Origin of the sequence: Achromobacter spanius, from assembly GCF_039673305.1 — a bacterium.
Lineage (GTDB): Bacteria > Pseudomonadota > Gammaproteobacteria > Burkholderiales > Burkholderiaceae_B > Achromobacter > Achromobacter spanius_F.
The window spans coordinates 1-112,257 of record NZ_JBDJLJ010000015.1 but is presented as its reverse complement, the minus strand read 5'-3'; the positions used below and the strand labels follow the sequence as shown (position 1 = coordinate 112,257).

The following is a 112,257-nucleotide window of genomic DNA, read 5'->3' as shown; positions in this document are numbered from 1 at the left end:
GACCCGAAGATCGAAACATTTGGCGGAAATTGGGGACACCGGAACGAACTGAAAGACGTCCGTCACAAAACCCGGCTCGCGCGTGCTGCGGCGCGGGTATATTGAAGTTGTTCCCCACTCGCTAGGCGCTCATCATGATCAAAGGTTCCTGCCTGTGCGGCCGGGTTGCGTACGAGATCAACGGTCCGCTCACCAACGCCCTCAACTGCCACTGCGTCATGTGCCGCAAGTCGCACGGCGCCGCCTTCCGCAGCCGAGCCACCGTCCAGGCCAAGGACTTCGCCTGGACCCAGGGAGAAAACCACGTCACCTGGTACAGCTCGTCGCCCGGCAGCTACCGCGGTTTCTGCGAGGCCTGCGGCACGCCGCTGCTCAGCCGCTTCGACCAGGCGCCCGATGTCTACGGCCTGCCGCTGGGCGCGCTGGACGACGACCCGGGCGTCAAGCCCGAGGCGCATTGCCACGTGTCCAGTAAGGCGCCGTGGTTCGACATCACGGACGACCTTCCGCAGCATCCCGGCGCGATCGATGAGCCCCCCGATCACCAGCCACAGGTTTCGCACCTGACCTTTTCCCACGGAAGATGAACAAGCGGCCGGCTCCGGCCTTCCCCAGGAGATCGCTATGAACGACCACGGCGTCGTACTCGACCCCGCCACCCTGCGCTTCACGCGCGAACTGCCCGCCAGCGTCCCGCAGGTCTGGGCCTGGCTCACCGAATCCGACAAGCGCGGCCGGTGGCTGGCGTCGGGCGACATGGAACTGACCGAAGGCGGCGGCGTCACCCTGAGATTCCTGCACGCCGACCTGTCGTCCGTGCCGGAGCCCACGCCCGAGGCCTACAAGCCCTATGAAGACGGCGTCACCACCCAGGGCCTGATCACCCGCTGCGAGCCGCCGCATTTGCTGGCCTATACCTGGGGCGGCTCGGCGGGTTCGCCTTCCGAGGTCACCTTTGAACTGTCCCCGCTCGGCGAGGGCGCCTTGCTGGTGCTGACCCACCGCAAGCTTGCCAGCCGGGCCGACATGGTGGACGTGGCCGGCGGCTGGCACACCCACCTGAACGTGCTGGCCGCCCGGCTCGCCGGGCGCGAACCGGGCCCCTTCTGGTCCGCCGTGGCGGCGCGCGAAGCCGAATACCAGGCGCGCATTCCGCGTTCCTGAAGTCGTTCAAGCGCAACTATCGCGACTTAGCCCGGCATAAAAACTGGCTAATCGGCTCGCTTTGCAGTAACATAAGTCCGTGATTTTTCCGCAAAAACCGGACTTCGGTCGCCCTGCGTGCCAACCTGTAGCGCCAGCGGGACTGCGCTAGTGGAAGCGCGCCAGCTACGCCAAGCTGCATCCGGTTTTTCTTGGGCGAACCCCACCACTGCCAATTGCGCCGCCGCAACCTTCGCGGCGCCCGGCATTGCAGCAGACGCTCCAACCCGCTTCTTCCGGCGATGTGCGCAAAACGCCTCTGCCGCGACCAAGGCGCGCCCCGCGCGCACTTACCCTCGGGGCGCGAGTATCCGCCATTTCAGACATCCGCTGGATGCCGTGGCCCATACCCGCGCTTGCCCGGACGTTTTTACGTTCAAACCGCTGGACCTGGTTATCTGTGTCCAACGCGCATGCCGCCTTGCGCGGCGCGCCATGCCGCCGGCTTGGCTGCGCGAATTGATCAAGGAGTAGAGAATGGCTAAAGAAGAACTCATCGAATTGGATGGCATCGTTGACGAAGTGCTGCCCGATAGCCGCTACCGCGTTAAGCTGGACAACGGCATCGAAGTCGGCGCCTACGCGTCGGGCCGCATCCGCAAGCACCGCATCCGCATCCTGGCGGGCGATCGCGTCACCCTGGAAATGTCCCCGTACGACCTGACCAAGGGCCGCATCAACTTCCGCCACAAGGACGAACGCGCGCCCGCGCCGCAGCGTCCCCAACAGTACCGCCGTTAAGCATGGGCCGCCGGCCCGGCGCCGGCTCCCCTGCTCGCTGGCTCGCGGATCTTAAGCCGGCGTCGCGGACTGCCGTAATGCGTGGAACGCCCATTCATGAAAGAATGGCGCTCCCCGCCTGGCGCGACGCCGGGCCGGATACGCACGAAGCAAGATGGATCTGAAAGAAGAATTGCAAGCCGCCGCAGACCAGCTTGCCCTGGCGCGAAAAAGATTCGTGAAGGGCGAGGACGGCCTGCGCCTGCTGCGCCAGTCGCGCGAGGCGTTCATCAACAGCCTGCGCAACACCGGCCTGACCTACGCCGAAGCCAAGACCAAATACGACAACTGCCTGGACGACCAGGAAGCCGGGCATCTGCACGTCCGGCAACAGATGGAGTACGCGGAGCGCATGCACCAGTTCGTCCTGAACCGGATCGCGCTGCAGGCCGCGCAGGTGTAAGGCGCGCCGCGCCTCAGGGCTTGAACGCCCCGATGAAGATGGCCGGATCGACGCGCGCGTCGTTCAGGCTGACGTTCCAGTGCAGATGCGGGCCGGTTGCCCGCCCCGTCGCCCCCACCTTCCCCACCACGCCGCCGCGCGGCACCTCGTCGCCGACTTTCACGTCGATGGCCGACATGTGGCAGAACATGCTGACGAAGCCCTGGCCATGGTCCAGGAACACCGTCTTGCCGTTGAAGAAGTAATCCCCCACCAGCACGACCACGCCGGCGGCCGGCGCCTTGATGGGCGTGCCCGCCGGGACGGCGAAATCGAGTCCTGAATGGGGGTTGCGCTCCTGGCCGTTGAAGAAGCGGCGCAATCCGAACGGGCTGGACAGGCGGCCGCCGTTGACGGGCCGGTCCAGCAGCAGATTGCTGGGCGTGACGCCCGCCCGATAGCCGCGGTTGGCCGCGCTCTGCTCGGCCATCTCGCGTTCGATGCGCTTCATGTCGTCCGGGTTGGGATCGACTTGGCGCGGATTCTTCAGCGTAATGTGCTGCGCCACGTACTCCTTGGCACCCACCGAGAACGCCTGCTTGCGCGGACCCTTCGCGTCCTTGACATCGACCTGCTGCTGGCCGGGCTTGACGCTCAGCGGGATGCCGACCACCGCGATCCACTGCCTGCCTTCTTCGCGCACCACCAGCACGCGGCGGCCCTGATAGCTGACCTCGGGCGCGCGCTCGGCGTCGCCCAGGGCCAGCACGGCCACGCCGCCCGGCACCCGGGCGTCGAGCTTGCGGCTGATATAGCCTTCCTGCGGCTGCGCGCGCGCCGGCCAGCCCAGGCAGACGGCGGCCGCGGCCAGGCCGGCGCGCAGGATGTCGCGGCGTTGGATCATGGGGTTTACAGGCACAGGTTGGCGGGTTCGATGATGCTCTGGTCGCGGCGCGCGATGCGCGTCGAAAGGCGCGCCTCGGTCTTGCCCTTCCAGTGGATCGTCGACAGCACGGCCTCGACGCCCAGGCTGTCTTCCTGGACCAGTTCAAACCCGTTGCGCACCGCGGTCTGCTTGAAATTCACGCCCAGGCTCTTCCAGGCGTCGGCCACGCATTGCGTGTAGTCCTCGGCCGTGCGCTGGGTGGAGCCGTAGAAGACCGGATCGCGATCGCGCACATCTTTGACGTTGGCGCAGGCGGACAGGGCGGCCAGGGCGGCGAGGGACAGGGCGATGCGAACCTTCATGACTATTGAACTCTCGGGCTGGGGATTGATCGGGGCGGCCAACTATAACGCACGGGCCCCGCGGACCCATGGACGCAAACGGGGCTGCGGGCGCCAGCTTCAGGCCTGCGGCGCCCTGCGGGCGGACTTGGGACGGAAGGCGGCGATGACCTCAGGCCGGGTTTCCGCGTACGGGCCGCCGATGAGGTCTATGCAATAGGGAATGGCGGCAAAAATGCCCGGCACCAGCACGGCGCCGTCTTCGGCCTTCAGGCCTTCCAGGGTCTCCCGGATGGACTTGGGCTGGCCGGGAAGGTTCACGATCAGGGCGGCATGGCCTTCGGTTTCGCGGATGACCGCCACTTGGCGCGACAGGATGGCGGTGGGCACGAAGCGCAGGCTGATCTGGCGCATCTGCTCGCCGAAGCCGGGCATTTCCTTGGTGCCGACCGCCAGCGTCGCTTCGGGCGTGACGTCGCGCCGGGCCGGTCCGGTGCCGCCGGTGGTCAGGACCAGATCGCAGCCGCAGCCGTCGACCAGTTCGATCAGGGCGGCGGAGATGCCGGCGGCCTCGTCGGGGATCAGGCGCTCGACCGCCTGCCAGGGCGACACCAGCGCGCCGCCCAGCCATTCGCGCAGCGCGGGCAGCCCCTGGTCCTGGTAGGCGCCGGTGGAGGCGCGGTCGGAAACGGACACCAGGCCCACGATCAGTTCATCGGGGTGGTTGCGGACGATACGGGTGGGCTCGGTCATGGGCGGGGCAAGGGTGAGTCGACGGAGGAAACGCCGCGGGCGGCGGCGCTGGGCGCGGTCAATCCTGGTAATCCAGGAGCGTCGCGCGACAACGATGCTATCGCATTCTCCACCGGGAGGACGGGCGTTGCATCAAGGCGCAAGCCTCCCGGGGTGTGGCAAAAAGGCGAATCCGGCCGCCCCCAGGGTTTACAGCGCTTGTTCCTGCCATGGACGCTGGATAACATCCGCTAACAATCGCGACCTTTGCCAAGGCCGCCGCGCTTTTTCGGGTTCCCCATGTTCAAACGCACTCTCCGGCAGCACGCCCTGGCCGCGGCGCTGACCCTGTCCGCGGCCGTAGCGGCCGGCTGGGGAGCCCTGCACGCGCTCGCCCTGAAGACCGAGCCCGTCCCGGCCGCCGCGCCCGGCATCTATATCCCCAACCTGGGCAATACGCTGGACGAACAGACGCGCAACCTCTCGCGGCTCAGCCAGGCGCTGCGCACCGGCGACCGGCTGGTGATCCTGGGCTCCTCGGAGCTGACCAGCAACGACCTGCGCTTCGTGCCCTACCGCTATCTGGCCGACGAGCTGCAGATGCCCGTGCTGGCCTACGGCCATTCGGGCTTCCAGTCGCTGGGCATGCAGTTGGTGCTGGCGGCGCTGGCCGACGACCTGTCGCCGGCCTCGCGCGTGGTCGTGATGCTGTCGCCGGGCTGGTTCGACGGCGACGGCGGACTGGGTCCGGACGAATTCAAGGAGCACGCCAACCCGCTGCTGCCCCGTCTGCTCAGGCAGCCCGAGGGCCGCGCGCAGGTCGTCCGCTGGCTGGGCGACAAGGGCGACGCCGGCGTGCTGTGGTCCATGGCGGCCGAGCAGGCCTACGTATTCCGCCAGCGCCTGGCCGGTCTCTGGGCGCCCGCCCATGCCGCGCCCGCCCCCGAACCGGAGCGCCAGGGCCCGGCGGCCGCGGCCCGCGTGGTGGATTGGGATGCGCTGGCAGGCGAGGCCCAGGCGGCCGAGCAGGCGCTGATGACCGGCAACCGCTATGCCGTGCGCGATGAGTTCTTCAACAAGTACCTGCGCGCCATCCCCGAGGGCGGCAAGACCGCCTACCTGCCCCAGCCGCTGACCGGCCGCGACGAACTGCGCGAACTCGACGCCCTGATGGCCCTGCTGCGCCAGCGCGGCGCCGACGCGCTGTTCGTCATGCAGCCGCTGCACCCCATGGTGTTCAAGGACCTGGACCGCTTCGAGCCGGTCCGGCGCCAGGTCGCCGCGCTCTGCCAGCGCTATGCGATGACCTGCATGGACATGTACGACGCGCCCTTCGAGGTGGGCACGCTGCGCGACGTCCAGCACCTGGGCGAACTGGGCTGGCTGCGCGTGAACCAGAAGATTGCCGAGGTATTCCGCCCATGAAAAGAACGCTCTGGCTCTGCCTGCTCTACCTGGGCCTGCTGGCCGTCATGGTGATCCAGGCGGACACGTCCGCCAACCTGGGCAAGCCGATGGAAATCGAGTTCCAGTACTCGAAGTTCTAGGGCCGCGGCAGACGCACGACCCGCCTGCGACGTCCGGCCTTTCGGGGACAGGTCACAAATCTGCAATAATCGGGGCCTCTCGCCGGAACCTCGCCCCCGTCCCCATGTTCGACCTCTTCCACGGCCTAGACCTTTGGGTTGGCCTCAGCCTCGTGCTGGCCCTGACATTCGTCCTGGCCTTCGAATTCATCAACGGCTTTCACGACACGGCAAACGCCGTGGCGACCGTCATTTACACCAAGGCCATGCCGCCGCACCTGGCGGTGGTGCTCTCCGGCATCTTCAATTTCCTGGGCGTGCTGTTGGGCGGGGTGGGCGTGGCCTACGCCATCGTCCATCTGCTGCCCGTCGAACTGCTGATCAACGTGGATACCGGCCGCGGCCTGGCCATGGTGTTCGCCATGCTGGCGGCGGCCATCGCCTGGAACCTGGGCACCTGGTACTTCGGCATCCCGGCGTCCAGTTCGCACACCCTGATCGGCTCGATCCTCGGCGTGGGGCTGGCCAATGCCCTGATCACCGACCTGCCGCTGGGCGAAGGCGTGAACTGGGGCAAGGCCATCGATATCGGCCTGTCGCTCGTGGCCTCGCCGATTGCCGGGTTCGTGGTGGCGGGCGGACTGCTGCTGGCGCTCAAGCGCTGGCTCCCGCTGTCCAAGATGCACAAGACGCCCGAACAGCGCCGCGCCATCGACAACAAGAAGCACCCGCCCTTCTGGAACCGCCTGGTGCTGGTGCTGTCGGCCATGGGCGTGAGCTTCGTGCACGGCTCGAACGACGGCCAGAAAGGGATCGGCCTGATCATGCTGGTGCTGATCGGCATCGTGCCCGCGAATTTCGTGCTGGACACCAACAGCACCACCTACCAGATCGAGCGCACCCGCGACGCGGCCAACCACCTGCTGGTGTTCTACCAGCGCAACGAGACGATGCTGGGCGACTATCTGGCGCTCAAGCGCACCGATATCCAGGAAGAACTGCCGGCCAATTTCCGCTGCGATCCGGCCCTGACCGTGCCGACCATCATCGCGCTGCAGACCGACCTGCACGGCGTAAGCAACTACAGCGACCTGTCGGCCGAGAAGCGGATCGCGGTGCGCCGCTACCTGCTGTGCCTGGACGACACGGCCAAGAAGGTGGCCCGCATTGAAGGGCTGCCGGCCCGCGAACGCGCGGATCTGCAGCGCCTGCGCGCGGACCTGACGGCCACCACCGAATACGCGCCGTTCTGGGTGATCGTGGCGGTCGCCCTGGCGCTCGGCGCGGGCACCATGGTCGGCTGGCGCCGCGTGGTCCTGACGGTGGGCGAAAAGATCGGCAAGCAGGGCATGACGTACGCCCAGGGCATGTCGGCGCAGCTGACGGCGGTGGGGGCCATCGGCCTGGCCAACGTGTTCAGCCTGCCCGTATCGACCACCCACGTACTGTCCTCCGGCGTGGCGGGCACGATGATCGCCAACAAGACGGGGCTGCAAGGCAACACCGTGCGCAACATCCTGCTGGCCTGGGTGCTGACGCTGCCTGCCTCGATGCTGCTGGCCGCCGGCCTGTTCTGGATCGGCGTGCAGATCGCGGGCTGATCTTCAGGCCGTGCAGGCAATCTGCACGGCCGATGCAACACTCTGGGTATCGCGCCGGGCTGGCGCGGCGCGCCTGCCGGCGTCTACGATGGCGCCATGGCTACCCGATCCCCTACCCTGCATTACATTTTTGATCCGCTCTGCGGCTGGTGCTACGGCGCCGCGCCGCTGGTGGAGGCCGCCCGCGGCATACCCGGCCTGAACATCGAGCCCCATGGCGGCGGCATGATGACAGGCAGCAACCGCCAACCGGTCACCGACGCCCTGCGCCGCTATGTCATGCCGCATGACGAGCGCATCGCCGGCCTGACCGGACAGGTTTTCGGCCCCGACTATTTCGACGGCCTGCTGCGCGACAGCGGCGCCGTGTTCGATTCCGGGCCTCCCACCACCGCGATCCTGGCCGCGCAGGCGCTGGCCGGCCGCGGCCTGGACCTTCTGCGCCGCATCCAGCACGCCCACTATGTGCAGGGCCTGCGCATCGCCGATTCCGCCGTGCTCCAGGATCTGGCCGCCGACATCGAACTGGACGCCGCCGCCTTCGCCGCCGCCTATGCCGACGCCGACGGCGCCCCCACCGCCGCACACATCGCGGCCAGCCGCAAGCTGCTGGGGCAGCTCGGGGGCACGGGCTTTCCCACGCTGGCGCTGGAGCGCGACGGCGTCTACGCGCTGCTGGAGCCCAGCCGCTACCTGGGCCGGCCCGAACAATGGCAGGCGCACCTGCGGGAACGCATCCAGGGCGCGGCCTGACCCGGCGGGTGACGCCCGCCGCAGGCGGCTCAGGACTCTTCGATGTCCCCGTCCCGCTGCAAGGCGCGGTGCATGGCGGGCCGGTCGCCCAGGCGTTCGACATAGGCGCCGAAGACCGGCGTTTCCGGGATGATCTTCATCTGCATCATGTACTGCAGCGAGCCGCCCAGCACGATATCCACGGCGGAGAACCTGTCGCCCAGGAAAAACGTCCGCGCCTGCAGCACCCGCGTCAGCACCTGTTCGACCTCGTCGGCCGATGCCCACCCCAGCGCCGGCTGGTGGGGCGTCTTGAAGGCGCGCTCGACCATGGCGGGCTCGAATACGCCGGTGGAATAGGCCAGCCAGGTCAGATAGGGCCCGCGCTGGCGGTCACCCACCAGCGGCCCCAGCCCGCCCTGCGGAAAGAGATCGGTCAGGTACAGCGCGATGGCGGGCGTTTCGAAGATGGGAACGCCGTCGTGCACCAGCGCGGGCACCTTGCGGTGGGGATGGATGTCGATGTAATCCGAAGGGATATGGCCCGCGCCGTCGCTCCCGTGGATCGACACCATTTCCGTGTCGTAGGGCACGCCCAGTTCTTCGAGCAGCCACAGAATCCGGAACGACCGCGAGCGCGGCGCATGGTAGAGCGTAAGCATGGTCGGCCTCCTTGGGGGTCCGACCATTTTGCCTTGCGGGCCGCTACGCCGCCAAGGCCAGCAATATCCCGTATCCGGCCATCCCGAGCAGCACGGCAGCGCCCGTGTTGCTGACCAGGCGCGCCGCCACGCCGGTGACGGCCAGCCCGCCCACGTAGGGCGCGATCCGGGCCGCCTGCTCGCCCGCGCCCAGCAGGTCAGGCACGATGACGGCGGCGGCGATGCCCGCCAGCAGGGACGGACCGAGCGCGGCCAGCGCGGAGCCTTCGCGCGAAAGATGGCGCAGCAGGCGGCTGCGCTCGGACAGCATGAAGGGCAGCGCGCGCGTCAGATAGGTGATGACCGCCATGGCGATCACCGCCCCCCAGAATTCCAGTCCGCCGGCGTTCATGCGGGTCTCCTCAGGCGATAGGCCGCGCAGCCGATGACAGCGCCGACCAGGATGGCAAGGCTGGTGTGCCCCAGGGCGGCCACCAGGCCCGCGCCCGCCACGGCGGCCACGATGGGCAGGCCCATCCCCCGCCTGGCGCTCTGGCAGACCAGCGCCATGAACAGCGCCGGCAGCGCAAAGCGCATCACCTGGGACAGCATGGGGTAGTGGCGTTCCAGCCCGTCGCCCGCGTACACGCCCACGGCGGTGCCGGCGATCCAGGTCAGCCAGGCGCCCAGTCCCAGGGCGATCATCCATCCCTGGCGGCGGCCCGGCGCCACGCCCTGCAGGCGGTTGAAGGCGGTGGCGAAGACTTCGTCGGTCAGCAGGAACGCCACCTTCAGGCGGTCGTGCAACTCGGGCGGCAGGAAACGCGACAGCAGCGGCCCGTACAGCAGATGGCGCGCGTTGAGCAGCGAGCACAGCGCCACCACCCACAGCCAGGGCGTGCCGGCCTTGATCGAGGCCAGCAGCAGGAACTGGCTGGCGCCGGCATAGACCAGGACCGAGATCAGGATGACTTGCAGCGGACTCAGGCCGGCGGCGATGCCGGCGATGCCGAAGGTCACGGCCACCGGGAAGTAGCCGATCATGACGGGCAGGCAGGATTTCAGTCCATCGATGCGCGCGCTGCCAGGCATTGCGGGCGGGGCGGCGGGGGGAGTCTCCAAGGTGCTTTTCGCTTCTTCGTGTTGCGGCAGGCGCCCATTCTACCTACCCCCGCGGCCCGGCTCAGGGCGGGTGCACCGTCCCCCGGACACGCCGCGGCGCATCCCCGGGACATCGCATTAGTCCGGCGCCCCCAGCGCGCGCAACTGGGCTTTCAGCCGGCGCACTTCCTGGCTCAGGTCCAGGATGAGCGCCACCGCGTCCAGGCCGGCGCCAAAGTCATGCTCCAGGCGCCGCGCGTGCAGCGCGCGCTGCAGGTCCAGGCTGTAAAACCGCCACTCCGAGGGGCCGCGGCCGCTGGCGTTGACGATGCCGACCTCGACCAGCCGGGCCACCCATTCCACTTCCGCGCCGCAGGCGCGGGCCAGGTCGTCCGCGCTGAGCGGCTGCGCCTTGCCCACGACGGTCGCGCTGGTGATCACAATCTTCTTCATGGTCAGACCCCCAGGTGGCGTCGCGGGTTGAAGGGCAGGTCCTGCTGCAGCTTGCGGTAGGCCGCCTTGGCGGCGTCGCTGTCGGCCGGGGGCAAGACCAGGTCCAGCACCAGATACAGGTCGCCCGCCGGATCGCCCGGGATGCCGCGCCCGCGCAACCGCAGCTTGCGGCCGTTGCCGGAACCGGGCGGGATGGAGACCTCGACCGTACCGCCGGGCGTGGGCGCCTGGACGCTGGCGCCCAGCGCCGCCTCCCATGGCGCCACCGGCAGCGTCATGTAGAGGTCGCGGCCTTCGGCGCGGTAGCGTGGATGCGGCTTGAAGCGCACTTCCAGATAAAGGTCGCCGTTTTCGGCGCCGCCATAGCCGGGCATGCCCTGCCCGGCCAGCCGGATGTACTGGCCTTCGCGCACGCCGGCCGGGATCTTGACGCTGAGCGTGCGGCTCTGCATGTGCGGGCGGCCCTGGTCGTCCATCTGCATGGACCGCAGGCTGATGTCGCGTGTGGCGCCCTTGAGCGCGTCCTCCAGGTCCACCTCGATCGCGGCGTGATGGTCTTCGCCGCGCGCGCGGAACTCCTGCTGGCGCGCGCCATGCCGCTGGGCGCGGCCGCCGAACAGCGAAGAAAAGAAATCGCTGAACTGCGCCTCGTCGCCAGGGGCGGCGCCGCGGTGGAACTCGAAACCTTCGTCCCAGCCGGGCGGCGGCTGGAACCCGCCGTCGGGCGAAACACCCGCCGCCAGGTTGTCGTAGGCTTGTCGCTTTTCGGCGTCGCGCAGCACGTCGTAGGCTTCGTTGACGTCGCGCATGCGGACCTCGGCGTCGCTTTCCTTGCTGACGTCCGGGTGGTATTTGCGGGCGAGCTTGCGGTACGCCTTCCGGATTTCGTCGTCGGACGCGCCCTGCTCCACCCCGAGAATGCTGTAGTAGTCCTTGAACTCCATATGCCAGCTCACCTTGAGGGTTGAGGCCGCACCCGGGTCAAGCCCGTTCCGGCCTTGAATAGCCAGAAGATAGGGGTTATGGACCGATTTTTCAATGCGCTTGCCCGCCACGCTTTGCCGTCATTTGCGCGGCGCGCATAATGATCGGTTGCCGCGCATCCGTCCCCGCGACGGATCGGCGCACCTGTCCCGCCCCCATCTGCGGGCCGTCCTCAAGCCCTGCACCAGGAACCGATCGTGCTGGAAATCATCGACGTCGACTTCAACAACCCCGAACACGGCCGCCAGGTGCTGGCCATGCTGAACGAGTACGCCAGCGGCCCCATGGGCGGCAACTCGCCACTGCCGGAATATGCGCAGGCGAACCTCATCGCCGAACTGGCCCGGCGCCCCACCGCGCACGCGCTGCTGGCGCGCATCGACGGCGAGGCCGCGGGCGTGGCGATCTACCTGGAAGGCTTCTCCACCTTCGCCTGTCGACCGCTGCTCAACCTGCACGACCTGGGCGTGGCGCCGAAATTCCAGGGCCAGGGCGTGGGCAGGCATCTGCTGGAAGCGCTGGAAGCGCGGGCGCGCCAGATGGGCTGCTGCAAGATCACGCTGGAGGTGCTGGAAGGCAACGCGGTGGCCCAGGGCCTGTACCGCAAGCTGGGCTTCGAGGGCTATGCGCTGGACGACACCACCGGCCGCGCCATGTTCTGGCAGAAAAAGCTGGCCGCCTGAATGGCGTAGTATTGATTTTTTCGCCCGGGGCACTGGCGCCGCCGGGTCGGCAGACACAAGACGCAGGAAATCGCGATGAAGATGAGCAACATCCCCTTCGGCACCACGGACTGGTCCGAGGTGGAGCGCACGGAACACGCCGGCGACACCGGCATGGCGTACTGGCGCACCCGGCAATTTGGCGACCTGCGGGTGCGCATGGTGGAATACACGGCCGGCTACCTGGCCGACCACTGGTGCAGCAAGGGACACATCCTGTTCTGCCTGGAAGGCGAACTGCACACCGAACTGGAAGACGGCCGGCAGTTCGTGCTGACCCCCGGCATGAGCTACCAGGTGGCCGACCAGGCCGAACCCCACCGCTCGTCCACCGCCACCGGCGCGAAGCTCTTCATCGTGGACTGACGCGCCGGCGCGACACGGCCGGATTGCAGTTGCGTTACGCTTTGCCATACGTTACCCCGCCTGACCGGAGACAAGCTTTGGGCGCCCCGATTACGCTATACGTCGATTCCCTGTTCCTGAGTCCCTACGCCATGTCGGTGTACGTGGCGCTGACCGAAAAGCAACTGCCTTTCGAAGTGCGCCCCATCGACCTGGCCGCCGGCGAACAGCGCATGCAGCCGTTCCAATGCCGCGCGCTGACCGCCCGCGTGCCGGCGCTGACGCACGCGGACTTCAACCTGACCGAATCCAGCGTCATCGCCGAATACCTGGACGAAGCATTTCCGCCGCCCAAGCACGTCGCGCTGTACCCGTCCGACATGCGCGAACGCGCCCGCGCCCGCCAGTTGCAGGCGTGGCTGCGCAGTGACCTGGCCCCCCTGCGCCAGGAGCGCCCCACCGAGACCGTGTTCTACGGCGCCGCCGGCCTGCCCTTGTCCGACGCGGCCCATGCCGCCGCGGCCAAGCTGATCCAGGTGGCCAGCCACCTCATCGGCGTGGGACAAACGACGCTGTTCGACGCATGGTGCATCGCCGACACCGACCTGGCGGTCATGCTCAAGCGCCTGTCCCAGGACGACCTGCCCGACACCCTGCGCGACTACGCCGACGCCCAATGGCAGCGGCCGGCCGTGCAGAAATGGCTGGAACACAACGCCGCCGCCCGCTAGCAGCGCCCGGGCGGCTTTCCTCCTGACCTGATCGACGGGGCCGCGCCCGGGAGCCGCGATGCAATTGCTGGATCACGTCTCCATCACCGTTTCCAGCCTGGACGCCGCCCGCCCGTTCTATGACGCCGTGATGCAGGCGCTGGGTGCGGACAAGGTCTACGATCGCCCCGACGCCCTGGGCTACGGCGAACGCTGCCGTCCGGGCAACGGCCGCCACAGCTATCTGTCCGTCTTCGCCACGGCCGGCGCGCCGCCGGGGATACCGCCACCGGGGATACCGCCACCGGATGCCGCCGCCGGCGCCCGGCGCCACTGGTGCTTCAAGGCGCCCAGCCGCGCGGCCGTCGACGCCTTCCACGCCGCGGGCCTGGCCCACGGCGGGCGCGACGAAGGCGCCCCGGGCCTGCGTCCCCACTACCACCCCCAGTACTACGCCGCCTTTCTGCTGGACCCTGACGGCAATCGCATAGAAGCTGTCTGCCACGACCCGGGGTGAGTCTTGCCGCGCGCGCCGGGCATGCTGTCCCCGACTATTTTTGACCCGGGTCAACCGCGCTGATGTTGCACCGCAGCATCCATTGCGGTGTAATGGAGAGGTCAAATCTGCCGGTTCCACTGGGGACCGGCCCGGCGGCCTTCTGCCGCCAGCAGCTACTTACAGGAGATCGCCATGGCCGGATCCGGCAACGATCACGCGCCCGCCCCGTCCTTCAACCCCTGGACGGCCGCCTACGAATACGCTGTGGACGCCTGGCAGCGCGGCGTGCTCTACGCGGACGTGATGCGACAGCGCGGCAATCAATACCACGCCCACATGGCCAAGCGCGCGCCCAACGTGCTCAGCATGGAGTTCGAACTGGTGCTGGACGGGCGCGAGCTGCCCCGCCCCGTCAATTACGGCCTCCTGCGCATCAAGCCGCCGGCCGGCGTGGAAACCGATCCCATCAAGCGCCCCTTCCTGGTGGTGGATCCGCGCGCGGGACACGGCCCCGGCATCGGCGGCTTCAAGCCGGAAAGCGAGATCGGCGTGGCGGTGCGCGCGGGACACCCGTGCTATTTCGCGACCTTCCTGCCCCAGCCCATGCCCACCCAGACCGTCGAAGACGTGATGATGGCCGAGGCGCGTTTCCTGGAAGAAATCATCGCCCTGCACCCGGATGCGGAAGGCAAGCCGGTGGTCGTGGCCAACTGCCAGGCAGGCTGGCAGATCATGATGACCGCGGCGGTCCGCCCCGAACTGTTCGGCCCCATCATCGTGGCCGGCGCACCGCTGTCCTACTGGGCGGGCTGGCGCGGCATGAACCCCATGCGCTACGCCGGCGGGCTGCTGGGCGGAAGCTGGCTCACGGCCATGACCAGCGACCTGGGCAACGGCAAGTTCGACGGCGCCTGGCTGGTGCAGAACTTCGAGAACCTGAATCCCGCCAACACCCTGTGGTCCAAGCAGTACAACCTGTATTCCAAGGTGGACACCGAAGCCGACCGCTACCTGAGCTTCGAGAAATGGTGGGGCGGCCACGTGTTCCTGAACGGCCCCGAAATCCAGTACATCGTCGACAACCTGTTCGTCGGCAACCGCCTGGCCACCGCCGGCCTGGTGACCTCGGACGGCATCCGCATCGACCTGCGCAACATCCGTTCGCCCATCGTGGTGTTCTGCTCGAAGGGCGACAACATCACGCCCCCGCCCCAGGCGCTGGGCTGGATCCCCGACCTGTACCAGAACGAAGCCGAGATCCTCGCCCACGGCCAGACCATCGTCTACGCCGTGCACGAAAGCATCGGCCACCTGGGCATCTTCGTGTCGGGCAGCGTGGCCCGCAAGGAGCACCAGGAATTCACGTCCAACATCGACATGATCGATGTGCTGCCTCCGGGCATCTACCAGGCCGAGATCGCCGACAAGACGCCGGACACGCCCAACGCGGACCTGGCCTACGGCAACTACGTGCTGTCCTTCGAACAACGCAAGCTGGACGACGTGCGGGCCATCGTCGACCGCAACGAAGAGGACGACCAGCGCTTTGCCGCCGTCGCCCGCATCTCCGACATCAACCTGGGCATGTACCGCAGCTTCATGCAACCTTGGCTGCGCGCTTTGGTCACGCCGCAATCGGCTGAATGGATGCAGCGCCTGCACCCCCTGCGCCTGCCCTACGAGCTGATCTCGGATCGCAACCCGGCGATCGCGCCGATCGCCCAGGTGGCCGAGCAGGTGCGCGAACACCGCCAGCCGGCCTCGCCCGCCAATCCCTTCGTGGTGGCGCAGGAAATGTTCTCGAACATGGTCGAGACCAGCCTGAACATCTGGCAGGAACTGCGCGACTCCGCCGACGAACGCACGTTCATGAGCGTTTACGGTTCGCCGGTGGTGCAGGACCTGGCGGGGCTGGGCGCGAAGTCGGGCCCGCCGCGCAGGCATCCCGGCGTGTCGCCGGAGCATCGCCGTTTCATGGAAGATCGCGCCGCCGAACTGCGCTCGATGCTGCAGGAAGGCGGCCTGCGCGTGGCGGCCATCCGCATGCTGCTGTACGTGTCGGGCGCCGAAGGCGGCCTGGACGAGCGCAGCTTCGCCCTGATCCGCAAGATGCGCGCCGAAGCCGACAACGCGCTGACCCTGGAGGAATTCAAGGACGTCATCCGCGAACAGGCCCTGATGATGACGCTGGACTCCGCCGCCGCGATCCAGGCCATGCCGCGCCTGCTCGAAGGCTCGACGGCGGCCGAAATCCGCGGCGGCCTGGATGCAATGAAGGGTGTGCTGGAGGCCGCCGAGCCGCTGAGCGACGCCGCGCGCGAAAGCCTGGGCGAGATGGAGCGCATCTTCGAATCGGCCGAGCGCCGCGCGCGCAAGCGCGAACAGGGCGAGACGCCCGCGGCCGCCAGGCGGGCGGCAAGCGCCGCCACGGCCGACCCGGTCGATGACCTGGTCAAGGCCGCCGCGCAGGTTCCGGCCAAGACCGCCAAGCCCCACCGCGCCGCGGCCCGCAAGGCCACGAACGGCAGCGCCGCGCCCAAACCCGTCGCAAAGGCCGCGACCAAGACCGCAGCCAAGCCCGCCGCCAAGGCTCCGGCCACCCGCGCCGCTGGCAAATCCGCTTCCCGTCAATCTTCCAAGGCCTAGCCCCCATGAGCCTGCCCACGTCCACGCACTACGACAAACTCATCGCGCGCGCACAGACGCTGGAGCCGGCCGCGTGCGCCATCGCCCACCCGTGCGACGAGCCCTCGCTGTCGGCTGCGCTGGAGGCCCGCGACCTGGGCCTTCTGCAGCCCATCCTGGTGGGCCCCGAGGGCAAGATCCGCGACACCGCCGCCCAGTTCAAGCTGAACCTGGGCGATGCCCGCATCGTCGACGCGCCGCACAGCCACGCGGCCGCCGAAACGGCCGTGGCGCTGGTGCGCAGCGGCGAGGCCTCGCTGCTGATGAAGGGCAGCCTGCACACCGACGAGCTGATGCACGAAGTGGTGGCGCGCACGACCGGGCTGCGCAGCGGCCGGCGCATCAGCCACGTGTTCATCATGGAAGTGCCCACCTATCCGGAGCCGCTGTTCATCACCGACGCCGCCATCAACATCTTCCCCGACCTGGAAACCAAGGCCGACATCATCCGCAACGTGATCGACCTGCATCTCGGGCTGGGCCTGGGCGAGCCCCGCGTGGCCATCCTGTCGGCCGTGGAGCAGGTGACGCCCAGCATTCCCAGCACCATCGAGGCCGCCGCGCTGTGCAAGATGGCCGACCGCGGCCAGATCTCGGGCGGCGTGCTCGACGGTCCGCTGGCGCTGGACAATGCCATCAGCCCGGATGCCGCGCGCATCAAGGGCATTCGGTCGCCCGTGGCCGGCGTGGCGCAGGTGCTGGTGGTGCCCGATCTCGAGGCCGGTAACATGCTGGCCAAGAACCTGACTTTCCTTGCCAACGCGGAAGCGGCCGGCATCGTGCTGGGCGCGCGCGTGCCCATCATCCTGACCAGCCGCGCGGACAGCCCGCGCTCGCGCCTGGCGTCCTGCGCGGTGGCCGCGATCTACGCCAGCCATCTCGCGCAGCTCCAGGCCAGCCCCCTGGCGTGACGTAACCCTCCCGCCCGCTTGCGCGGGTCCTGCGCGACTTGTCTCAACGTGGAATCACAGCGCCATGAGCGATACCATCCTCGTCATCAACGCCGGCAGTTCCAGCATCAAGTTCTACCTGTACGACATCGACGGCAAGCAGGAACTGGCCCCGCGCCTGGGCGGCCAGCTTGAAGGGATCGGCACCACGCATCCGCGGCTGCGGGTGCGCGACGCGGCGGGCCAGACGCTGGTCGAACGCGACATCGCGCCCAGCCATGCCCCCGACGTGCCCAACGCGCAGGAGGTCGTGGGCACCTGGCTGAGCGGGCACCTGGGCGGCGCGCCGCTGGCGGTGGGGCATCGCGTGGTGCATGGCGGGCCGGACCTGTCCGAACCCGTGCTGATCGATGACGACATCCTGGCCAGGCTCGCCGCCTTCACGCCGCTTGCGCCGCTGCACCAGCCCAACAACCTGGCGCCGATCCGCGTCATCCGCGAGCGCCGGCCCTGGATCCCGCAGGTCGCGTGCTTCGACACCGCCTTCCACCGCAGCCACTCCGACGTCGCCGACCGCTATGCACTGCCCGAGCGCCTGTACCTGGAAGGCGTGCGCCGCTACGGTTTCCATGGCCTGTCGTACGAATACATCGCGCAGCGCCTGAAGCAGGCGCTGCCCGACATCGCCATGGGCAAGATCGTCGCCGCCCACCTGGGTTCCGGCGTGTCCGCCTGCGCCATGCACCAGGGCAAGAGCGTGGACAGCACCATGGGCTTCACCGCGCTGGAAGGCCTGCCGATGGGCACGCGGCCCGGCCGCCTGGATGCCGGCGTGGTGCTGTGGATGATGGAACAGGGCATGAGCCACGACGAGATCGAGCACATGCTTTATCACGACTGCGGCATGAAGGGGCTGTCCGGCATCGGCAACGACATGCGCGAATTGCTTGCCAGCGATGCGCCGTCGGCCAGGCTGGCGCTTAAATACTTCGCCTGGCGCGTGGCCGAAGGCATGATCGGCCTGGGCTGCGCCATGAACGGCATCGACGGCATCGTCTTCACCGCCGGCGTGGGCGAAAATTCCGCCGAGATCCGCCAGGCCATCAGCGAACACTGGGGCTGGCTGGGCATCAAGCTGGATCCGGAGCGCAACGCCCGGCACGGCCCGCGCATCTCCAGCGACGACAGCCGCATCGGCGTCTACGTCGTGCGCACAAACGAGGAGCTGATCATCGCGCAGCACACCCTCGCCCTGGTGCGCCAGCAATGAACGCCCGGCTGCCGCTGGCGGGCAAGCGCGGACTGGTGACCGGCATCGCCAACGCCGACTCCATCGCCTGGGGCTGCGCCAAGGCGTTCCGCGCGATGGGCGCGGAACTGGCCGTGACCTACCTGAACGACAAGGCGTTGCCGCACGTGGAGCCGCTGGCCCGGCAGGTCGACGCCCGGTTGCTGATGCCGATGAACCTGCTGAACGACGGCGAGCTGGAGGCCGTGTTCGAGCGCATCACGCAGGACTGGGGCGCGCTCGACTTTGTGCTGCATTCCGTGGCCTTCGCGCCGCGCGATGACCTGCACGGCCGCGTCACCGACTGTTCGCGCGCCGGCTTCCTGCAGGCGATGGACGTGTCGTGCTGGTCCTTCATCCGCATGGCCAAGCTGGCCGAGCCGCTCATGGAAAACGGCGGCGCCCTCTTCTGCATGAGCTACTACGGCTCGCAGATGGTGGTCGAGCACTACAACATGATGGGGCCGGTAAAGGCCGCGCTGGAATCCGCCACCCGCTACCTGGCGGCGGAACTCGGCCCGCAAGGCATCCGCGTGCATGCGATATCGCCGGGGCCGCTCAAGACGCGCGCCGCCTCCGGCATCGCGGAGTTCGATTCGATGCTGGACCGCGCCCAGGCCAAGGCGCCCGCGCGCAGCCTGGTTTCCATCGACGACGTGGGCGAAGCCACCGCCTGGCTGGCCACCGACGCCGCGCGCCTGATGACCGGGCAGACCCTGTACATCGACGGCGGCTATCACATCATCGACTGAGCCGTTCAGGCCAGCGTGTCGGGCGGCTTCTGGCGCCAGCGCTCGATCGCCTCGACGGCCTGCTCCGGGCTGCCGAAGATCTTGTCGCGGCCGATCTTCTTGACCAGGCCGGAGCGCTCCAGCGCGGTGCGGAACTTGCCGTGGCCGCCCGCGACCAGCAGCGTGATGCCGCGCTCGTCCAGCACGCGCTTGAGCTCGTACAGGGCCTCGACCGCATCGGCGTCGGCCTGGGTCATGGCCTCGGCGTCCAGCACGAACCAGCGCACGTCGCCCGCCTGCTCGATGACTTCGCGGGCGCGCCGGCGAAAGGCGTCGGCGTTGAAGAACCACACCGAGGATTCGAACAGCCAGATCACCGTGCCGGGCACCGGCTGCGCTTCCGGATTCAGGTGCAGCTTGCCCAGCACGGATTCGCCGGGCAGGCGGCCCAGCAGCGCATCGCGCGGATTGCCCGACACGTACATGGCGTACAGCAGCGTTGCGCCCACCGACACGGCCACGCCCTGCAGCACCCCGAACCCCACCACCCCCACCGCGGCAATGATGCCGAACGCCAGTTCGATCCGCGAGATCCGGGCCAGGCGCATGAAAGCATGCCCGTCGAACAGGCTGGCCGCCGCCAGCAGCAGGATGGCCGACAGCGCCGCCTGCGGCAGCCAATACAGCGGGGCGCTCAAGAGGCCCACCACCACCGCCAGCGCCGCGGCGGCGCTGATGCTGACCAGCGGCGAGGACCCGCCCGCCACCAGCCCCACCGCCGTGCGCGAGTCGGCGCCCGTCACGACATAGCCCTGGAACAGGCCGGCGGCCACGTTGGCCGCGCCGAAGCCCACCAGTTCGCGGTTCGGGTCCACGTGCTCGCCCGATCGGGCGGCAAAGCTGCGGGCCGTGACGATGCCGCTGGAAAAGCTGACGACCAGCACGCCGGCGGCGCCAAGCAGGATGCTGTCCACCCCTTCCAGCCGCATCGGCAGGCTGAATGCGGGCAGGCCGGCGGGCACTTCGCCCACGACCGCGATGCCCAGCGCCGGAAAATTGAAGATCCACGAAAGCACGCAGGCGCCGGCCACCAGCAGGATGGGCCCGGGCCAGGTGGGCCGCCAGCGCTTGACGGCCACCAACAACAGGCATGAGGCCAGCCCCAGGCACAGCGTGGGAATCTGGATTTCGGACAGGCGGCGCGAGAGTTCCATGAACGGGTGCACCAGGCCGCTGTTGCGCAGCCCCACCCCCGTCAGGCCGCTGAGCTGCGACATCGCCAGCGTGATCGCCACCCCCGCCATGTAGCCGATCAGCACGGGCCGCGACAGCAGGTTGGCCAGTACGCCCAGGCGCAACACGCGCGCGACCAGGCACCCTATGCCGACGGTCAGCGCGATGCTCGTGGCGCCCAGCAGGCGGTCTTCGGGGGTGGTCAGCGCCATGCCCGTCAGGGTGGCGGCGATCAGGGTGCAGGTGGCCGTGTCGGGACCGACGATCAGCGTGCGCGACGATCCGAACAGGGCGTAGCCGAGCATGCCCGCGATGGCGGCCCACAGCCCGGCAACGGGCGGCACGCCCATCATGGCGGAATACGCCAGGCCGACCGGCAGCGCGACAGCGGCCACGCTCAGGCCGGCGGTGACGTCGCGCCGCGCGGATTCCCGGGTGATGCCCCGGAAGTTGTTCAGGCCAGGAAGGAAGCGTAGGTTCATGGTGCAGCGGGACTACGGAATGAAACACTCCCGCACGGCGCGGGATGAACGCAAGCCTACACCAAGCCTGTCGCACGCAGCGCAGGAGGCATCAAGCCAGTGGGAATTTTAGGGCCCGCGTGGCGCTGTGTCAGACACCCGCGAGGCGACGGCCCGGACATGACGCCCGTCTCGTACGGGTGCCAGACAGCTTCCGCGGACAAAATAATGCCCCGCCGTCGAACCGCCCCGAGGCGGGGCAGCCCCACGGCGGGGCAGCAGCGCGCGAAACGCGCGCAGCGTGGGCGCGCGTTACTGCTTGCTCGCCCTTGCTTCCAGCACGGCCACGGCCGGCAGGGTCTTGCCTTCCAGGAACTCCAGGAAGGCGCCGCCGCCGGTCGAGATGTAGCCGACCTGTTCGCCGATGCCGTACTTGGCGATGGCGGCCAGGGTGTCGCCGCCGCCGGCGATCGAGAAGCCTTCCGAGTCGGCGATGGCGCGCGCCACCACTTCGGTGCCGTTGGCGAACTGGTCGAACTCGAACACGCCCACCGGGCCGTTCCAGACGATGGTGCCGGCCTTCTTCAGGATCTCGGCCAGCTGCGCCGCGGTCTGCGGGCCGATATCCAGGATCATGTCGTCGTCGGCCACGTCGGTGGCTGCCTTGACGGTGGCTTCGGCATTGGCGCCGAACGACTTGGCGCACACCACGTCCACCGGGATCGGCACGGCCGCGCCGCGCTTTTTCATGATGTCGATGACGGCGCGCGCCTGGTCGACCTGGTCGGGCTCGGCCAGCGACTTGCCGATGGACAGGCCGGCGGCCAGCATGAAGGTGTTGGCGATGCCGCCGCCCACGACCAGCTGGTCGACCTTGTCGGCCAGCGACTGCAGGATCGACAGCTTGGTCGACACCTTGGAGCCGCCCACGATGGCGACCAGCGGACGCTTGGGCTCATGCAGCGCGCGGCCCAGGGCTTCGAGTTCGGCTTCCAGCAAGGGGCCGGCGCAGGCCACGGGCGCGAAGCGCGCGATGCCGTGCGTGGTGGCTTCGGCGCGGTGGGCCGTGCCGAAGGCGTCGTTGACGTAAACGTCGCACAGCGCCGCCATTTTCTTGGCCAGCGTTTCGTCGTCTTTCTTTTCGCCGACGTTCACGCGGCAGTTTTCCAGCAGCACCACTTGGCCGTGGTCGACCTTGACGCCGTCGACCCAGTCGCGCACCAGCTGCACGGGCATGCCCAGCAGTTCGGACAGGCGCTGGCCGACCTTGGCGAGGGAATCGGCGTCGGTCAGGACGCCCTCTTTCGGGCGGCCCAGGTGCGAGGTGACCATCACGGCGGCGCCGGCGTCCAGCGCCAGGCGGATGCCGGGCACCGAGGCGCGGATGCGGGTGTCTTCCGTGATGCGGCCGGCGTCGTCGAACGGCACGTTCAGGTCGGCGCGGATGAACACACGCTTGCCGGACAGGTCGCCGGCCTTGGCCAGCGCAGACAAAGTATTGACCTTGGACATATTTGGATTCCTACGATAGGCGAACAAAGGGGACGAACCCATTTTCCGCAATGGCGGAAAACAAATCCGTCCCCTTTTGGACTGGCCGTGTGGCTTACTTGGCCGACATCAGCGCGACGGTGGTGTCGAGCATGCGGTTCGAGAAGCCCCACTCGTTGTCGTACCAGGACGAGACCTTGACCAGTCGGCCCGAGACCTTGGTCAGCGACGCGTCAACGGTGCTGGAGGCCGGGTTGTGGTTGTAGTCCACCGAGACCAGGGGTTCGGTGTTGTAGTCCAGGATGCCCTTCAGTTCGCCTTCGGAGGCGGCCTTCAGGATGCCGTTCACTTCTTCGGCGGTCGTGTCGCGGCTGGCCACGAACGACAGGTCGACCAGCGACACGTTGATGGTCGGGACGCGGATGGCGTAGCCGTCCAGCTTGCCGTTCAGTTCCGGCAGCACCAGGCCCACGGCGGCGGCGGCGCCGGTCTTCGTGGGGATCATGCTCATCGTGGCCGAACGCGCGCGGCGCAGGTCTTCGTGGTAGACGTCGGTCAGGACCTGGTCGTTGGTGTAGGCGTGAACGGTGGTCATCAGGCCGTTTTCCAGGCCCAGCTTGTCGTTCAGCGGCTTGACCAGCGGGGCCAGGCAGTTGGTGGTGCACGAAGCGTTCGAGATGACGGTGTCCGTCGACTTCAGCACGCCGTGGTTGACGCCGTAGACGATGGTGGCGTCGACATCCTTGCCGCCCGGGGCCGAGATGATGACCTTCTTGGCGCCGCCCTTGATGTGCGCGCCGGCCTTTTCCTTGGTGGTGAAGAAGCCCGTGCATTCCAGCACGACGTCGACCTTCAGGTCACCCCAGGGCAGTTCAGCCGGGTTGCGGTTGGCCAGCACGCGGATCTTGTCGCCGTTGACGACCATGAACTCGCCGTCGACTTCGACGGTGCCCGGGAACTTGCCGTGGGCGGTGTCGTAGCGCGTCAGGTGCGCGTTCGTCTTGGGATCGCCCAGGTCGTTGATGGCGACGATTTCGATATCGTGCTTCTTGCCACCTTCATAGTGGGCACGCAGGATGTTGCGGCCGATGCGACCGTAACCGTTGATGGCGACGCGAATGGTCATGACTAAGCTCCTTTTTTACAAAACTTGCTTGACGGTCTCGGCCACCTTGTCGGCGGTCAGCCCGAAGAACTTGAACAGTGCGCCGGCCGGAGCGGACTCGCCGTAGCGGTCGATGCCGACCACGGCGCCTTCCAGGCCCACGTACTTGTGCCAGAAGGCCGTGACGCCGGCTTCGACGGCCACGCGCGGCAGGCCCTTGGGCAGCACGGATTGCTTCCAGGCGGCGTCTTGCTTGTCGAACACGTCGGTGCTGGGCATGGAGACCACGCGCACGGCGACGCCTTCCTTGGCAAGCTGCGCCTGCGCGTCCAGCGCGATGGCGACTTCCGAGCCGGTGGCGATGATGACGGCGCGCGCGCCTTCGGCGTCGCGCAGCACGTAGCCGCCGCGGGCGATGGCGTCCACGGTGGCCGCGTCGCGCTGCACGAACGGCAGGTTCTGGCGCGACAGCAACAGGGCCGTGGGGCCGCCGTCATGCACGTCCATGCCGATGCTGGTCGGGCGCGTCACGGCGGCGTTCCAGGCCACGGCGGTTTCGGCCGTATCGCAGGGGCGCCACAGCGACAGATTGGGGATCAGGCGCAGGCTGGCAGCGTGTTCGATGGACTGGTGGGTCGGGCCGTCTTCGCCCAGGCCGATGGAGTCGTGGGTGAACACGTGGACGACGCGCTGCTTCATCAGCGCGGCCATGCGGATGGCGTTGCGCGAGTAGTCGGAGAACGTCAGGAACGTGCCGCCGAACGGCAGGTAGCCGCCGTGCAGGGCCACGCCGTTCATGATGGCGGCCATGCCGAATTCGCGCACGCCGTAGTTGATGTGGCGGCCGAACTGGATGCCCTTGTCGCCGGCGCGGACGGCGGCGACGCCCTTCCAGTCGGTGAAGTTGGAGCCGGTCAGGTCGGCCGAGCCGCCCAGCATTTCCGGCAGCAGCGGCGCCAGCGCGGCGATCGCGAACTGCGACGCCTTGCGGGTGGCGACGGTTTCGCCCTTTTCGAGCGTGGCGGCCAGGAAAGCCTTGAACTGGTCGGCGTAGCCGGCGGGCATTTCGCCCTTCATGCGGCGCTGGAATTCAGCGGCTTCGGCGGGGAATTCGGCGGCGTAGGCGTCGAACGCGGACTGCCATTCGGCCTGGGCCGCGGCGCCCTTCTTGCGGCCATCCCAGCCGTCGTAGATGTCTTGCGGAATCTGGAAGGGTTCCGACGACCAGCCCAGCGCGGCGCGCGTGGCGGCGATTTCGTCCTTGCCCAGCGGGGCGCCGTGCACGTTGTGCGTGCCGGCCATGTTGGGCGAACCCTTGCCGATCACGGTGCGGCAGACGATCAGCGTGGGCTTTTCCGATTGCGAACGCGCGGCCTTGATGGCGGCGTCCACGGCGGCGACGTCATGGCCGTCCACGCCGCGGATCACGTTCCAGCCGTAGCCCTCGAAGCGCTTGGCGGTGTCGTCGGCGAACCAGTGTTCCACGTGGCCGTCGATGGAGATGCCGTTGTCGTCATACAGCACGACCAGCTTGCCCAGCTTCAGCGTGCCGGCCAGCGAGCACACTTCGTGCGAGATGCCTTCCATCAGGCAGCCGTCGCCGGTGAAGGCATAGGTGTGGTGGTCGACGAGCGTGTGGCCCGGCTTGTTGAATTCGGCAGCCAGCAGCGCTTCGGCCAGCGCCATGCCCACGGCATTGCCCAGGCCCTGGCCCAGCGGGCCGGTAGTGGTTTCCACGCCCGGGGTGATGCCCACTTCGGGGTGGCCCGGCGTCTTGGAATGGAGCTGGCGGAAATTCTTGAGTTCTTCGATGGGCAGATCGTAGCCCGTCAGGTGCAGCAGGGCGTAGATCAGCATCGAGCCGTGGCCGTTGGACAGCACGAAGCGGTCGCGGTTGGCCCAGGCGGGATCCTTGGGATTGTGGCGCAGGTTGCCGGCCCACAAGGCCTGGGCGATTTCCGCCATGCCCATGGGAGCACCCGGATGCCCGGAGTTCGCTTGTTGCACGGCATCCATCGCGAGGGCGCGGATGGCATCCGCCAAGGCAAGTTTAGGGGCGGTCGGATTGCTCATTCGGAAGGCTCTTTGAAACCGGCGCGCTACGGAAGAAATAGGGCCGGTTGAGTAGGTTGCGAAGCAGGTGATTTTAGCATCAGGGGATTTCCCGGAGGCCATCGGCCGGATGCCCTATGTAAACGTGCGTTTCCAGGGCGAAACGGCAAGCGGTGGTAGGCTACGCGTACACTTTCGCCGCCCCTTGTTTCCGAACCCCGCCCCCCCATGCCCGCCCCCCGCTTCTATTGCGACGTTCCGCTGTCCGCCGGCGCCCGCATCGCCCTGCCCGACGCCCTGGCCCATCACGCCCTGCGGGTGCTCCGCCTGCGCGCGGGCGAGGCCATCGTGCTCTTCAACGGGCTGGGCGGCGAATATCCGGCCGCCCTGGAAATCGAAGGCAAGGCCGGCTTCGCGCAACTGGGCGATTTCGACGCCCGCGAGGCCGAACTGGCCGGGCGCATCACGGTCGCGCAGGGGCTGCCCTCGGGCGACAAGATGGACTGGGTGGTGGAAAAAGCCGTGGAGCTGGGCGCGGCGCGCATCTGCCCCATCGCCGCCCAGCGCAGCGTGCTGCAGCTGTCCGGCCCCCGGCTGGAAAAGCGGGTGGCCCACTGGCAGCGCATCGCGCAATCGGCGGCGGAACAATGCGGCCGCAACCGGCTGATGGCCGTCGACGCGCCGCAAACGCTGGCCGACTGGCTGGCTCAGCCTGCCGACGGCCTGCGCCTGCTGTGCCACCCCGAAGCCACTGACGACCTGGCGGGCAAGCTGCGCGCCACCCCTGGCGTGCAGGCGCTGACCCTGCTGGTGGGGCCCGAGGGGGGATGGTCGGACAAGGAACTGGAACAGGCCCGCCAGGCGGGCGTGCAGGCGGTGCGCTTCGGCCCGCGCGTGCTGCGCACCGAGACCGCCGGCCTGGCCCTGCTGTCGGCGGTCAGCGCCCTGCTGGGCTGGTAGGCCGGAAAGGCCGGGACGCCGCCCCGGCCGGAAAATCAGTCGTTTTCGCCGTAGGGCGCCGCCGCCACGCCGGGCTCCGGATCGGGATGCTTGCCGGCGTGCTCGATGACATACGCAAAGACGCGGCCGTTTTCATGCGCGAAGTCCGCGGCGTCGGAGCACACGGTTTCGATGCGGCCGGCGTCTTCTTCGAGCGCCGGATCGCCGGAGTGCAGCCGGTACAGCCAGAGCACCACGCCGGACTTGTGATCCAGCACGGTGTCGCACAGGCAGTCGTACAGGGCGTCCAGGTTGCCGCCGAAATACTCGGGGAAATCCACCGCCTTGACGATGGCGCGCAATACGGCCGAGCGGCTGCGGCAGGGGTCGCAATTGGCGACGAACAAGGACAGGCCAAGTTCGTGGGCGGCATCGACCACCGCCTTCTTGTCCAGCCCTTCATGGGCCAGCGCACCCCCGCGCATCAGTTGCCGCTGCAAAGTAGATTGGCCATTGCGCGTCATGCCTGTGCCTCCCTGAAAAAGGCGATCACTTCGTCGTTACGCTGCATCGTATCGGCATAACCCAGTTCTATCAATCGCTTGGTGTAGCTTGCTTCGAACAAGAGGTAGGACATCAGGGCTCCTCCGCCCGGACGGCCTGGATCGGACGATACACCGAGTACGCGAAAAAGGGCACGCGCCTGGGCGGGCATGTCCCGCAGATGCTCCAGCGCCATCAGGTCCAGCGACTGGCTGGGCGTGATCGTCAGCACCTCGATGCGGCGCACGGTGCTGGTGCGGGCGCCGTCGGGGCCGGCCTGGTCCATCAGGTAATTGATCCGTTCCAGGCGTTCGACGTCCACCGACAGGCCGTCCAGGAAGATGCTGGACAGCGCATGGCCGCCCACCTGCGCCAGCGACGGGTACGGCGGGGAATCCTCGCGGTTCTCGGGATGGGTGTCGTCGCGATACCCCGTGCCGATCACCAGCACCCGGTGCGCCCCCAGGTGGATGGCCGGGCTGATCGGCGCAAGCTGGCGCATCGAGCCGTCGCCGCACCATTCGCCCTTGCCGTGCACCTGCACCTGGCGCGCGGGAAAGACAAAGGGGATGGCGGACGACGCCATCAGGTGGTCGATGCCGATGGGCGTGGGGATCGCCAGCCGCAGATAGCGGTGCCAGGGCTCGATGGGCGTATGCGCCTGGTAGAACGTCAGGTGCTCGCCGCTGGTGTAGCCCGACGCCGTGATCGCCAGCGCGGACAGCGAGCCGCTTTCCAGGTTGGCGCGCAGGTTCTGGAAGTCCAGCACCCGCTCCAGCAGCGCCTGCATGGGCGCGTTGTCCAGGAGGGAATGGGGCCGCTTGCGGGTCAGGCCAGAGTACATCCAGCCCAGCGACAGCAGGCCCAGCCAGCGGACGCCGGTGCGGATCAGGCCGGGCGCGTCGGCCCGGTAGATCATGTCGGTGTTCAGCGACGACCACAGGCGGCGGATGCGCCGCACGCCCAGGTGGGGCCGGTCGGCGCGGCAGGCCAGCGCGGCGGCGTTGATCGCGCCGGCGGACGTGCCGCAGATGATGTCAAAGGGGTTCTGGAATCGGGAATGCCAGTCGGGATCCAGCAGCTCCATGATGGCGCTGAGCACCCCCACCTGGTATGCGGCGCGCGCGCCGCCGCCCGTCAGGACCAGGCCGGTGGGCGTGCGCGGGCACGCCCTGCCGGCCGGCGTCACTTCAACGCGGAGTATTGACATCGACCACCGTCATCGCGGTCATGTTGACGATGCGGCGCACGGTGGAACTGGAGGTCAGGATATGCACCGGCGCGTTGCAGCCCAGCAGGAAGGGGCCCACGGCCACGTTGCCGCCCGCCGCCGTCTTGAGCAGGTTGTAGGCGATGTTGCCGGAGTCCACGTTCGGGCACACCAGCAGGTTGGCCTCGCCCTTGAGCGTGGACGACGGCAGGATGCGCATGCGCAGCGCCTCGTCCAGCGCGCAGTCGCCGTGCATCTCGCCGTCGATTTCCAGTTCGGGATCGATCTGGCGCACCAGCTCCAGCGCGCGGCGCATCTTGGCGCCCGACGCCGAACTGCCCGACCCGAAGTTCGACCGCGACAGCAGCGCAGCCTTGGGGGCCAGATACATGCGGCGCATTTCGCGGGCCGCGGCCACGGTGAATTCCGCGATCTGCTCGGCGGTGGGTTCATCGTTGACGTGCGTGTCCACCAGCACCACCGTGCGCTCGTTGAGCAGCAGGATGTTCATGGCGGCGTAGACGTTGTGGCCCGGACGGCGGCCGATCACTTCGTCCACGAATCGCAGGTGGTCATGGTAGGCGCCGACCGAACCGCAGACCATGCCGTCGGCGTCGCCCAGGTGCACCATCATCGCGCCGATCAGCGTCATGCGGCGGCGCATTTCCACGCGCGCCATTTCCTTGGTGATGCCGCGGCGGCACATGCGTTCCCAGTAGGTGGTCCAGTACTGATGGAAGCGCTCGTCGTATTCCGGGTTGGTGACTTCGACGTCCTCGCCCAGGCGCAGGCGCAGGCCCAGCTTCTCGATGCGCGTCAGCAGCACCGACGGGCGGCCCACCAGGATCGGACGGGCCAGGCCTTCGTCCACCACCACCTGCACGGCGCGCAGCACGCGTTCGTCCTCGCCTTCCGCGAAGACGATGCGGGCGGGACCGCCCTCGCGCACGATACGCTTGGCGGCCGAGAACAGCGGCTTCATGAACGCGCCCGAGTGGTACACGAACTGCTGCAGTTGTTCTTCGTAGGCTTCCAGGTCGGCCAATGGACGCGTGGCCACGCCGCCTTCCATCGCGGCCTTGGCCACCGCCGGGGCAATGCGCACGATCAGGCGCGGGTCGAACGGCTTGGGAATCAGGTATTCGGGACCGAACGAGATGTCGAACGTGCCGTAGGCCGCGGCCACGACTTCGTTCTGCTCTTCTTCGGCCAGATCGGCGATGGCGTGCACCGCCGCCATTTCCATTTCACGGGTGATGGTCGTGGCGCCCACGTCCAGCGCACCGCGGAAGATGTACGGAAAGCACAGCACGTTGTTGACCTGGTTCGGGTAGTCCGAACGGCCCGTGGCCATCACCACGTCGTCGCGCACGCCGTGCGCCACTTCCGGCAGGATCTCCGGCGTGGGGTTGGCCAGCGCCAGGATCAGCGGGCGCGGGCCCATGGCCGCGACCATTTCCGGCTTGAGCACGCCGCCGGCCGACAGGCCCAGGAACACGTCCGCGTCCTGGATCACTTCGGCCAGCTTGCGCGCGTCCGTCTTTTGCGCAAAGCGCGCCTTGTCCGGGTCCATCAGCGTGGTGCGGCCTTCAAAGACCACGCCTTCGATGTCGGTCACCCAGATGTTTTCCAGCGGCAGGCCCAGGTCCACCATCAGGTCCAGGCAGGCCAGCGCCGCGGCGCCCGCGCCCGACGTCACCACCTTGACCTTCTTGATGTCCTTGCCCACGACCTTCAAGCCGTTGATGAAGGCGGCCGACACGCAGATCGCGGTGCCATGCTGGTCGTCGTGAAAGACCGGAATGTTCATCCGTTCGCGCAGCTTGCGCTCGACGGTGAAGCACTCCGGCGCCTTGATGTCTTCCAGATTGATGCCGCCGAAAGTGGCTTCCAGGCCAGCGATGATCTCGACCAGCTTGTCCGGGTCGGTTTCGTTGATTTCGATGTCGAACACGTCCAGGCCGGCGAACTTCTTGAACAGCACCGCCTTGCCTTCCATGACCGGCTTGGACGCCAGCGCCCCGATGTTGCCCAGGCCCAGCACCGCGGTGCCGTTCGTGATCACGCCGACCAGGTTGCCGCGCGCGGTGTAGCGGTACACGTTGGCCGGGTCGGCCACGATTTCCTCACAGGCCGCCGCCACGCCGGGCGAGTACGCCAGGGCCAGATCGCGCTGGTTCGTCAGTTGCTTGGTGGGCGTGACCGAGATTTTGCCGGGGCGCCCGTGCTCGTGGTATTCAAGGGCGGCTTTGCGGAGGTTGGCATCCATATTGGCGGCTTCTGGCTAGAGTGTGTGACACGGAAAGAGGGGGGAATTCTATTCCCATGGCGAACGTCGCGATACTTCCACGATATTCGCCGCCCTGAAGATCGAGCGACGAAATCTTACAACAAGCTGAATATCTATCAGGTTTCGTAAGACACAAACGCGGGAAAACGGCCCTGCGGGTCGAACAGCGCCTTCACTTTCCCGTCCAGCCGGAAGGTGGCAAGCCCGGGGGTTTCCGCTTCGGGTCCGCTCGCCGTCCAGCCCGGCGCATCGGCCAGCACCGCGCCCTGCACCCAGGCAAGCGTGCCGCCGTGCCCCAGCATCAGATGCGCCAGGTTGACGGTGGCCGGCGCCACGGGCTTGAGCGCGTCCAGCCGGTAGCGCCCCAGCCAGTGGTAGCCGTCGTTGGTGGCGAAGGCGTCGCCGCCCGAGGCCAGCTGGAACAGCGACGGCACCAGCTGCTGCACCGTGGCCGACCGCAGCGGCTGGACGTCGGACTCGCCGAACGGACCCAGTGTTTCTTCCACGCCATCGGCCAGCAGGACGTCCACCGCCAGCAGCCCCGAGGCCGCGCAGCGGCCCGCCGGCCAGGGCGCCGGCGCCGCCAGCCATTGCGCCAGCGTCATATCGCCCGGCAGCCCGGCGAACTGCCGCAGCCCCGCGCGGGCCAGCGCCGCCACGGTCACGCCGGGTTCCGCGCGCCACCTGGGCGTGTCGCCTTCCAACCGGGTCAGCCCGGCAAGCAGGACGGGATCCACCCGCAGCCGCGGCCCGGCTGCCGGCGCATGGGGTCCCTGGGCGCCTTCCAGCGCCAGGGCAACGCGGTATTCAGCGCACAGCTTGCGCGCCTGCGCCACGTCGGCGTCACGGGTCGGGGTGAGGATGGCGCACGCGCCGTCCGCCCCGCCCTCGCCCAGGTCGCGGACCTGGCCCTGGCATACCAGGGCCAGGCGTTGCACAAAGGCCGCCCAGGGCGTCTGGACCGGCCGACGGCCAAGGAGGAAGGAGCGCCGCGATGGCTGCATGACTACAATTCCTTTTTTGCTAGATGACGCTTTCGAGATTCCGATGCCCCGCCTTGCCGACCGCACCCACGATTTCCTGACGTTCCAGGTAATGGAACTGTTCAAGCAGGCGCAAGCGCTGCAGGCGGCGGGCAAGGACATTATCAGCCTGGGCATCGGCGAACCGGACTTTACCGCGCCCCCCCAGGTGGTGGAAGCGCTGGACCGCGCCGCCCGCGCCGGGCTCAGCGGCTACAGCCCAGGCGCGGGGATCGCGCCGCTGCGCGAGGCCATCGCCCGGTTCTACCAGGACCAGTTCGGCGCCACGATCGATCCGCGCCGCGTCATCGTCACGGCGGGCGCGTCCGGCGCCCTGACGCTGGCCTGCGCGGCGCTGGTGAACACCGGCGGCGAAGTCCTGATGCCCGACCCGTCCTACCCGGCCAACAGCAACTTCGTGCTGGCCGCGGGCGGCGTGCCGCGGCTGATCCCCAGCACGGCCGACAAGCGCTTCCAGCTTTCCGCCGACGACGTTGCCCGGCACTGGACGCCCGCCACCCAGGGCGTCATGGTGGCCTCGCCCAGCAATCCCACCGGCACGTCCATTGCCCACGGCGAACTGGCCGAACTGCTGGCGCAGGTGCGGGCGCGCGACGGCTTCGCGATCGTCGACGAAATCTACCTGGCCCTGTCCTACGACGGCCAGCCGCGCTCGGCGCTGACCCTGGACGACGACGTCATCGTCATCAACAGCTTCTCGAAGTACTTCCACATGACGGGATGGCGCCTGGGCTGGATGATCGTGCCCGAAGCCATGGTCGCCCCGGTCGAGAAAATCGCATCCAGCCTGGCGATCTGCGCGCCCACGCTGGCCCAGCACGCGGCCCTGGCCTGCTTCACGCCGGCCGCGCTCAAGATCTTCGAACACCGCCGCGAAGCCTTCAAGCAGCGCCGCGACTACCTGCTTCCGGAATTCGAGCGGCTGGGCATCCACGTGCCGGTCAAACCGGACGGCGCCTTCTATATCTACGCCGACATCAGCAACCTGGGCATGGACAGCGCCGCGTTTTCGCAGCGCCTGCTGCTGGAAGCCGGGGTGGCCGCCGTGCCCGGGCTGGACTTCGGCCCGGCCCACGCCGCGCACACCATGCGGTTTTCCTACGCCACGGGGCTGGACCGCCTGGAAGAGGCCGTCGCGCGGATGGGCGTGCTGCTGAAGCGCTGACCCAAACGAAAAGGCGCGTCCCGCCGGGGCGCGCCTTCGGGTCATGCCAGAAATCAGTCGCGGGCCAGGGCGATGCCCGACGCCAGCGCCAGGCGCCGGCGTTCCGCCTGCACCTTCGCGCCGTAGCCGTTGTCGTCCGGTCCGGTGGAGCCCACGTAGCAAGCCAGGCCGCCGTCCACGGAGCCGCGGCGGTTGATGCAGTCGCGCAGGATCGTGGCGCCGACGCCGATGTTGGCGGCCGGATCCAGCGCGGTCTTGCCGACCGCGTCGAATTTCTCCTGGTGCACGCTGGTCATGACCTGCATCAGGCCCTGCGCGCCCACATGGCTTTCGGCCAGCGGGTTGTAGCGCGACTCGATGGCGATCACGGCCAGGACCAGCAGGGGATCCAGCTGCTTTTCGCGGCTCACTTTGTACACGGTGTTCAAGAGCGGGCCGGTCGCGTCATACGCGACCTTGTACTTGCGCGAGATATAGTTGCGCAACGCTTCCGCCTGCGGACCCGTGGCCGCCGAGGCGGTCTTCTTGGGCGCGGGCGGCGCGACGCGGGCCGGCCCCAGCATGCCGGTGGCATTGCTGGCGGGAGCGGCGGGTACGGCCATGGCAATTGCCGACGCAGTGTCGGAACCCAGTTCGGAGCCGGCTTCGGTATCGGAGCTGGCCTGCATGGATGAAGGCGCTAGGGCGGTCAACAAGGCTTTGTGCACTTGCAATGCCTGGTCGCGCAAACCAGGCAGGGCGAATCCCATGCTTACCGTCACAATGACCGCAATGCCCAGATAGACAGAGCAAATGCGCAGGGACTCGGCAAGATATTGGTGCACTCCTTGGGCCATGTTCCTGAACAGGCTGGCCACTGACGCATCGGGCATAAAACCTCCTGCGTGAAAAAGAGGGAGTCAATGTTAACCTCTCTTTGAACCTGAAATGTAACCAAATCGCTGGGATCTGTAGTGAAATACCGCGACCTTAGAGACTTCCTCGCCCAACTTGAACGGATGGGCGACCTCAAACGCATCGCCGCGCCGGTCTCGACACGGCTGGAAATGACCGAAATTTCCGACCGCGTGCTGCGCGCCGAGGGCCCCGCCCTGCTGTTCGAAAAGCCCCTGCACGACGGGCAGCCCGCGCAGATGCCTGTGTTGGCGAATCTGTTCGGCACCCCTTCCCGCGTGGCCCGCGGCATGGGCGCCGACAACGTCAGCGCCCTGCGCGACATCGGCGAGCTGCTGGCCTCGCTGCGCGAACCCGAGGCGCCCCGGGGCCTGCGCGACGCGCTGGCCAAGGTGTCCATGCTGAAATCCGCGCTCTGGGACATGAGCCCCAAGAACGTCAAGAGCCCCGCCTGCCAGGAAATCGTCTGGGAAGGCAAGGACGTCGACCTGACCCGCCTGCCGATCCAGACCTGCTGGCCCGGCGACGTGGCCCCGCTCCTGACCTGGGGCCTGGTCATTACGCGCGGCCCCAACGCCCGCCGCCAGAACCTGGGCATCTACCGCCAGCAGCTGCTGGGCCCGAACAAACTGATCATGCGCTGGCTGTCGCACCGCGGCGGCGCGCTGGATTTCCGCGACCACGCGATCGCGAACCCCGGCACGCCCTTCCCCATCGCGGTCGCACTGGGCGCCGACCCGGCCACCACGCTGGGCGCGGTCACGCCGGTGCCGGACAGCCTGTCCGAATACCAGTTCGCCGGCCTCTTGCGCGGCTCGCGCACGGAAGTGGCGCAGGCGCTGGGCAGCAACCTGTCCGTGCCGGCCTGGGCCGAGATCGTGCTGGAAGGCCATCTGCTGCCGTCCTCCGACCCGCGCGCCATCAAGCCCGTGGTGCCGGAAGGCGTCAACCCGCCGCCGGATTCCGGCTATGAAATGGCGCTGGAAGGCCCCTACGGCGACCACACCGGCTACTACAACGAGCAAGACTGGTTCCCCGTCTTCACGGTGGAGCGGATCACGATGCGGCGCAATCCCATCTACCACTCCACCTACACGGGCAAGCCGCCCGACGAGCCCGCCGTGCTGGGCGTCGCGCTGAACGAGGTCTTCGTGCCCCTGCTGCGCCGCCAGCTTCCGGAGATCGTGGACTTCTACCTGCCGCCCGAGGGCTGCAGCTACCGCCTGGCCGTGGTGTCGATCCGCAAGCAATATGCGGGGCACGCCAAGCGGGTCATGTTCGGGTTGTGGAGCATTCTGCGCCAGTTCATGTACACCAAGTTCATCGTCGTGGTGGACGAGGACATCAATCCGCGCGACTGGAAGGAAGTGGTGTGGGCGATGACCACCCGCATGGATCCGGTGCGCGACACGCTGCTGGTGGAGAACACCCCCATCGACTATCTGGACTTCGCCTCGCCGGTATCGGGCCTGGGCGGCAAGATGGGCCTGGACGCCACCAACAAATGGCCGGGCGAGACCAGCCGCGAATGGGGCACCCCCATCACGATGGACGCCGACGTCAAAAAGCGCGTCGACGATATGTGGGGACAGCTGGGACTCTGAATTCCAGACGCCGGCATCCAGTAAAAACCCCGCCTCGAAGGCGGGGTTTTTTTCTGGCGGCGGCGATGCCCGCGGGCATCACCCCCTGTCGCGGTCCTGGCGCGAACCCTGCCAGGCCTTGAATATCTGCCAGCCGACGAATGCGCCGCCGGCGATCTTCAAGAGCTTGGAACGCTTGCCGCCACGCATGAACATGGCCGACAGGGACGAGCTGACGATGGGATATCGCCGCGCCAGGGTGATCGCCTGCAACGCCCAGCGCGACGCGCCGCTGGAGGCCAGCCGGGGCAGCAGGCCCCGGACCAGCGCTGCCGGTTCGAGCTTGCGACCCGTGGAGACGATGCTTTGCGCCAGCGATTCGCGTTCGATGGCGGCGCGGGCGCGCAGCAATTCGATGCGCACGGCGCGGTCGACGGTGGGAGATCGCTTGACCATGGTTCAGGCCTCCTCGCGGCGGCGAACCGCCGCCTCGTCGTCGTCCTGCGCGTCGCGCACCCGCTCGAGCAGTTCCGCGTCGCGCCCCAGTTCCTCGAGCGTGGCCGAGAACGGGGTCGGGCCGTAGACCAGCCCGTGGCGCACCACCAGCAGCAGCACCACCCCGGCGACGCCGTAGAAAGCCGCCAACAGGCCCAGGGCCAGGTAGCGGTCTTCGGTGGGCCAGAACGCCACGGCGATGGCGATGGTGGCCACCAGCACCGCCAGCGTCAGAAACAGCAAGGCCGCAAACGACAGGCCCAGCAGCTTGAGCAGCCGCGCCTTTTCGTCCGCGGCCTCCAGCGCCAGCAGCTCCAGGCGCGTGCGCATCAGCCCGACCAGGCTGGACGCGACGCCGAATACAGATTTTCGTAGACCCATGGCTGAAAGAACGCCGGGCGGGAAGCGCGGCAAATTGCCGTCGCCGCCCGCCCGGACGCCCTGCCTTTTAGCGGCGGCTGATCAGCAAGCCGAGCAGCAGGCCGGTCACGCCTGCGACCCCGATGGCTTGCCAGGGATTGTCGTGCACGTAGTCGTCCGTTGCGCGGGCGGCTTTGCGGCCGCGCTCGAGCACGGCGTCCTGCGCTTCGTAAAGGGCTTCACGCGTACGCTTGAGCGAAGTGAGGGCGCGGTCGCGCAATTCGTTGGCCTTGTCGCCCGTGCTGCTGGCGGCTTCGCGCAGCAGGCTTTCGGCGTCATTCAGGCTGGTCTTGACACTGTCGATGAGTTTTTCTTTTGCGACGTCTTCGGATTTTCTCGTTGCCATTTTCTGAGCTCCTGTTGTGTGTCCATGACGAAACCATCATACCAGCCGCCATGCGGTCAACATGGCGCGCTTGCTACCGGGTGCTACTTGATCTGCGTAATCTCAACCGCGGACTTCACGCCGCCCTGATCGATGTCCTGCTTCATCACCAGATTCACGGCCGGGCAATACCAGTCGGTGACCGTGGTGTTCATGCCGGGGATCGGAATCGTCAGGCCCTGGAACGTGGCCATGGTGGGATCGGAGTTGCGCGTATAGGTGATCGGGTGGCAGGACTGCTTGCCCAGCGCGGTGTCCAGCGATGCCGTCTTGCCCACCGTCTTTTCGCCGATGCGCACCGTCGTGCTGGGTTGTCCGCCCACCGGCGCTTCCTTGCCGATCTTCAGGCGGAACGACGAGCCGGGCAGCTTCTGGCCCGTGTTGAGCTTGCCGTCGTAGGCGAACAGGCCGAGCATGCGCAGGTCGAACTGGCCCTCGGACGGCTGGGGCGCTTCACCGGCGCTGGCGTAGCGCAGGAAGGTGGCCTGGCCGCCCTTGACGGTCATGAGGTAATCGAGCTTGGACTTGCCGGGCGGCAGGCCCGCGTAGCTAAACCGGGCGACACCTTGCACGCGCGCGCGGCAGTTGTCGCCATTGCTTTTTGTAACTTCGGCGAAGGTCAGGTCGGCGCCCAGCGCCAGATTGCCGGTGCCGGTGAGCTGCACCGCGCCGCCGTCATGCATGAATTGCGCGTCGCACACACCCGCCTGCGCCGTGGCGGCCGCGCCCAGCGCGCCCGCCGTAAGAACCAGGGATGCCATTTTTCGCATCGTCGTCACAAGCCACTCCAGAATTGCGGGAAAGCCGTTCGCCCAGGGGAACAGCTGGCTTGATACTACACCGGTTGCCGCGCCCGGCGTATGTCGGAACGTGTCGGACGCGGCATGCTTGCGGCCCGCGGCGCGCGCTAGGCAAGCGCTTGCGCGGCAGGCCTGCGCGCAAGCAGCGACTGGATCTCCGGGACGCACGAGCCGCAGCCCGTGCCGCAGCCCAGCGTGGACTTCAGCGCCGTCAGGTCGCAGCCCCGTCCGATGCCGTCCAGGATCTCCGCCTCGCTCACCCCATTGCAGACGCAAACGGTGCGCGACCGCGCCGCCCCCGCGACGCGCCCCATCAGCAGCGCGGCGATGCCGGCCGGCGCCTCACCGCCCGCCGCCCATGCCAGCAACGCGTCCTGCGCGCGCAGGTCGCCGGCCAGCAAGAAGGCGCGCAGCCCGCCCTGCCCGCCCGCGACGCGCCGCATGAAACCGCGCGACGGATCGTCGAACACCACGTCGGGGCGGTGCAACGCCAGCGCCTGCGCCAGTTCGTCCAGCAGCGCGGCGCCCGGGGCCGCGACGCACGCCAGCCGCAGCCGGACGCCGCCGGCCCCGGACGGCAGCACAACGGCATAGTCGAAGCGGCGCAGCCATGGCGCCAGGCGCGCGCGCAGCGCCGCGGCGTCGCCCTGCAGCCACGCCGCAGCCTGCCACGCCAGACCGGCAGGTTCGGCGCGCAACGCGCTGAACTTGAGCTCCGGCTGACGCGATATCGGATCCGAAGCGGAACTGGTCAGCGCGTTCACGCCCAGGCCCGCCATGTAGGCGCTGCCCCAATGCATGGGGACGAAGGCATGGCCGGGCTGCACCGCATCGTCCGCCTGCGCGGGCAGCACCACGCTGCCCCGCGCTGTATGCAGCCGCGCCAGCGCGCCGGGTTCGAGCTTCAGCCGGCGCATGTCGTCGGGATGCAGCGACACCCAGGGCTCTTCGACGTGTTGCGTCAGCGCGCGCGCCAGCGACGTGCGCGCCATCGTGTGCCAGTGGTCGCGCAGGCGGCCGGTGGTGAGCTGCAGGGGAAACTGCGCCGACACGGACTCGGCGGTGGGCCGCCACGACATGTCGACAAAGCGGGCGCGTCCGCTGGCGGTGGGATAGACGCCGTCCGCATACAGGCGCGCCGTGCCCTCGCCCTGGCGGTAGGGCCATTGCTGCGGGCCGCGCCGGGCCAGCACGTCGTAGTCCAGCGCGCTGTAGTCCAGGTCCCGGCCGGTCGTCATGCGGGCGTGCTCGGCGAAGACGTCGCGTTCATCGCGGTAGTCGAACAGCGCCGCCTTGGCCGGCGCGATGCGCGCGGCAAGCCGGCGGGCGACCGCCTGCGCCAGCCGCCAGTCGGGCTGCGCGTCGCCGGGCGGCGCGATCGCGGCGCGGACCCGGCTGATGCGCCGCTCCGAATTGGTCACGGTGCCGGACTTCTCGGGCCAGGTCGCGGCCGGCAGCACCAGGTCGGCATAAGCCAGCGTCTCGGTCCCCGCGAACGCCTCCTGCACGATCACGAACTCCGCCCGTTCCAGGGCGGCGCGCACGCGGGCCTGGTCAGGCAGCGACTGCGCCGGATTGGTGGCCGCGATCCACAGCACCTTGATGCGCCCGGCCAGCACCGCATCGAACATGTCCAGCGCCGTGGCGCCGGGCGCATCGGGCAGGCTGTCCACGCCCCACAGCCCGGCGGTCTCGGCGCGGTCGGCCGGCGAGGCCGGGTCGCGATGACCCGGCAGCAGGGTCGCCATGCCGCCCGCCTCGCGCCCGCCCATGGCGTTGGGCTGGCCGGTCAGCGAAAACGGCCCGGCGCCTGGCCGGCCGATCTGGCCGGTCGCCAGGTGCAAGTGGATCAGCGCGGCGTTCTTGTCGGTGCCGGCGACCGACTGGTTCAGGCCCATCGTGTATAGCGACAGCGCCGCCCCGGCTTCGCCGAACCAGCGGGCCGCCTGCACGATGTCCCGCGCCGGCACGCCGCAGATGCGCTGCGCGGCTTCGGGCGTGTATTCGTCGACCCGCGCCCGCAGCGCCTCGAAGCCCTCGGTATGGCGCGCGATGTAGCCGTGGTCGACCAGCCCGTCGCGCAGCATCACGTTCAGCATGGCGTTGAACAGCGCCACGTCGGACCCCGGGGCCAGCGGCAGATGCAGGTCCGCGAACGCGGCGGTATCGGTGCGCCGGGGATCCGCCACGATCACCTTCATGCCGGGCCGGCCGGCGCGCGCGGCCTCCAGCCGCCGGAACAGCACCGGATGCGCATAGGCCATGTTGGAGCCGGCGATCAGCACCGTGTCCGCCAGTTCCAGGTCTTCGTAGCATGCCGGCGGCGCATCCGCGCCCAGGGTGCGCTTGTAGCCCGAGACCGCGCTGGACATGCACAGGCGGGAATTGGTGTCGATGTTGTTGGTGCCCGCCAGCGCGCGCGCCAGCTTGTTGAAGACGGCGTAGTCCTCGGTCAGGAGCTGGCCGGACAGATAGAAGCCCACCGCGTCCGGGCCATGCGCGTCGATCGCCCCGGCCAGCCGGTCCGCGGCCAGGTCCAGCGCCTGTTCCAGTCCGATATCCCGCAAGGGACCCGCGCGCTCCGCGCGCCATTGCGCCGCCAGCACGCGCGCACCGTCGCGCCGCACCGTGTCGGCCAGCGCCAGGCCCTTGCTGCACAGGCGGCCGCGATTGGCCGGGTGGGATTCGTCGCCCCGCACGCCCAGCACCGCGCCGTCGCGCACCTGCACGCGGACCCCGCAGCCCGTCCCGCAATAACAGCAGATCGACGCGACTTCGCGCGGTTCTTCCACCCGGATCCCGATGCGGCGTGTCAACGGCATGTCCATCCCTATTCGCCCCCCACGCTTTCGCCGAGCATGAGCCGGTCTCGCAAGGCGTCGATGCGCGCGCCTTCGCGGATCAGGCGCACGTACCAGGCGCTGTCCGCGATGTCGCCGTACAGGCAGGCGCCCACCAGCCTGTCGTCCCGGATCACCAGTTTCTTGTAGACGCCGCCCGGCGTGTCGGCCAGCGTGATGGCTTCGGTCTGTTCGCCGCCCGCGAAATCGCCGGCCGAGAACAGGTCGATGCCGGTGACCTTCAGCTTGGTCGACGTGACGCTCCCTTCGTAGCGGCCGATGCCGTGCAGGGCAAGATGGTTGGCCGCCACCTTCGCCTGTTCGAACAGGGGCGCGACCAGGCCATAGGCCGTGCCGCGATGGCTGACGCATTCGCCCACCGCGTAGATGCGCGGATCGTAGGTCTGCAAGGTGTCGCTGACCACCACGCCGCGATCCACGTGCAGTCCGCAGCGTTGCGCCAGCTCGGTGTTGGGGCTCACGCCCACGGCCATCACCACGAGGTCCGCGGGGATCTCGTGCCCGTCCGTAAAGCGCAGCGCCCGCACGCGCCCGTCGTCGCCGCCGACGATGGCCTGGGTCTGGCGGCCCAGCAGGAAGGTCAGTCCGCGCGCCTCCAGGCTCCGGCGCAGCAGGCCGGCGGCCTCGCCGTCCAGCTGCCTGTCCAGCAGGGCGGCGCCCAGATGCACGACCGATACGTCCATGCCGCGCGCCGCCAGGCCATTGGCGGCCTCCAGACCCAGCAGGCCGCCGCCGACCACCACCGCATGCCGGTAGCGCGTGGAGGCCTCGATCATCAGGTTCACGTCGCGGATATCGCGAAAGGCGACGACGCCGTCCAGGTCGTGTCCCGGCACCGGCAGGATGCGGGGATTGGAACCGGTGGCCAACAGCAGCCGGTCATAGGGAGTGCGCGTGCCGTCGTCGGCCAGCACCATGCGCCGCGCCCGGTCGATGCCCGTCGCCTTGCGATTGAGCAGCAGCCGGATGCCGTGGCGGGCGTACCAGTCCTCGTCGTTGAGCACGATGTCCCGCAAGGTCCGCTCGCCGGTCAGCACGGGCGACAGCAGGATGCGGTTGTAGTTGGTGTGGGGTTCGGCGCCGAACACCGTAATGTCGTAGAGGTCCGGCGCCAGCGTCAGCAGCTCCTCCACCGTGCGGATGCCCGCCATGCCGTTGCCGACCACCACCAGCTTCTGCTTGGCCTCCATGATGCCCCCTACGCGGCGGCGCGCGACGCGCCTGCCTCCTCGAGCGCATCGGGAACCGCGGCGATGGCCGCGTTGGCCTGCGCCGCGGCCTGCGAGCGCTCCGGATTGCCGTGGCGGCGGTGCAGGAAGTCCACCACCGCGGCGCGGCACGACAGATAGGTTGGATCGTTGGCCAGCCGCACGCGGTCCCGCGGCCGGGACAGCGGCACCGGCAGGATTTCGCCGATGGTCGCGGCCGGCCCGTTGGTCAACATCACGATGCGGTCCGACAGCAGCACCGCTTCATCCACGTCGTGTGTGACCATGATGGTGGTCGTGCGCGTCTTGGCCACGATCTTCAGCAGTTCGTCCTGCAGATGCGCGCGGGTCAGCGCGTCCAGCGCGCCGAACGGTTCGTCCATCAGCAGCACGCCCGGCTCGATCGCGAGCGCCCGCGCGATCCCCACGCGCTGCTTCATGCCGCCGGAGATTTCCCGCGGCAGCTTGTTCTGGGCGGGCAACAGGCCCACCAGGTCCAGCGCGGCGCGCGTGCGCTCGACCAGTTGGGCGCGCTTTTCCTTGGCCCCGAACACGCGTTCGACGGCCAGGTGCACGTTCTGGAAACAGTTCAGCCACGGCAGCAGCGAATGGTTCTGAAACACCACCGCGCGGTCCGGCCCGGGGCCGGTGATCTCGCGCTCGGCGCACAGCAGCACGCCGCTGGTGGGCCGGGTCAGGCCGGCGATCAGGTTCAGCAAGGTCGACTTGCCGCAGCCCGAATGGCCGATCAGCGTGATGAACTCGCCCTGCTCGACCGTCAGGTCGATGTCGCGCAACGCCACGAAGGCGCCCTTGCGGGTGTTGAAGGTCTGTCCCACGCTTTCGATGCGTACGAATTTCTTCATGGCGCTATTCCTCGGTGTAGGTGAAGCGGCGGGCCAGCGCGACCAGCAGGGTCTCCAGCAAAAGCCCCACGATGCCGATCACGAAAATGGCGATGACGATGTGCTCGACCTTCAGGTTGTTCCATTCGTCCCACAGCCAGAAGCCGATGCCCGTGCCGCCGGTCAGCATTTCCGCCGCCACGATCACCAGCCAGGCGGTGCCGATGGACAGGCGCACGCCGGTCAGCATGTACGGCAGCACTGCAGGCAGCAGCACCTTGGTCGTGACCTTCCATTCAGACAGGTTCAGCACGCGCGCCACGTTCAGGTAGTCCTGCGGCACGCGCGACACGCCCACGGCCGTGTTGATGATCATGGGCCAGATCGAACAGATGAAGATCGCCCAGATCGCGGCGGGATTGGCCGCCTTGAACAGCAGCAGCCCCAGCGGCAGCCAGGCCAGCGGCGACACCGGGCGCAACAGGCTGACAATGGGCGAGAACATGGCGCGCACGGCGGCGTAGCGGCCGATCGCGAAGCCCACGGGAATGCCGACCAGCGCCGCCAGGCCGAAGCCGGCCGCCACGCGCTCGAGCGACGCCAGCAGGTTCCAGCCGATGCCCTTGTCGTTCGGGCCGTTGTCATAGAAGGGATCCGAGAACAGCTCCACGGCCGCGCGCCAGGTAACGCCAGGCGTGGGAATTTCCGGTATCCGCATCGCCACCACCTGCCACACCAGCACAAACAGCGCGAAGCCGGCGATCGGCCCCACCACCGCCTTCAGCGCGGCTTCCGCGCGTTCCCGCCACAGGGCGGCCAGTTCGTCGCCGCGGCGCACTATCGTTACGGTAGACATCGAGAGTCCCCTTTTCGTGTCGGCGCTCAGGCCTTGACCTTGAAACCGTCGGCGTAGGCCGCGGGATTGCTGCCGTCCCAGACCACGCCGTCGATGAGCTTGGACGTGCGCACCTCGCTGGCGGGCAGCGCGACGCCGGCGGCCTGCGCGGCCTGCTTGTAGATGTCGATCCGGTTGATCTGCGTGGCGATCGCCAGGTAGTCCGGATGTTCCTTCAGCAGGCCCCAGCGCTTGTGCTGCGTCAGGAACCACATGCCGTCGCTCAGGTACGGGAAATTGGCGGCGCCGTCGGCGTAAAAGCGCATGGCGTGCCCGTCCGTCCACTTCTTGCCCAGGCCGTCGTCGTACTGTCCCAGCATGCGGTCCATGATGCCGCTGGCGTCGGTGTTGACGTAGGACTTGGCGGCGATGGTCTCGGCAGTCTTGCGGCGATTTTCCGGCGACGCGTCGATCCACTTGCCGGCTTCAAGGATCGCGGCGGTGACGGCGCGCGCCGTGTTCGGATTGCGGTTCACGAAATCGGCGCTGGTGCCCAGCACCTTTTCGGGGTGGTCGGTCCAGATGCCCTGCGACGTCACCGTGGTGAAGCCGATCTTGTCCATGATGGCTCGCGCGCCCCAGGGCTCGCCCACGCAGAACCCGTCCATGTTGCCCACGCGCATGTTGGCCACCATCTGCGGCGGCGGCACGGTGATGACCTTCGCGTCCTTCATCGGATTGATGCCGTAGGCGGCCAGCCAGTAGTACAGCCACATCGCGTGGGTGCCCGTGGGAAAGGTCTGGGCGAAGGTGTATTCACGCTTTTCCGTACCCATCAGTTTGGCGAGCGATTCACCGTCGCGCGCGCCCGCTTCCAGCAACTTGTTCGATAGCGTGATCGCCTGGCCGTTCTGGTTCAGGCTCATCAGCACGGCCATGTCCTTCTTCGGTCCGCCGATGCCCAGGTGAACGCCGTAGACCAGGCCATAGAGCACGTGCGCCATGTCCAGTTCGCCGTTCATGAGCTTGTCGCGCACGGCCGCCCAGGACGCTTCCTTGGACGGCGTGATCTTCACGCCGTACTTCTTGTCGATGCCCAGCACCGACGCCATCACGACGGAAGCGCAGTCGGTCAGCGGAATGAAACCGATCTTGACCTCGGTCTTTTCCGGCGCATCGGTGCCGGCCGCCCAGGCGCCGGCCCGCACCAGCGGATCGACCAGGGAAAGCAGGCCGGCGCCGGCCACCGCGCGCGCGGTCCCGCTCAGCCATTTGCGGCGTCCGGCATTGGCGGTCATGCCGGCGCTTGCGGCGTCGGTCGAGGGGCTGCTGTTCATCGGCGTCATGCAAGGCTCCTGGAAGTAGGCGGCAAAAAAAAACGTCCCGCGCGCCACGGAATCCCATCCGATGGCGCTGCGGAACGTCGTTGTCCCTTGCCGCGTAGCGCGGCGTGTTGCGTCGGGCGACCGCCGTTGGCCGCCCCGTTTTCACTTAAGCAAGCACTGTGCCAGTTATGAGGACCGACACCCCGATCGGGCTGAAACCCGCGCCGCCGCTGGCTTTGCCCCTTCTCGCGGCATCAGCCGCCGGCGCGCGTGAATCGGGGCCCGAGCCAAGTTGGTGCGCGGCCGGTTGCCGCAGCGCACCATCCCTGTGCGGCCGCCGCCCCGCCAGCGTGCGTGCGCGTGTTGCGCCGCGCGCGGGCGCGATGGCATGGAACTTGCATCACTGGAAACATCAGGGGGGTCTCATGCTGAAGGTCATGCTGCTGAACGATGGCGAAGGACGCGCGGCGTCGCTGCGGCAAACGCTTGCCGCGGCGGGCGTGCACGTCGTCGCGGAAGTGGCCCCCGGCGCGGACCTGGCCGCCAGCATCGCCCAGGCCGCGCCGGACGTGGTGCTGATAGACAGCGACGCCCCCGGCCGCGACACCCTGGAAAATGTCTGTGTCGCCAGCGAGCACAGCGACCGCCCGGTCGTGATGTTCACCGACAACGGCAATCGCGAAACCATCCGCACCGCCCTGCGTGCCGGCGTGGCTGCCTATGTGGTGGGCGATGTGCCGGCCGCCCGCATCGAGCCGCTGCTGACGGTGGCGATCGAACGCTTCGCCATGGAAAAGTCGCGGCGCGAGGAACTGCGCGAGGCCCAGCTTCGCCTGGCCGACCGGCAGTGGGTGGAAAAGGCCAAGGGCATCCTGATGAAGACCCGATCCATCCCCGAGGACGAGGCCCACCGGCTGCTGCGCGAACGCGCCATGCAAAGCCAGAAGCGGCTGGGCGAAGTCGCCCGCGAGGTCGTGGAAATGAGCCAGTGGCTGGGCAACGCGTAAGCGTCGTTCCAAATAAGTTCTGGCTATAAGGAACAAATAAATCAAAAGTTGTGGGGATGAAAGCCCGTCCCTATCATCGACCCACATTGAGCCGGGTACGCCCGAGGCTGGCATTCATGAAGCTTTTCCCGATTTTTGCCGATCTGAAAGACCGGCTGGTATTGGTTGTAGGCGGCGGCGCCGTCGCCGAGCGCAAGACGCTGGCCCTGCTGGAGGCCTGTGCCGAGGTCGTCGTCGGCGCCCCCGAACTGACGCCTGCCCTGGCCGCGCTGGCGGCCGAGGGACGCATCCGCCATCTGCCGGGCCTGTTCGACCCTGCCTGGCTCGACGACGTCTGGCTGGTCGTCGCGGCCACCGACGACCGCGCGGCCAATGCCGCGGTGTCGGGCGCCGCCCAGGCGCGCCGCACCTTCTGCAACGTGGTGGACGACCCGGAACTGTCTTCGTTCCAGGTGCCGTCCATCGTGGACCGCTCGCCCGTCATCGTCGCCATTTCCTCGTCGGGCGTGGCGCCCGTACTGGCGCGCCGGATCCGCGAACGCATCGAATCGCTGTTCGACCACACGCTGGGCCAGCTGGCTGGCCTGGCCGCCACCTACCGCAAGCGCATCCGGTCCACCCACCCCGACCTGGGCGCGCGGCGCCGCTTCTATGACTGGCTGCTGGACGGCCCGGTGGCCGGATTCCTGCGCCAGCAGCAGCCGGCGCAAGCGGAAACCGCGCTGGTCAACGCCCTGGATGCACCGATCGCCCCCGGCGACGGCAGCGTGGTGCTGGTGGGCGCCGGCCCGGGCGACCCCGGCCTGCTGACGCTCAAGGCCTTGCGCGCCCTGAACGAAGCCGACGTGATCCTGTACGACCGCCTGGTCAGCGACGAGGTCATGTCCCTGGCGCGCCGCGACGCGGAGCGCGTGCCGGTGGGCAAGCTCCCCGGCGAAAACCATCACGCGACCCAGGCGCGCATCCATGCGCTGCTGGTGGAGCACGCGCAGGCGGGCCGCCGCGTGGTGCGCCTGAAGGGCGGCGACGCCTTCATCTTCGGGCGCGGCGGCGAAGAACTGGAACACCTGCGCGCCCATGGCGTGCGCTATGAAGTGGTGCCCGGCATCACCGCGGCGCTGGCCTGTGCGGCCTATGCCGGCATTCCGCTGACGCACCGCGAACACGCGCAGTCCGTGCGCCTGATCACTGCGCACTGCCGCGAAGACGAGGACAACCTGGACTGGCCCGCGCTCGCGCGCGAACGGCAGACCCTGGCTTTCTATATGGGAGTCGGGCAGCTGGATCTGCTGACCCGGCGCCTGCTGCGCCACGGCCGTTCGCCGCAGACGCCGTTCGCACTGATCGAAAACGGCAGCCGGCCGGAACAGCGCGTGCTGTCGGGCGTGCTGGAACACCTGCCCGAGCTGGCCGAGGAACACGCCATCCGGTCCCCCGCCCTGCTGATCGTGGGCGAAGTCGCCGGACTGGCGCCGCAACTGCACTGGTTCGGCCAGCATTTGGACGGCCAGCGGCAGCCGCTGCCGGCGTAGCGCCGGCCATGTGAAACGGACCGCGCAGCGGCCCGGTGGTGGTATTACTCGGTCTTCTGCGTAGTGCCGAAAATGCGGTCCCCGGCGTCGCCCAGGCCCGGCATGATGTAGCCGTGCTCGTTCAGGCCGTCGTCGATGGACGCCGTGTAGATATGCACATCCGGGTGCTTGGCCAGCACGGCGTCGATGCCCACCGGCGCGGCAACCAGCACCAGCGCGCGGATTTCCTTGCAGCCGGCGCGCTTGAGCAGGTCGATGGCCGCGACCATCGAACCGCCGGTGGCCAGCATCGGGTCCACGATCAGCGCCAGGCGCTGGTCCAGTTCGCCGACCAGGCGTTCCAGGTAGGTGTGCGCTTCCAGGGTCTCTTCGTTGCGGGCCACGCCCACGACGCTGACCTTGGCGCCCGGAATCAGGCTGAGCACGCCGTCCAGCATGCCGATGCCCGCGCGCAGGATGGGCACGACGGTGACTTTCTTGCCGGCGATCTTCTCCACCTGCACCGATCCACACCAGCCTTCGACGGTGGCGGGGGCCAGCGGCAGGTCCTTGGACGCTTCGTACGTAAGCAGCGCGCCCACTTCCTGCGACAGTTCACGGAAGCTCTTGGTGCTGAGGTCGGCGCGACGCATGATCCCGAGCTTGTGGCGGATCAGCGGATGGCGGATTTCGTGCACGGGCATGTGCGTAACTCTCCAGAGTATTTGTTGGTCAGGTTTTTTCGCCTCAGGCGGGACCGGTAAGGCGCGGCGCGCATGCGCCGCCCGGTGGCGAGCCACACATGAGGAATCGTAATCGGTTTATCTACTGTTCGGCGAGCCAGGAGATCAGGGCGTCGTCAAAGGCGCGGACGGCGCCCGCCTGCTCGTGGTTGACGATGCTGACGACCACGTAGCGCTTGCCGCTGGCGCCCAGCACATAGCCGGCGATCGAGCGCACGTCGCGCAGCGAGCCGGTCTTCAGGTGGGCCATGCCGAGGGTGCCGTTGCCCTTGAGGCGGCGCCGCACGGTGCCGTCCACGCCGGCGATGGCGAAGGAAGAAATGTATTCGGGCATCACCGGCGAATTCCAGGCCACGGTCAGCATGGACGCCAGGCTGTCGGCCGACACCCGGGCGTCGCGCGACAGGCCCGCGCCATTGTCGATGACCAGTTCGGGCATGTTCAGGCCCTGCTTGGCCAGCAATTCCTTGGCCACAACCTCGCTGCTGCCGACGGTCGCCGGACGGCGGCCGCGCTCGGCGCCCAGCGTCAGCAGCAGGGTGCGCGCCATGACGTTGTTGCTGCGCTTGTTGATCTGGCGGATGGCCTCGGCCAGCGTGGGCGAGTCATGGGAAGCCAGCACGACCGCGTCCGGCGGCACCATGCCCGAACGAACCTGCCCCTTGAACGTGCCGCCCAACTCTTTCCAGAGCATGCGGAACACCTCGGTGGCGTAGTCGGGCTGGGAAAGCGCCAGGCGGTACAGGCTGAATTCCCCGCACGAGCCGGCGACCTTGCCGTTGACCCGGATGGTGACGCCCTGCTGCGTGATCAGCGGGTCGGTCGTGACCACGGGGGGACCGGGACAGCGGACGTCGCTCCATTCGACCTGGCCTTCGATCTTCAGGCCGGGCAGCGGCGGATCGATCAGCGGCACCCATTTATTGGCGACCGGATCCGGCGTGAACAGCAGGCGCAAGGCGCCAAAGCCCACCATCAGGGCGTCCGGGCTGGCGTTATAGGCGCGGTCGGGCGCCCCGTCGAAGGCGCCGGGGTCCGTCGCCACCTGCCCGAAGATGCTGCGGTCGATCACCAGGTCGTTGATCTGCTTGACCCCGCGCAGGCGAAGCTCGCGCAGCAGCGCCCAGAGATCCTGCAGCAGGAACTGCGGATCGCCGCCCGCGCGCAGGTACAGCGGGCCGGTCAGCGCGCCCTTGGCGTCGGGCCTGGCCCCCGGGGCCGTCATGAATTCGGTGCGCCAGACGTAATTGGGGCCTAGTTCGGACAGCGCGGCCCAGGTCGTGACCAGCTTCATCACCGATGCGGGATTGCGGGCCTCCTTGGCGTTGAGCGCCACCAGGCGCGGACCGCCGACCTCCTGGACCACCAGCGACAGGGAGCTTTCCGGCAGCTTGCTGGCCTTCCAGGCCTTGAGCACGTCGGGCGGCAGCCCGGGAACCTGCGCGAAGGCGGCGCCCGCGGCCAGGGCCAGCACTCCGCCGGCCAGCCATTGCTTCAGTCCGCCCACACGCTTATTCGATTGTCCCGTCATGCCACGCCCACCCGGTTGCTCGTTCCAGCAAAACCGAGAGCATACAAAACCTGGAACGGTTACGGGCGCCCCTCGGCCATCCGTTGCATCCCGCGCGCCGCGCCAGGGGTCCGCGACCGCCGCGCGAGGCGGCGATTGCCAGGGGGAAGAATCCGTTCGTTCCGCCCCTATTAGCCGTCCCCCTTACAATACAGGGTTGCCCCGAGCCCGCCCGACCGGCCCGGCTCGTCCTTTGCAGGGCCCGATCCCTCTGATCCCAGATACCCGCGTGACCCAGTCCTTCACCGTTTCCGATTTCGATTACGACCTGCCGCCCGAACTCATCGCGCAGACGCCCGCCGCCGAACGCACGGGCAGCCGTCTGCTGCACCTGGACGACGCCAGCCAGCTGCACGACCGCCAGTTCGCCGACCTGACCGCCCTGCTGCGCCCGCACGACCTGCTGGTGTTCAACGACACGCGCGTCATCAAGGCGCGCCTGGCCGGCCACAAGATCACCGGCGGCAAGATCGAGGTGCTGGTCGAACGCATCACCGAACCCGACCGCGTCCTGGCCCACGTGCGCGCCAGCAAGTCGCCGGGCGCGGGCATGGTGCTGCGCCTGGCCGACGCCTTCGAGGCCACGGTGCTGGGCCGCGAGGGGGAACTGTTCGACATCCGCTTCCCCGGCCCCGTGCTGGAGCTGCTGGACGCGCACGGCGCCACCCCGCTGCCGCCCTACATCACGCACGCCGCCGACGCCGGCGACGACGACCGCTACCAGACGGTCTATGCGCGCGAACCGGGCGCCGTGGCCGCCCCCACCGCGGGGCTGCACTTCGACCAGCCCACACTGGACCGCCTGTCCGAACTGGGCGTGGCGCGCGCCTTCGTCACCCTGCACGTGGGCGCCGGCACGTTCCAGCCCGTGCGCGTGGACAACCTGGCCGACCACGTCATGCACGCGGAATGGTTCACGGTGCCCCAGGCAACCGTGGACGCCATCGCCGCCGCCCGCGCCCGGGGCGGCCGCGTGATCGCCGTCGGCACCACCAGCGTGCGCGCGCTGGAGTCGGCCGCCGCCCTAACCGAGGGGCATGCGGCCCCGGGCGCGCCGCTGGCCGCCGCCCAGGGCGACACGCGCCTTTTCATCACCCCCGGGTACCAGTACCGCGTCGTGGACGCCCTGGTCACCAACTTCCACCTTCCCCAGTCGACCCTGCTGATGCTGGTGTCGGCGCTGGCCGGCGTCGAGCCCATCCGCCGCGCCTACGCCCACGCCGTCGCCGAGCGCTACCGCTTCTTCAGCTATGGCGACGCCATGTTCATCGAAACCCCCGCCCCATGACCGGACTGAACTTCGAACTGCTCGCCACCGACGGCGGCGCCCGCCGCGGCCGCATCACGCTGAACCACGGCGTGGTCGAGACCCCCATCTTCATGCCGGTAGGCACCTACGGCAGCGTCAAGGCGATGATGCCGCACGAGCTCAAGGAAATCGGCTCGCAGATCGTGCTGGGCAACACCTTCCACCTGTGGCTGCGCCCGGGCACGGAAATCATGGAAAAGCACGGCGGGCTCCACGGCTTCATGCAGTGGGACAAGCCCATCCTGACCGACTCCGGCGGTTTCCAGGTGTTCAGCCTACAGGGCATGCGCAAGATCACCGAAGAGGGCGTGAAGTTCGCCTCCCCCATCGACGGCGCGCGCCTGTTCCTGACCCCGGAAGAGTCCATGCGCATCCAGCGCTCGCTCAATTCCGACATCGTCATGGTGTTCGACGAGTGCACGCCCTATGAAATCGACGGCCGGCCCGCCACCACCGAGGAAGCCGCGCGCTCGATGCGGATGTCCCTGCGCTGGGCGCGCCGTTCACGCGAGGAATTCGACCGCCTGGGCAACCCCAACGCGCTCTTCGGCATCGTCCAGGGCGGCATGTACGAAGCGTTGCGCGACGAATCCCTGGCCGGGCTGCAGGACATCGGTTTCCACGGTTACGCCATCGGCGGCCTGTCGGTGGGCGAGCCCAAGGAAGACATGATGCGCATACTGGCGCACGTGACGCCCAAGCTGCCCGCCCAGGCCCCGCGCTACCTGATGGGCGTGGGCACCCCCGAAGACCTGGTCGAGGGCGTGAGCCGCGGCGTGGACATGTTCGACTGCGTCATGCCCACGCGCAACGCCCGCAACGGCTGGCTGTTTACGCGCTTTGGCGACGTCAAGATCCGCAACGCCAGGTACCGCGACGACACCCGTCCGCTGGACCCCAGCTGCGGCTGCCACACCTGCGGCACCTTTTCGCGCGCCTACCTGCACCACCTGCAGCGCGCCAACGAAATCACCGGCGCGCGCCTGAACACGCTGCACAACCTGCACTTCTATCTGACTATCATGAAGGAAATGCGCGAGGCCATCGCCGAGGGGCGCTTTAACGCCTGGCGCGCCCAGTTCGCCGCGGACCGCGCCCGCGGCGTGGAGTAGCCGGAAGCAAAAAAACCGCCCCCGAGGGCTTTTTCTCCAGGGTTTTGCCCCCATTTGACCGGGCAGGCCGTCAATTGACCGGGGAGCCGACTGGCACTTGGGATGGCGCCCTGGTTAAAGGCTGGCTATAACCTATATACAATAGTCGGCTTGCCCTATCCATGGCTCGCGCGGGGATGGGCGCATTAAAAACATAGCGATAAACCCAAACAGACTCAAACGCAGGAGAATTCAATGTCCGTTATCGATACCGCCAGCCTCGTCGTGGCCCAGGCCGCCGCTCCCGAAGGCAATGCGCTGATGGGCATGCTGCCCATCATCCTGATGTTCGTGATCCTCTATTTCCTGATGATCCGTCCGCAGATGAAGCGCCAGAAGGAACATCGCAACCTGATCGCCGCGCTGGCCAAGGGCGATGAAGTCGTCACCGCCGGCGGCATGCTCGGCAAGGTCACGAAGGTCAACGACAGCTACGTCACGGTCGAAGTCTCGGAACTGGCCGACAAGCCCGTCGAAGTCATCATGCAGAAGTCGTCGGTGTCGACCGTGCTGCCCAAGGGAACCATCAAGGCCCTGTAAGCGTCCCACAAGAGCCCCATCGGGGGCTTTTGTGCTTCGGACCGTCCCGCCGCTGGCGGGACAGGCTCCAGGCGCCTGGCGCCGCCCGCAGCGTTCGACGCCCGGGCGGCCCTTTCATCACCTTTACATGAAGTAGCCGGCAATGAACCGCTATCCCCTCTGGAAGTACATTACGGTCCTGGTCGCGGTCCTCATTGGCCTGCTGTACACGCTTCCCAATTTCTACGGCGAGTCCCCCGCCGTACAGGTTTCCAGCGCCAAGGCCACGATCAAGGTCGACACGTCCGTGCTGGCCCGCGTGGAGCAGATCCTGGCCGACGCCAAGATCCCCAACGAAGGCGCCTATTTCGAAATGAACGGCACGCTGGGCACCGTGCGCGCCCGCTTCCCGTCCACCGACGTGCAGCTGCAGGCCCGCGACCTGATCGAAAAATCGCTCAATACCGTTGCCGGCGACCCGCACTACACGGTCGCGCTGAACCTGCTGCCCGCTTCGCCGCCCTGGATGCGCGCGCTGGGCTGGTTCGCGCCCAAGCCCATGTACCTTGGCCTGGACCTGCGCGGCGGCGTGCACTTCCTGCTGCAAGTCGACATGCAAGGCGCACTGACCGCCCGCTATGACTCGCTGGCCGGCGATGTGCGTTCCGTGCTGCGCGACCAGAAGATCAACGTGACCGGCGTCGAACGCTCGGGCATGAGCGTCGCCGCCACCTTCGCCAACACCGACGACCGCGACCGCGCCATCTCGACGCTGCGTTCGCGCCTGCCCGACCTGGAATTCACCGAACGCGAAGAAGGCGGCAAGCAGGTGCTGCTGGCCGCCCTGAACCCGGCCGCCGTCACCCGCGTGCAGGATTCCGCGCTCAAGCAGAACATCAACACGCTGCACAACCGCATCAACGAACTGGGCGTGGCCGAACCGGTCATCCAGCAACAGGGTTCGGACCGCATCGTGGTGCAGTTGCCTGGCGTGCAGGACGTGGCCAAGGCCAAGGAACTGCTGGGCCGCACCGCCACCCTCGAAATCCGCATGGTCGACGACTCCCCCGCCGCGCAGGCCGCGCTGCTGGGCAACACCGTTCCCTTCGGCCTCGAACGCTACAACGATCGCGACGGCCGTCCCATCCTGGTCCGCCGCCAGGTCATCCTGACCGGCGAAAACCTGCAGGACGCCCAGCCGGGCCGCGACTCGCAGACCCAGCAGGCCGCCGTCCACCTGACGCTGGACTCCAAGGGCGCCCGCATCTTCCGCGACGTCACCCGCGACAACATCAACAAGCGCATGGCCATCCTGCTGTTCGAAAACGGCAAGGGCGAAGTGGTCACCGCGCCTGTGATCCGCGGCGAAATCGCTGGTGGCCAGGTGCAGATTTCGGGCAGCATGAGCTCCGAGGAAGCCGCCGACACCGCCCTGCTGCTGCGCGCAGGCGCGCTGGCCGCGCCGATGTCCATCATCGAGGAACGCACCATCGGCCCGAGCCTGGGCGCGGACAACATCTCGAAGGGCTTCTACTCGACGCTGTACGGCTTCCTGGCCATCGCCGTCTTCATCATCGTGTACTACCACCTGTTCGGCGTGTTCTCCACGATCGGCCTGACCTTCAACGTCCTGCTGCTGCTGGCGCTGCTGTCCATGCTGCAGGCCACGCTGACCCTGCCGGGCATCGCGGCCATCGCGCTGACGCTGGGCATGGCCATCGACTCGAACGTGCTGATCAACGAGCGCATACGCGAAGAACTGCGGGCGGGGGCCTCGCCGCAGCAAGCCATCCATCACGGCTTCGAACGCGCGTGGGGCACGATTCTTGACTCGAACCTCACCACGCTGATCGTGGGCCTGGCGCTGCTGGCCTTCGGTTCGGGCCCGATCCGGGGCTTCGCGGTGGTTCACTGCCTGGGCATCCTGACCTCGATGTTCTCGTCGGTCGTGGGCGTGCGCGCGCTGGCCAACCTGTACTACGGCCGCAAGAAGAAGCTCACCTCGATCTCCATCGGCGAAGTCTGGAAGCCGAAGGCAAACTGAACATAGGGCGGGCGGCGCAATCCGCCCGCCACAGCAAAGAACCGAAGGCGAAAAATGGAATTTTTCCGGATTCACCGCACCATCCCGTTCATGCGCCATGCCCTGGTGCTGAACATCATCAGTCTCGTCACCTTTTTCCTGGCGGTGTTCTTCATCGTCACGCGCGGCTTCCACCTGTCGATCGAATTCACCGGCGGCACGGTCATGGAAGTCAACTACGCCCAGACGGCGCAGCTTGAAAACGTGCGCGGCGTGGTCTCCAAGCTGGGTTACACCGACTTCCAGGTCCAGAATTTCGGCACCTCGCACGACGTGATGATCCGCCTGCCCCTGCAGGAAGGCCAGACGTCCGCCACCCAGAGCGAAACCGTCATGGCCGCGCTCAAGGCCGCCGATTCGGGCGTCGAACTGCGCCGCGTCGAATTCGTGGGTCCGCAGGTCGGCCAGGAACTGCTGCACAACGGCCTGATGGCCCTGCTCGTGGTCGTCATCGGTATCATGGTCTACCTGGGCTTCCGCTTCGAATGGAAGTTCGCGGTGGCCGGTGTCATCGCCAACCTGCACGACGTGGTCATCATCCTGGGCTTCTTTGCGTTCTTCCAGTGGGAATTCTCGCTCGCCGTGCTGGCCGGCGTGCTGGCCGTGCTGGGCTACTCCGTGAACGAATCCGTGGTCATCATGGACCGGATCCGCGAGAACTTCCGAAAGTACCGCAAGGCGGACGTGCACGAAGTCATCAACAGCGCCATCACGCAGACCATCTCGCGGACCATCATCACCCACGGTTCGACGCAGATGATGGTGCTGGCCATGCTGTTCTTCGGCGGCCCCACCCTGCACTACTTCGCCATGGCGCTGACCATCGGCATCTGGTTCGGCATCTACTCGTCGGTGTTCGTCGCCGCCGCGCTGGCCATGTGGATGGGCGTCAAGCGCGAAGACCTCATCAAGCCGGTCAAGAAGGAAGGCGAGGAAGGCGAAGTCGCCTGATCCCTGCACCACCGCCCTGCAAAAAACCCGTCGCTCGCGACGGGTTTTTTTTGGTCCGCCGATTGGATGGCATCAGCCATACCCTCGGCTGCGGTCCCTACGAATAGCCCCCTCGTGCCGCATGCGGATACCGTGACCACTTTCGCCTCGCGGCCGGTTGATTTATATATCCGAACAGGTATATTCATGTACAAGGGAATTCCGAAGACGCTTTGTTGGGAAGGCTCATCCAGAAAGGACTTCAAGGCATTCCCTCTACGCGTGCAAAAAAGCATGGGCATGAGCCTGCATGTCGTCCAATGCGGCCACTGGCCCGATTCCGTCAAGCCCTGGAAGGGATTGGGACCTGGCGTTTATGAACTTGTCGAAGATGAGCAAGGCAATACTTACCGTGCGGTATATGCGCTCCGATTGGGCGAGGCCATCCATGTGCTGCATGCATTTCAGAAGAAATCCAAATCGGGCATCGGCACGCCTCGGCCCGATATCGATCTGATAGCAAGCCGGCTGAAGCGGGTGTTGGCTCGTTACCGCCAGAACAGGAGTTCTCCATGACACGCAACCACACGACTGGCACCAAGAATGTTCTGTACGACCTCGGCTTCGAAGACGCCCCCGAACTGACCGCAAAAGTCCAACTCGCCATCAAGCTCAACGATTTGATCGACGCTCGGGGCCTGACTCAGACCGACGTGGCCGCGCTGACAGGCATGACTCAGTCAAAGGTATCCCAGATAAGCCGCTACAAGCTGCTGAACATTTCACTGGAAAGATTGATGCAAGCGCTTGTCGCGCTGAACCAGCATGTGGAGATCCGGGTACGCAAAGCGCGGCAATCGGACACTGCCGGCATCACCGTCAACACCTAGCGTCGCCACTGCACTGCCACCTCTTTTCCCGATGTGCGGGCAAAAGCGTCCGCCAATTGGCTACCATGTTCCCACCATGAAACTCACCATCGACCACATCGTCATCGCCGCGGCGGACCTGGCCAGCGGCACCGAATATGTCGCCGGCCTCCTGGGCATCGCGCCGCAGGGCGGCGGCGCGCATCCGCGCATGGGCACCCACAATCGCGTGCTGGGCATGGCGGACGGCGTCTACCTGGAAGTGATCGCCATCGATCCCGATGCGCCCACGCCCCCCCGCCCGCGCTGGTTCGGGCTGGACAAGGGCGACATCCGCGCACGCCTGGAACAGGGTCCGTTCCTGGCCCACTGGGCCGCCAGGGTGGAAGCCCCACTGGACCTGACGCGCATGCAGGCCGAACACCCGGACCGCCTGCCGCCCGCCATTCCCATGACGCGCGGCGACCTGCGCTGGCGCCTGACCGTCCCCGACGACGGCAGCCTGCCCGCCTGGCGCGAGGCCGGGCACGAGGCCGGCGACGGCCTGCTGCCCACGCTGATCCAATGGGACGTGGACAACTATCCGGGCGTCAGCCTGCCGCGCCAGCCGCTAACGCTCAAGCGGCTCACCGGCAGCCATCCCCGGGCGGCGCTGCTGCGGCAGGGGCTGGCATGGATGGGCGCCGACACCCTGATCGATGTCGAACAGACGGACGGCCGGCCGCGCCTGACCGCGCAGATCGAGACGCCCTCCGGCCTCAGGACACTGGCCTGACGGCGTGACGCCCCGGCGCGGCGCGCCGCGGGCGAAAAAAAGCCGCGGATCCTCCGCGGCCTTTTCCGGCGTGCACCCTCGGGCTCAGCCCTTTTTCCACCAGCGCCACGGCGCGCGCAGCGGCCATTGGTACTTGCTGCACAGCACGCGCGGCGCCAGCACATGCCCGATCAGCACGGCGATGCCGGCGGCGGTCATGACGTCGGACAGGTAATGGTCCAGGTTGACCAGCCGGCTGATGCCCACCAGCGCGGCCAGCAGCAGGAAGACCCAGCGCCAGCGCGGCGCAAGAATGCCCAGCACCACCGCCACGGCAAAGGCGGCGTAGGTGTGGCTGGACGGAAAGGAATTGAACTGCTGGACGCGCGAGAAGGATTCGCCCAATCCGTAAATGCCTTTTTCGAAGAACAACTCAGGCCGCGCCCGCGCCACGGTCCGCTTGAGCACCAGCACGACCAGGCCGCCGACGGCCATGGTGGACAGCATCAGCAGGCTGCCGCGCGCCATGGCCGCGTAGCTCATGCGGAACGGATTGCGCCAGCCGCGCGCCAGTCCCACCAGGCCAACCACGTAAAAAGCCAGCGCCATGGCGATGTAGTGGCCGCTTTCGCCCAGTTCGCCCACCCATTCGAAGGACTGGTCGACGCCTTCCGACACCGATTTCTGTATCCAGACGGCCAGGGGCAGGTCCACCCACAGCGCGCAGGCGGCGGCCGCGAGCGCCAGCGCGGCGCCCAGCAACGCCCAGACGGACGCCGGATAGGGATTGCGGAACTCATCAGGGACAGGAGAACCGGACCCGCCATCAAGGGAGGGAGCGGCTACCGGAGGCGTGAGGCGATTGGAATTCATCGGTGCCGCTCGGGAGAAAGAAGAAATGTTACTGCAGCCTGAAAGGCAGGCGGACCGCTATCGTAACGGCCAGCGCGCGCCGCACCAAGAAACAATTTCCGCGCAAGGGTTAAAATCCGCTCTTTCCCCTCTTTCCAGCCCCCGGGATCTACACCCGTCACGGCGACCACCATGCAAGAAACCTCCCTCAAGCGCGCGGGCAACGTCCGCGACGGCGGCCCCGCCGCCCTGCCCACCGCCGATGCCGGCGCCGGCTCCCCCCGCAAGCTGTACATCCGCACCTTCGGCTGCCAGATGAACGAGTACGACTCGGACAAGATGGCCGACGTGCTGCGCGAGGACCAGGGCGGACTGGAACTCACCGATAACCCCGAAGAGGCGGACGTCATCCTGTTCAACACCTGTTCGGTGCGCGAAAAGGCGCAGGAAAAGGTGTTTTCGGACCTGGGCCGCGTGCAGCACTTGAAAAAGACCAACCCGAACCTCGTGATCGGCGTGGGCGGGTGCGTGGCCAGCCAGGAAGGCGAAGCCATCGTCAAGCGCGCGCCCTACGTCGACGTGGTGTTCGGACCGCAGACCCTGCACCGCCTGCCCGACCTGATCAAGCGCCGCCGCGCCGAAGGCCGCTCGCAGGTCGACATCAGCTTCCCGGAAATCGAAAAGTTCGACAACATGCCGCCCCCGCGCGTGGAAGGCGCCACGGCGTTCGTGTCCATCATGGAAGGCTGTAGCAAGTACTGCAGCTTCTGTGTCGTGCCGTATACGCGCGGCGAGGAAGTCTCGCGCCCGTTCGACGACGTGCTGATCGAAGTGGCCGACCTGGCGGACCAGGGCGTCAAGGAAGTGACGCTGCTGGGCCAGAACGTGAATGCCTACCGCGGCCGCATGGCCGACTCGGATGAAATCGCCGACTTCGCCATGCTGCTGGAATACGTGCACGAGATTCCCGGCATCGAACGCATCCGCTACACCACGTCGCACCCCAAGGAAATGACCCAGCGCATGGTGGACGCCTATGCCAGGCTGCCCAAGCTGGTCTCCTTCCTGCACCTGCCGGTGCAGGCGGGCAGCGACCGCGTGCTGGCCGCCATGAAGCGCGGATACACGACGCTGGAATTCAAGTCCGTCGTGCGTCGCCTGCGCGCCGCCCGGCCCGACCTGACGCTGTCCTCGGACTTCATCGTGGGCTTCCCGGGAGAAACCGAGGAAGACTTCGAAAAGACGATGAAGCTGATCGAGGACGTCGGCTTCGACACCTCGTTCTCGTTCGTGTATTCGCGCCGACCGGGCACGCCCGCCGCCGACCTGTCCGACGACACCCCGCAGGACGTGAAGCTGCGCCGCCTGCAGCGCCTGCAGGCGCTGATCAACGAGCAGGCCGCGACGATCGCCCGCAACATGGTCGGCACCCGCCAGCGCCTGCTGGTGGAAGGCCCCTCGCGCCGCGACCCGAACGAACTCATGGGCCGCACCGAGAACAACCGCATCGTGAATTTCCCCGCGCCCGCGCGGCTCATCGGACACATGGTCGACGTCATCATCACCGAGGCGCACACGAACTCGCTGCGCGCCCGCGTGGCCGACGTGGACCGCACTTCCCAAGAGGCTGAATGACCACTTCCCGCTCCCGCGCGCGTCGCAGCATGCCCGCCGTCGTCACCCTGGACGGCGACAACACCCACCTGGCCAATCTCTGCGGGCCGCTGGACGAAAACCTGCGGCAGCTTGCCGACGGCATGAGCGTCAAGCTGTCGCGCCGCGGCAGCCGCGTCACAATCGAAGGCGAACTGGCCGAACTGGCCAGCCGGGTGCTGCGCCGCTTCCACGAGCAGGCCGTGCACCGCGCGCTGTCGGTCGACGACATCCAGCTGGGCCTGGTCGAGATCGGCGTCGGCCGCCAGGAAGAAAAGCTGAAGGAAGAGCAGGCCCAGGAACTGGACGCGCTGCCCGCCCTGGACGACGAAAGCGACGGCATCGCGCTGCGCACCCGGCGCAGCGACCTGCGTCCGCGCACCCCGCGCCAGCGCGACTACCTGAACAACATCCTCAAGCACGACATCACCTTCGGGGTCGGCCCCGCCGGCACCGGCAAGACCTGGCTGGCCGTGGCCTGCGCGATCGACGCCATGGAGCGCGACACGGTGCAGCGCCTGGTGCTGACACGCCCGGCCGTCGAAGCCGGCGAGCGCCTGGGCTTCCTGCCGGGCGATCTGGCGCAGAAGGTCGATCCGTACCTGCGCCCGCTGTATGACGCGCTGTACGACCTGATGGGCTTCGAAAAGGTCCAGCGCCTCTTCGAAAAGCAGACCATCGAAATCGCCCCGCTGGCCTACATGCGCGGCCGCACGCTGAACCACGCTTTCGTCATCCTGGACGAAGCGCAGAACACCACGCCGGAACAAATGAAGATGTTCCTGACGCGGATCGGGTTCGGCAGCAAGGCCGTCATCACCGGCGACCCGTCCCAGGTGGACCTGCCGCGCGGGCAGGACAGCGGCCTGGCCCACGCCGTGAAGGTGCTGCATGACGTGCAGGGCATCGCCACCACCCGATTCACCAGCCGCGATGTCGTGCGCCATCCCCTGGTCGCCCGCATCGTCGACGCCTACGACCGCGCCTCCGAAAATGAAGCCTGATCTGTCCCTGTCCGTCCAGTATGGCGTGCAGGAAGCCCGCCTGCCCCGCTGGCGCCTGCGCCGCTGGGCAGAGCGCGCGCTGGCAGGCGCCTTTGACGACGGCCTGGTCGACTTCTCGGCGGCGGAACTCAGCCTGCGGCTTGTGGGCACGGCCGAAGGCCGGCGCCTGAACCGGGATTTCCGCGGACGCGACTACGCCACCAATGTGCTGACCTTCGAATACGGCGTGGACCCGCTGGGCGTCGCCCGCGGCGACATCGTCATGTGCGTGCCGGTGCTGGTGCGCGAAGCCCGCGAACAGCGCAAGGCGCTGCTCGACCACGCCGCCCACCTGACGATCCACGGCGTGCTGCACTCGCTGGGCTATGACCACATCAAGGCCCGCGACGCCAAGCGCATGGAGGCCCTGGAGACCGCCACCCTGGCCCGGATCGGCATCGCCGACCCCTATGTGGCGGCCTGATCCGGGACCATCGGGTCTACCCTGAGAAATTGGCGGAAAATGGCGTGCAGCAAGGCGCAGATCGCGTCGGTTGCATCCATTTTCAGGTTACTCGTTACAAATTGGAAGCCAGTATCGGTTATGCTGGCTGCTCCCTAACTTGTCCTCCCGGACGATGTCTGACCCTTACCCTGCTCCCGAAGCGACGCCCGCTCGCTCAGCCAAACCCGCCACCAAATCCCTCCTAGACCGCCTGCTTTCCCTCGTGCGCCGCGAGCCCGAGGACCGCGAAGGCATCAAGGCCGTCCTGGAAGCCGCGCACGAACGCCAGTTGCTCGACGCGGAGTCGTACAAGATGATCAAGGGCGCGCTCGCCGTGTCCGAAGGCACCGTCGGCGACATCATGGTCCCGCGTTCGCGCATGGACCTGCTGGATGTCACGCAGCCCATCCCCTATCTGGTGGCCTCGGTGATCGAGACCGCGCATTCGCGGTTCCCCGTCTACGAAGGCGACCGCGACAACATCATCGGCATCCTGCTGGCCAAGGATCTGCTGCGCTGCATGCTGGAACCCGGCATCGAACTGCGCACGCTGGTCCGCCCCGCCGTGTTCATCCCGGAATCCAAGCGCCTGAACGTGCTGCTGCATGAGTTCCGCGCCAGCCGCAACCACCAGGCCATCGTCATCGACGAGCATGGCGGCATCTCCGGGCTGGTCACGATGGAAGACGTGCTGGAGCAGATCGTCGGCGACATCGAGGACGAATTCGACGAAACCGAGGAAGACTCCATCTTCCCCGAAGGCGAAAACCAGTGGCGCGTCCTGGCGGCCACCGACATCTCGCACTTCAACGAAGTCTTCGGCTGCAGCCTGCCGGACGACGAATACGACAGCGTCGGCGGTTGGATGGGCGGCCAGTTGGGCCGCATCCCGCGCCGCGGCGACCACGCCGAATTCGAAGGCCTGCGCATGGAAGTGGCGCGCGGCGACGCGCGCCGCGCCATCTGGCTGCGGGTCAAACGCACCGCCCCCGCCCAATCCGCCTCGCCCGCCGACAACGCATGACCCGTACCCCGCGCGGCCGTAACCTGCGCGGCGCCGCCGGCCTGGTGCTGGCGGGCGCCGTTCACGCCCTGACCTTCGCGCCCGGCCCCCTGCCCGACTGGGCGCTGGCCGTCGTGCAGATCCTGGCGCTGGCCATTCTGGCGCGCGTCACCCTGTATGCGCCGTCCGCAAAACAGGCGTGGCTGCGCGGCTGGCTGTTCAGCTTCGCCAGCTATGCGCTGGGGCTGTACTGGATCTTCATCAGCCTGCACCGCTACGGCGACCTGGCCGCGCCCCTGGCCGTGGCCGCGGTGCTGGCGCTGTCGGCATTTCTTGCCCTGTTTCCCGCCTGCGCCAGCGCGCTGGCGCGGCGCTATGCGCCGCTGGCGCCCGACTCCGCCCCCACCCGCATCCTGTCCGGCACGCTGGCCTGGGCCGCGATGTGGGCGGCGTTCGAATGGCTGCGCGCGGTGCTGCTCACCGGCTTCCCCTGGCTGAACATCGGCTATGCGCAGGTCGACAGCCCCATCGCGGGCTGGGCGCCGCTGCTGGGCGTGCATGGCATGGCCTTCCTGGCCGCCTTCGTCGCGGCCGCCGTGGCAAGCCTGTGGCAACCTTCCCGCAAGGCGGGCCTGGGGCCGCGCCATGCGCTGGCCGCAGGCGTCGCGCTGGCCCTGGCGGCCGCGGGCTGGCCGCTGTCCCGCGTGGACTGGTCGGCGCCCGTCGGCGAACCGCTGAACGTGCGGCTGGTCCAGGGCAACATCGGCCAATCCCAGAAATTCGACCCGGCGCTGCTCGACCAGAGCCTGATGCGCCACCTGGAACTGACGGCCATGCCGCCCGCGCCCGGCGTGCCCGCCCCGCAACTGGTGATCCTGCCCGAGACCGTGCTGCCCATCTTCCAGGACCAGCTCGACCCGCGCATCTGGGAAGCCTGGCGCAATCTGGCCGGCCAGCGCAACACCGTCATCGCGATGGGCGTGCCGCTGCACGACCGAGTGAACGGCCGCGAACGCTACACCAACAGCGTCATGGGATTCGACGGCGCCACGCCGGTCGAGCAGCTTGTGGCGGGCAACCCCGCCATGCGCTACGACAAGCGCCACCTGGTGCCCTGGGGCGAATACGTGCCTCCCGGGTTCCACTGGTTCGTCGACATGCTGAACATTCCGCTGGGCGACTTCGACCGCGGCGCCGAACGCCAGACGCCCTTTGCCGTCGGCGGCCAGCACATCGCATTCAACATCTGCTACGAAGACCTGTTCGGGCCCGATCTGCTGCCCGCGCTGCAGCCCGGCCCGAACGGCGAACCCGGCGCGACGATCCTGGTGAACGTCAGCAACCTGGGCTGGTTCGGCGACACCTGGGCCTTGCGCCAGCATCTGCAGATCGGGCGCCTGCGCACCATCGAAACCGCGCGGCCCATGCTCACGGCGACCAACACCGGCATCACCGCCGCCATCGACGCCAAGGGCCGCGTGGCGGCCCAGCTTGCCCCGCTGCAGGCCGGCGTGCTGCCGGTGTCGGTGCAGGGCATGACCGGGCTGACGCCCTATGCGCGCTTCGGCGACAAGACCGCCCTGGCCCTGATCGGCCTGGCGCTCATCGCCGCGGTCGGCAGCGCCCGCCGCACGCGCCGGCCCTGACGGGCCTTCAGGAAAACAGGTTCGCGGGCAGCGAACCGTCTTCCAGGACTGGCGGGTGCAGCGGCCCGGCGCCCGCCCCAGTCAGTTCGATCGCATCCGCGATGGCCTGCATGTCTTCGGCATCCAGTTCGAGTTCCGCCGCGCCGATCACGCCATCGACCTGGGCCGTGCTGCGCGCCCCCACGATGGCGCCCGTCACGCCCGGCCACGCCAGCGTCCACGCCGCCGCCACCGCCGCCACCGTGGCGCCGTGACGCTCCGCGATGGGCTTGAAGGCGTCGGCCACGGCCAGGTTGCGCTCCAGATTGGGCGATTTAAATTCCGCGTGGCGCGACCGCCAGTCGTCCTGCGGCAAGGCCAGCGCCCGTTCGCGGCTGAATTTTCCGGTCAGGAGACCCGACTGCATGGGGCTGTAGACGATCACACCCGTGCCATGCTGCGCGCACCACGGAATCAGGTCTGCACCGGCCGCGCGCTGGATCGCCGAGAACGGGGGCTGCAGGGTGTCTACATGGCCCAGCAGCTCCGCGGCCTGAAGCTGCGCGAGATTATGGTTGGACAGGCCGACGGACCCGATCTTGCCCGCCTGCTTGAGGTCCAGCAGCTCCTGCCAGTACGCGTCCAGCGGCGTGCCGTCGCCAGCCGGCCAGTGCATCTGGTAGAGATCGATGCGCTCTACGCCCAGGCGGCGAAGCGACCCTTCGAGCTCGCGCCGGATGCTGGAAGGGGCGCCGGTACGCCGCGGCATGGCCTGCGGTTGGTCCGCCGCCCAGGTCAGGCCGCATTTGGTGAAGACGTACGGCCGTTCCTGCGGCGCCATCTGCGCCAGGGCGCGGCGCACGATCTCTTCGGAATGGCCCAGCCCATACACCGCCGCCGTGTCGATCCAGTTGACGCCGCGGTCCACGGCATGCCGGATCGCCGCGATGGAAGCGGAATCGTCCTGCGGCCCCCAACCGATGGCCCATCCGTTGCCGCCCATCGCCCAGGCGCCCAGGCCGATGCGCGTGATGTCCATGCCGCTGCGCCCGAGCGCGCGCGTGGGAAAGGAGGTCTTGCTGCTCATGGAGAAGCGCTCATGGTGAAGGACTGACGGAGGAAGGGCTGACGCGGGGAGGTCCGGTGGCCTTGCGCACGGCGATTTGCGCAAACCTGGCACAAAAAAAGCACGCGGAAGGACGTTTTTTTTCTGTCCACGATAGCATCCGCACAAGCCTTTGATTTTGTTGAATTCCGCACAAATCAACAATGCATTTGATCGCACGAAAGCGTCCAAAAATCCATCCCGAGGCACCATCGAACCCTCTTTTTTCGCAACTTTTTTGCTTTTTGCCATGAAGCGACTTGCACACCCTATTTAGTTCGTGCATAATCTCGTTTCTTCGCCAACGGCACTAAACAAAACCGGCAACGAACCAGCAAAAACGCCCTGTAAACAGCGTGTTCCAGCTAGTGAAAGTTGAACGGATTGATTAGAGAAACGGGGGTATAGCTCAGCTGGGAGAGCGCTTGCATGGCATGCAAGAGGTCAGCGGTTCGATCCCGCTTACCTCCACCAGTCCAAAGCGAAGAGCAGTACGGAAAGTCCAAAGTCCCCTTCGTCTAGAGGCCTAGGACATCACCCTTTCACGGTGAGTACAGGGGTTCGAATCCCCTAGGGGACGCCAGCTTATCTGGCAGCAGTAAGAAGTAATGCAATAAGAAGTGATGCAGTTGAAGTGACAAAGTAGTTGAGTAAGCCGCTGCGGAGCGGTAGTTCAGTTGGTTAGAATACCGGCCTGTCACGCCGGGGGTCGCGGGTTCGAGCCCCGTCCGCTCCGCCAAAAGCTCTCTCGCTCAGAGTCTTTCAAGAGCTCCGTTTTCGGGGCTTTTTTGTTTTATATAGTGTGAGACCTTGTTGTCTGAAGTTTGGGGCATCAGGACTTCCTGGGGGTATAGCTCAGCTGGGAGAGCGCTTGCATGGCATGCAAGAGGTCAGCGGTTCGATCCCGCTTACCTCCACCAGTACGCAGTACAGTAGTAAAGTTGTACGTTCAGGTCCCCTTCGTCTAGAGGCCTAGGACATCACCCTTTCACGGTGAGTACAGGGGTTCGAATCCCCTAGGGGACGCCAGCTTTCACTGGCAAGTTGTACAAGCTGCCTTGACACCGCAGCGGGAAGTAAGAAGTCTGTAGTAAGAAGTCTGTTAAAGCCGCTGCGGAGCGGTAGTTCAGTTGGTTAGAATACCGGCCTGTCACGCCGGGGGTCGCGGGTTCGAGCCCCGTCCGCTCCGCCAAAGCACTTTGCGCTTTCCAGACCGCTGCTCGGCAGCACCGCTAAAAGCTCCGGATTCCGGAGCTTTTTTGCTTTCCGCCGTTTGCGTTGGCGCAAGGGCGCATCCCATGCCGAGCGGACCAATCCGGCCCGTCTTTCCCCCTTCCCTCTGCCTCGTCCGTTTTGGCCTCTGGACAGCGCCGCTGCGCACGATCATGCTTGCGCGTATACGCCATGCGAAGAAAAGAGGCCTACGTGACCCCGAACGACGCCGCCCCCCAAGCACATCGACTACACCTGCAAAGCATCATCGCAGGCCTGAACGAGGGCATCATCCTGCTTGAGGCCGACGGTTCGATCGCCTGGGCCAACGCCAGCGCGCTCGACCTGCATGGCGTCGACGGACTGAACGAACTCGGCGAAACGCCAGCGGGCTATCGGAAGCGATATACGCTCACCTACCGCAACCATCACCGCGTGCCCGCGCGCCAGTATCCGCTGGACCGACTGGCGGCCGGGGAAGAGTTCGACGACCTGCTCCTGGACCTGGGCCGCAAGGACGACGACGACTTCCTGCGCCATGTGCTGGCCCGCGGCCTGGACCTGGACGATGGCGGCAGCCTGTCCTATCGCGTGCTGATCCTGCATGACCAGACCGGGCAGATCAACGCGGAACAGCGCTTCGAGCGTGCGTTTTCCGCGAACCCCGCGCCCGCGCTGATCTGCCGTCTGTCGGACCTGCGCTACGTCAAGGTCAACCAGGGATTCCTGGAAATGACCGGCTACACGCGCGACGCCGTACTGGGAAAATCCGCCTACGAGCTCGACGTGCTGGATGGCGGCGACGACAAAGAAACCGCCGTCGCCAGGCTCAACGAAGGGCGCACGATCCCGCAACGCGAAGGCGTCGTGAAATTGCCGGATGGCGGCGGCAAGTTCGTGGTGGTTGCCGGCCAGCCCATCGACATGCACGACGAACCCTGCATGCTCTTCACTTTCATCGACCTCGAGGCCCGCAAGCGGACCGAACTGGCGCTGCGCGAAAGCGAAGAGCGTTTCTCCAAAGCCTTCCGGCTCGCGCCCGTGCCCATGGCGGTGTGCGATGGCGACACGCTCGAGGTGCTGGACATCAACGAGGCGTTCGCAGCCGCGACGGGCGGCTCGCTGGAAGACGGCGAATCGCGCGACCTCCCCGCGCTGGGCCTGCAGCCGTATGAAGGCATGGTCGCCAGCCTGAAGCGCGGCGAAAGCGCGCGCAACCGCGAGGTCGCGCTGACCGACCAGGATGGCGGGCAGCTGGAGTGCCTGCTGTCGGCCGAACCCGTCATGATCGGCGGGCTGCGGCGCGTGCTGCTGGTCATGCAGGACATCACCGAACGCAAGCGCTCCGAAACCGAACTGCTGACGGCGATCGAAGCCGTCATGCAGGACACCTCATGGTTCAGCCGGGGCATCATCGAAAAACTGGCGCAACTGCGCGAGCCCGCCCCAGCCAGCCGCGACGTCGCCGAGCTTGCGCAACTGACTTCCCGCGAACGCGAAGTCCTGGGCCTGCTGTGCCAGGGCCACGACGACGACGGCATCGCCAAGGCGCTCAAGCTGTCGCGCAACACCGTGCGCAACCACGTGGCCACGATCTACAGCAAGATCGGCGTGCACCGCCGCAGCGCGGCCATCGTCTGGGCGCGTGACCGCGGTATCACGGGCCACGAAAGCGCGCGCGCCCGCGATAAACGGCCGAAAAGCTGAGGGCGCGGCCGAAAATTACAATTTGAATCAATATTTTTGGCCGTTCCGGGTCGCCGAAGAAGACGCCGCGTTAGAAGTCGCGTGCGTCCAAAATCGTTCTTTTTTGGACATCGACACCTCAAAGCATCGTTAAAAACGGCCTTATCCCCTGCATTGCGCGAACCCTGCGCAGCTTCTTACGATCCGCCGATCCTGCCCTGCGCCCCTGACCGCGCAGCGGCCTGATTCCGGCAAGACCGACAAGGAGCCCCACCATGCAGACCGCCTACATTCCCGTCCCGACGCCGTCCAAGCCCCTGCCCGCCCCCGCCTGGAGCGCGGACGACATCATGGCGCTCTACGAGCTGCCGTTCATGGACCTGGTGCATCAGGCCCAGAAGACGCACCGCGCCCACTTCGACCCGAACGCCATCCAGCTGTCCAGCCTGCTGTCGATCAAGACCGGCGGCTGTCCCGAAGACTGCGCCTACTGCCCGCAGTCGTCGCACTACGACACCGGCGTGGACGCCGACAAGCTGATGCCGCTGGAGGACGTGGTGGCCGCGGCCCGCGCCGCGCAGGCCGGCGGCGCGCAGCGCTTCTGCATGGGCGCCGCGTGGCGCAGCCCCAAGCCCCACCACCTGGAGGCCGTGGCCGAGATGGTCAGCGCGGTGAAGGCGCTGGGCCTGGAGACCTGCGTGACGCTCGGCATGCTGCGCGAGGGCCAGGCCGAGCAGTTGAAGGACGCCGGGCTGGACTACTACAACCACAACCTGGACACCTCGCCCGAGTTCTACGGCAAGATCATTTCCACGCGCACCTACCAGGATCGCCTGGACACGCTGGACCGGGTGCGCGACGCGGGCATCAGCGTGTGCTGCGGCGGCATCGTGGGCATGGGCGAATCGCGGCGCGAGCGCGCCGGCCTGATCGCCCAGCTGGCCAGCATGGAGCCCTATCCCGAATCCGTGCCGATCAACAACCTGGTGCAGGTGGAGGGCACGCCGCTGTCGGGCGTGGAAGCGCTGGACCCGTTCGAGTTCGTCCGCACCATCGCGGTCGCGCGCATCGCCATGCCGCGCGCGGCGGTGCGCCTGTCGGCCGGGCGCGAGGCCATGGACGACGCGCTGCAGGCGCTGTGCTTCATGGCCGGCGCCAATTCCATGTTTTACGGCGACGCCCTGCTGACCACGGCCAATCCACAGATGGCGGCCGACCAGCGCCTGCTGGAACGCCTGGGCATGCGCGTCGACGCCGCCCAGCATGTGCATCACGAGGCCGCGGCATGCCGTTGACGCCCGGGCTGCTGTACCTGGCGGCCAGCGTCGGGTGCAGCGTGTCAGTGGCTGTGATGCTCAAGCTCGCGCGGCGCTGGCAGGTGGACGTGCGGCAGGCGATCGCGATGAACTACGCCGTGGCCGCCCTGCTCTGCTGGGCGGTGCTGCGCCCGGACCCGGCGCGCCTGCTGGCGCCGCAGACGCCCTGGCTCGTGCTGGCGGCGCTGGGCGTGCTGCTGCCCGGCGTGTTCCTGGCGATGGCGGCGGCGTTGCGTCATGCCGGCATCGTGCGCAGCGATGCCGCGCAGCGCCTGTCCCTCTTCATTCCGTTGCTGGCGGCGTTCCTGCTGTTCGGCGAGCCGGTCAGCGGGCGCAAGCTGGCGGCAATCCTGCTGGCGTTGTGCGCCCTGTTCTGCCTGCTGCGGCAGCCGCAGCGGACGCAGGCGTCCGGGGACGATGCGTCCGGGGACCGGCGCGCGACCTGGCTGTGGCCGCTGGTGGTATGGGCGGGTTACGGCGTGATCGACATCCTGTTCAAGCAGGTGGCGCGCACCGGCACCGCCTTCGCGGGTGGCTTGCTGCTGGCTTTCCTGATGGCCGGGGCGTTGATGCTGGCGTACCTGCTGTGGCGCCGCGTGCGCTGGCAGGCCCGTCACCTTGCCGCCGGCGCGGCGCTGGGCCTGGCCAACTTCGGCAACATCCTGACCTACGTCAGGGCTCACCAGTCCTTGCCCGAGCACCCCGCACTGGTGTTCGCGTCGATGAACATGGGCGTGATCACGCTGGGCACGCTGGTGGGCGCCCTGGCCTTTCGCGAGCCCCTGACGCGATTGAACGTCCTGGGCATCGCGCTGGCCCTGGCGGCCATCGTGCTGATGACGCCCTGGTAGGTTGGGTGGTTCAGGTGCCGGTGCGCACCTGGCGTTCCGGCTCGGCCTCGCCGGACACGTCCTGCGGCGGTTCGCCGTCGGCGCTGGCCGGTTCCGGGGCAGGCTCGGGCGGCGCGGGCGCGGCCGACGGATCCGGCTGCACCATTTCCATGGCGATGTCGTTTTCCGGATCCACCCGGGGATCCAGCACCGCCGCCGCGGGCGAGCTCTGCAGGGTGTCCGGCATCGGCACGAAATGCGTCGGCGCCTCATCGACCTGGTGCGCGCCGGTGACGCGCGTGGGACGCACCTGCCAGACCAGGATCACGGCGCAGGCCGAGATGAACACGTAGTACATGGCGGGTTCGCCCAACGACATCATCAGGCCCGCGATCATGGGCCCGACACAGGCGCCCAGGCCATAGGTCATGAGCAGCACGGCCGACAGGCTGACGCGCCGCTCGGACTCGACGTGGTCATTGGCGAACGCCGCGCCCAGCGGATAGAGGGTGAACTGCAGCACGCCGAAGACGCACGACATGGCGACCAGCGCCCAGAACGGCAGCGCGATCCAGCCCCACATGACCGTGGGCAGCAGGACCAGCAGCAAGGCATTGAAGCGGATGAGGCCCGCGCGGTTGATGCGGTCCGACAGCCAGCCCATGGGCCACTGGGACAGCAGGCCCGCCGTGACGGCGGCGGCCACGAAGACCGCGGCCTGGGAAGTCGACAGGCCGTGCTTGGCGCCGTACACGGCCGCCAGGCCATAAAAGGCGCCCGACAGATTTCCCGCCACGAACAGGACGGTCATGGACAGCGGCACGCGCCGCATGAAGAAACGGATGTCCAGCGGCGCCGGCAACGGCGTCGGCGGGTGCGAACGCGCGGTGACCGCGATCGGCACCAGGCACAGGACCAGGCACATGGCGACCAGCGTCAGCGGCCGCAGGTCCAGCGTGGCGTAGGCGGTCAGCGCCAACTGGCCGAGCACGGTGCCCAGGCCGGAAACGACCATGTAGACCGAAAACACGCGGCCGCGCTGGTGGTTTTCGGTCTGCTCGTTCAGCCAGCTCTCGATGACCATGAATTCGGTCACCATCACGATGCCCGCGATGACGCGGAACACCAGCCACATCGGCATCGATTCCACCAGGGTCTGCGCCAGGATCATGCTGGTGGCGATGGCCGCACAGGCGACGAAGGCCCGGATATGGCCGACGCGGATGATGAGCTTGTGCCCCAGGCGCGCGCCGCAGACCAGGCCCAGGTAGTAGCCGGCGATCAGGGTGCCGATCCACACTTCGCTGACCGACTGCGCGGTCAGGCGGAGGCCCATGTAGGTATTGAACAGACCCGTGCCGATGAGCATCAGCAAGGTCGCAAAATAAAGCGACGAGAACGATGAGATGGTGGAGAACATGGCGTCGGCAACCGCTGCTTGCGGTAGCGCGGCGAGCCGCCTCTGCGGCCCGCCGCGCTGTGCGGTGAAACAGGAACCGCGGGAATCAGGCCTGCGAGAGCATCGTGGCCGCGTCGCTGACTTCGAACTTGCCAGGGGCTTCCACGTTCAGCTGCTTCACGACGCCGTCGACGATCAGGGCGGAGTAGCGCTGCGAGCGCACGCCCATGCCGCGCTGGACCAGGTCCAGTTCGAGGCCGAGTTCCTTGGTCCACAGCGCGGAGCCGTCGGCCAGCATGCGGACCTTGCCGTCGGTCTTCTGTTCGCGGCCCCAGGCGCCCATGACGAAGGCGTCGTTGACGGACACGCACCAGATTTCATCGATGCCCTTGGCCTTCAGGGCAGCGGCCTGTTCGACGTAGCCAGGCAGGTGCTTGGCCGAGCAGGTGGGGGTGAAGGCGCCGGGCACGGCGAACAGCGCGATGGTCTTGCCGCGGGTCAGGTCGGCGACCTGGAACGCATTGGGACCGAGCGAGCAGCCGGCGGTTTCGGTTTCGATGAATTCGGTCAGGGTGCCATCGGGCACGCGGTCGCCGACTTTGATCGTCATGGGGATCTCCAGGGTGAAGGGGCAATGCATTGAGGCAGGAGCGCCTCACAGCCCTCATCATAGTTCGTGCGCGGCCCGCTTGCTGGCTTTGATGGCTGCGGGAAAGAAAGATGAACAGTCTGAAACGACTCAACACCGCGGGTACACGGTGGGGAAACGGGTGCTTGTCATAATGCCGTGGTGACCATCGCCCGCCGCGGCTGCGCTGGCAGTGCGCCGGGAGGGCTTCAAATGGAGACTTTCGATGCGCAATATCTTGACCGGGCTGGCCGTCGCGCTGGCCGCCGCCGCCCCGGCCTGGGCGGCTCCGGATGCCGCCGAACAGGCCCAATACGATTCCTTCGTCGTTGCCGCGGGCGCCTCCAACGGCGCGGCTCGCGCCTGCGGGGCATCCGAACCCGACCTCACCCAGCACCAGGAGACGGCGCGCAAGAACCTGCTGCGTTATGCCGAGGAATATGGGTTTGCTGCGGGCGGGTACGACGCGGAGTTCGCGAAGGGGCAGGCGGAGGGCAAGGCAATGATGGAGGAAATGAAGCGATCCGGCGTGGATGGATGCCGGGGCGTGCTGGGCGGGTTTCAGAGCGAGCGGGTGATGAAGTATGAGGAGATGAAGGGGGTGCTGGCGGAGGTGAGTGATGGGTTGCCGGGGGAGAAGGCGCGGTAGGTGTTGAGTGGTGCCGGTAGCGGTAGCGGTGCCGACGGCAGTGGTGAGTTCTTGAGACGCCTGGCGCGCCGGTCGCCTGGGCCGCGCGGGGCAACGTGTGCGGTCCGGAGCGTTCGCTCCGGACTTCCCCGTCGTCATCTTCGTCAGCCTTCGGCTTCCTTCAGATTCCCTCGGGCTAATCGACGCCCCGCGCGGCCCAGGCGACCGGCACGCCAGGCTCGGCTGAGGAAAACTTCGCGACCGTTGGAGCGGGGTCGGGGTTCTTGAGGTTCTCGCCGCGCGAGGTGGAGTGATGGAATATCTTGCAGGGCCCGCCCCCGGCCGGCCGCGCGGGCGGCCTTTGGGGGCTTACGCGGTTGGATTGGCGTCGGAGGAATGGCGCGGCGCGCGTGTTTGTGTGGGTGTTTCTGCGCGGTGTCTGTGCTTGGGGCTGCACGAGTGACGCTGGGGGCTTTGCGCCCATGTCTCCGTGTGCACCTGTGCGGATCTCTATGCGCAGGTGTCTGACACGCTGGAGAAGTGACCGTGAAGCCAAAGCCATCTCACCCGGGTGTCAGACACCGTTGCCTGAAGCGCTGCCGGCCCGTTACACCCCGTTCTGCTTGAACCAGTCCAGCATCCGGGTCCAGGCCTGTTCCGCCTCGGCCTTGCGGTAGGACGGGCGGTAGTCGGCGTGGAAGGCGTGGGGGGCTTCGGGGTAGATGTCGATGCGCGAGGCCTTGGCGTCGGCGGAGCCCTTGGCGAGTTCGATGCGCATGCGGTCGACGTCGGCCTGGGAGATGCCCGCGTCCTTGCCGCCATAGGCGCCGAGGACCGGGGCCTTCAGGTCGTTGACGATGGCCAGCACCGGCTTGGGCTTGAGTTCGCTGGGTTCGCCCGCGAGTTGGCCGTACCAGGCGGCGCCCGCCTTGAGCTTGGGATTGTGGGCTGCGTAGAGCCAGACCTGGCGGCCGCCCCAGCAGAAACCCAGGATGCCGAGCCTGTCGGGGTTGCCGCCGTTGGCGGCGGCCCAGGCGGCCGCGGCGTCCAGGTCGCCCTGCACCTGCTTGTCCGGCACCTTGCTGACGACCTCTGCCTGCAATTTGGGGATCTCGGTGTATTTGGACGGATCGCCCTGCCGCGCATAGAGTTCGGGTGCGATGGCCAGGTAGCCCTGGTGGGCCAGGCGGCGGCACACGTCCTGGATGTATTCGTGCACGCCGAAGATCTCCTGCACGACGATCACCGTGGGCAGGTTCTTCTTGCCCTGCGGCGCGGCGCGGTAGGCGGGGATCTTGCCGTCCGACGTGGGAATGTCGATCTTGCCGGCCACGAGGCCTTTGGCGTCGGTGCTGATGGCGGTGTTCGCGACGGCGGGACCCGCCGCCAGCGAAAAGCCGGCCGCCACCGTGGTGGCGATGAATCCCCGCCGGTCCAGCCGCAGGGGCGGAAGCAGGCTGTCGAACTGCGCGTCCTGGTCTTTCATCGAGAATCTCCTGGAAAAAGACGGGCCGGAGGGACGCGCCATGCGTCCCTGTCCGGGCCTGCCGAGTTCACTTCAGGGAGAAGTCCACGCGCGAGGGTTGCCCCTCGTCCTTGATGCCATCGGTGTCCAGCTGCGGCGCAACGATGAACACACGTTCCGCGAGTCCTTCCTGGGCTAGCAACTTCTCATAAACCGCCTGCGCGCGGGCATCGGCCAATTGGCGCAGTTGATCCTCGCCGACCGGAGCCGCGGCGCGCAGCATTTCTTCCATCTGCGCGGCCGGGACGGACTTGGCCATGCCGATGAAATTGCGCGGCTTGTCCTTGAGGTCGGTGTCATCGTAGACCTCTTCGAGGTATTTGGCGCGTTCCGCGCCCGACACGTCGACGCCCGCGGGGTTGGGCTTCTTGCCGCGCGGCGCGACGTCGGCGGCCTTGGCGGCGCGGATCTTGCTGTCCACCCACGCCTGGCGCAGGCCGTCCATGTCGGTCTTGGGATCGGCGCGGCCGCTGATGTCCATCTTCAGCGCGGGGCGGTCGGTGAGCGCCTTGATCAGGGTGTCGATGCGCTGGACGGAGTCTTCGGTGAGCGCCGCGCTGCCCGGCGCGAATTCCACGTACGACAGTTCTTCGCCGCCGCCGAACGCGGACGCCAGCAGGCTGAAGGGCGAGGTCACCGCCTTGACCACCAGGTTCATGAGCACGCGCACCACGATGCCGCCGACGGAGAATTCCGGATCGTCCAGCGAGCCGGAGATGGGCAGGTTGATGTCGATATTGCCCCGCGAGTCCTTCAGCAGGGCCACGGCCAGCAGCACCGGCAGCTTGGTGGCGTCGGGGCTGTTGGTCTTGTCGCCGAAGGTGAGCTGGTTCAGCACCACGTGGTTGGTGGCCTGCAGCGCGCGGTCCTTGATTTTGTATTCCAGGTCCACCGACAGCTTGCCGCGCTTGATCGGATAGCCCACGTACTTGGCCGAATAGGTGTTGAAGCGCGGCAGGTCCACGCCCTTGGCGGACGCCTTCAGGTCCAGCGACAGGAATTTGGCGAAAGGCTGGACGACGCCGCTGATGGACAGCGGCGCGGTCGTGTACACCCGGCCCGTGACCTTGACCTTGGCGGGCTGCGGATTGGTGGACGACACCGCGGTGATGCCGCCCTCGATGCTGGACAGCTCGGCCACGTAGTTGGGCTTGACGAAGCGGTCGGTGAAGGTCATGCGGCCGCGGGTCAGCCTGACGCTGTTGACCGAGATGTCGGGCATGGCCGTTGCGCCCTTGGCCGCCGGAGCCGGCGGCGCGGCGCTGCGGCCGGGGGTCTGGGTGTCCTGGGTGATGGAGCCGCCGGCCTGTCCGGGCGCGGCCACCAGGTCCATGACGTTGAGCCGCCCCTGGGCGTTCAGCAGCACGCGGCCGTAGAAGTCTTCCAGGGCGATGTCGCCGAGCCTGGCGCCGATCTTGTCGCCCGCGACGGTGATGTCCATGCCGGTGAAACCCAGCCGCTTCCAGTTCAGGAAGTCGTCCTTGTTGACCCGGTCCTGGAGGTCGAGGTCGGTGACGTCGACGCCCCCCTTCCAGGCGGCCTTCATCGGGGCATTGCCAGCGGCGGCGGTGAACTCGGCGTTACCCTTGGCGCCCAGCGTGACGGCGCGCACGGTGGCGTTCAGGCTCGAGGCGAAATACGGCGCGAAGGACGCGACGTTCAGCCCCGACAGATCCACCGCGGTCTTGAGCGTCAGCGGCTGCGGGGTGAAGGCGCCCTTCAGGTCCAGCTTGCCGTTGCCCTGGATGCCGGCGGCGGCCAGCGTGAAATTGCTCTGGCCCGGCCCCATGGCCAGGCGATCGGCCGTCACGCGCAGCGACTGCAGGGCGATGTCCAGCGCGGGTTTGAGCGATTCGTCCCTGGCCTTGAACTGCGTCAGGTCGGCCTGAACGGCGGTGGCGGACGCGTCGACCGCCCCGCCCTTTTCCCGCACATGGACCTGCGCGGTGGCGGCCAGCCGGCCGTCCAGCAGGCTGACAGGCGCCGCGCTGCGCACGGCCGGCGCCAGCGGCGCGAGCGCCACGTTGCCCAGGCGCACGTTCATCTCGAGGGACAAGGGCTTGATCACCAGCGGCCCCTTGGCGCGCAGCCAGCCGCCGTCGGTGCTGTTGTCCATGGTGAGCCACAGGTTGATGGGGCGGTCCGGCTGCTGGGGCAGCTCCACGCCCTCGACGGTGGCGGCCAGGCCGGTCACGACATAGTCGAGCTTGCTGATGGCGTCCGTGACGTAGACCTCGCCTTCATGCAGGTTGAAGGCATCGAGCGTGACCTTCCATTCCGACGGGCCGGGCGCTTGCGGCGGCTCGCTTGGGGCGGGCGAGCCTTCGGGCGCTGCGGCCGGCGGGGTCGCGGGGGTCGCGGGCGCTGCCGGAGCTTCGGGCGCCGTGGAAGTCTGCGCGGCGGGCGTCTTGGCGGAGGGCGCGGGCTCGGCGGGCGCCTGACCGGCGGAGGCTTGTGCCGCCGGAGCCTGTGCGGCGGGAGCCTGGCCCGCGGACGACGCCGCGTCGGCGGACTTGCCGTCTCCGGCCTGGGCAGGCTGCGCCTTGGCGTCCGCCGTCTTTTCACCTTCGGCCAAGGGCTTGAGTCCGCTGGCCTTGCGCATTTCGTCGCGCACGGGCGTGGCGGTGGGCTGCACGCCGCCCAGCGCCTTCAGCCCGTCGACGAAATCCTGCCAGTTCAGGTGTTCGTTGGCGTGGCGCCGCACGTGGATCTGCGGCGCCCACAGGCCCACCTCGCCGATATACACCTGGCGGGCGATCGGCTCCAGTTCCAGGCGGGTGACGGTCAGGGCGCTCCAGGCGGCCAGGTTCGCGCCGGCGGGGTCGCGCAGGTCCAGCCGGCGCAGGCCCAGGTCGCCGACGATGCGGATCTTGGGCGGCGCGTCCTTGGGCTGCTCGAACACGATCTGCAGATTGGAATCCAGCAGCGCGCTTTCGACCTTGAACGGCAGGGGCATGGGCCACACGTCGGCCCACTTTTCAAGCTGCAGGCCGTCAAACGCCACCCGCAGCGTGGACGACGGCACCACGTCGAACGGCCGCGCCACGCCCGTGAGGTCAAAGGGGCTGCCGTTGATGCGCAGGTGCAGGCGGGGCTGCACGTCGATGTCGGTGGCGTACCCGAACGTGGAAATGAACGGCACGCCCACGCCCAGTTCGTCCACGACCTGCTTGCGGCCGGTGACCTTGTCGTCCAGCGTGATGACGCCGTTCTCGATCACCATGTTGTTCAGCGAGAAACGCGGCAGGCCTTCGTCCGGCTTGGCCGGTTCCTCGGGCTTGGAGGCCGCCAATTCGGCCACGCGTTGTTCTATGTCAGAGAAATTGAACCGCGTGACGTCTTCGCGGACGATGGCGATGTTAGGCTGCCGCAGCGTCAGACGATCGACCACGGGCGCGAACCAGAACAGCGACGTCCAGGCGGCGCTGGCATCCAGTTCCGCGAGGGTCAGGAGCGGTGTCTGCGACCCGGGCTGGGCCACGGCCAGGTCGTGCGCCCGGACGGTCAGCGTGAAGGGATTGAAGGTGATCTTGCCGACGGAGACGTCGCGCCCCATCATCTTCGAGACATCCTGGGTCAGGACGTCATGCAGGACCTTCGGGACCTGCCAGGCGGCGATGCCGCAGAGAATCAGCGCGAACGCCACGATGCCCAGGAGAATCTTGCCAGCGCGTCGGGTGAACCGTAGCTTGGGCATCCGCACGGACATCGAAAGTCTCCTGATACATATTGAAGGCCATAATTCCGTCCTTCCACTGACTACAGGCGCGATTATCGCGCCCCCTTAAATGCTCGTCTATCATAGGCGTAACAGCGGGCCTGCCCGGCCAGCCGGGCGCGGTCTTTTCATTCATTAACAATTCTTGATCCCGATTCCCATGTCCACGTCCACCCCCACATTGAGCCACCTGGACGAAGCCGGCCAGGTCCGCATGGTCGACGTCATCGCCAAGACGGACACCGAACGCGTGGCGGTCGCCGCCGCCAACGTGCGCATGAACGCCGTGGCCTACGGCCTGCTGACCCAGCCGGGCCAGGGCAAGGGTGAAGTGCTCAACACGGCGCGCGTGGCCGCCATCCTGGCCGCCAAGCGCTGCGCCGACATGATCCCGCTGTGCCACAGCCTGCCGCTGGCGTTCGTCGGCGTCGAGTTCTCGCTGGACGACGCGGAGCATCGCATCGACATCCTGGCCACCTGCCGCACCAGCTACAAGACGGGCGTGGAAATGGAAGCCATGATGGCGTGCAGCGTCGCCGCGCTCACCATCTACGACATGTGCAAGGCGGCCGACAAGGGCATCGTGATCGAACAAGTTCGCCTTAAGTACAAGGCGGGAGGCAAAAGCGGTGAATGGCGCAACGATTAATCTCCTGTACTTCGCCCGCGTGGCCGAACTGGTCGGCAAGCGCGCCGAAGCCTGGCCGCTCGATGGCGAGTCCACCGGCGCGCAGCTGCTGGCCGCGCTGGGCGAACGCTATCCCCAGCTTGAACCGGCCGCCCGCCTGAAGCTGGCCATCAACCAGACCCACTCCAAGCCGTCGGCGCCCATCCGCGCGGGCGACGAGGTGGCCGTGTTCGAACCCGTCACCGGAGGCTGAACGCCATGATCCGCGTCCAGGAAGCCGACTTCGACGGCGCCGCGCTCACGGCTGCGCTGCGGGATGCCGCCGGCCCCGGCGTGGGCGGCATCGTCACCTTCGTGGGCTATGTGCGCGACTACGCGCCGGACACGCCCACCGACACGCTGTTCCTTGAACACTATCCCGGCATGTGCGAGCGCGAGCTCGAAGACATCGCCGCCACGGCGCGCGCGCGCTGGAACCTGGATGGCGCCGTCATCGTGCACCGGGTGGGCGCGCTGGCGCGCAATGCGCAGATCGTCTTCGTGGCGGCGGCCAGCGCCCATCGCGGCGACGCCTTCCGCGGCTGCGAATACATCATCGACGCGCTCAAGACCCGCGCGCCTTTCTGGAAGCGCGAAACCCTTGCGGGCGGCAGCAGCTTCTGGGTCGAACAACGCCAATCCGACCAGGACCGCACGGATTCCTGGGATGAAGACACCGCCGACAAAAAGGAGAATCCATGAGCGACGCCATCGCGGTCCCGCTGGGCTGCGCCGTACTGACGGTCAGCGACACCCGCAGCGCGGGCGACGACACCTCCGGCAACCTGCTGGCGCACAGCCTGGCGCAGGCCGGGCACCAGTGCGTGCGCCGCGACATCGTGCGCGACGACATCTACCAGATCCGCCGCATCATCAGCGACTGGATCGCCGATCCCGAAGTCCAGGTCATCCTGACCACGGGCGGCACGGGATTCTCGCACCGCGACTACACGCCGCAGGCCATCATGCCGCTGCTCGACCGCGAAATCCCCGGCTTTGGCGAGCTCTTCCGCCAGATCTCCTACACCGAGATCGGCAGTTCCACGATCCAGTCGCGCGCGTTCGCCGGGTCGGCCAACCAGACGCTCATCTTCTGCCTGCCGGGTTCCAACAACGCCTGCGAAACCGCCTGGGCGCAGATCCTGCGCGAGCAGCTCGACAGCAGCCACGGCCCGTGCAATTTCGCCACGCAGTTCAAGAAACGCGAAGAAGAAAACTGACCCATGCTGGATTTCGATCAAGCCCAGACCCTGCTGGCCAATGCGGCCGGCCCGCTGCAGCGCACCGAACACGTGGACCTGGCGCAGGCCAGCGGCCGCGTGCTGGCCGCCAACCTCGAGGCCACGGTGGACATCCCCCCGGCCGACAACAGCGCCATGGACGGCTACGCCCTGCGCCTGGCCGACTGGAGCCTGGACGCGCGCCTGCCGATCCAGCAGCGCTGCTACGCCGGCGACGTGCCCGAACCCCTCAAGCCCGGCCACGCCATCCGCCTGTTCACGGGCAGCGTGATTCCGGCCGGCGCGGATGTCGTGGTGATGCAGGAAGACGCCACCGAGACCGACAACCACGTTCAGGTATCGCGTGAACCCAAGCCCGGCCAGCACACCCGCCGCCGCGGCGAGGACACCCTGGCCGGCGCCCCGCTGCTGCCGGCCGGCACCCTGCTGCAGGCCGCGCACGTGGCGCTGCTGGCGTCGCAGGGGCTGGCGTCCGTACCCGTCGTCGCGCAGCTGCGCGTCGGCATCCTGACCACCGGCGATGAACTGGTCCTGCCCGGCCAGCCGCGCGCGACCGAACAGATCTACAACTCCAACGGGCCGATGCTGGCCGCGATGGTGCGCGGCATGAGCGCCCTGCCCGTCCACGTGCTGCATGCCCGCGACACCGAACCCGACCTGCTGGCCGCCTTCAAGACGCTGCTGGCCGATTGCGACCTGGTGCTGAGCGTCGGCGGCGTGTCGGTCGGCGAGCGCGACCTGGTCAAGCCGGCGCTGGCGGCGCTGGGTGGCGAACTGTCGCTCTGGAAGGTGCGCATGAAGCCGGGCAAGCCGGTGGCGCTGGCCCAGATCGACGGCAAGCCCGTGGTCAGCCTGCCCGGCAACCCCGTATCGGCCTACGCGGTATTCGCCATGCTGGTGACGCCGCTGATGCGCCGCATGCAAGGCCGCGCGGAAATCTTCCCGCCCGTCAGCCGGTTGCCCCTGCGCACCGCGCAGCCACGCCAGGACGGCCGCGAGGAGTTCCTGCGCGTGCAGTGCCGCACCGCCGACGACGGCGGCAGCGAACTGGCGCCCTACGGCCATCAGGGTTCGGGCGTGATCAGTTCATTGCCGTGGTCCACCGGCCTGGCGCGCCTGCCGGCGGACGTGCTGGTGCATGACCAGGACCGGGTCGCCTACTACGACCTGCGTCACTGGCTGGCGTAGCGCTCGGCCAGCGCCAGTTCCTCGGGCGTATTGACGTTCATGAAGGCATGCGGCGGCGCGTCGTCGAACACCGCTTCGACCGCGCCCGCCCTGGCCTGCCACAGTCCCACCTTGCGATCGCCTGCCCGCAGGTAGTCGAGCAGGGCCGGCCGCTGCGACACGCGCAGCGCCATGCAGGCGGAGTGCCGCTGCCCCCCCGCCACCGCATACGCCATGGGCGCCCCCGCCGACCGCGCCGCGGCGATCAGGCGCGCGGCCAAGTCCGCGGGCAGGAAAGGCGTGTCGCAAGGCGCGACCACCAGCCATTCTTCAACGGCCGCAACGGCCAGCGCCGCCGCGATGCCCACCAGCGGGCCCTGCCAGGCGCCAAGCTGGGGCTCGCCGTCCGGCACGACCTCGCCGTATTGCGCATAGCGGTCCGCATGACGGTTGGCACTGATGATCAGCCGGCCGACCTGGGGCGCGAGGCGGCGCGCCACGTGCGCGACCATGGGCTCGCCGCGCAGCGCGACCAGTCCCTTGTCCAGCCGGTTCATGCGGGCGCCTTGTCCGCCCGCCAGGATCAGGCCGGCGACGCCGCCGTGCAAGGATTCAGCCACCGATGTAGCTCATTTCGATCTTGCGCGACGGGTCCGCCATGTTGCGGCCGCGCAGTTCCGAATAGTTGTCGCCGCGCGCCGACCAGATGCCCGTCAGGATGCGCGCCAGTTCGAGGTCGGTGGCGCCGTCGCGCAGGGGCGCGCGCAGGTCGTGCCCTTCGTGGGCGAACAGGCACAGGTAGAGCTTGCCCTCGGGCGACAGGCGCGCGCGCGTACAGCCGCCGCAGAAGGCATGCGTGACGCTGGAGATGACGCCGATCTCGCCGCCGCCGTCCAGATAGCGCCAGCGTTCGGCCACGCGGCCCATTTCGGTCGATTCCACGGGCGCCAGCGGATACACCGCGCCGATGCGGTCCAGCACTTCCTGGCTGGGCACCACCTCGGCCAGGTTCCAGCCATTGCTGTTGCCCACGTCCATGTATTCGATGAAGCGCAGGATGTGGCCGCTGTTGCGGAAGCGCTCGGCCATGGGCAGGATCTGCCCGTCGTTCAGGCCCTTGCGCACCACCATGTTGACCTTCACGGGCGCCAGCCCGGCGTCGGCGGCGGCGTCGATGCCGCGCAGCACGTCGTCCGGAGTGAAGCCGCTGTCGCTCATGCCCTGGAACATCGCGGCGTCCAGCGCGTCCAGGCTGACGGTGACGCGGGTGAGCCCCGCGCTTTTCAGCGCCGCGGCCTTGCGCTCGAGCACGCTGCCGTTCGTGGTGAGGGTGAGATCCAGCGGACGGCCGTGCGGCGTGCGCAGTTCGGCCAGCATGCCGACCAGGTTCTCGATGTGCTTGCGCAGCAGGGGCTCGCCGCCGGTCAGGCGGATCTTTTCCACGCCCAGCTGCGTGAAGACGCCGGCCAGCCGGCTGATTTCTTCGAAAGACAGCAGCGCCGAATGCGGCATGAAGCTGTAGCTGCTGTCGAAGACTTCGCGCGGCATGCAATAGGTGCAGCGGAAGTTGCAGCGGTCGGTCACGGAAATGCGCAGGTCGCGCAAGGGCCGCGCGCGCTGGTCCAGCGCGGGCTGCCCGGGCGGCGGCGGATCCCCGGGCGCGGCGGACGCCGGCGCGCCGTTGCGGTGATCGGCAAGGAAAATCACTTTGCTCATGAGGGCATCATATCCCGGCGGACCGCAATGCGCGCAGGCGCCGCGCTTTCACGGAAACGCCTCTTGCAGGGACTGCAGGCGCCCGGTGTCCCGGGCGTCGTAGCCGACAAGCTGGCTTACGTAGCCGACGTAGTCCGGACTGCGCATGATGGACAGCAGGTCGCGCATGGCGGGCGTGTCCAGCGACGACTTGCGGATGGCGAAGAAATAGCGCTCGCGCACCAGCGGGATGAAGTCCAGCCCGAAGCGGCAGGCCGCCGTCTCCACGCCGACGCCCGTGTCGGCCATGCCGCTGGCGATGTGCGCCGCGATGGCCATGTGGGTGAATTCGTTGGTTTCGTAGCCTTGGACCTCGCCGATCGACACGCCCGCGCGCTGCAGCATCAGCCCCACCAGGTAGCGGGTGCTGGAGCCGATCTGGCGGTTGACGAAGCGCACGTCGGTGCGCGCCAGGTCCGCCATGCCGCGGATCTGCTTGGGGTTGCCCGCCGTGACGAACAGGCCCGTATTGCGCACGGCCAGGTGGATGAGCATGTAGTCGTCGGCGTGCAGCCACTGCGCGTAGCGTTCCATGATGGGGGACTCGAAATCGCCCAGCGGCACCTGGAACCCCGCCAGGTCGCATTCGTGGCGCTCCAGCGAGGCCAGCGCCTCGATCGCGGTGCGATAGCGCAGCTCCAGCCCGGGCGTGCGGCCGCCCATGTGCTGCATCAGCGATTCCACCGCGAAGCCGTGGCTGGCGTGCAGCCGCAGGTGCGGACCGCTTTCCGGCAGCAGCCTTTCCAGTTCTTCCTGCAGTTCCGAGGCCATGCTGTCCAGCGTGGGCATGAGGCGCGCCTCGATGCGGCGGTTGGCCCACAGCAGGCGCTGCGCAAACGGCGACAGTTGCGTGCCCTGGCGCCGGTTGGTGATGAGCAGCTGGGTGCCGAAGATGGACTCGAAGCGGCGCAGCACGCCCCAGGCATGCCGGTAGGACAGCCCGCAGGCGCGGCAGGCGCCCGAAATGTTGCCGGTGGCGTCGATGGCCGCCAGCAGCGCAAGCATGTCCTGCAACGGCACGGGCGCCGCGGCGCCGGCGTCCGTCCCGGCCGCCGGATTGTCGTCTCCGCTCAATGTCCACTGCGGCCGCAGGCCGATACGGAACTTATATGTCATTTATTTCTTATTGAAGGCGTTCAAGTACGTCGTTAGAGTACACAAATAACACGGCGGACGGGCAATTTATATGTTTTTTAAAGCATATTAATTCCAACAGATCCGGCCCGAAAAGAACGCCCCAATGGGGTCACGCAACACAGGAGGAGACCGACGTGCATCAGCGCGAGGCAAAGTCCGATCTGGCATCCAGCGGCGGCGCCCGGGGCGGCAAGCTGGCCCTGGACGCCGCCCAGGCATCCCACACCCCGGCCATCGCGGCCACGGCCCGCATTCTTGCCCGGCTGAAAGACCAGCCCGGGCCGCTGCTTCCGGTGCTGCACGCGGTCCAGCACGAACTGGGCTGTATTCCGGCCGAGGCGGTGCAAACCATCGCCGAGGCCCTGAACCTCTCCCGCGCTGAAGTCCACGGCGTCATCACGTTCTACCCCCATTTCCGCACCGAACCGGCCGCACGCCACACGCTCGAGGTCTGCCGCGCCGAAGCCTGCCAGTCCATGGGCGGCGAACGCCTGGCCGCCCACGCGCGCACCGCGCTGGGCTGCGACTTCCACGGCAGCACGCAAGACGGCAATTTCTCGCTGGAGCCGGTGTATTGCCTGGGCCTGTGCGCCCAGTCGCCGGCGGTGATGATCGACGGCCAGCCCCACGCGCGCGTCACCGAAGCCAAGCTCGACCGCCTGCTGGCCCGCACCCTGGAGGCCAAGCCATGAGCGCCCCCGTCGTCATCTACGTGCCGCGCGACGCCGCGGCGCTGGCCATGGACGCCGACAGCGTCGCGCGCGACATCGAACGCCTTGCCGACGAGCGCGGCCTGGCCGTGCAGGTCGTGCGCAACGGCTCGCGCGGCCTGCTGTGGCTGGAGCCCATGGTGGAAATCGCCACCCCGCAGGGCCGCATCGCCTACGGCCCCGTCCAGCCCGACGACGTGCCGTCGCTGTTCGACGCCGGCTGGCTGTCGGGTGGCGAACACGCGCTGCGCCTGGGCCTGACCGAGGAAATCCCCTACCTGAAGCACCAGGAACGCCTGACCTTCTCGCGGGTCGGCGTGATCGACCCGCTGTCCCTGCAGGACTACGCCGCGCATGGCGGCCTGCAGGGCCTGAAGCGCGCGCTGGCCATGGCGCCCGCCCAGATCGTCGACGAAATGGTGGAATCGGGCCTGCGCGGCCGCGGCGGCGCGGCCTTCCCCACCGGCATCAAATGGAAGACCGTGGCCGGCACGCCGGGCGATACCAAGTACATCGTGTGCAACGCCGACGAGGGCGATTCGGGCACCTTCGCCGACCGCCTCCTGATGGAAGGCGACCCCTACGTCCTGATCGAAGGGATGACCATCGCGGGCCTGGCCGTGGGCGCGACCTACGGCTACATCTACGTGCGCTCCGAGTACCCGCACGCCATCGCCACCCTGGAAGCCGCCATCGCGCGGGCGCGCAGCGTGGGCTGGCTGGGCGACGACGTGCACGGCAGCGGCCGCCGCTTCGACCTGGAAGTGCGCAAGGGCGCGGGTGCCTATATCTGCGGGGAAGAAACCTCCCTGCTGGAAAGCCTGGAAGGCAAGCGCGGCGTGGTCCGCGCCAAGCCGCCGCTGCCCGCCATCTCGGGCCTGTTCGGCAAGCCCACCGTCATCAACAACGTCATCTCGCTGGCCACCGTGCCCATCATCCTGGCCAAGGGCGCGGCTTACTACCGCGACTACGGCGTGGGCCGCTCGCACGGCACGCTGCCGTTCCAGCTTGCCGGCAACCTCAAGCACGGCGGGCTGGTGGAAAAGGCCTTTGGGCTAAGCCTGCGCGACCTGCTCTACGGGTTCGGCGGCGGCAGCGCGTCCGGACGGCCTTTGCGCGCCGTGCAGGTGGGCGGCCCGCTGGGCGCCTACCTGCCCGAATATCAATGGGACGTGCCGCTGGACTACGAAGCCTATATCCAGATCTCGGCCATGATCGGCCACGGCGGCCTGGTGGCCTTCGACGACAGCGTCGATATGGCGCGCATGGCGCGCTACGCCATGGAGTTCTGCGCCATCGAATCCTGCGGCAAGTGCACGCCCTGCCGCATCGGCTCCACGCGCGGCATGGAAACCATCGACAAGATCGCAGCCGGCGGCCAGAGCCGCGAACAGCGCGCGCAGCAGGTGCACCTGCTGCGCGACCTGTGCGACACGATGCTGGGCGGTTCGCTGTGCGCGCTGGGAGGCATGGCGCCCTACCCGGTGCTGTCCGCGCTGAACCATTTTCCGCAGGACTTCGGCATCGAGTCCTCCCATTCTGCCGCCCACGCGGCCTGAACCCGAGACCGCCATGCTAGAAACCGTCATCAAGCGCGACCGCGACATGGGCACGCCGGCGCGCGTGTCCGAAAAGACCGTCACCCTGACCATCGACGGCCAGGAAATCACCGTGCCCGAAGGCACCTCGCTGATGCGCGCCGCCGCGGACGCCGGCATCAACATTCCCAAGCTTTGCGCCACCGACAGCCTGGAACCGTTCGGCTCGTGCCGCCTGTGCCTGGTGCAGATCGAGGGCCGCCGCGGCTATCCCGCGTCCTGTACCACGCCCGCCGAGAACGGCATGGTCGTCTACACGGAAACGCCCAAGCTGCATGACCTGCGCCGCGGCGTGATGGAGCTGTACATCTCCGACCACCCGCTGGACTGCCTGACCTGCCCCGCCAACGGCGACTGCGAACTGCAGGACATGGCCGGCGTGGTGGGCCTGCGCAACGTGCGCTACGGCTACGACGGCGCCAACCACCTGAAGGCCGAAAAGGACGAGTCCAACCCGTACTTCACGTACGACGCGTCCAAGTGCATCGTCTGCAACCGCTGCGTGCGCGCCTGCGAGGAAACCCAGGGCACCTTCGCGCTGACGATCTCGGGCAAGGGCTTCGAGTCCCGCGTGTCGCCCGGGCAGGACCAGCCGTTCCTGGACAGCGAATGCGTGTCCTGCGGCGCCTGCGTGCAGGCCTGTCCCACCGCCACGCTGCAGGAAAAGACCGTCATCATGATGGGCCAGGCCGAACACTCGGTCGTGACCACCTGCGCGTACTGCGGCGTGGGCTGCGGCTTCAAGGCCGAAATGAAGGGCCAGGAAGTCGTGCGCATGGTGCCCTGGAAGGACGGCCAGGCCAACCGCGGCCATTCCTGCGTGAAGGGCCGGTTTGCCTGGGGCTACGCCACGCACAAGGAACGCGTGCTCAAGCCCATGATCCGCAAGCACATCACCGACTCCTGGAAGGAAGTGTCCTGGGACGAGGCGATCAACTACGCGGCCTCGGAATTTCGCCGCATCCAGGGCCAGTACGGCCGCGACGCGGTCGGCGGCATCACGTCCTCGCGCTGCACCAACGAAGAAACCTGGCTGGTGCAGAAGCTGGTGCGCGCCGCCTTCGGCACCAACAACGTCGACACCTGCGCGCGCGTCTGCCATTCGCCCACCGGCTACGGCCTGAAGCAGACGCTGGGCGAATCGGCCGGCACCCAGACGTTCGATTCGGTCATGCACACCGACGTGGTCATCGTGATGGGCGCCAACCCCAGCAGCGGCCACCCCGTGTTTGCTTCCCGCCTGAAGCGCCGGCTGCGCGAAGGCGCAAGGCTGATCGTCATCGATCCGCGCCGCATCGAACTGGTCAGCTCGCCCCACATCAAGGCCGACTACCACCTGCAGGTGCGTCCGGGCACCAATACCGCGCTGCTGTCGTCGCTGGCTCACGTGATCGCCACCGAGGGCCTGATCGCCGAGGACTTCGTCGCCGAACGCTGCGAGGAAAAGGCCTTCCGGGAATGGCGCGACTTCGTCTCGCTGCCCGAGAACTCGCCCGAGGCCATGGAAGAGATCACCGGCGTGCCGGCGCAGGCCGTGCGCGGCGCGGCGCGTCTCTTTGCCACCGGCGGCAACGGGTCCATCTATTACGGCCTGGGCGTGACCGAACACAGCCAGGGCTCGACCACGGTCATGGCCATCGCCAACCTGGCCATGGCCACGGGCAACATCGGCCGCGAAGGCGTGGGCGTGAATCCGCTGCGCGGCCAGAACAACGTGCAGGGCTCGTGCGACATGGGCTCGTTCCCGCATGAACTGCCGGGCTACCGCCATATCTCCGACAACGCCGTGCGCGCGCAATTCGAGAAGGACTGGGGCGTGACGCTGCAGCCCGAACCCGGCCTGCGCATCCCCAACATGTTCGAAGCCGCGCTGGGCGGGTCGTTCAAGGGCCTGTACTGCCAGGGCGAAGACATCGTGCAGTCCGATCCCAACACCCAGCACGTGGCGGCGTCCCTGGCCGCCATGGAATGCATCGTGGTGCAGGATCTGTTCCTGAACGAGACCGCCAAGTACGCCCACGTGTTCCTGCCCGGCTCGTCGTTCCTGGAAAAGGACGGCACCTTCACCAATGCCGAGCGCCGCATCTCGCGCGTGCGCAAGGTCATGGAGCCCAAGAACGGCAAGTCCGACTGGGAAGTGACGGTGGCCCTGTCCAATGCGCTGGGCTACCCCATGAACTACACGCACCCGCGCCAGGTCATGGAAGAAATCGCGCGGCTCACGCCCACGTTCGCCGGCGTCACGTACGAAAAGCTGGACAAGCTGGGCAGCCTGCAATGGCCGTGCAACGACGACGCGCCGGAAGGCACGCCCATCATGCACATCGACCAGTTCGTGCGCGGCAAGGGCAGGTTCATGATCACCAAGTACGTGCCCACCGACGAGCGCAGCACGCGCCGCTTCCCGCTGCTCTTGACGACGGGCCGCATCCTGTCGCAGTACAACGTGGGCGCGCAGACCCGGCGCACGCCCAACGTGATGTGGCACGGCGAAGACGTGCTGGAACTGCATCCGCAGGACGCCGAGGACCGCGGCGTGGCCGAAGGCGACTGGGTCGGCATCCAGAGCCGCAGCGGCGAGACCGTGCTGCGCGCCACCCTGACCGACCGGGTGCAGCCGGGCGTGGTATACACCACGTTCCACTTTCCCGAGTCCGGCGCCAACGTCGTCACCACCGACAGCTCCGACTGGGCGACCAACTGCCCCGAATACAAGGTCACGGCCGTGCAGGTCACGCGCGTGTCCCAGCCTTCGGAATGGCAGCGCCAGTGGTCGCGTTTTGCGGATATCCAGCAAAAGCTCCTGCGCGAACGCTCGCGCGAGAGCGAGGCGGCGCTGACCGGGAAGTAACCGACCGCCAGCACGCCAGGGATTCCATGCCTACGCCGACAACCGCCCGCCCCGACTGCACGCCGACCCAGGTCATCCGCGTGCGCGCGGGCGCCATCGCCCCCGACGCCGAACCCGACTACGTGGCCGAAGAAACGCCGGTGGCGCTGGAATACAACGGCATCAGCCACGCCACCATGCTGGCGACGCCGGCGGACCTGGAAGACTTCGCCGTGGGGTTCTCGCTGTCCGAGGGCATCGTCGGCAGCGTCGGCGACGTGCGCGGCATCGACGTGCTGCCGCAAAGCGGCGGCATCGTGGTCCAGCTGGAAATCTCGCCGGCCTGTGAAATGCGCCTGAAGACCCGGCGGCGGGCCATGGCCGGTCGCACCGGCTGCGGACTGTGCGGCGTGGAAACGCTGCCCGAGGTGCTGCGCCCGGTGGCGCCGATCACCAACGGGGCGCCGGTCCGCATCCAGGCCGTGCTGGCCGCCATGCGCGACATGCGCGCGCGCCAGGCGCTGCACGACATCACCGGCGCCACGCACGCCGCCGGCTGGGCCGGCGCGGACGGCGCCGTGGCCCTGGTCCGCGAAGACGTCGGCCGGCACAACGCATTGGACAAGCTGGTCGGCGCGCTGGCCCGCCAGGCCATGCATGCCGGCGACGGCATCGTGGTCGTGTCCAGCCGCGCCAGTTTCGAAATGGTGCAGAAGACGGCCGCCGCCGGCGTCGCGGTGCTGGCGGCCGTGTCGGCCCCGACCGCGCTGGCGATCCGGCTGGCCACCGACGCCAACGTGACCCTGCTGGGATTCCTGCGCGACGGCGACGCCGCCATCTACTCCCACCCCGAACGCATCATCACCTGAACCGGACACCCGACACGCAATGGAAATCGTCAACCTGATCCGCATGGCCAACCGCATCGGCCAGTTCTTCGACGCGATGCCGGACCGGCCCGAAGCGCTGGAAGGCGTGGCCAACCATATCCACAAGTTCTGGGAGCCGCGCATGCGCATCGAGCTGCTGGATTTCCTGGAACGCAGTCCGGACGGCGACGCCGGCGAGGAACAGCTGCATCCGCTGGTATTGCAGGCCGTGACGCAGCATCGCGAACGCCTGACGCCGCTTGCCCGCGTGGCCTAGCGCGTCCGGGCCGCCTCCTGGCGGCCCCAAGCAGTGGCAGGACAGCAACAGATCCCTAAAAGAGGCGGCGGGACCGGGTTTTTCCGGCCTACGCACGCTATAAAGCCGCACCCCTGAGGAGACATCATGGAAAGTAGCGCCACCCTGGACCTGCCCGGCTCGAGGCCGGGCTTTTTCGACAAAGAACGCACCATCGCCGGGCCGGGCTTCTCGCGCTGGCTCGTGCCGCCGGCCGCCCTGGCCATCCACCTGTGCATCGGCATGGCCTACGGCTTTTCGGTGTTCTGGCTGCCGCTGTCCAAGGTGGTGGGCGGCGCCAAGCCGCTGGCCTGCCCTCCCGACATGAGCCTCGTGGCCGAGCTCTTCACCACGAGCTGCGACTGGAAGATCTCGACCATGGGGTGGATGTACACCCTGTTCTTTGTCCTGCTGGGGTGTTCGGCCGCGCTCTGGGGCGGCTGGCTGGAACGCGCCGGCCCGCGCAAGGCGGGCGTCGTGTCGGCGCTGTGCTGGTGTGGCGGCCTGGTCATCTCGGCCATCGGCGTCTATCTGCACCAGATGTGGATGCTGTGGCTGGGGTCCGGCGTGATCGGCGGCATCGGGTTGGGACTGGGCTACATATCGCCTGTCAGCACGCTGATCAAGTGGTTCCCGGACCGCCGCGGCATGGCCACCGGCATGGCCATCATGGGCTTTGGCGGCGGCGCCATGATCGGCGCGCCGCTGGCCGACCTGCTGATGCGCCACTTCGCCACGCCGACGTCCCCGGGCGTCTGGCAGACCTTCCTGACCATGGCGCTGGTGTACTTCATCTTCATGATGTCCGGCGCGCTGGGCTACCGCGTGCCGCCCACCGGCTGGAAGCCCGCCGGCTGGACCGCGCCCGCCAAGCAGGCCAACAACGTCATGATCACCCAGCGCCACGTCCACGTGAAGCGCGTCTGGGGCGTGCCGCAGTTCTGGCTGGTCTGGTGGGCGCTGTGCCTGAACGTCACGGCGGGCATCGGCATCCTGGGCATGGCTTCGCCCCTGCTCCAGGAAGTGTTCGGCGGGGGCCTGATCAACAAGCCTGAACTGGGCTTCGGCCAGCTCGACAAGGAACAGCTCGCCGCCATCGCCGCCATCGCCGCCGGCTTCACCGGCCTGCTCAGCCTGTTCAACATCGGCGGCCGATTCTTCTGGGCCAGCCTGTCGGACAAGCTGGGCCGCAAGATGACGTATTTCGTCTTCTTCGTGCTGGGCTTCGTCCTGTACGCCGCCATCCCCTGGACCGCGCACATGGGCGCCCTGGCCCTGTTCGTGGCCGCCTTCTGCGTGATCCTGTCCATGTACGGCGGCGGCTTCGCCACCGTGCCCGCGTATCTGGCCGATCTGTTCGGCACCCAGATGGTCGGCGCCATCCACGGCCGCCTCCTCACCGCGTGGTCGGCGGCGGGCATCTTCGGCCCCGTCCTGGTGAACTACATCCGCGAGTACCAGTTGTCCATCGGCGTGCCGCGCGCGCAGGTGTACGACATCACCATGTACATCCTGGCCGGCATGCTGGTGGTGGGCTTCCTGTGCAACCTGGCCATCCGCCCGGTAAACGCCAAGTACTTCATGACCGACGAGGAACTGGCCCGCGAAAAGGCGCTGGCGCACGAACGGGCCGTGGCCGCCGAAACCCACGGCGTGGGTAAATCCAGCTTCCGCACGCCGCCGGCGCTGATCGCCTTCGCCTGGGCCTGCGTCGGCATTCCGCTGGCCTGGGGCATCTGGATCACCCTGCAGAAGGCCGTGGTCCTGTTCCACTGACCCGCGACGGCGCGGCGCCGGGCGCGCCGCGCGCCGGCCCCAGGGCGCGAAGCTGCTACATTGGCAGCCCGCGCCCTTTCTTTTTATGTGCCTCTCCCATGATCCTGCCCCTTCCCCTCCTCCCCGCCGGAGCGACGTCTTGACCGCCCCCGAACTGCACTGGGAAGAAGACGGCGTTCCCCGCTCGGCCCGCTGGCGCTCGGAAACCGGCGCGACGCCGCCCAAGCGCGTCATTGTCGCGGACGACACCATCACCGCCGACATGGCCTACCGCCACGCCTGCGAAGGCGTGGGCCTGCTGTGGCGCGGCGACTTCCAGAACGCGCGCCAGCTGCTGCAGGCCATCACCCGGCGCGTCGACAAACGCCCGCGCAAGCCCGTCGAAACCATGCTGGACGCGTTCAACCAGCACCGCCAGATCCAGTCGCAACGCGCCCGCATCCTGGGCATGCTGCTGATCCCCTTCGACGCCGGCCACGGCATCCCGCTGCGCCGCGCCCCCGATGCGCACCAGGCCTGCGAAGCCGCGCACGGCCCGGCCAACGAGCCTTACGTCGCATCCCTGCGCGAACTGCTGGGCCTGATCGGCAGCTACGAATGGCGCAAGAAGGGCGTGGAAATCCCGGCCCTGAACAACCGCATCCACCCGCACTACGGCGTGTTCTCGCCCGTGCGCGGCGAATACGTCGACCTGGTGGCCAATACGCCCATGCCGCGCGGCAGCGTGGCCTTTGACATCGGCACGGGCACCGGCGTCCTCGCCGCAGTGATCGCCCGGCGCGGCGGCAAGCGCGTCATCGCCACCGACATGGATCCGCGCGCGCTCGCCTGCGCACGCGAGAACCTGGAGCGGCTGGGACTGTCGGGGCAGGTCGACGTCGAGGACAAGGACCTGTTTCCCGAAGGCCGCGTGTCGCTGATCGTCTGCAACCCGCCCTGGCTGCCGGCCCGGCCCAGTTCGCCGCTTGAGCATGCGGTGTACGACCCGGACAGCAAGATGCTCAAAGGATTCTTGAACGGGCTGAAGGACCACCTGACGCCGAACGGCGAGGGCTGGCTGATCCTGTCGGACCTGGCCGAGCACCTGGGATTGCGCACGCGGGAACAGTTGCTCGACCTGATCGAAGCGGCCGGGCTGCGGGTCATCGACAAGCTCGACACGCGCCCCGTGCATGGCAAGGCGAAGGATGAGAACGATCCCTTGCACGCGGCGCGCGCCAAAGAGGTGACGTCGTTGTGGAGATTGGCGGCGGTTTGATTTGAACCGGCGATGCCAGGGGCCGTCCGCACCGGCCTTGGCGTCGCTACGCGGCTCCCGCCTGCAGGGAAACGGGCCGCCATTGGGCATCGCGGGAATGATCATCTACAATTAGCAATCATTCCTATTAGCGTTTGAACTGTAGGCCCACGTGCACCCTGTCAACTTTGCGTCCTCCGCCGAATTCGCCAGCCTGTACCGAGAGCATCACGGCTGGCTCGTTCAGATGCTGCGCCGCCGCCTCAGCGGCAATACCGAGAACGCCGCCGACCTGGCGCACGACACCTTCGAGCGGGTCATGCGCAGCGAGTCGCGCGCGGCGTTCGCGGAACCGCGCGGCTTCCTCACCACGGTCGCCAAGCGTCTGCTGATCGACCAGTCGCGCCGCCGGGCCATCGAGCAAGCCTATCTGGAGACGCTGGCCGCGCGCAGCGAAGACGTCGCGCCCAGCCCCGAAACGCACGCGCTGGTGGTGGAAGCGCTGGACGCCGTGTGCCGCATGATGGAACAGCTGCCGGCCCGCGTGCGGCGGGTCTTCGTGCTGGCACAGGTGGAGGGCCAGCCTTATCTGGAGATATCGCGCCACCTCGGCATCTCGGTGGCGGCCGTGCAGCGCGACATGATCAAGGCGTGGCAGCACTGCTACGCCGTGCTGTACGCATGAGCGCCGCCCACGCCGATCGGGTGCATCCCGACATCGTCAAGCAGGCGGCGCAATGGATGATGCGGGCCGGGGATGCGCCCGATGCGGCCACCGAAGCCGCCTGTACGCAATGGCGCCAGGCCGACACGCGCCATGAACTTGCCTGGCAGCGCCTGCAGGGAATCAGCCAGGACCTGAAGGCCGCCACCGGCGGCACCGCGTCCGGCGCCACGGCGGGACAGACCATATTGCGCTATTGCGACCAGCGTTCGCGGCGCGGCGCGATCAAATGGATGGCCGGCGGAATCGGGCTGGGCGCGCTGGGCTGGATGGGCGCGCGCGAAGGCTTGTGGGACGGCAGCACGGTCTACCGCACGGCCACTGGCGAACAGCGGGTCGTGAACCTGCCGGACGGCACGGTCCTGACCATGAACACCGATTCAGCCGTGGCGATGCGCTTCGACGCACGCCAGCGGCGCATCGACCTGCGCAGCGGCGAAATCCTGATCGCCACGGCCGCCGATTCCGCCGGGCGGCCTTTCGGCGTGAAGACCCCGAATGGCCTCCTGACGCCGCTTGGCACCCGCTTTGCCGTGCGGCAGATGGACGACAGCCGCGGCGCCACCCACGTCGCCGTGTTCGAGGGCGCCGTGCAGGTGGAGCCGGCCGCGCGCGCGCTGGCGACGCGGGTGGTGCATGCCGGCGAACAGGCGGAGTTCGACGGCCGCACCCTGTCGGCCGCGACGCCGGTGCAAGCGCAAGGCCCGGCCTGGACCGAGGGCATGCTAGTCGCGAACCGCATGCGGCTGGACCGGTTCCTGGCCGAGCTGGGCCGCTACCGCGCCGGAATCCTGCGCTGCGATGCCGAGGTGGCCGGCCGGGAGGTCACCGGGGCCTTCCGCATCGACGACACCGACAAGGCGCTGGAGGTGCTTGCCGGCGTGCTGGACCTGACGCTGCGGTATCGCACGCGCTACTGGGTCACCGTCGGCCGCGCCTGAAGGCGATTCGGGCCCGCATTCCGGGAAATTTGTAACAACGCCGCAGATTATCAATTCTGGTTCGTAAGACACATAGAGACAGGCCTCGAGGCGCCCGAGGCCTGGCATTTCTATCGACGAACCAGGAAATCCAGTCATGGCACCACGCCAGCCCTCATTCCCTTCCGCCTTGCCCCCGACCCCGTGGATGCGACCCGCGCGCCTGCGCCTCGCCGTTTATCTTGCCCTGGCCGCGCTGGTGCCGCTGGCCGCGCCGGCCGCGTCGTGGGCGCAGGCCGCCCCTGCCGGGGACATCGCGTTCGCCATCGCGCCGTCTACGCTGGACGCGGCGCTGGGCCAGTTCGGCGTGGCGGCCAAGGTCACCGTGGCCGCCTCGCCGGAACTCACGCGCGGCGTGATGACGCAGGGGCTGACCGGCCGCTACACGGCCGAGCAAGGGCTGGCGCAACTGCTGGCAGGCACCGGGTTGCAGGCGGTCGCCAATGGCAACGGCGAGGGCTACCGCCTGCGCCGCGCTCCGCAAGACGCGCCGGGCGTGTCGACGCTCGCGCCGGTTACGGTGCTGGGCCAGACCGACAGCGCCGTGACCGAAGGGTCGGGCAGCTATACCAGCCGGTTCGTGACCATCGGCAAGGGCCTGCAGACCCTGAAGGAAATCCCGCAGTCCGTCACGGTGGTGACGCGCCAGCGCATGGACGACCAGAACGCCAACACCCTGGACGAGGTGCTGGCCAACACCACCGGCATGACGCTCTACAAGAGCCCGATGGGCGGCAGCTACGTGTACTCGCGGGGCTTTCGCGTCGACAGCTACCAGTTCGACGGCGTCAACCGGGCGTTCTATTACCCCCAGGCCAACAGCTTCACCAGCAACACCGTGATCCTGGACCGCGTCGAGATCATCCGCGGCGCCACCGGCTTGATGCAGGGCGCCGGTTCGCCCAGCGCGGCGGTCAACCTGGTGCGCAAGCGCCCGCTGGCCGAGAGCCAGGTGCAGATGCTGGCGAGCGGCGGCTCGTGGAACAACTATCGGGCCGACATCGACGCCACCGGACCCCTGAACGAATCGGGCACGCTGCGCGCGCGCGGCGTGGCCAGCTATAACGACCGCGACTATTTTTACGACGGCGCAGACAGCCGCACGGGCGTGCTGTACGGCGTGCTGAGCTACGATCTGGGGCCCTCCACCACGCTGACCGGCGGCGTCAGCTATGAAGAACTGCGGTCCACGCCGTTCTTCCACGGCCTGCCCCACTATTCCAATGGCGACGACATCGGACTGAAGCGGTCGACGTCGCTGGGACAGGACTGGAACCGCTGGAACGGCAAGCAGACCAGCGTGTTCGCCGAACTGGCCCATCGCTTCAACAAGGACTGGTCGCTGCGGCTGACCGGCACGTCCACGCAGGAGTCCAATAATTCGAAGTACGCCTTCACGGAAGGCGCGGTGAATCCGTCGACGGGACTCGGACCCATGCTATACGCGGGCCTGTTCGACATGTCCACGCACAACAAGGCGCTGAACCTGGACGTGGACGGCGCCTTCGAGGCGCTGGGCCGCAAGCATTCGGTGAGCTTCGGCGCCAGCATCAATGAACTGACCAGCAAGAACGACTTTGCGCTGAATCGCCTGAACCGCGCCGTGAACGTGTGGAATCCGGATCATCATGTGCCGGAGCCTTCCGACGACTGGATGCGCGAGAACGCCTACCGCAGCGCGGCGACCGTCGTGAAAATGAAGCAGACCGGCGTTTACGGCGTCGGCCGCTTCAGCCTGGCCGACCCGCTTACGCTGGTGGCCGGCGCGCGCGTCAGCTGGTATGAAAACACCAGCCGCTACCGCGACAGTGGCGAGCAGTATTCCGACCCCTACAAGGACAACGGCGTCGTCACGCCCTATGGCGGCCTGATCTACGCGTTCAACCCGCAATGGTCCGGCTACGTCAGCTACGCGCAGATCTTCGAGCCGCAGAACTCGCTGGACGCGTCCGGCAAGGTGCTGGATCCGATCGTGGGCAAGAACTACGAACTGGGCATCAAGGGGGAACTGCTGGACGGCCGCGTCAACACGTCCGTGGCGCTGTTCCGCGTGGACCAGAAGAACCGGGCGCAGCAGGACCTGGTCGGCAACTGCGCCGTCGGCGACATCTGCTATCTGGCGAGCGGCAAGGTGCGCAGCCAGGGCCTGGACGCCGAGATCAGCGGCGAAGTGGCCAAGGGCTGGCAGCTGTTCGCGGGTTACACGTTCAACACGCTGAAGTTCCTGGACGACACGGAAGTGTCGACCACCAACTTCGGCCGCACCGTCACGCCCAAGCACATCCTGCGCCTGTGGTCAGACTATCGCCTGCCCGGCGACTTGTCCGCATGGACGCTGGGCGCGGGCGTGAACTACCAGACCGGCAGCTATACGGACACGCGCGGCGTCAGGGTGTCGCAAGGGTCGTACGCGGTGTGGAATGCGCGCGTCGGCTACCAGTTCAACAAGCACTGGTCGGCCGCCCTGAACGTGAACAACATCTTCGACAAGACCTACTACCAGACCATCGGCGCGCCGGGCTGGGGCAGCTTCTACGGCGATCCCCGCAACGCAACCCTGACCGTGCGCGGCACGTTCTGAGGCCAGGCTGGACGGGCACGCGCCGCACCCCATGGCGCGGCGCCCGTATCGCCGGCGCGCGCCGGCATTCCGGCGCCCCGGCAAGGCGTCACAGGCGCGCGCCCCGGCGCTGCATGCGCAACCACAGCCCCTGCAGCACCGCCCCCACGACAAAGACGGCAAGCCACGCCGCCAGCGCGCCGCGCACCACCGGCGATTGCGGGCCTTCGGCCAGGGGATGCGCCGCGGGCAGGCGCGTCAGGGTCTCGTTGATCCCCGGCACCCACAGCAGAAAGAAACTGAACGAGAAGCCCAACTGCGAAAGATAGGGGTGCACGCGCGCCAGCGGGCGCAGCCTCGATGCGAGCAGCGCTCCCGCGATCGCCAGCAACGCCATGATGCCGAGCGCATGGCCGGCATTGAAGCCGCCGCTGCTGGACAATCCGAACGAGGTGAACACGGCCAGCAGCAGCCCGCCGAGATAGACCTTGCCGGCGCGCGTGGCGGGGTCGATGCGGCGGTAGCGCACGAAGCTGTACACGCCTGCGGCGGCGGGGATCAGGCTGATGAGGGTGTGGGCGGCCCCCAGGGTGGAAATTGGATGCGGCATGGAGATGGCTCCTTGAGTTTCGGCTTGCGCCGTCGTGCCGGCGGCGGTTGCCGGCGATCGGGTGGATGCGGGCTTTCTGGCCCTGCGAAAAGACAAAACCAACTAGTTGGTCGGTAATCGGCATGTAAAAAACGCGAACCGGGGTCCGCGTCGTCGAACGGTCAGGCCGGGACGGCCAATTGCCGGATTGCCGCCCGCGCAATCGAAGCAAACGCCTTGGGATCATTGAAAGCGCGAGCGGTCAGCATGGCGCCGTGCACGGTGGACATGAAGGACTGCGCCTCGACCTGCGCGCTGTCGCGCAGATGGAACTGCCCCTGGGCCGCGCCCTTCTTGAGCACCGCGGCGATCCACGCGGTCAGGTCATGGAAATAGGCGCGCACTTCGGCGGCGACCTCCTGCGGGATCATGGGCGCTTCCGCCGCCAGCATCGCGCAGATGCACATGGACGAGGTGCCTTCGCGGATGCACTTGGCCCAGTAGTCGGTGTAGGCGGTCAGTCGCGCCAGCGGATCTTCGACGTGTTGATCGAGCGCCGCCAGGCCCTCGCGCGACTGCTCGCGATGCCGCACGACGACGGTGAGCACCAGGTCGGCCTTGGTGGGGAAATGATGGTGGATGCTGGGCTTGCCGATGCGCACGCGCTCGGACACGTCGGCGTAGCTGAATCCGTGATAGCCGCCTTCGGCGAGCAGGAGCCTGGTCTGCTCGACGATTTCGTTGGCGCGGGGGGAGAGTTCCAGTGTCATGGGAAAAGCCGATTTGATCAGTGCAGGCGCGTCCAGGGCGTTCGCGCGGGAACCCCGCTTGCGCGCCTTTTAGTCATCCGCATGGGAAGCCAATCTACTAGTTGGTCGGTTTCATGTCAAGGGCGGTCAGGATCGCGGCCATGGACCAGGTCACCGCTCTGGCACGCACATACCCACTATTAGGTATTTCAGCCACGGAACCTTTTTTGGAACATTAGCGGACGTTTCGATCACCCGCGCGACGCGCGCCCGGCGGACCGAAGACGTGGCTCGCCAGCGGGATTGCGGCCATTCCAACAGTTGCCCCCAAGGAGCGATTCGTGCCCAACAAAACGACGACGCAGCCTGAAGACCGCCGCTACCCCATCATCTACGTGCGAGGCTTTGCGTTCTCTGCCGCCGAGCGCGACGATACGGCCGCAGATCCCTACTGCGGATTCAATGTCGGCTCCACGGTGTATCGGGCCAGCTCCGACAAGGAGCGGCCAAGGACGTACATATTCGAATCCCCGATAGTCCGGCTGGCCAACGAACACGGCTACAACGTGATCTACGAGGACGGCCTGAGCGTCATGGATCCTGCGTTCACCGCCGGGGAAGAAGGCGCCGCGCATATCGAGGCCGGCATACCGCTGAACTCCATCATCATTCACCGCTTTTACGATTCACGGTCCAAGCTGCTGGGCGACGGCAAGGCGGGCTCCATAGACGAGTACGCGAAGGAACTGGGCGCATTGATCGCCACGATACGGCGCCTTGTCCGGCCACGCGCGCTTGCGCGCAACCCCGGCTACCGCGACAAGGACTTCCGATGCTATCTGGTCGCGCATTCCATGGGCGGCCTGGTCGTGCGCGCCTTGCTGCAGAACGCCGCCAACGAAGTCACCCATATCGACTTTGGCGGGAAGCGAGAGAAGGCGGATCCGGTGCGCGGATGCGTCGCCAAGGTCTTTACCTACGCCACGCCGCACAACGGCATCGACTTCGCCGGCGTGAACGTGCCTGGCTTTCTGGGCGACGTCAGCAAATTCAACCGCGACGTCATGCGCGAGTATCTGGACACGGTGCCCGTCAGCGGCAACGTCAATTATCTGCCGCCTGACATCCAGCCCCCGCCCTCTCACTGGTTCACGATGGTGGGCACCAACCGCCTCGACTACGAAGTCCTGTTCGGCGCATCGCGAACCTTCGTGGGCCGGGGCAGCGACGGGCTGGTTCGGATCGACAACGCCACGCTGTGGTACCGCGACCAGCCTGGCAAAACGGGGAAAGACATGCCCGTCGCCTGCGCCTATGCGTACCGGGCGCATTCCGGCTCGTTTGGCATCGTCAACTCGGTGGATGCCTACCAAAACCTCAGCCGCTTCCTGTTCGGCAATTTCAGGGTGGACCTCTGGCTCGACATCGAGTCAGCGACGTTGCCCGAGGATGTATTGAAGCAGGAGGTCGAGCACAACCGGCGCGTCGATGCCGTCTACCAGATCGAACTGGTCGCTTCGCTACGGGGAAAGCCCTGGGCGCTCAGCCGCCGCAAGGCTGAAGAGGACTCGCCCGCCTGCCGCACGTACCAGGAGATCCGCAGCGGCAATTGCAAGCCGGTCCATCTTTCCACGGTCTTCCTGATGAACGCCGGCCGCGTCAACCCGAAACGGCCGGGCCTGTCCTATGCGGTGACGCTCGGTGTGAAAGCCCCCGACTACGAGGTGGAGCGTGCGCTCTGGAAGGACGGCCACTACGAAGGCGTATCGCTCTTTCGCGACTCGCTGATAGTCACCATTTACGACCCTGGCGCGCACGCCGAGCTTATCGGGGAAGCGACCGACGACTGGCTCGTGCGTTACCACTGGCTGCAGCGAAAGGGCGGCTTGGATGCCAATGGCGAACCGATCGAAGAAGCGTGCCGGTTTTCCCCGGCTTCGCTGGCGGCGCCGGTGACAGTGCGGGTTCCGCTGTATCAGGATGGGATGAGCGCCGCCACGGGCCGCATCGAGGCGACGCTGCGGATGGAGGCAAGGGCGTGGAACTGAACGCGCGTTCACCGAGACATCGACCATCGCAGTCCGCCTGACCCAGCCCCGGATAGTGAGTCGACACGGCCAGGCCGTTCTTCTACGCCCTGCCCGCCGCCACGTTCACGCTGATCGCAATGATGAACACGTTGAAGAAGAATGCGATGACGCCATGCGTCATCGCCATGCGCCGCAACCGTCGGTTGACGATCTGCACGTCCGACACCTGGAACGTCATGCCCAGCACCAGCGAGAAATACGCGAAGTCCCAGTAGTCGGGCTCGTCCGTTCCCGGGAAATCCAGGCCTTTATGCATGGCATTGCGGTGCCCGTAATAGCCATGCGCGTAGTGCAAGGCGAAGATCATGTTCATGTACAGCCACGACAGCACGATGGTCGCGGCGGCCGCGAGCATGTCGATAACGGCGCCGGCGCTGCTCTGGGCGCGCAATTCCACCCAGAGGGCAACAAGAATCATGCAGGACAGCGCGACACTGCTCCAGAGCACGCCCGTGCGGCCGACGTCCTGCTGGCGCGCATGCACGCGCATGGAGGCGGGGCTGGTCTGTCCGAATACGCGGGCGGTGAGCACCAGAAACACCAGCGCGCCGGCGTCAAATCCCAGCAGCAGCGCCAGGCTGGGCGACAGGCCCAGCGCGTACAGGCCGCCGCTTACCGCCAGCAACAAGGCGGCGCTTCCCATCAGGCGCCGATGCGCATGGAAGAACGGCAGACGATCTGCGGATGGCGGGCCGGGTTCGGCGTGGTCATCCTTGAGCGGCAGCATGGCGGACTCCTACCGGCGGCAAGAGTCCCTACGCTAACCGATACCGAGCAAACCGGCCAGCGCGCCGCCAAACAGCAGCCACAGCGGATGGATGCGGGTGGCGCTGCCCAGCAGGGCGACGATGGCCGTGATGGCGCCCAGCAGCCAGGAGTGGACCGAGGCCTCGGTGATGAGCGAGGCGCTGGCCGCGACCAGTCCGACCGTCATGGGAAAGATGCCGGCCTGGATGACGCCGCGCCAGGGGCGGTCCTTGAAGCGTTCCCACAGGCCGAGCGCGAGGACGGTGATGAGGGACGACGGCCCGAACTTGGCGATGGTGGTGGCCAGCATGCCGGCCCAGCCGGCCACGTGCCAGCCGACCAGGGTGACGACCATCAGGTTGGGACCCGGGGCGGCCTGGCCCAGGGCGAAAAGCGCGGAGAAGTCGGCTGCGGTCATCCAGCCGTGGACGTCGACCACCTGGCGCTGCATCTCGGGCAGGATGGTGTTGCCGCCGCCGAAGGCCAGCACCGACAGTTCCGAGAAGATCAGGACGAGGGCAACCAGGGTATGGATCATCGGCGTTGCCTCCAGACCATCAGGATGCTCAGCGGCGTCAGGACCGCCATGGTCGGCAGCAGCGGGATGCGCAGCACGGCGATGGCGATGAAGCAGGCGGTGGCCACGACGCCGGCCAGCCAGTCGCGGCGCCTGATGACTGGCATGCCGACCTTCACCGCCATCGAGATCAGCAGCCCCGCCGCGGCGGCGGCCAGGCCGGCGAACAGGTGCTGGATGTGGGGATCGTTCTGGAAGCGGTCATAGACCATGCCCAGCATGACGACGATGATCGACGGCGCCAGGATCAGCCCCATCAGCGCAGAGAAAGCGCCGCGTGGCCCGCGGAATTTCATGCCCAGCGCGACGGACAGGTTGATGATGTTGCCGCCCGGCAGGAACTGGCACAGGCCCAGCAATTCGGTGAATTCCGCGCCGCTCAGCCAGCGGTGCTTTTCGACGACCATGCGGCGCGCCAGGGGCAAGGCGCCGCCGAAGGCGGTGAGGCCAAGCATGAGAAAGCCATGGAACAACTGGCCGCAAGTGGGGGGAGGCCGTAAGCCGGCCTCTTCGGTGGAAAGTGCTGCGTTCATCATTTTTATTGCCGGCGCGCGGCCGGCGGCGGGAGCTGGCACGGAACCGCGCCAAAGGTGGATTAACGAGATTGCAGCCTACTCTTCGCGGTAGATAATGTCTAATATATGACTGGTTCAATATTCATATCTGCAGCATATGGCGTCCGTTGACTTGCGGCTTTTGCGTTATTTCCTGGCCGTGGCCGAAGAATCCCACCTGACCAAGGCCGCGGCCCGGCTGGGCATCCGCCAGCCGCCGCTCAGCCAGCAGATCCGCGTGCTGGAACAGGAGCTGGGCGTCACCCTGTTCCACCGCCTGCCGCGCGGCATGGAACTCACCGAAAGCGGCCGCGCGCTGCTGGACGATGCCCGCAACATCATCGCGATGGTGGATCAGGCGGTGGACGGCGTGCGCCGCGTGTCGATGGGCGAGGCCGGCCGGCTGACCGTCGGCTTCACGGGATCCGCCGCGTTCCATCCGTTCGTGCCGTCGGTCATCCGGCGCTTCCGGGAAAGCGCGCCGCAGGTGCGCCTGGTGCTGGAAGAAAGCAGCACCGGCGAACTGCGCGAGGCAGTGGCCGAGGGGCGCGTGGATGTGGCCTTCATCCGTGGCGCCCACGGCGGCGACCGCGGCGTGATCGTGGAGACCGTGCTCGAGGAAGCCATGCTGGCGGCCTTTCCCGCCGACCATCCCGCCGTGAAGGGCCGTGCGCGCAAGCGCATCGCGCTGTCGGAGCTGGCCGACGAATCGCTCATCCTGTATCGCCGCCACAGCGGGCCGGGGCTGTACGACGCCATCATCGCGGCCTGCAGCGCCGAGGGCTTCAGCCCCCGCGTCGAACAGGAGGCGCCGCGCATGCTGTCCACGCTGAGTCTGGTCGCCGCGGGGCTGGGCGTGTCCCTGGTGCCGGCGTCGCTGCGCCGCGTGAACATCGAAGGGGTGGTCTACGTCAGCGTGACGCACCCGGCGCAATTTCGCGCGCCGCTGAACCTGATCTGGCGCGACGCCCCCCTGTCGGGCGCCACCCGCAAGCTGATCGACGAGGCGCGACGGCAGCGACAGGCATTCCAGGCGGCCTGATCCGTTTCCGCCCGGCGCTACACTTGCCGCCAGGCGCAATCCCCATTTTTCACCCGCGATGCTTCCCGAATCTCCCATCGGCGTGTACGACTCCGGCGTCGGCGGCCTGAGCGTGCTGCGCGCAATCCGCGACGCCCTGCCCCACGAACCGCTGCTCTACGTGGCCGACTCCGCCCACGTGCCCTACGGGGAAAAGTCCCAGGACTTCGTCGAGCGGCGCGCCTGCGCGATCGCCGACTATTTCGTGTCGCGCCAGGCCCGCGCGATGGTGGTGGCCTGCAATACGGCCACGGCCGCCGCGATCGCCCTGCTGCGCCGGCGCCACCCCGGCCTGGTCATCATCGGGGTGGAGCCCGCCATCAAGCCCGCCGCGCACCTGACGCACTCGGGCGTGGTCGGCGTCTTCGCCACCACGGGCACGCTGGCCAGCCCCAAGTTCGCCGCGCTGGTGCAGCGCGAGGCGCCGGAAGTGCGCATTCTGCTGCGGCCCTGCCCGCAGTGGGTGCGGCTGGTGGAGCAAGGCGTGCTGGCCGGCCCCGAGGCCGAGGCCGCGGTCCATGCTCCGGTGAAAGAGTTGCGCCAGGCGGGCGCCGACGTGCTGGTGCTGGGCTGCACGCACTTCCCGTTCCTGCGCGACCTGATCCAGGCCGCCGCCGGCCCCGGAGTGCCCCTGCTGGAAACCGGCGCCCCCGTGGCGCGCTGGCTGCGCCATCAACTGCAGGAGCGCGGCCTGCTGCGCAGCCAGGGCGCGGGCGCCCTGCGGCTGGAAACCACCGGCGCGGCGGATTCGCTGGCGGCGCTGGCCAGCCGCCTGCTGGGGCAGCCGCTGGACGCGGGCACGGTGCCGGAACAATGGCGCGGATCGGCCCCGGCTTGATCGCGCGCATCCGCCTGCAAGACGTTTGGGCGAATAATTGGGATACATTGGAATGCCCCGCCGCCAGCGGCCCGCACAAAGGAGACGACCATGAAACGCATCCTGATTCCCGTCGACGGCTCCGAGACCGCGCTCAACGCGGTCAAGGCGCTCCTTGAAGCCCGCCGCTACGATCCCATCGAGCGCGTGGATCTGCTGACAGTGCAGATGCCCCTGCAGGCAGGCACGTTCGGACGAGGCCTGTCGCAGGCCGAGATCGACGCCTACCACGCCGATGAAGGCCAGGCCGCCGTGCAGGCGGCCAGCGCCCTGCTGACCGACGCGGGCGTGCCGTTCGAGACCCACATCGAAACGGGCGCCGCCGCCGAGACCATTGCGCGCGTGGCGGACGAAACCGGCGCCAACGAGATCTTCATGGGCACGCGCGGCCTGGGCTCGGTGTCCGCCCTGTTCATGGGTTCAGTCGCCACCGGCGTCCTGTCCCTGACCGAACTGCCTGTCACGCTGGTCAAGTAAGGCCAAGGAGCTTCCATGCTGAACATCCTCGTCCCCGTCGACGGCTCCGAGAACGCCGACCGCGCCGTCGTGCATGCCCGCCGCCTGGCCCAGGGCGCCGAATCCGCCCGCATCCACCTGATCAACGTGCAGACGCCGCCGCGCGGCCGCGCCGGCCTGTCGAAGATGATCACCCAGGAAATGATCAACGACTTCTACGCCCGCGAAGGCCGGGAAGCCAGCGAAGAGGCGCGCAAGCAGCTGGACGCGGCCGGCGTCGACTACGTCAGCCATGTCGTCTTCGGGCATGCGGCAACCGAAATCGCCGGCTACGCGCAGGATCATGGCTGCACCCGCATCGTCATGGGCACGCGCGGCAACGGCACGCTGGCCAACATCTTCATTGGCTCCGTGGCCAATCAGGTGGTGCAGCTGGCGCAGGTCCCGGTGACGCTGGTGAAGTAGCCCGGCCTGAGTATGATGGGATCTCCAGACCTGCTGGAGTCGCATCATGCGCACCCTGCGTATCGCGCTGGCCGCCGGCCTCGTGCTGGCGGCGCTCAGCGCCTGTGGCGAAGTCGCCAAGCTGCCGGTCGAAGCCGGCATGGGGCCCAACCCCCAACTGCCGCCGCCCAACACCACCCTCGTTCCCACCCTGAACACGGCCAAGGCCGTGGGCTGGCCGCCGGGCGCGCATCCGGTGGCCGCCAGCGGCCTGGCGGTGACCGAATACGCCAGCGGACTGGATCACCCGCGCTGGCTCTATGTGCTGCCCAACGGCGACGTGCTGGTGGCCGAGACCAATGCGCCGCCCAAGCCCGACAGCGCGGGGGGCGGCATCAAGGCCTGGGCGGCCGGCATGGCGATGAAGCGGGCCGGCGCCAAGACCGTCAGCGCCAACCGCATCACCCTGCTGCGCGACGCCGACCATGACGGCGTGGCCGAAACGCGCACCTCGCTGCTGGAAGGGCTGAATTCCCCCTTCGGCATGGCGCTCGTCGGCAACCAGCTCTACGTCGCCAACGCCGATGCGGTGGTGCGCTTTCCGTATGACGCCGGCCAGACGACGATCACCGCGCCCGCCACCAAGGTGACCGACCTGCCCGCCGGCCTCAACCACCACTGGACCAAGAACCTGATCGCCAACGCGGACGGGTCCAAGCTGTATGTCTCCGTCGGCTCCAACAGCAACATCGGCGAGAACGGCATGGACATCGAGGAAGGCCGCGCCGCCATCTGGGAGGTGGACGTCGCCAGCGGCGATAAACGGCTGTACGCCACGGGGCTGCGCAACCCGGTCGGCATGGCCTGGGCGCCCGGCGGCAGGACACTGTGGACGGCCGTGAACGAACGCGACGAACTGGGCAGCGACCTGGTGCCCGACTACATGACGTCGGTGCGCGATGGCGGCTTCTATGGCTGGCCCTACAGCTACTTCGGCCAGCATGTCGACACGCGGGTGCAGCCCCAGCGGCCGGAACTGGTGGCAAGCGCCATCGTGCCCGACTACGCGCTGGGCCCGCATACGGCATCGCTGGGCCTGGCGTGGTCGGGCGGCGCGAAGCTGCCCCATCCCTACGTCCACGGCATGTTCGTCGGCCAGCACGGGTCCTGGAACCGCGATCCGCGCAGCGGCTACAAGGTGATTTTCGTGCCGTTTGACCAGGACAAGCCTGCGGGCCCGGCGCACGACGTGCTGACCGGGTTCCTGGACGAACAGGGCCAGGCGCGGGGACGGCCGGTAGGCGTGGCCATCGACGGACAGGGCGGCCTGCTGGTGGCCGACGACGTGGGCAACGCGGTCTGGCGCGTCAGCGCGGCGCCGTAGCGTCGGCCAGCCTTGGGAGGAGCGCGCCCCGCCCCTACAATGGCCGCTCCCGAATTCAAGACTGGAGCGAACATGAGCACGGAGAAAGTGGCGGTCCTGACCGCGGCAGGCAGCGGCATGGGCGCGGCGGCGGCACGCAAGCTGGCGGCGGATGGATACCGCGTCGCGATATTGTCGTCGTCGGGCAAGGGCGAGGCCCTGGCACAGGAACTGGGCGGCCTGGGCGTCACCGGCTCGAACCGGTCGCCCGAGGACCTGTCCCGCCTGGTCGACGCCACGCTGCAGAAATGGGGCCGAGTCGATGCGGTGGTCAACAGCGCCGGCCACGGCCCCAAGGGCCCGCTGCTGGAACTCAGCGACGACGACTGGCACCTGGGCATGGAGTTCTACCTGCTGAACGTGGTGCGCATCACGCGCCTGGTCGCCCCCGTCATGAAGCAGCAGCAGTCCGGCGCCATCGTCAACATCTCCACCTACGCCACCTTCGAACCCGAAGCGCTGTTTCCGACGTCGGGCGTGTTCCGCGCCGGGCTGGCCGCCTTCACCAAGGTATTCACGGACGAATACGCCCAGCACAACGTGCGGATGAACAACGTGCTGCCGGGCTTCATCGACAGCCTGCCTGAAAAAGAGGACCGCCGCGCGCGCATTCCGATGGGCCGCTATGGCACGTCGCAGGAAGTGGCCGACCTGATCGCGTTCCTGGCGTCCGATGCGTCGTCCTACATCACCGGCCAGAACATCCGCATCGACGGTGGCATCACGCGCTCCGTGTAAGGCCGCGCGGGGGCATCCGCCCCCGCGAACTCATGCATTTGGCCTAGTCCCTCATCCGAATGACGGTATTGAAGCCCGCGCCGGGCTTTTAGTACCGTAGGTTGTCGCATTCGACGAGGTGCCTGCGCATGTCCGCTACGCCGTCAGCGGCTGCGCAGCAGTCCGCATCCCCCACCCCGGGCCAGGCCTCGCGCTTTCTGGCGCAGGCCACGTTCGGCCCCACGCCGGCGGATATCGAGGCCGTGACGCGCGTGGGCTATGCGGCCTGGCTGGACGCCCAATTGGCCATGCCGCCGTCCCAGACGCACTTCGACTGGCTGCTGCAGAAGCAGAAGAACACCGAGGCGTTCAAGGGCAACGGCATCAATGCGCCCCTGGAATCCACGCTGTGGCGCAAGTTCATCAGCGCGCCCGACCAGGTGCGCACGCGGGTGGCGTTTTCGCTGTCGGAGATCTTCGTGGTCGGGGTGTCGTCCATCACGGCGTCCTGGCCGCTGTTCGGCGCGGCCGGCTTCATGGACCTGCTGGCCGAGCACGCGCTGGGCAACTACCAGGACCTGCTGACCGCCGTGACGCGCAACCTGTCCATGGGCTGCATGCTGACCTATCGCGGCAACCGCAAGGAAGATCCCAAGACAGGCCGCCATCCCGACGAGAACTACGCCCGCGAGGTCATGCAGCTGTTCAGCATCGGCCTGCTGGAACTGGAGCAGGACGGCACGGTGCGGATGGTCAAGGGTGCGCCGGTGGAGACCTACACCAATGCGGACGTGCAGGGCCTGGCCAAGGTGTTCACGGGCTGGGACATCAACGGCCCGGAGACCGACGTCGAATTCCACCGGCGTCCCATGGCGCTGAACAACGCGCTGCATTCGATGTCGGAGAAGCGCTTCCTGGGTGCGGTCATTCCGCCGGGCACCGACGGCAACCTGTCGCTCAAGCGCGCCATGGAGGTCATCAGCGCGCATCCCAACGTGGGGCCGTTCATCGGCATGCAGCTCATCCAGCGCATGGTCACCAGCAACCCCAGTCCCGCCTATGTCGGCCGCGTGACGGCGGCATTCAACGACGACGGCAAGGGACGGCGCGGCAACTTGAAGGCGGTCGTGCGGGCCATCCTGCTGGATCCCGAGGCGCGCCAGCCGGACCTGGACTCGCCCTGGTGGGGCAAGGTGCGCGAACCCATCCTGCGGTTTTCAGGCTGGGCGCGGGCCTTTGGCGCCGATTCCACCAACGGAGAATGGGCCATGCCGGACACCACCGACAACACGATCCGGCTGGCGCAGAGTCCGATGCGGTCGGCGACCGTGTTCAACTTCTTTCGGCCGCGCTACGTGCCCCCGGTGACCGAGCTGGCGCGCCGGCACCTCGTGGCCCCCGAGCTGCAGATCACGGATGAGACCAGCATCGCGGGCTACCTGAACTTCCTGGCGATCTACGCGGACCGCGGCTGGGAAGACCTGCAGACTTCCTATGCGCCCGAAATCGCGCTGGCCAGGGATCCGGAAGCGCTGGTGGCGCGCGTGGCGCTGCTGCTGGCAGGCGACGCCTTCAGCCAGCGGACCTCGGCCTCCATCGCCAAGGCGATCGCCACCCTGCCGCCCGACCGGCCGCGCGACCGGGTGCGCGCCGCCATCATGCTGGTGGCGGCCACCCCCGAGTATCTGGTGCAGAAATGAGCCGCCATGACGTCGACCGCCACAGTATCGACCGCCGCACCTTCCTGCTGCGCGCCTGCGCGCTGGGCGCGACCGGAGGCGCCGCGCCGCTGGCGCTGAACCTGGCCGCGATCGGCGCGGCCGCGGCGCAGTCGGCCCCGCCGACCTACAAGGCGCTGGTCTGCGTCTTCCTGTACGGCGGCAACGATCCCTACAACACGCTGGTTCCGTACGATCCGTCTTCGTACCGGGCCTACGCTGCCGCCCGCAACGACATCGCCCTGCCCCGCGACGCGCTGCGCGCCACTGCCCTGCGCGGCAAGGCGGATGCGCAGGGCGGGATGCAGTTCGCCCTGGCGCCCGCGCTGGCGCCGCTGGCCCCGCTGTACGAACGCGGCGACATGGCGGCGCTGGTGAACGTGGGGCCGCTGGTCGTTCCCACGACCAAGGCGCAGTACATCGGCGCGCGCGTGCCGCTGCCGCCCAAGCTGTTCTCGCACAACGACCAGCAGTCGTTCTGGCAGGCGCTGGCCCCGGAAGGCGCCTCCTCGGGCTGGGCCGGGCGGCTGACGGACCTGTTCGCGGGCGCCAACGCGCAGCGCACCTTCACGGGCATCACGGCCGGCGGCAGTACTGTGCTGCTGGCGGGCCGCAAGGTGGCCGGCTACCGCGTGGGCATCAACGGATCCACGCAGATCGACCTGCTGCATCGCGACATGTACGGGTCCAGCGCCTGCACCGCCCTGCTGCGCGAGCTGATCACCGAGCCGCGCGAGCATCTGATGGAGCGCGAGATGTCGCGCATTGCCGCCCAGTCCATCTCGGCCGACAAGCGCCTGCGCGCCGCGTTGGCCGACGTGGCGGTTGCCGGGGATTTCTCGTCGCCGCTGGCGCAGCAGCTACGGATCGTGGCGCGCATCATCGGCGCGCGCACGGCGTTGGGCGCGCGCCGCCAGGTGTTCTTCGTGTCGCAGAACGGCTATGACAACCACACCGGCCTGAACGACACCCACCCCGCGCTGCTGCGGGAGCTGGGCCAGGCGCTGGCGGCGTTCCAGCAGGCGCTGGCCGAAATGGGCGTGGCGGACCAGGTCACCACGTTCACGGCGTCCGAGTTCGGGCGCACGCTGGGGTCCAACGGCAACGGCTCGGATCACGGCTGGGGCTCGCACCATTTCGTGCTGGGCGGCGCAGTCAACGGCGGCCGCTGCTATGGCGCCCATCCCGAGATTGCGCTGAACGGCCCGGGCTTCGTCGACAATGGCCGCCTGCTGCCCACCACGGCGGTGGACCAGCTGGGCGCGTCGCTGGGAGCCTGGTTCGGGGCCAGCCAGGACGACCTGCGGACGGTGTTTCCGAACCTCAGGCATTTCGACGCGGAACCATTGGGAATCCTTGCCCGCGAGCCCGCCGACGCCCCCGGCCGGGCGGACGCCGCTGGCGCTGGCGGCGCAACCGCTCTATAACGTCATGCATCGGGCCCGCGACGCGGGCCCCGCAGCGCATCCCCCACTTTCTCCGCCACCGCAACATGAGCCTCACACCCGATCTGGCGTTGCAGTCCGCCACCGAAGAAGACCTGCCGTTCCTGCTGTCCCTGCGCAAGTCCACCATGACCGAGCATCTGCGGCGCGCCGGCGCGCCGCTGGACGACGATCACCACCTGGCGCGCATCCACTACCGCTTTGACGACGCGCAGATCGTCTGGCTGGACGGCAGGCCGGCCGGGCTGTTCAAGCATTACCGCGACGCGGCCGGCTGGCGCATCGTCCAGATCCAGATCGACCCCGCCTTTCAGGGCCAGGGGCTGGGCCGGCGTCTGCTGGCCGGCGTGCTGGACCAGGCTGACGCGGAGGGCGCGCCGGTCACGTTGAATGTGCTCAAGGGCAATCCCGCCCGGCGGCTGTACGAGGCGCTGGGCTTCACCCCCGTCAAGGAGACCGAGCTGGAGCATGAAATGCGTTACGAACCCGGCGCTGTCCGGCCGGCCGGCTGATCCTCTGCGTTTTTTTTCGGCGCCGCGGGAATAATGCGGCGCCGGCCAGCGTCCGTAGAGGGCAGTCCCCCACTTTCCCACCTACGAGGCACACCATGCGCAAACACACCGCCGCGGCCCTGGCATTCGCCTGCGCCGCCCTGTTATCGGCCGGCGCCCACGCCCAGGCCGTCAAGACCCAGGACGGCATCCTGGTCAATAGCGCCGGCATGACGTTGTACACCTTCGACAAGGACTCCGCGGGCAAGAGCGTCTGCGTCGACCAGTGCGCCAAGGCGTGGCCCCCCGCCATGGCCACCGCTGATGCCAAGCCCATGGGCGACCTGACGGTCATCACCCGCGACGACGGCAGCAAGCAATGGGCCTTCAAGGGCAAGCCCCTGTACCTGTTCACCAAGGACACCAAGCCGGGCGACAAGACCGGCGACAACTTCAAGGAAATCTGGCACGTCGTCAAGCCCTGATACGGCAGGTTCCCGTCCAGACCATGCGCGCCGAAGACGAAGCCCTGATCCTGGCCTGCATCCCCAGCCTGCGGCGCTACGCCCGCGGGCTGACGGGCGACCCGCACCGGGCCGACGACCTGGTCCAGGACACGCTGGAGCGCGCCTGGAGCCGCTACTCGCGCTGGCAGCGGCGCGGCGAGCTGCGCGCCTGGATGTTCGGCATCATGCATAACCATTTCATCGACGGCGTGCGCGCGGCCAGCCGGCAGACCGACCACACCGCGCCGGGCGACCTGCCCGACGCGCCCGTGCGCGCCACCCAGACCGACCAGCTGGAAGTGCGCGACCTGGACCGCTGCCTGCAGGCCTTGCCGGCCGAACAACGCGAGGTCCTGCTGCTGATATGCGTGGAAGACCTGTCCTACCAGGAGACCGCCCGGATCCTGGCGGTGCCCATCGGCACCGTCATGTCGCGCCTGTCGCGCGCCCGCGAAAAGCTCGGCGCGCTGATGCAGGGCCGCGACACGGCCAGGCGGCTGCGGCCGGTTCCCTCCCCGCGTGAAATGCCATGAAAGACAAATACCTTCATCCGGTTCCCAACGCCGGGACGCCCATCACCGAGGCCGATCTGCACGGCTACTCCGACGGCCAGCTGCCGGCCGCGCGCCACGCGGAGGTCGCGGCCTTTCTGGCCGCCCACCCCCAGGACCAGACCCGCGTGGACGACTGGAAGGAGCAGCGGCGCGCCCTGCACGCC

The 112,257-nt window shown here is 67.8% G+C and carries 107 protein-coding genes, 6 tRNA genes and 1 pseudogene; 72 read left to right on the top strand and 42 right to left on the bottom strand.

Annotation, left to right across the window (positions count from 1 at the left end):
• Positions 1-134 precede the first annotated feature (134 nt).
• From ABE485_RS15105 to ABE485_RS15090, 4 genes are all read left to right on the top strand, one after another.
• Entirely contained in the window at positions 135-587 is a 453-nt protein-coding gene (locus ABE485_RS15105; protein ID WP_346516081.1) for a GFA family protein, read from the top strand.
• A gap of 37 nt (positions 588-624) precedes the next feature.
• Positions 625-1,164, top strand: a complete 540-nt coding sequence (locus ABE485_RS15100) for an SRPBCC family protein (protein WP_346516080.1) — start codon at positions 625-627, stop codon at positions 1,162-1,164.
• A 516-nt stretch (positions 1,165-1,680) separates the two neighbouring features.
• Positions 1,681-1,944 carry a translation initiation factor IF-1 gene (gene infA, locus ABE485_RS15095; RefSeq protein ID WP_008162910.1) on the top strand — a complete coding sequence of 88 codons (264 nt, stop codon included), beginning with the start codon at positions 1,681-1,683 and terminating at the stop codon, positions 1,942-1,944.
• 154 nt (positions 1,945-2,098) lie between these two features.
• Positions 2,099-2,386, top strand: coding sequence for a hypothetical protein (locus ABE485_RS15090; RefSeq protein ID WP_346516079.1), 288 nt, complete (start codon positions 2,099-2,101; stop codon positions 2,384-2,386).
• 13 nt (positions 2,387-2,399) lie between these two features.
• Here ABE485_RS15090 and ABE485_RS15085 read toward each other — a convergent pair whose 3' ends face one another.
• From ABE485_RS15085 to mog, 3 genes are all read right to left on the bottom strand, one after another.
• Positions 2,400-3,269: a peptidoglycan DD-metalloendopeptidase family protein gene (locus ABE485_RS15085; protein ID WP_346516078.1), complete on the bottom strand. Its 870-nt coding sequence runs from the start codon at positions 3,267-3,269 to the stop codon at positions 2,400-2,402.
• 5 nt (positions 3,270-3,274) lie between these two features.
• Entirely contained in the window at positions 3,275-3,613 is a 339-nt protein-coding gene (locus ABE485_RS15080) for a hypothetical protein (protein ID WP_346516077.1), read from the bottom strand.
• Between the two features lie 99 nt (positions 3,614-3,712).
• On the bottom strand, positions 3,713-4,345 hold the full coding sequence (gene mog, locus ABE485_RS15075; protein WP_346516076.1) for a molybdopterin adenylyltransferase: 633 nt from the start codon (positions 4,343-4,345) through the stop codon (positions 3,713-3,715).
• Positions 4,346-4,624: 279 nt separating this feature from the next.
• On the opposite strand from mog, the gene ABE485_RS15070 reads away from it, so the two are divergent.
• The 4 genes from ABE485_RS15070 to ABE485_RS15055 all read left to right on the top strand — a co-directional run bounded on the left by ABE485_RS15070 (position 4,625) and on the right by ABE485_RS15055 (position 8,204).
• A complete protein-coding gene (locus ABE485_RS15070) occupies positions 4,625-5,749 on the top strand; it encodes a D-alanyl-lipoteichoic acid biosynthesis protein DltD (RefSeq protein ID WP_346516075.1) in 1,125 nt (374 codons plus the stop codon).
• Positions 5,746-5,871, top strand: a complete 126-nt coding sequence (locus ABE485_RS15065) for a hypothetical protein (RefSeq protein WP_346516074.1) — start codon at positions 5,746-5,748, stop codon at positions 5,869-5,871. Before ABE485_RS15070 ends, ABE485_RS15065 begins: the two co-directional genes overlap by 4 nt.
• A 104-nt stretch (positions 5,872-5,975) precedes the next feature.
• The gene (locus tag ABE485_RS15060) at positions 5,976-7,451 is read left to right on the top strand and encodes an inorganic phosphate transporter (protein ID WP_346516073.1); all 1,476 of its coding nucleotides are present in this window, start codon (positions 5,976-5,978) and stop codon (positions 7,449-7,451) included.
• 96 nt (positions 7,452-7,547) lie between these two features.
• On the top strand, positions 7,548-8,204 hold the full coding sequence (locus tag ABE485_RS15055; protein WP_346516072.1) for a DsbA family protein: 657 nt from the start codon (positions 7,548-7,550) through the stop codon (positions 8,202-8,204).
• Positions 8,205-8,233: 29 nt separating this feature from the next.
• Here ABE485_RS15055 and ABE485_RS15050 read toward each other — a convergent pair whose 3' ends face one another.
• The 5 genes from ABE485_RS15050 to ABE485_RS15030 all read right to left on the bottom strand — a co-directional run bounded on the left by ABE485_RS15050 (position 8,234) and on the right by ABE485_RS15030 (position 11,322).
• On the bottom strand, positions 8,234-8,845 hold the full coding sequence (locus ABE485_RS15050; protein ID WP_346516071.1) for a glutathione S-transferase family protein: 612 nt from the start codon (positions 8,843-8,845) through the stop codon (positions 8,234-8,236).
• A 43-nt stretch (positions 8,846-8,888) separates the two neighbouring features.
• Positions 8,889-9,236 carry an AzlD domain-containing protein gene (locus ABE485_RS15045; RefSeq protein WP_346516070.1) on the bottom strand — a complete coding sequence of 116 codons (348 nt, stop codon included), beginning with the start codon at positions 9,234-9,236 and terminating at the stop codon, positions 8,889-8,891.
• Positions 9,233-9,946: an AzlC family ABC transporter permease gene (locus tag ABE485_RS15040; RefSeq protein ID WP_430795426.1), complete on the bottom strand. Its 714-nt coding sequence runs from the start codon at positions 9,944-9,946 to the stop codon at positions 9,233-9,235. Before ABE485_RS15040 ends, ABE485_RS15045 begins: the two co-directional genes overlap by 4 nt.
• Before the next feature lie 117 nt (positions 9,947-10,063).
• Positions 10,064-10,378, bottom strand: coding sequence for a chaperone modulator CbpM (locus ABE485_RS15035; RefSeq protein WP_346516069.1), 315 nt, complete (start codon positions 10,376-10,378; stop codon positions 10,064-10,066).
• Positions 10,379-10,380: 2 nt separating this feature from the next.
• On the bottom strand, positions 10,381-11,322 hold the full coding sequence (locus tag ABE485_RS15030) for a DnaJ C-terminal domain-containing protein (RefSeq protein ID WP_346516068.1): 942 nt from the start codon (positions 11,320-11,322) through the stop codon (positions 10,381-10,383).
• A 237-nt stretch (positions 11,323-11,559) separates the two neighbouring features.
• On the opposite strand from ABE485_RS15030, the gene ABE485_RS15025 reads away from it, so the two are divergent.
• The 8 genes from ABE485_RS15025 (at position 11,560) to fabI (ending at position 19,253) form a co-directional block, all read left to right on the top strand.
• A complete protein-coding gene (locus ABE485_RS15025) occupies positions 11,560-12,045 on the top strand; it encodes a GNAT family N-acetyltransferase (RefSeq protein ID WP_346516067.1) in 486 nt (161 codons plus the stop codon).
• 75 nt (positions 12,046-12,120) lie between these two features.
• Positions 12,121-12,450 (top strand): DHCW motif cupin fold protein, encoded by a 330-nt coding sequence (locus tag ABE485_RS15020; protein ID WP_006222750.1) that lies wholly within the window; start codon positions 12,121-12,123, stop codon positions 12,448-12,450.
• 77 nt (positions 12,451-12,527) lie between these two features.
• Complete coding sequence (yfcF, locus tag ABE485_RS15015; protein ID WP_346516066.1) at positions 12,528-13,160, top strand: glutathione transferase; 633 nt, start codon at positions 12,528-12,530, stop codon at positions 13,158-13,160.
• 58 nt (positions 13,161-13,218) lie between these two features.
• Entirely contained in the window at positions 13,219-13,656 is a 438-nt protein-coding gene (locus ABE485_RS15010; protein ID WP_346516065.1) for a VOC family protein, read from the top strand.
• A gap of 174 nt (positions 13,657-13,830) precedes the next feature.
• Positions 13,831-16,284 (top strand): DUF3141 domain-containing protein, encoded by a 2,454-nt coding sequence (locus ABE485_RS15005; RefSeq protein ID WP_346516064.1) that lies wholly within the window; start codon positions 13,831-13,833, stop codon positions 16,282-16,284.
• A 5-nt stretch (positions 16,285-16,289) separates the two neighbouring features.
• Positions 16,290-17,234, top strand: a complete 945-nt coding sequence (locus ABE485_RS15000) for a phosphate acetyltransferase (RefSeq protein ID WP_346516063.1) — start codon at positions 16,290-16,292, stop codon at positions 17,232-17,234.
• 64 nt (positions 17,235-17,298) lie between these two features.
• Entirely contained in the window at positions 17,299-18,483 is a 1,185-nt protein-coding gene (locus tag ABE485_RS14995) for an acetate/propionate family kinase (protein ID WP_346516062.1), read from the top strand.
• Complete coding sequence (fabI, locus tag ABE485_RS14990; RefSeq protein WP_346516061.1) at positions 18,480-19,253, top strand: enoyl-ACP reductase FabI; 774 nt, start codon at positions 18,480-18,482, stop codon at positions 19,251-19,253. The genes ABE485_RS14995 and fabI overlap by 4 nt, the downstream gene beginning before the upstream one ends.
• A gap of 5 nt (positions 19,254-19,258) precedes the next feature.
• Here the strand turns inward: fabI and ABE485_RS14985 are convergent, their stop codons facing one another.
• The 4 genes from ABE485_RS14985 to tkt all read right to left on the bottom strand — a co-directional run bounded on the left by ABE485_RS14985 (position 19,259) and on the right by tkt (position 25,595).
• On the bottom strand, positions 19,259-20,947 hold the full coding sequence (locus ABE485_RS14985; protein ID WP_346516060.1) for a SulP family inorganic anion transporter: 1,689 nt from the start codon (positions 20,945-20,947) through the stop codon (positions 19,259-19,261).
• Positions 20,948-21,238: 291 nt separating this feature from the next.
• Entirely contained in the window at positions 21,239-22,438 is a 1,200-nt protein-coding gene (locus ABE485_RS14980) for a phosphoglycerate kinase (protein ID WP_346516059.1), read from the bottom strand.
• 94 nt (positions 22,439-22,532) lie between these two features.
• On the bottom strand, positions 22,533-23,543 hold the full coding sequence (gene gap / locus ABE485_RS14975) for a type I glyceraldehyde-3-phosphate dehydrogenase (protein ID WP_056326654.1): 1,011 nt from the start codon (positions 23,541-23,543) through the stop codon (positions 22,533-22,535).
• A gap of 15 nt (positions 23,544-23,558) precedes the next feature.
• Positions 23,559-25,595: a transketolase gene (tkt, locus tag ABE485_RS14970; protein WP_346516058.1), complete on the bottom strand. Its 2,037-nt coding sequence runs from the start codon at positions 25,593-25,595 to the stop codon at positions 23,559-23,561.
• A 207-nt stretch (positions 25,596-25,802) separates the two neighbouring features.
• Between tkt and ABE485_RS14965 the strand changes: the two genes are divergently transcribed.
• On the top strand, positions 25,803-26,534 hold the full coding sequence (locus tag ABE485_RS14965) for a 16S rRNA (uracil(1498)-N(3))-methyltransferase (protein ID WP_346516057.1): 732 nt from the start codon (positions 25,803-25,805) through the stop codon (positions 26,532-26,534).
• A gap of 35 nt (positions 26,535-26,569) precedes the next feature.
• Here ABE485_RS14965 and ABE485_RS14960 read toward each other — a convergent pair whose 3' ends face one another.
• The 4 genes from ABE485_RS14960 to ABE485_RS14945 form a co-directional block, all read right to left on the bottom strand.
• A complete protein-coding gene (locus ABE485_RS14960; protein ID WP_043518327.1) occupies positions 26,570-27,037 on the bottom strand; it encodes a barstar family protein in 468 nt (155 codons plus the stop codon).
• Entirely contained in the window at positions 27,034-28,266 is a 1,233-nt protein-coding gene (locus ABE485_RS14955; RefSeq protein ID WP_346516056.1) for a patatin-like phospholipase family protein, read from the bottom strand. The genes ABE485_RS14960 and ABE485_RS14955 overlap by 4 nt, the downstream gene beginning before the upstream one ends.
• Positions 28,247-30,535 (bottom strand): NADP-dependent malic enzyme, encoded by a 2,289-nt coding sequence (locus ABE485_RS14950; protein ID WP_346516055.1) that lies wholly within the window; start codon positions 30,533-30,535, stop codon positions 28,247-28,249. The genes ABE485_RS14955 and ABE485_RS14950 overlap by 20 nt, the downstream gene beginning before the upstream one ends.
• A 137-nt stretch (positions 30,536-30,672) precedes the next feature.
• Entirely contained in the window at positions 30,673-31,560 is an 888-nt protein-coding gene (locus ABE485_RS14945) for an FAD-binding protein (protein ID WP_346516054.1), read from the bottom strand.
• A gap of 43 nt (positions 31,561-31,603) precedes the next feature.
• Between ABE485_RS14945 and ABE485_RS14940 the strand changes: the two genes are divergently transcribed.
• Positions 31,604-32,764, top strand: coding sequence for a pyridoxal phosphate-dependent aminotransferase (locus ABE485_RS14940; protein WP_346516053.1), 1,161 nt, complete (start codon positions 31,604-31,606; stop codon positions 32,762-32,764).
• A gap of 53 nt (positions 32,765-32,817) precedes the next feature.
• Here ABE485_RS14940 and ABE485_RS14935 read toward each other — a convergent pair whose 3' ends face one another.
• Positions 32,818-33,636, bottom strand: a complete 819-nt coding sequence (locus tag ABE485_RS14935) for a lytic transglycosylase domain-containing protein (protein WP_346516052.1) — start codon at positions 33,634-33,636, stop codon at positions 32,818-32,820.
• Between the two features lie 81 nt (positions 33,637-33,717).
• Here ABE485_RS14935 and ubiD point away from each other — a divergent pair, with 81 nt between their 5' ends.
• Complete coding sequence (gene ubiD / locus ABE485_RS14930; protein WP_346516051.1) at positions 33,718-35,262, top strand: 4-hydroxy-3-polyprenylbenzoate decarboxylase; 1,545 nt, start codon at positions 33,718-33,720, stop codon at positions 35,260-35,262.
• Between the two features lie 78 nt (positions 35,263-35,340).
• Here ubiD and ABE485_RS14925 read toward each other — a convergent pair whose 3' ends face one another.
• The 9 genes and pseudogenes from ABE485_RS14925 to ABE485_RS14885 form a co-directional block, all read right to left on the bottom strand.
• Positions 35,341-35,697, bottom strand: a complete 357-nt coding sequence (locus ABE485_RS14925; protein ID WP_346516050.1) for a hypothetical protein — start codon at positions 35,695-35,697, stop codon at positions 35,341-35,343.
• Between the two features lie 3 nt (positions 35,698-35,700).
• Positions 35,701-36,117 (bottom strand): phage holin family protein, encoded by a 417-nt coding sequence (locus ABE485_RS14920; protein ID WP_346516049.1) that lies wholly within the window; start codon positions 36,115-36,117, stop codon positions 35,701-35,703.
• Positions 36,118-36,184: 67 nt separating this feature from the next.
• Positions 36,185-36,502 carry a DUF883 family protein gene (locus tag ABE485_RS14915; RefSeq protein ID WP_008162987.1) on the bottom strand — a complete coding sequence of 106 codons (318 nt, stop codon included), beginning with the start codon at positions 36,500-36,502 and terminating at the stop codon, positions 36,185-36,187.
• Positions 36,503-36,585: 83 nt separating this feature from the next.
• Positions 36,586-37,311, bottom strand: a complete 726-nt coding sequence (locus ABE485_RS14910) for a hypothetical protein (protein WP_430795428.1) — start codon at positions 37,309-37,311, stop codon at positions 36,586-36,588.
• 137 nt (positions 37,312-37,448) lie between these two features.
• A complete protein-coding gene (locus ABE485_RS14905) occupies positions 37,449-40,169 on the bottom strand; it encodes a molybdopterin-dependent oxidoreductase (RefSeq protein WP_346516047.1) in 2,721 nt (906 codons plus the stop codon).
• A gap of 5 nt (positions 40,170-40,174) precedes the next feature.
• A pseudogene (locus ABE485_RS14900) lies at positions 40,175-41,392 on the bottom strand (NAD(P)/FAD-dependent oxidoreductase); the annotation flags it as partial.
• Between the two features lie 8 nt (positions 41,393-41,400).
• Positions 41,401-42,276, bottom strand: a complete 876-nt coding sequence (locus ABE485_RS14895) for an ABC transporter ATP-binding protein (RefSeq protein WP_346516046.1) — start codon at positions 42,274-42,276, stop codon at positions 41,401-41,403.
• Between the two features lie 4 nt (positions 42,277-42,280).
• On the bottom strand, positions 42,281-43,111 hold the full coding sequence (gene ntrB, locus ABE485_RS14890) for a nitrate ABC transporter permease (protein WP_346516045.1): 831 nt from the start codon (positions 43,109-43,111) through the stop codon (positions 42,281-42,283).
• A 26-nt stretch (positions 43,112-43,137) separates the two neighbouring features.
• On the bottom strand, positions 43,138-44,436 hold the full coding sequence (locus ABE485_RS14885; protein WP_346516044.1) for a CmpA/NrtA family ABC transporter substrate-binding protein: 1,299 nt from the start codon (positions 44,434-44,436) through the stop codon (positions 43,138-43,140).
• Positions 44,437-44,840: 404 nt separating this feature from the next.
• Here ABE485_RS14885 and ABE485_RS14880 point away from each other — a divergent pair, with 404 nt between their 5' ends.
• Together ABE485_RS14880 and cysG are read left to right on the top strand one after the other, a co-directional pair.
• Entirely contained in the window at positions 44,841-45,422 is a 582-nt protein-coding gene (locus tag ABE485_RS14880) for an ANTAR domain-containing response regulator (RefSeq protein WP_346516043.1), read from the top strand.
• 116 nt (positions 45,423-45,538) lie between these two features.
• Positions 45,539-46,954 (top strand): siroheme synthase CysG, encoded by a 1,416-nt coding sequence (cysG, locus tag ABE485_RS14875; protein ID WP_346516042.1) that lies wholly within the window; start codon positions 45,539-45,541, stop codon positions 46,952-46,954.
• A gap of 44 nt (positions 46,955-46,998) precedes the next feature.
• Here cysG and upp read toward each other — a convergent pair whose 3' ends face one another.
• Both upp and dacB read right to left on the bottom strand, forming a co-directional pair.
• Positions 46,999-47,637 (bottom strand): uracil phosphoribosyltransferase, encoded by a 639-nt coding sequence (upp, locus tag ABE485_RS14870; protein ID WP_013395748.1) that lies wholly within the window; start codon positions 47,635-47,637, stop codon positions 46,999-47,001.
• Positions 47,638-47,758: 121 nt separating this feature from the next.
• Positions 47,759-49,207: a D-alanyl-D-alanine carboxypeptidase/D-alanyl-D-alanine endopeptidase gene (gene dacB / locus ABE485_RS14865; protein ID WP_346516041.1), complete on the bottom strand. Its 1,449-nt coding sequence runs from the start codon at positions 49,205-49,207 to the stop codon at positions 47,759-47,761.
• A gap of 268 nt (positions 49,208-49,475) precedes the next feature.
• Between dacB and queA the strand changes: the two genes are divergently transcribed.
• From queA to ABE485_RS14825, 8 genes are all read left to right on the top strand, one after another.
• Positions 49,476-50,534, top strand: coding sequence for a tRNA preQ1(34) S-adenosylmethionine ribosyltransferase-isomerase QueA (queA, locus tag ABE485_RS14860; RefSeq protein ID WP_346516040.1), 1,059 nt, complete (start codon positions 49,476-49,478; stop codon positions 50,532-50,534).
• Complete coding sequence (tgt, locus tag ABE485_RS14855) at positions 50,531-51,667, top strand: tRNA guanosine(34) transglycosylase Tgt (RefSeq protein WP_346516039.1); 1,137 nt, start codon at positions 50,531-50,533, stop codon at positions 51,665-51,667. Before queA ends, tgt begins: the two co-directional genes overlap by 4 nt.
• Positions 51,668-51,901: 234 nt before the next feature.
• Positions 51,902-52,246 (top strand): preprotein translocase subunit YajC, encoded by a 345-nt coding sequence (gene yajC / locus ABE485_RS14850; RefSeq protein ID WP_054451553.1) that lies wholly within the window; start codon positions 51,902-51,904, stop codon positions 52,244-52,246.
• 142 nt (positions 52,247-52,388) lie between these two features.
• Positions 52,389-54,269 (top strand): protein translocase subunit SecD, encoded by a 1,881-nt coding sequence (gene secD, locus ABE485_RS14845; RefSeq protein WP_346516038.1) that lies wholly within the window; start codon positions 52,389-52,391, stop codon positions 54,267-54,269.
• Between the two features lie 54 nt (positions 54,270-54,323).
• Positions 54,324-55,259: a protein translocase subunit SecF gene (gene secF, locus ABE485_RS14840; RefSeq protein WP_346516037.1), complete on the top strand. Its 936-nt coding sequence runs from the start codon at positions 54,324-54,326 to the stop codon at positions 55,257-55,259.
• 186 nt (positions 55,260-55,445) lie between these two features.
• A complete protein-coding gene (locus tag ABE485_RS14835) occupies positions 55,446-55,814 on the top strand; it encodes a type II toxin-antitoxin system RelE/ParE family toxin (RefSeq protein ID WP_346516090.1) in 369 nt (122 codons plus the stop codon).
• Positions 55,811-56,128, top strand: coding sequence for a helix-turn-helix domain-containing protein (locus tag ABE485_RS14830; protein ID WP_346516036.1), 318 nt, complete (start codon positions 55,811-55,813; stop codon positions 56,126-56,128). The genes ABE485_RS14835 and ABE485_RS14830 overlap by 4 nt, the downstream gene beginning before the upstream one ends.
• Positions 56,129-56,204: 76 nt before the next feature.
• Positions 56,205-56,882: a VOC family protein gene (locus ABE485_RS14825; RefSeq protein ID WP_346516035.1), complete on the top strand. Its 678-nt coding sequence runs from the start codon at positions 56,205-56,207 to the stop codon at positions 56,880-56,882.
• Between the two features lie 84 nt (positions 56,883-56,966).
• Here the strand turns inward: ABE485_RS14825 and ABE485_RS14820 are convergent, their stop codons facing one another.
• Entirely contained in the window at positions 56,967-57,734 is a 768-nt protein-coding gene (locus ABE485_RS14820) for a phosphatase PAP2 family protein (protein WP_346516034.1), read from the bottom strand.
• A gap of 171 nt (positions 57,735-57,905) precedes the next feature.
• On the opposite strand from ABE485_RS14820, the gene miaB reads away from it, so the two are divergent.
• The 5 genes from miaB to lnt all read left to right on the top strand — a co-directional run bounded on the left by miaB (position 57,906) and on the right by lnt (position 63,503).
• Positions 57,906-59,348, top strand: coding sequence for a tRNA (N6-isopentenyl adenosine(37)-C2)-methylthiotransferase MiaB (miaB, locus tag ABE485_RS14815; RefSeq protein ID WP_346516033.1), 1,443 nt, complete (start codon positions 57,906-57,908; stop codon positions 59,346-59,348).
• Positions 59,345-60,370 carry a PhoH family protein gene (locus ABE485_RS14810; RefSeq protein ID WP_346516032.1) on the top strand — a complete coding sequence of 342 codons (1,026 nt, stop codon included), beginning with the start codon at positions 59,345-59,347 and terminating at the stop codon, positions 60,368-60,370. The genes miaB and ABE485_RS14810 overlap by 4 nt, the downstream gene beginning before the upstream one ends.
• Complete coding sequence (ybeY, locus tag ABE485_RS14805; protein WP_346516031.1) at positions 60,360-60,833, top strand: rRNA maturation RNase YbeY; 474 nt, start codon at positions 60,360-60,362, stop codon at positions 60,831-60,833. The genes ABE485_RS14810 and ybeY overlap by 11 nt, the downstream gene beginning before the upstream one ends.
• 154 nt (positions 60,834-60,987) lie before the next feature.
• Complete coding sequence (locus ABE485_RS14800) at positions 60,988-61,878, top strand: HlyC/CorC family transporter (protein ID WP_346516030.1); 891 nt, start codon at positions 60,988-60,990, stop codon at positions 61,876-61,878.
• Entirely contained in the window at positions 61,875-63,503 is a 1,629-nt protein-coding gene (lnt, locus tag ABE485_RS14795) for an apolipoprotein N-acyltransferase (protein ID WP_346516029.1), read from the top strand. Before ABE485_RS14800 ends, lnt begins: the two co-directional genes overlap by 4 nt.
• Positions 63,504-63,510: 7 nt before the next feature.
• Here lnt and ABE485_RS14790 read toward each other — a convergent pair whose 3' ends face one another.
• Positions 63,511-64,569 carry an aldo/keto reductase gene (locus ABE485_RS14790; protein ID WP_346516028.1) on the bottom strand — a complete coding sequence of 353 codons (1,059 nt, stop codon included), beginning with the start codon at positions 64,567-64,569 and terminating at the stop codon, positions 63,511-63,513.
• 416 nt (positions 64,570-64,985) lie between these two features.
• Between ABE485_RS14790 and ABE485_RS14785 the strand changes: the two genes are divergently transcribed.
• The 9 genes from ABE485_RS14785 (at position 64,986) to ABE485_RS14745 (ending at position 69,652) form a co-directional block, all read left to right on the top strand.
• A tRNA-Ala gene (locus tag ABE485_RS14785) sits at positions 64,986-65,061 on the top strand.
• Between the two features lie 33 nt (positions 65,062-65,094).
• Positions 65,095-65,170 (top strand) — tRNA-Glu (locus ABE485_RS14780).
• Between the two features lie 79 nt (positions 65,171-65,249).
• Positions 65,250-65,326 (top strand) — tRNA-Asp (locus ABE485_RS14775).
• 105 nt (positions 65,327-65,431) lie between these two features.
• Positions 65,432-65,507: transfer RNA gene (locus ABE485_RS14770), tRNA-Ala, on the top strand.
• A gap of 33 nt (positions 65,508-65,540) precedes the next feature.
• Positions 65,541-65,616: transfer RNA gene (locus ABE485_RS14765), tRNA-Glu, on the top strand.
• Between the two features lie 86 nt (positions 65,617-65,702).
• Positions 65,703-65,779: transfer RNA gene (locus ABE485_RS14760), tRNA-Asp, on the top strand.
• A 212-nt stretch (positions 65,780-65,991) separates the two neighbouring features.
• On the top strand, positions 65,992-67,506 hold the full coding sequence (locus ABE485_RS14755) for a helix-turn-helix transcriptional regulator (RefSeq protein ID WP_346516027.1): 1,515 nt from the start codon (positions 65,992-65,994) through the stop codon (positions 67,504-67,506).
• A gap of 254 nt (positions 67,507-67,760) precedes the next feature.
• Positions 67,761-68,780 carry a biotin synthase BioB gene (bioB, locus tag ABE485_RS14750; RefSeq protein ID WP_346516026.1) on the top strand — a complete coding sequence of 340 codons (1,020 nt, stop codon included), beginning with the start codon at positions 67,761-67,763 and terminating at the stop codon, positions 68,778-68,780.
• A complete protein-coding gene (locus ABE485_RS14745) occupies positions 68,777-69,652 on the top strand; it encodes a DMT family transporter (protein ID WP_346516089.1) in 876 nt (291 codons plus the stop codon). Before bioB ends, ABE485_RS14745 begins: the two co-directional genes overlap by 4 nt.
• A gap of 10 nt (positions 69,653-69,662) precedes the next feature.
• Here the strand turns inward: ABE485_RS14745 and ABE485_RS14740 are convergent, their stop codons facing one another.
• Complete coding sequence (locus ABE485_RS14740; protein WP_346516025.1) at positions 69,663-71,051, bottom strand: MFS transporter; 1,389 nt, start codon at positions 71,049-71,051, stop codon at positions 69,663-69,665.
• A gap of 85 nt (positions 71,052-71,136) precedes the next feature.
• The gene (locus tag ABE485_RS14735) at positions 71,137-71,640 is read right to left on the bottom strand and encodes a peroxiredoxin (protein ID WP_056326595.1); all 504 of its coding nucleotides are present in this window, start codon (positions 71,638-71,640) and stop codon (positions 71,137-71,139) included.
• 244 nt (positions 71,641-71,884) lie between these two features.
• On the opposite strand from ABE485_RS14735, the gene ABE485_RS14730 reads away from it, so the two are divergent.
• The gene (locus ABE485_RS14730) at positions 71,885-72,307 is read left to right on the top strand and encodes a hypothetical protein (protein WP_346516024.1); all 423 of its coding nucleotides are present in this window, start codon (positions 71,885-71,887) and stop codon (positions 72,305-72,307) included.
• Between the two features lie 586 nt (positions 72,308-72,893).
• On the opposite strand, the gene ABE485_RS14725 is transcribed toward ABE485_RS14730, so the two are convergent.
• Entirely contained in the window at positions 72,894-73,772 is an 879-nt protein-coding gene (locus ABE485_RS14725; protein WP_346516023.1) for a dienelactone hydrolase family protein, read from the bottom strand.
• Between the two features lie 67 nt (positions 73,773-73,839).
• Positions 73,840-77,520 (bottom strand): DUF748 domain-containing protein, encoded by a 3,681-nt coding sequence (locus ABE485_RS14720; protein ID WP_346516022.1) that lies wholly within the window; start codon positions 77,518-77,520, stop codon positions 73,840-73,842.
• Positions 77,521-77,689: 169 nt separating this feature from the next.
• Here ABE485_RS14720 and moaC point away from each other — a divergent pair, with 169 nt between their 5' ends.
• Genes moaC through ABE485_RS14695 form a run of 5 tightly spaced genes read left to right on the top strand, consistent with a single transcriptional unit; the run spans position 77,690 to position 80,625 of the window.
• Positions 77,690-78,178 carry a cyclic pyranopterin monophosphate synthase MoaC gene (gene moaC, locus ABE485_RS14715; RefSeq protein WP_346516021.1) on the top strand — a complete coding sequence of 163 codons (489 nt, stop codon included), beginning with the start codon at positions 77,690-77,692 and terminating at the stop codon, positions 78,176-78,178.
• The gene (locus ABE485_RS14710) at positions 78,159-78,410 is read left to right on the top strand and encodes a MoaD/ThiS family protein (protein WP_346516020.1); all 252 of its coding nucleotides are present in this window, start codon (positions 78,159-78,161) and stop codon (positions 78,408-78,410) included. The genes moaC and ABE485_RS14710 overlap by 20 nt, the downstream gene beginning before the upstream one ends.
• A 5-nt stretch (positions 78,411-78,415) precedes the next feature.
• On the top strand, positions 78,416-78,898 hold the full coding sequence (locus ABE485_RS14705) for a molybdenum cofactor biosynthesis protein MoaE (RefSeq protein ID WP_346516019.1): 483 nt from the start codon (positions 78,416-78,418) through the stop codon (positions 78,896-78,898).
• Positions 78,895-79,416 carry a molybdenum cofactor biosynthesis protein B gene (moaB, locus tag ABE485_RS14700; RefSeq protein WP_346516018.1) on the top strand — a complete coding sequence of 174 codons (522 nt, stop codon included), beginning with the start codon at positions 78,895-78,897 and terminating at the stop codon, positions 79,414-79,416. Before ABE485_RS14705 ends, moaB begins: the two co-directional genes overlap by 4 nt.
• A 3-nt stretch (positions 79,417-79,419) precedes the next feature.
• The gene (locus ABE485_RS14695; RefSeq protein ID WP_346516017.1) at positions 79,420-80,625 is read left to right on the top strand and encodes a molybdopterin molybdotransferase MoeA; all 1,206 of its coding nucleotides are present in this window, start codon (positions 79,420-79,422) and stop codon (positions 80,623-80,625) included.
• Here the strand turns inward: ABE485_RS14695 and mobA are convergent.
• The 3 genes from mobA to ABE485_RS14680 are packed head-to-tail and all read right to left on the bottom strand — an operon-like array spanning position 80,610 to position 83,475.
• Entirely contained in the window at positions 80,610-81,161 is a 552-nt protein-coding gene (gene mobA / locus ABE485_RS14690) for a molybdenum cofactor guanylyltransferase MobA (protein ID WP_430795427.1), read from the bottom strand. The two genes, ABE485_RS14695 and mobA, sit on opposite strands and share 16 nt — an antisense overlap.
• 55 nt (positions 81,162-81,216) lie before the next feature.
• Positions 81,217-82,320 (bottom strand): GTP 3',8-cyclase MoaA, encoded by a 1,104-nt coding sequence (gene moaA, locus ABE485_RS14685; protein ID WP_346516015.1) that lies wholly within the window; start codon positions 82,318-82,320, stop codon positions 81,217-81,219.
• A gap of 48 nt (positions 82,321-82,368) precedes the next feature.
• Positions 82,369-83,475: a substrate-binding domain-containing protein gene (locus tag ABE485_RS14680; RefSeq protein WP_346516014.1), complete on the bottom strand. Its 1,107-nt coding sequence runs from the start codon at positions 83,473-83,475 to the stop codon at positions 82,369-82,371.
• A gap of 155 nt (positions 83,476-83,630) precedes the next feature.
• On the opposite strand from ABE485_RS14680, the gene ABE485_RS14675 reads away from it, so the two are divergent.
• From ABE485_RS14675 to ABE485_RS14630, 10 genes are all read left to right on the top strand, one after another.
• Positions 83,631-84,188: a formate dehydrogenase subunit gamma gene (locus ABE485_RS14675; RefSeq protein ID WP_346516013.1), complete on the top strand. Its 558-nt coding sequence runs from the start codon at positions 83,631-83,633 to the stop codon at positions 84,186-84,188.
• Positions 84,185-85,765, top strand: a complete 1,581-nt coding sequence (locus tag ABE485_RS14670; protein WP_346516012.1) for a formate dehydrogenase beta subunit — start codon at positions 84,185-84,187, stop codon at positions 85,763-85,765. Before ABE485_RS14675 ends, ABE485_RS14670 begins: the two co-directional genes overlap by 4 nt.
• A 13-nt stretch (positions 85,766-85,778) precedes the next feature.
• A complete protein-coding gene (gene fdhF, locus ABE485_RS14665) occupies positions 85,779-88,655 on the top strand; it encodes a formate dehydrogenase subunit alpha (RefSeq protein WP_346516011.1) in 2,877 nt (958 codons plus the stop codon).
• Positions 88,656-88,681: 26 nt separating this feature from the next.
• Positions 88,682-89,503, top strand: coding sequence for a formate dehydrogenase accessory sulfurtransferase FdhD (gene fdhD / locus ABE485_RS14660; protein ID WP_346516010.1), 822 nt, complete (start codon positions 88,682-88,684; stop codon positions 89,501-89,503).
• 19 nt (positions 89,504-89,522) lie between these two features.
• Positions 89,523-89,780, top strand: a complete 258-nt coding sequence (locus ABE485_RS14655; protein WP_346516009.1) for a formate dehydrogenase subunit delta — start codon at positions 89,523-89,525, stop codon at positions 89,778-89,780.
• A 126-nt stretch (positions 89,781-89,906) separates the two neighbouring features.
• Complete coding sequence (locus ABE485_RS14650; RefSeq protein ID WP_346516008.1) at positions 89,907-91,574, top strand: OFA family MFS transporter; 1,668 nt, start codon at positions 89,907-89,909, stop codon at positions 91,572-91,574.
• A gap of 139 nt (positions 91,575-91,713) precedes the next feature.
• Entirely contained in the window at positions 91,714-92,832 is a 1,119-nt protein-coding gene (locus ABE485_RS14645) for a class I SAM-dependent methyltransferase (RefSeq protein ID WP_346516007.1), read from the top strand.
• A 151-nt stretch (positions 92,833-92,983) separates the two neighbouring features.
• Positions 92,984-93,496 (top strand): sigma-70 family RNA polymerase sigma factor, encoded by a 513-nt coding sequence (locus ABE485_RS14640; protein ID WP_346516006.1) that lies wholly within the window; start codon positions 92,984-92,986, stop codon positions 93,494-93,496.
• A complete protein-coding gene (locus ABE485_RS14635; protein ID WP_346516005.1) occupies positions 93,493-94,476 on the top strand; it encodes a FecR domain-containing protein in 984 nt (327 codons plus the stop codon). The genes ABE485_RS14640 and ABE485_RS14635 overlap by 4 nt, the downstream gene beginning before the upstream one ends.
• Before the next feature lie 136 nt (positions 94,477-94,612).
• Positions 94,613-97,096: a TonB-dependent siderophore receptor gene (locus ABE485_RS14630; RefSeq protein ID WP_346516004.1), complete on the top strand. Its 2,484-nt coding sequence runs from the start codon at positions 94,613-94,615 to the stop codon at positions 97,094-97,096.
• 88 nt (positions 97,097-97,184) lie between these two features.
• Here the strand turns inward: ABE485_RS14630 and ABE485_RS14625 are convergent, their stop codons facing one another.
• Both ABE485_RS14625 and ABE485_RS14620 read right to left on the bottom strand, forming a co-directional pair.
• Positions 97,185-97,685, bottom strand: a complete 501-nt coding sequence (locus ABE485_RS14625) for a hypothetical protein (protein WP_346516003.1) — start codon at positions 97,683-97,685, stop codon at positions 97,185-97,187.
• 161 nt (positions 97,686-97,846) lie between these two features.
• Positions 97,847-98,434, bottom strand: coding sequence for a TetR/AcrR family transcriptional regulator (locus ABE485_RS14620; protein ID WP_346516002.1), 588 nt, complete (start codon positions 98,432-98,434; stop codon positions 97,847-97,849).
• Between the two features lie 320 nt (positions 98,435-98,754).
• On the opposite strand from ABE485_RS14620, the gene ABE485_RS14615 reads away from it, so the two are divergent.
• Complete coding sequence (locus tag ABE485_RS14615; protein ID WP_346516001.1) at positions 98,755-100,461, top strand: esterase/lipase family protein; 1,707 nt, start codon at positions 98,755-98,757, stop codon at positions 100,459-100,461.
• An 82-nt stretch (positions 100,462-100,543) separates the two neighbouring features.
• Here the strand turns inward: ABE485_RS14615 and ABE485_RS14610 are convergent, their stop codons facing one another.
• From ABE485_RS14610 to ABE485_RS14600, 3 genes are read right to left on the bottom strand one after another with little or no spacing between them, the layout of a single operon-like run.
• Positions 100,544-101,230: a DUF1345 domain-containing protein gene (locus tag ABE485_RS14610; protein ID WP_346516000.1), complete on the bottom strand. Its 687-nt coding sequence runs from the start codon at positions 101,228-101,230 to the stop codon at positions 100,544-100,546.
• A gap of 33 nt (positions 101,231-101,263) precedes the next feature.
• On the bottom strand, positions 101,264-101,788 hold the full coding sequence (locus tag ABE485_RS14605; RefSeq protein WP_346515999.1) for a chromate transporter: 525 nt from the start codon (positions 101,786-101,788) through the stop codon (positions 101,264-101,266).
• Positions 101,785-102,363, bottom strand: coding sequence for a chromate transporter (locus ABE485_RS14600; protein ID WP_346515998.1), 579 nt, complete (start codon positions 102,361-102,363; stop codon positions 101,785-101,787). The genes ABE485_RS14605 and ABE485_RS14600 overlap by 4 nt, the downstream gene beginning before the upstream one ends.
• A gap of 136 nt (positions 102,364-102,499) precedes the next feature.
• Between ABE485_RS14600 and ABE485_RS14595 the strand changes: the two genes are divergently transcribed.
• The 12 genes from ABE485_RS14595 to ABE485_RS14540 form a co-directional block, all read left to right on the top strand.
• A complete protein-coding gene (locus tag ABE485_RS14595) occupies positions 102,500-103,423 on the top strand; it encodes a LysR substrate-binding domain-containing protein (RefSeq protein WP_346515997.1) in 924 nt (307 codons plus the stop codon).
• A 58-nt stretch (positions 103,424-103,481) separates the two neighbouring features.
• Positions 103,482-104,300: a glutamate racemase gene (gene murI / locus ABE485_RS14590; protein ID WP_346515996.1), complete on the top strand. Its 819-nt coding sequence runs from the start codon at positions 103,482-103,484 to the stop codon at positions 104,298-104,300.
• Between the two features lie 90 nt (positions 104,301-104,390).
• Positions 104,391-104,816: a universal stress protein gene (locus ABE485_RS14585; RefSeq protein ID WP_346515995.1), complete on the top strand. Its 426-nt coding sequence runs from the start codon at positions 104,391-104,393 to the stop codon at positions 104,814-104,816.
• 15 nt (positions 104,817-104,831) lie between these two features.
• A complete protein-coding gene (locus tag ABE485_RS14580) occupies positions 104,832-105,260 on the top strand; it encodes a universal stress protein (RefSeq protein ID WP_346515994.1) in 429 nt (142 codons plus the stop codon).
• Between the two features lie 46 nt (positions 105,261-105,306).
• Complete coding sequence (locus tag ABE485_RS14575) at positions 105,307-106,623, top strand: PQQ-dependent sugar dehydrogenase (RefSeq protein ID WP_346515993.1); 1,317 nt, start codon at positions 105,307-105,309, stop codon at positions 106,621-106,623.
• A gap of 72 nt (positions 106,624-106,695) precedes the next feature.
• The gene (locus ABE485_RS14570) at positions 106,696-107,400 is read left to right on the top strand and encodes an SDR family oxidoreductase (protein ID WP_346515992.1); all 705 of its coding nucleotides are present in this window, start codon (positions 106,696-106,698) and stop codon (positions 107,398-107,400) included.
• A gap of 128 nt (positions 107,401-107,528) precedes the next feature.
• Positions 107,529-109,079: a DUF1800 domain-containing protein gene (locus ABE485_RS14565; protein WP_346515991.1), complete on the top strand. Its 1,551-nt coding sequence runs from the start codon at positions 107,529-107,531 to the stop codon at positions 109,077-109,079.
• Complete coding sequence (locus ABE485_RS14560; RefSeq protein WP_346515990.1) at positions 109,076-110,524, top strand: DUF1501 domain-containing protein; 1,449 nt, start codon at positions 109,076-109,078, stop codon at positions 110,522-110,524. Before ABE485_RS14565 ends, ABE485_RS14560 begins: the two co-directional genes overlap by 4 nt.
• 65 nt (positions 110,525-110,589) lie before the next feature.
• Positions 110,590-111,054 (top strand): GNAT family N-acetyltransferase, encoded by a 465-nt coding sequence (locus tag ABE485_RS14555; RefSeq protein WP_346515989.1) that lies wholly within the window; start codon positions 110,590-110,592, stop codon positions 111,052-111,054.
• Positions 111,055-111,149: 95 nt separating this feature from the next.
• The gene (locus ABE485_RS14550; protein WP_346515988.1) at positions 111,150-111,518 is read left to right on the top strand and encodes a COG4315 family predicted lipoprotein; all 369 of its coding nucleotides are present in this window, start codon (positions 111,150-111,152) and stop codon (positions 111,516-111,518) included.
• A 23-nt stretch (positions 111,519-111,541) separates the two neighbouring features.
• Positions 111,542-112,072: an RNA polymerase sigma factor gene (locus ABE485_RS14545; protein ID WP_346515987.1), complete on the top strand. Its 531-nt coding sequence runs from the start codon at positions 111,542-111,544 to the stop codon at positions 112,070-112,072.
• The coding region (locus ABE485_RS14540) for an anti-sigma factor family protein (protein ID WP_430795425.1) at positions 112,069-112,257 on the top strand (189 nt) is incomplete at its 3' end. The genes ABE485_RS14545 and ABE485_RS14540, both read left to right, overlap by 4 nt.

Coding starts and splice junctions, on each gene's coding strand:
- ABE485_RS14730 (WP_346516024.1), top strand. CDS start 71,885: ATGCGCAATATCTTGACCGGGCTGGCCGTCGCGCTGGCCGCCGCCGCC.
- ABE485_RS14565 (WP_346515991.1), top strand. CDS start 107,529: ATGTCCGCTACGCCGTCAGCGGCTGCGCAGCAGTCCGCATCCCCCACC.
- miaB (WP_346516033.1), top strand. CDS start 57,906: ATGCAAGAAACCTCCCTCAAGCGCGCGGGCAACGTCCGCGACGGCGGC.
- moaA (WP_346516015.1), bottom strand. CDS start 82,320: ATGAGCAAAGTGATTTTCCTTGCCGATCACCGCAACGGCGCGCCGGCG.
- ABE485_RS15085 (WP_346516078.1), bottom strand. CDS start 3,269: ATGATCCAACGCCGCGACATCCTGCGCGCCGGCCTGGCCGCGGCCGCC.
- ABE485_RS14630 (WP_346516004.1), top strand. CDS start 94,613: ATGGCACCACGCCAGCCCTCATTCCCTTCCGCCTTGCCCCCGACCCCG.
- lnt (WP_346516029.1), top strand. CDS start 61,875: ATGACCCGTACCCCGCGCGGCCGTAACCTGCGCGGCGCCGCCGGCCTG.
- ABE485_RS14940 (WP_346516053.1), top strand. CDS start 31,604: ATGCCCCGCCTTGCCGACCGCACCCACGATTTCCTGACGTTCCAGGTA.
- ABE485_RS14735 (WP_056326595.1), bottom strand. CDS start 71,640: ATGACGATCAAAGTCGGCGACCGCGTGCCCGATGGCACCCTGACCGAA.
- fabI (WP_346516061.1), top strand. CDS start 18,480: ATGAACGCCCGGCTGCCGCTGGCGGGCAAGCGCGGACTGGTGACCGGC.
- ABE485_RS14595 (WP_346515997.1), top strand. CDS start 102,500: ATGGCGTCCGTTGACTTGCGGCTTTTGCGTTATTTCCTGGCCGTGGCC.
- tkt (WP_346516058.1), bottom strand. CDS start 25,595: ATGAGCAATCCGACCGCCCCTAAACTTGCCTTGGCGGATGCCATCCGC.
- ABE485_RS14885 (WP_346516044.1), bottom strand. CDS start 44,436: ATGACGCCGATGAACAGCAGCCCCTCGACCGACGCCGCAAGCGCCGGC.
- ABE485_RS14610 (WP_346516000.1), bottom strand. CDS start 101,230: ATGCTGCCGCTCAAGGATGACCACGCCGAACCCGGCCCGCCATCCGCA.
- ABE485_RS14580 (WP_346515994.1), top strand. CDS start 104,832: ATGCTGAACATCCTCGTCCCCGTCGACGGCTCCGAGAACGCCGACCGC.
- ntrB (WP_346516045.1), bottom strand. CDS start 43,111: ATGTCTACCGTAACGATAGTGCGCCGCGGCGACGAACTGGCCGCCCTG.
- ABE485_RS15060 (WP_346516073.1), top strand. CDS start 5,976: ATGTTCGACCTCTTCCACGGCCTAGACCTTTGGGTTGGCCTCAGCCTC.
- ABE485_RS14945 (WP_346516054.1), bottom strand. CDS start 31,560: ATGCAGCCATCGCGGCGCTCCTTCCTCCTTGGCCGTCGGCCGGTCCAG.
- ABE485_RS15055 (WP_346516072.1), top strand. CDS start 7,548: ATGGCTACCCGATCCCCTACCCTGCATTACATTTTTGATCCGCTCTGC.
- ABE485_RS15045 (WP_346516070.1), bottom strand. CDS start 9,236: ATGAACGCCGGCGGACTGGAATTCTGGGGGGCGGTGATCGCCATGGCG.
- ABE485_RS14920 (WP_346516049.1), bottom strand. CDS start 36,117: ATGGGTCTACGAAAATCTGTATTCGGCGTCGCGTCCAGCCTGGTCGGG.
- ABE485_RS14705 (WP_346516019.1), top strand. CDS start 78,416: ATGATCCGCGTCCAGGAAGCCGACTTCGACGGCGCCGCGCTCACGGCT.
- upp (WP_013395748.1), bottom strand. CDS start 47,637: ATGCCCGTGCACGAAATCCGCCATCCGCTGATCCGCCACAAGCTCGGG.
- murI (WP_346515996.1), top strand. CDS start 103,482: ATGCTTCCCGAATCTCCCATCGGCGTGTACGACTCCGGCGTCGGCGGC.
- ABE485_RS14600 (WP_346515998.1), bottom strand. CDS start 102,363: ATGATGAACGCAGCACTTTCCACCGAAGAGGCCGGCTTACGGCCTCCC.
- ABE485_RS15105 (WP_346516081.1), top strand. CDS start 135: ATGATCAAAGGTTCCTGCCTGTGCGGCCGGGTTGCGTACGAGATCAAC.
- ABE485_RS14905 (WP_346516047.1), bottom strand. CDS start 40,169: ATGGACATGCCGTTGACACGCCGCATCGGGATCCGGGTGGAAGAACCG.
- ABE485_RS14670 (WP_346516012.1), top strand. CDS start 84,185: ATGAGCGCCCCCGTCGTCATCTACGTGCCGCGCGACGCCGCGGCGCTG.
- ABE485_RS14560 (WP_346515990.1), top strand. CDS start 109,076: ATGAGCCGCCATGACGTCGACCGCCACAGTATCGACCGCCGCACCTTC.
- ABE485_RS14915 (WP_008162987.1), bottom strand. CDS start 36,502: ATGGCAACGAGAAAATCCGAAGACGTCGCAAAAGAAAAACTCATCGAC.
- ABE485_RS15035 (WP_346516069.1), bottom strand. CDS start 10,378: ATGAAGAAGATTGTGATCACCAGCGCGACCGTCGTGGGCAAGGCGCAG.
- ABE485_RS15080 (WP_346516077.1), bottom strand. CDS start 3,613: ATGAAGGTTCGCATCGCCCTGTCCCTCGCCGCCCTGGCCGCCCTGTCC.
- ABE485_RS15010 (WP_346516065.1), top strand. CDS start 13,219: ATGCAATTGCTGGATCACGTCTCCATCACCGTTTCCAGCCTGGACGCC.
- ABE485_RS15005 (WP_346516064.1), top strand. CDS start 13,831: ATGGCCGGATCCGGCAACGATCACGCGCCCGCCCCGTCCTTCAACCCC.
- ABE485_RS14880 (WP_346516043.1), top strand. CDS start 44,841: ATGCTGAAGGTCATGCTGCTGAACGATGGCGAAGGACGCGCGGCGTCG.
- ABE485_RS14655 (WP_346516009.1), top strand. CDS start 89,523: ATGGAAATCGTCAACCTGATCCGCATGGCCAACCGCATCGGCCAGTTC.
- ybeY (WP_346516031.1), top strand. CDS start 60,360: ATGAAGCCTGATCTGTCCCTGTCCGTCCAGTATGGCGTGCAGGAAGCC.
- fdhD (WP_346516010.1), top strand. CDS start 88,682: ATGCCTACGCCGACAACCGCCCGCCCCGACTGCACGCCGACCCAGGTC.
- ABE485_RS14980 (WP_346516059.1), bottom strand. CDS start 22,438: ATGTCCAAGGTCAATACTTTGTCTGCGCTGGCCAAGGCCGGCGACCTG.
- ABE485_RS14620 (WP_346516002.1), bottom strand. CDS start 98,434: ATGACACTGGAACTCTCCCCCCGCGCCAACGAAATCGTCGAGCAGACC.
- secD (WP_346516038.1), top strand. CDS start 52,389: ATGAACCGCTATCCCCTCTGGAAGTACATTACGGTCCTGGTCGCGGTC.
- ABE485_RS14755 (WP_346516027.1), top strand. CDS start 65,992: ATGCGAAGAAAAGAGGCCTACGTGACCCCGAACGACGCCGCCCCCCAA.
- fdhF (WP_346516011.1), top strand. CDS start 85,779: ATGCTAGAAACCGTCATCAAGCGCGACCGCGACATGGGCACGCCGGCG.
- ABE485_RS14960 (WP_043518327.1), bottom strand. CDS start 27,037: ATGACGCGCAATGGCCAATCTACTTTGCAGCGGCAACTGATGCGCGGG.
- ABE485_RS14955 (WP_346516056.1), bottom strand. CDS start 28,266: ATGTCAATACTCCGCGTTGAAGTGACGCCGGCCGGCAGGGCGTGCCCG.
- ABE485_RS14810 (WP_346516032.1), top strand. CDS start 59,345: ATGACCACTTCCCGCTCCCGCGCGCGTCGCAGCATGCCCGCCGTCGTC.
- ABE485_RS14820 (WP_346516034.1), bottom strand. CDS start 57,734: ATGAATTCCAATCGCCTCACGCCTCCGGTAGCCGCTCCCTCCCTTGAT.
- mobA (WP_430795427.1), bottom strand. CDS start 81,161: ATGAACCGGCTGGACAAGGGACTGGTCGCGCTGCGCGGCGAGCCCATG.
- ABE485_RS14800 (WP_346516030.1), top strand. CDS start 60,988: ATGTCTGACCCTTACCCTGCTCCCGAAGCGACGCCCGCTCGCTCAGCC.
- ABE485_RS14545 (WP_346515987.1), top strand. CDS start 111,542: ATGCGCGCCGAAGACGAAGCCCTGATCCTGGCCTGCATCCCCAGCCTG.
- ABE485_RS14895 (WP_346516046.1), bottom strand. CDS start 42,276: ATGAAGAAATTCGTACGCATCGAAAGCGTGGGACAGACCTTCAACACC.
- ABE485_RS14910 (WP_430795428.1), bottom strand. CDS start 37,311: ATGCGAAAAATGGCATCCCTGGTTCTTACGGCGGGCGCGCTGGGCGCG.
- ABE485_RS15030 (WP_346516068.1), bottom strand. CDS start 11,322: ATGGAGTTCAAGGACTACTACAGCATTCTCGGGGTGGAGCAGGGCGCG.
- ABE485_RS14830 (WP_346516036.1), top strand. CDS start 55,811: ATGACACGCAACCACACGACTGGCACCAAGAATGTTCTGTACGACCTC.
- ABE485_RS14695 (WP_346516017.1), top strand. CDS start 79,420: ATGCTGGATTTCGATCAAGCCCAGACCCTGCTGGCCAATGCGGCCGGC.
- ABE485_RS14720 (WP_346516022.1), bottom strand. CDS start 77,520: ATGTCCGTGCGGATGCCCAAGCTACGGTTCACCCGACGCGCTGGCAAG.
- ABE485_RS14635 (WP_346516005.1), top strand. CDS start 93,493: ATGAGCGCCGCCCACGCCGATCGGGTGCATCCCGACATCGTCAAGCAG.
- yajC (WP_054451553.1), top strand. CDS start 51,902: ATGTCCGTTATCGATACCGCCAGCCTCGTCGTGGCCCAGGCCGCCGCT.
- dacB (WP_346516041.1), bottom strand. CDS start 49,207: ATGACGGGACAATCGAATAAGCGTGTGGGCGGACTGAAGCAATGGCTG.
- ABE485_RS14935 (WP_346516052.1), bottom strand. CDS start 33,636: ATGCCCGATGCGTCAGTGGCCAGCCTGTTCAGGAACATGGCCCAAGGA.
- ABE485_RS15070 (WP_346516075.1), top strand. CDS start 4,625: ATGTTCAAACGCACTCTCCGGCAGCACGCCCTGGCCGCGGCGCTGACC.
- ABE485_RS14995 (WP_346516062.1), top strand. CDS start 17,299: ATGAGCGATACCATCCTCGTCATCAACGCCGGCAGTTCCAGCATCAAG.
- ABE485_RS14680 (WP_346516014.1), bottom strand. CDS start 83,475: ATGACATATAAGTTCCGTATCGGCCTGCGGCCGCAGTGGACATTGAGC.
- ABE485_RS15100 (WP_346516080.1), top strand. CDS start 625: ATGAACGACCACGGCGTCGTACTCGACCCCGCCACCCTGCGCTTCACG.
- tgt (WP_346516039.1), top strand. CDS start 50,531: ATGACCGGACTGAACTTCGAACTGCTCGCCACCGACGGCGGCGCCCGC.
- ABE485_RS14550 (WP_346515988.1), top strand. CDS start 111,150: ATGCGCAAACACACCGCCGCGGCCCTGGCATTCGCCTGCGCCGCCCTG.
- ABE485_RS14650 (WP_346516008.1), top strand. CDS start 89,907: ATGGAAAGTAGCGCCACCCTGGACCTGCCCGGCTCGAGGCCGGGCTTT.
- ABE485_RS14570 (WP_346515992.1), top strand. CDS start 106,696: ATGAGCACGGAGAAAGTGGCGGTCCTGACCGCGGCAGGCAGCGGCATG.
- cysG (WP_346516042.1), top strand. CDS start 45,539: ATGAAGCTTTTCCCGATTTTTGCCGATCTGAAAGACCGGCTGGTATTG.
- ABE485_RS14825 (WP_346516035.1), top strand. CDS start 56,205: ATGAAACTCACCATCGACCACATCGTCATCGCCGCGGCGGACCTGGCC.
- moaC (WP_346516021.1), top strand. CDS start 77,690: ATGTCCACGTCCACCCCCACATTGAGCCACCTGGACGAAGCCGGCCAG.
- ABE485_RS14605 (WP_346515999.1), bottom strand. CDS start 101,788: ATGATCCATACCCTGGTTGCCCTCGTCCTGATCTTCTCGGAACTGTCG.
- ABE485_RS14790 (WP_346516028.1), bottom strand. CDS start 64,569: ATGAGCAGCAAGACCTCCTTTCCCACGCGCGCGCTCGGGCGCAGCGGC.
- ABE485_RS14725 (WP_346516023.1), bottom strand. CDS start 73,772: ATGAAAGACCAGGACGCGCAGTTCGACAGCCTGCTTCCGCCCCTGCGG.
- ABE485_RS15090 (WP_346516079.1), top strand. CDS start 2,099: ATGGATCTGAAAGAAGAATTGCAAGCCGCCGCAGACCAGCTTGCCCTG.
- ABE485_RS14965 (WP_346516057.1), top strand. CDS start 25,803: ATGCCCGCCCCCCGCTTCTATTGCGACGTTCCGCTGTCCGCCGGCGCC.
- ABE485_RS14625 (WP_346516003.1), bottom strand. CDS start 97,685: ATGCCGCATCCAATTTCCACCCTGGGGGCCGCCCACACCCTCATCAGC.
- ABE485_RS14555 (WP_346515989.1), top strand. CDS start 110,590: ATGAGCCTCACACCCGATCTGGCGTTGCAGTCCGCCACCGAAGAAGAC.
- ABE485_RS14950 (WP_346516055.1), bottom strand. CDS start 30,535: ATGGATGCCAACCTCCGCAAAGCCGCCCTTGAATACCACGAGCACGGG.
- gap (WP_056326654.1), bottom strand. CDS start 23,543: ATGACCATTCGCGTCGCCATCAACGGTTACGGTCGCATCGGCCGCAAC.
- ABE485_RS14585 (WP_346515995.1), top strand. CDS start 104,391: ATGAAACGCATCCTGATTCCCGTCGACGGCTCCGAGACCGCGCTCAAC.
- ABE485_RS15065 (WP_346516074.1), top strand. CDS start 5,746: ATGAAAAGAACGCTCTGGCTCTGCCTGCTCTACCTGGGCCTGCTGGCC.
- mog (WP_346516076.1), bottom strand. CDS start 4,345: ATGACCGAGCCCACCCGTATCGTCCGCAACCACCCCGATGAACTGATC.
- ABE485_RS14835 (WP_346516090.1), top strand. CDS start 55,446: ATGTACAAGGGAATTCCGAAGACGCTTTGTTGGGAAGGCTCATCCAGA.
- ABE485_RS15050 (WP_346516071.1), bottom strand. CDS start 8,845: ATGCTTACGCTCTACCATGCGCCGCGCTCGCGGTCGTTCCGGATTCTG.
- bioB (WP_346516026.1), top strand. CDS start 67,761: ATGCAGACCGCCTACATTCCCGTCCCGACGCCGTCCAAGCCCCTGCCC.
- ABE485_RS15000 (WP_346516063.1), top strand. CDS start 16,290: ATGAGCCTGCCCACGTCCACGCACTACGACAAACTCATCGCGCGCGCA.
- infA (WP_008162910.1), top strand. CDS start 1,681: ATGGCTAAAGAAGAACTCATCGAATTGGATGGCATCGTTGACGAAGTG.
- moaB (WP_346516018.1), top strand. CDS start 78,895: ATGAGCGACGCCATCGCGGTCCCGCTGGGCTGCGCCGTACTGACGGTC.
- ABE485_RS14575 (WP_346515993.1), top strand. CDS start 105,307: ATGCGCACCCTGCGTATCGCGCTGGCCGCCGGCCTCGTGCTGGCGGCG.
- ABE485_RS15020 (WP_006222750.1), top strand. CDS start 12,121: ATGAAGATGAGCAACATCCCCTTCGGCACCACGGACTGGTCCGAGGTG.
- ABE485_RS14925 (WP_346516050.1), bottom strand. CDS start 35,697: ATGGTCAAGCGATCTCCCACCGTCGACCGCGCCGTGCGCATCGAATTG.
- ABE485_RS14985 (WP_346516060.1), bottom strand. CDS start 20,947: ATGAACCTACGCTTCCTTCCTGGCCTGAACAACTTCCGGGGCATCACC.
- secF (WP_346516037.1), top strand. CDS start 54,324: ATGGAATTTTTCCGGATTCACCGCACCATCCCGTTCATGCGCCATGCC.
- ABE485_RS14740 (WP_346516025.1), bottom strand. CDS start 71,051: ATGTTCTCCACCATCTCATCGTTCTCGTCGCTTTATTTTGCGACCTTG.